Origin of the sequence: Rhodophyticola sp., from assembly GCF_965284195.1 — a bacterium.
In the GTDB taxonomy this organism is placed as follows: domain Bacteria; phylum Pseudomonadota; class Alphaproteobacteria; order Rhodobacterales; family Rhodobacteraceae; genus Rhodophyticola.
Map to the genome: position 1 here is coordinate 1,175,252 of NZ_CBDIRM010000001.1, position 112,318 is coordinate 1,287,569.

Below are 112,318 nucleotides of genomic sequence, written 5' to 3' on the forward strand. Positions count from 1 at the left end.
TTTAACAACCTCACGAATACGCTTTGAACGGGTCTTTTCTGTCTTTGCGAGTTTGAGCGCTTCCAAAAGTGCTGCGAAGGGGGCTTCAAGATGCTCTTTGTACCGTGCTTTGTGCGCGTTAAACCATTCTTTGTTGTTCGACGCTTTCAACTCGTTTAGAAAAGCAAACCCATCCGATGAAAATCCACTCACTATTCTTCTCCATTTATCTGCGGGGATTCAGCTGCCTCAGGAGCGACCAGCACTCGTACCCGACTGTTTTATAAACTATTTGTTTCGTCATACGCCCCCAGTCGTGGTGGAAAGCGCAGCTTTGACCGTAGCGAGAAGGTTCGTTTTGGCCCAATAATCCGCGTCTGATATCTGATGTAGGACTGTGTTTACTCCGGGAAACGCAATCACCACACAACCAAGAGACTTGGCTGCCGCGACACTGTCCGTCGTCAGGGTTTTTGGAACCAAGAGCTGCGTAATCTAAGAGAGAGTTTGGCTCATCTTGTTGGTTTGATTATGCGGCGTGCTGGCGGTGATGCAAGCGTCGGGCTTCGAGTGTCTTTCGTTTGATCCTTTCGCGTTGTTTTAGAATGGCTTTGTCACGTCCGAAGTAGACGTCAGCGGGTGTGACGTTGTTGATGCTCTCGTGGTAGCGCTGATGATTGTAGTGGTCGACGAAGGCTTCGATCTGGGCCTCAAGATCACCCGGCAGGAAGTAGTTTTCCAGTAAGATCCGGTTCTTCAGGGTTTGGTGCCATCGTTCGATCTTGCCTTGGGTTTGCGGATGATACGGCGCACCGCGAGAATGCTTCATGCCCTTGTCCTGCAACCACTCAGCCAAGTCGCCAGAGACGTAGCTTGATCCGTTATCACTCAGCAGGCGTGGCTTGTGGACGACATGAACTTGGTCGCCCCCATCGCCTGTCATGCTTTTTTTGAGAAGACGCAATTCGAGCGTCTGTTCCGCGACGACTTCCTTGAGATCCTTTGCTTCGCGGCGCAGTTCCTTGACCTCGTCAGTGTTTGCTGCACGCGCCGTATCGCCAGCTAAACGCTTCTTACCGGCTTCCATGAAGTCCTTTGACCATTTGTAATAGATGCCCTGCGATATGCCTTCACGGCGGCACAGCTCAGCAATGCTGTCTTCGCCACGCAGGCCATCCAACACGATCCTGATCTTCTCTTCAGATGAATATTGCTTGCGCGTTGCACGCTTGATGTCTTTGACGATCTTCTCGCCAGGGCTCTTCGTTGTCTTTCTCATCGTCCACTCCTCGTGGCTACGATGAGCAACAAACCCTCCCTTAGCAAATAACGCTATTTGGACCCATAGGCGCTGACGTCAGACACTTTTCTGCGGGAACGGGCGAGACTGCATTCGAAGCAATGGCGAAGATTTTAGAAAGGATTTCAGACTCTTGAAAAGGGCTCCGCATTCATTGAATTGCGGAAGGTACGGCTTCGGAAAAGAGCCCAGTCGTTGTCATCAATGACTGCTTCGGAGACATACACGGCACTGCAGCGGTGACCGCGCTGCACAAGCGAACAGATGCTGCGTCAGCGAAAGAGCCGCGACGAATGTCGGGAAAGTCCCGCTCTGCGGACCTTGATGGATCACGCAGCAAAGGATCGCTTCCCGTCCATCCTGCGTGATCCCGTTGCCGCTTGTTCCCACTACAACCCCAACCCCCTTTGCCTGCCGAAGGTCCAGTCGATCTCGCCGCCGGACATGCCAACTCCGGAGACCTGCAGCCCGATCCGGCGCTCCAGCGTTTGGTTCCATGGCACGAGACTGAAGCCCAACCCGTCATCGATCATCGCGAAGCGTCCGCTGGCCAGTTGCGTGCTGCCAGTCAGTTGGCCTGCGAATTGGTTGCCGGGTGTCACGGGCTTCCATTCTCTCCCTTGTTCCGCAGCCATCGCGCGCCCGACACGTTCCACTTCCCGGCCCTCCAGACGCTGGATGAGGTCGCGCGGGGCGCGAATGCGACCGTCCCCGAGATCGATCGCATCGCCGCGCGCCACCAGCACGCGCTTGCGGCGGTCCATCGCTTGGCCTGCCTCGGCACCAAAGCCGGTCTCCCTGACTGAATCCCGCCGTTGCGCCACTAGTTCCCGATCGAGCCAGGTCGCGCCGTCGCGTGTCACTTGCCGGTCCAGTCCGATCGGTGAGAGCAGGTCCACGCGCGGGCCGGGGCCGTGGCGTTTGCGGTCATGTGTGAGCCCTCGCTCCGGCAGGTCCACAGGCACTTTCCAGTGATCGTCGCTATATCGCTCGACGATTCCAGCGCGGCGTAAGGCTTCAAGCCGCCGCACATGGGCCGCAATAAAGCGGTCCGGATCGGGGCTGATCTTCTGTTCCCGTGCCATCTCGATGTGCCGTGACGGGCGATAGGTGCCGTTGCTCTCTGTGGCCGCGAGTATGTTTCGGTCTGACGCACGCGGCTCTGTTGGCGGCGGTGCCGCCGAGATGATCATCCCGCGTCCGATCTGCTCACAATGCTCGGCACGCAGTTCGATCTGGTGCACGCGACCGTCGGTCCCGTCGATGACCAATTGCACCCGGTCGCCAGACCCGTCGCCTGCGAGCTCCTTGGCGAGGACGCGACCAATGATCTGCTGCTTCAATCCTTCTCCGTGCATGGTGAGCTGAGACGCCCCGCGCAGCGCCGAAAGATCGTTCGCCTCCAATGCATGATACATCGATTTGATGATATCGCCGCGTTCTCCCATCGCCCGTAGCGTGGTTTCCGCGCTGGCCTCAAGCTGCCAGACTCCGGGGTTGATCTGCTCAGCCAGCCCGAGTTTCTCCAGATATTGCGCCCGGCCAATCAACAGCGCGCGATTACGCTTCATCGTCTCCAGCATGTCCTTGTCCGGGCGCAGATCAGCAAATTCGTTGTTCGCCCGCTGCTCGGCCATCAGCATCCGGTCGAGCCGGGTGAAGCGTTCGGCGTGCACTTCGCGGCGCAGCTGATCGGTTACCTGGAGGTCGGTCTGGCGGCCAAGTTCAAACGTCACGATATCGGTCGCCCGCTCCCGGACGCCATGCGCGATATAGTCCCCGGCGATGTTCAGAATCTTGCCGTCATCGGTGATCCCCCGGACCAGGATGTGACTATGCGGGTGGCCGGTGTTGTAGTGATCCACCGCGATCCAATCGAGCCGCGTCTGCAGATCGGCTTCCATCTGCGCCATGATATCTCGGATGGTTTGGCGCATATCGGCAAGTTCGACACCGTCTTCTGCGGAGACGATGAACCGGAACTGGTGGCGGTCCTCACGACCCCGGTCGAGGAAGTCCTGGCCATCGGCCATGTCTTGATCCGCCGAATAGACCTGACCCTTTTCGCCGTCCAGCGTGACACCGTCACGCTCCAGATACCGCAGATGCGCATCGACCGCCTTGCCGCTCACAAACGACCGCCCGCGCGCCGCACCGCGCTGCGGGTTCAGCTTCACGATCCGCGCTTTCACGGTCACCCGGCGGGCACGGGTTCGGGTCCCGTCCGGACTGCGGGACCACGGATTCCGACCTTTCAACTCCGCCGCGACCTTGGCACCCCGACCGCGGGCGTTGAACCGTCCGCTTGCCTTCCTCTTCCCGGCCAGCCTGTTCGGGTCACCGCCCGCCCGGCGGATTGCTCGATGCACGTCGGCCAGGAAGCCTCGTGCCGGGCGCTGCACGCGTGGGGCGCTCTGGGCGCGGTCCCGGACCTTACCGGGACGGATGCGGAACTCGGTCTCATCGCGGGTCATGGGGAGACGATTGGGGGCGCACCGGAACGGATCAAGGGGCGTCTTGGAGTCATCGCAGCGTGGCGTGCAAAGACAGGCTATGGCGTAGGGTGCGTCCCAGTTGCGGCGTTGCGTGGCATGAAAGTGCATTGAATTCATTGGGGAAAGTGTTGAAGCATGCCGCACGCCATCCGCACGCCGACCTCGCCAAACCCCAAAAACCAATGTGCAGACAGCAGCTTAGGGCCGACGGCCCGGGCAGCGAGGAACTCGCTTTATCTTGCCATCCCCTTCAGTTGCTCCCGTCGGCCCTTCCGAAAAGTCCAATGCGTCATGTTCATCATGCCGCCAACGTGCCTGCGCAGCCAATTGGCCAGAGATGATTCGAAGGATGGCGGCATCGCTCTGAGGCGCGGCTGTCGCCAGTCGAATTCATCACGAGACGCAGATATGCCGGACAATCCAACTGTCCGATTTGTACGCTGTGACAGGCCGTTTTGCGCGGATGGGCTGCGTGCTCTGCACAAGCTGAACGCATGGCTCCATGCTATCTTGCATGACATCTTTGACTGGCCCTTCGCAGCAGCAGCCCCGTCCGTCCCGGACGGTCGATGCCGCGCGGATCAAGGTGGCGCTGGTGAAGGTGTCGAAACTTGTCGTCGAGGATGTAGCGTTCACACCTGTCTTCGAGCGGCTCGAGGCGGAACTGGCCGCAGCCATGAAGGAAGAAACGCGTCTCAATGACGCTCAGCGTCGGGCACGGGCCTTGCTGGGTCAGAAGGCGATGCGGGCGACGAGCTCGGCGACGTGTTCCAAAGACGCGCCCTTGCCATATCGTTCCCGGTCCAATCGGTGACCGAAAAGGTCACGCCGGATGCGGTCGTCGATCCCGGCGGCGAGCATGCGGTCCTCGAAGGAGTGGCGCAACGAGTAGAAGGAGTGGCGCGGCGTCTCGAGCAGACCATTCACCCGAAGGAATTTGTTCACAGTCGCGCTCAACGTAGCGCTGTCACGATAGCGGGGGAAACCCTCGGGGAATTCCTTGAAGGCCGCGAGCGACACGCCAACGAGAGGGATCACGCGGCGGGCGTATTGGCTCTTCAACTGACGGCCTGTCGGTTCGATCGAGATGTGAGGTACATGGCCCTCCAGCCTGATCGTGTCCGCGGTCAGCGCCGCGCCCTCGGACGGTCGGTAACCGGTGTTGATCATCCCCAGCAGCAGGCCGCGCGCTTCGTCGTTCAACCCAGCCAACGCGCTGGGGGCGAGCAGACGCTGCACAATCCATTCGTCGCTAAACGGCGGCCGCGTTCTTGCCTCACCCTCTTTGAAGGATAGTTCGCCGAGCGGCAGCACCAGGCCCAGCCGCTTCATCGTGTTCACGGTCTTCAGCACGTCGCCCAGGTGGATCAGATCCTTATTGGCGGAGTTCGCGGTGACCTCTCCCGCCTCGATCCGGTCGAGCCAATGCTGGCGGAAGTCGAGCATGTCGTCGCGGGTGATGTTCGCGATCTCCTTGTCGCCGACGACCGCGACGAAATTGCGGATCGCCTTCTTGCGTGGCGCTTCCCAGCGGCGCAGCTGGTCCTCGCTTTTGCCGAAGGTCTTTTCCCGGGCAAGTGTCCAGTAAAGCTCAAGTGCCTTGCTGACCGTGATCTGGGGCTCCGGAGCGGTGCCGAGAAGGGCGGCGGCCTCGACGGGGTCGGGCTGGTTCGCGGGGGCCGGAATGGCCTCGACGCGTTCGACAACATCTTCCACTGGAAGCTTGGCGACAGCACCCGCGTCCAAATACCGAAAGCCCCGGGCCTGGGCGAGGTCGCGGGCAGCCTGGTAGCGGGCTTCCGCATCCTCGCTGTTCCCGGCCAGACGGGCCTCCCAAGCCTCGACCATCTGGGACCACGCGCGATCCGCCTTGCTGTGGGCGACCGTCTCCGAGTCGGTATGCAGGCTGATCCAGACCGTTTCGCGCGGCTCAACGCCCCGATACCGGCGCGGCACGCGGCGGCGGAGATGGTAGAGACGGCCTCGTTTTGCGATGCTCATGGCGGAAATCCTCCGCGTTTGTGCAGCAAATTGTGTAGCAAAATGTGCAGCAAATCAAGCGGACCGAACACCGCCATCGGTGCGAAAACGCCGAATTTCTCCCTACTATCATCGAGTTATGATCTAGCGATTCTGAGGAAAATGGCGGAGAGACAGGGATTCGAACCCTGGGTAGGCTTGCACCCACAACGGTTTTCGAGACCGCCCCGTTCGACCACTCCGGCACCTCTCCGCGCTTCATGGGGGTCGTGAAGCGGGGGAATAACGGCAGGCGCGAACTCGCGCAAGGGGGCGTGAACATCTTTGGCCGTCGTCCCGCGCGGGTGGGCAGGCGGCGCCTCGCTCAACTCTTCGAGACATTTGCGTTTTGGCGGTGGATTTCCCCCCGCCCGTTACCCATGTTGATGGTCAATCCGGTCTTCCGGTCATCACGAGGAGAACCCATGCTGCGTGCCCTGATCACCTGCGCCGCGCTTATGTTGCCGGCATTCACCGCGCCCGGCGTGGCCCAGACCACCCCGGACGCGCCCCTTGAGGCGCAGGTGGTGCCCAATAGCGTTTTGGCGCGCGAAAACCCGGATCTTCACGCGCTTTTTCAGGCGATGGGGCTTTATGACGTCCTGGAGATCATGTCGATCGAAGGGATCGAATACGGTCAGGATCTCGAAGCCGAGATGTTCCCCGGTCAGGGCGGTGCCGCATGGCGGGCCATGGTGTCCCGGATCTACAATCTGGATCGCCTCACATCCGCCTTCGAGACCGCGCTGCCCGCCGATGTGTTCAGCGAGGAAGAGTTCGCGGAGCTTGCCGCGTTTTTCGCCTCCGATATCGGGCAGCGGATCGTCGAGGGCGAGGTTGTCGCGCGGCGCGAGATCATGGACCCCGTGGTGGAGGAGGCGGCCAACATTATCTATCGCGAGGAGCTGGCCGCGATGAGCCCCCGGCTGGAGCTGCTGGAAGCCTTCAACGAAGCCAACAGCCTTGTGGATCTGAATGTCGCGGGCGCGCTCAACTCGAATTTCGCCTTCTATCGCGGGCTGGCGGACGGTGATGCGTTCGAGATCGACCTGCCCGAAGACATCATGCTGGCCGAAATCTGGGGGCAGGAGCCCGAGATCCGTGAGGAAACGGTGCTGTGGCTCTATTCCTATCAGTTGATGGCCTATGACGAGCTGAGCGACGCGGATGTGCAGGCCTATATCGACCTGTCGGAAAGCCCGGCGGGGCAGGCCCTGAACCGCGCCCTTTTTGCCGCCTTCGATGCGATGTTCGAAGCCGTCAGCTACGATCTGGGCGCCGCCGCCGCGCTTTTCGTCGCGGGGGAGGAAACATGAGGGAAGAGGGCAGGGGGCCGCGCCGCGGTTTGCCGCCGAAACAAGGGCCCGACCCGCTTGACAGGGGGCTGTGCCTGAGGCATACGCAGGCCTCTGTCGCCGTGGGGGGAACCTTGCGGCGGTTTTGATTTGTCAAAGATGCCCCGACCGGGGCACGCAGCCCGAGGCGCGGCCAGAGCCGCGAAAACACCCGGATGACGGGGGCCACAGGGCGCGGGGTAGAAGGAAGACGATATGTTTGCGGTCCTGAAGACCGGTGGCAAGCAGTACAAGGTGCAGTCAGGCGACGTTCTGCGCGTTGAAAAGCTGGCCGCTGCGGCGGGTGATACCGTTCAGTTCAACGAGATTCTGATGCTTGGCGGCGATGCGCCGGTCGTGGGCTCCCCCAATGTGGCGGGTGCCGCGGTGCAGGCCACGGTGATCGACCAGATCAAGGGCGAGAAGCTGATCCACTTCGTGAAGCGCCGGCGGAAGCATTCGTCGAAGCGCACCAAGGGACACCGCCAGCAACTGACCCTGTTGAGGATCACCGAGATCCTTGAGAAGGGTGCGGAGAAATCCGGCGTGATGGCGGCGACCGGGGCGGGTTCCGCTCCGACAGTTGCCGAGCCAGCGCCGAAAAAGGCAAAGGCCGCGCCGAAAGCGAAAGCCGAACCGGCGGCCGAGGCGGCTCCGAAAAAACCGGCTACGAAGAAGGCCGCGCCGAAAGCCGAAACTGCCGGTGGTGACGATCTGAAACAGCTTTCCGGCGTTGGTCCGGCGCTGGAGAAGAAGCTGCATGCCGCGGGTGTCACGACCTTCGCCCAGATCGCGGGCTGGAGCGAAAGCGATATCGCCGAGATGGACGAAAAGCTGTCGTTCAAAGGCCGCATCGAGCGTGAAGGCTGGGTAGACCAGGCCAAGAAACTGGCCGAGTAAGGAGAGAGACACATGGCACATAAAAAAGCAGGTGGCTCTTCGCGCAACGGGCGCGATTCAGCCGGGCGTCGTCTGGGTGTGAAGAAATTCGGCGGCGAAGCCGTTGTTCCGGGCAACATCATCGTGCGTCAGCGCGGCACCAAATGGTGGCCGGGCCAGGGCGTTGGCATGGGCAAGGATCACACGATCTTCGCAATCGACGAAGGTCACGTGTCCTTTGCCAAGGGCTTCAAGGGCCGTACCTTCATTTCCGTGATGCCGCGCGCAGACGCAGCAGAGTAAGCCGAGCCTGAACATAATTCAGAGGGGGTCGGCGGAAACGCCGGCCCTTTTTCATTTCGGACATAACAAGGCGTTACACCCCCTTGTGTGCCCGCAGGCCGATCGCCACCTGAGGAGGGAGGCAAGGGGCCAAGGACATCTGGTTCGAGGAGGGGACAGGATGAAACAGGAAGCCATCATCGCCCAGGCCGTGATCGACACGCCGCGCTTTGTACTGCGCCCGGTGCGCGGCTCCGATGCGGGTCTGATGAAGATGTATACATCGGACAAGCGCGTGGCCGAGATGACGACGACCATCCCGCATCCACTGCCCCCGGGCGCGACGGAGATGTTCATTGCCGGCGCGCAGGCGGGCGACCGGAGCGAGCATGTCTGGGTCATGGACGCCTCGAATGCGGGCGGATCCGAGCTTCTGGGCGTGATCTCCCTTCGGCAGATGGACCGGGGCCAGTCGGAGATCGGCTACTGGATTGCACCGGGGATGTGGAACACGGGTCTTGCCTCGGAGGCTGTGAAGGCTCTCGTGGAGGCCAATCCGCTGGAGAACTCTACCATCTTCGGCAGCGTGTTTCAGGACAATCCGGCAAGTGCCCGGGTGCTGACGAATGCAGGGTTCGACTATCTAGGCGATGCGGAGGCGTTTTCCGTCGCCCGGAACGCCAAGGTCGCAACATGGACCTATCTCAAACGCCTGTAAGCAGCGGGTGGGATGCGCCGGACAGGCCGCTACTGAAGCGACATCTGGGATTGCGGGGCAGGGTGCGGTGGCTCCAGCAGGAAAATCTGGTTCAGGATCGAGGCCTTGCGCACGGCCTGCGCCGTTGTTTCGACCCCCAACGTGTCGCGTGCACCGCGCAGGTGCTTCTCCACCGTGGCCGCGTTGCGTTCCAGAAGCAGGGCAATATCCTGGATGGTCTTGCCATCGGCCACGAGTTCCAGAACCTCGGTTTGCCGGCGGGTCAGCATCCGGCTTTGCCCGGTGGCCGGCAGTTGTGAAATGCACAGATGGGCCACGTGGTTGATGATCTCGATGATCTCACCATCGCGTTGCCAGATCGCATCCACATCGTCCTGATCAAGGCCCTCGCGCGCGGTCAGGCCGATTCCGGCGCTGGCGTGCTTGATGGCCATGGGAAAGCTGATCGTGTAGCCGGCAACGAGCCCGAAACGCTGATTGAGTTCAAATACATGACGCTCGCCCGGGCTCATCTCCCGGCGGGCGACTTCCTCGCGCACCTGCCGCCAGCTCACCGCGCCGACATTGCGCGCCGCCCATTTCATCATCGGACCATCCCGGAACAGCCCTTTGTTGACATATTCCTCTACGTAATCGGTCGGATGATTGGTCAACAGGAGCGCATCTTCGGGATTGCCGAGTGTCTTGAGGTTACGGAAGGCGCTATAGGCGTAAAACAGACGGTCGAAGCCGAACTTTGCCATGACACGCGTGTGGTGGGCCCACAATTCCTCGACCGAGCGCATCGCAAGATAGGGTTGCAGCCGCTTCATGTGCCGTGCCTCAGATGTTCGGCCAGCGCCCGCAGCGCAAGCGGATAGCCCGCCGCGCCGAACCCCGCAATCACGCCGACACAGACGCCCGCAATCATCGAGCGATGCCGGAATGTCTCACGGGCGTGGGTGTTGCTGAGGTGCAGTTCGAGCACGGGCAGGGCGGTTGCGCTGATTGCATCTCGCAGGGCGATCGAGCTGTGGGTATAGGCGCCAGCGTTGAGCACAATGCCGTCGAAGCGACCGGCGGCGTCCTGGATCGCGTCGACCAGGGCGCCTTCATGGTTCGATTGTTGGAACTGCACCTCGACGGAGATCTCGCGGCCTGTCTTGACGCAGGCCGCCTCGATATCGGCCAGCGTTGCCGCTCCATAAATCTCTGGTTCCCTCTGACCGAGAAGATTGAGATTGGGCCCGTTCAAGACCAAGATTTTCATCACATTCCCCAATGTTGTTAAGACTATAGATTGGATAGATAAAAGATGTCGAGCCGGGCGCTGATCCGGCGTTGCAAATTTCAGATGCCGACAGAATACGAGCGGAGTTATACTAGAATATATCTGCGTTCTATCAAATGGTTACGGGAGGACGTTGAAATCGTCTTTGCCGTCTTGCATCAGCGTGCACGAGCAGTTTTGAAACACCGATCTGCGGGGCGCAGGGTATCCAAGGTGATTCAGCCCAGAGTTGTGCTATGTCACGTCAGGGATCGATTCTACCGTCATTTATTTACATAATCATGATTATGCGCCAAATGGCTTAGCTGAGTAGGCCCTTGCCTATGGGTTGCCACTAGACCTAGCGGTTATAACGCTACCCTGCAACCCTATTTTGAATCGCGCCGGGTCCTCTCCTCGATGTCGTACGCTTATAACCTTGAAATTATGCGCCCTCAGAATCGGGTCGCCACCCGGCCGATTCCGATCCGATCCACGAAAAAGCCCTCAGCTCTTGGGTGAGCTGAGGGCCAGTTGACCGCGCTGGATGACGTCAGCGCGGCCGGCACCCGGTCAGAAACGCCATTTCTTCTCGAAAATCGAAAACGCGATCCCCGTCGCGGCGGTGATCCCGCCGGTGACCGTCGCCCATGTCTGCTCGTCGGTATAGCCCTCCGCGAGCAGCCAGCCGCCCGCTACGGTCAGGCCGTGGCGGACAATCGAGCCCGCCATTTTCTGGATAAACATCTGTCTCAACATACTGCTCTACTCCTTTGGTTTGTGGTGGAAAAAAACCTCTTCGATCCGGTTGACCCGCGCCACGATGGTATCGAACCGGTGATGCAGGGACCGGACGGCCTCGGCCATGCCGCCGATGCGCAACCAGATGCCCGACAGAACACCGATGGCGATGATCGACAGCGCCAGATTGATCCACTCTGAGACTGCCTCGGTCATTTCAGCGCCCCGGCGGATTTCAGCGCCTGATAGGAGACGTAGACGCCCCCCGCGATCGCGGCCCATTTCAGCACCTCGGCGCTGGCCTGTGCGGCGTCTCCGGCCTCGTCCAACGCGCGCTCCGCGAGGTAGAGGCCGCCCAGAGCGACACCGCCCCAGAGGATCAGCGGCACCGGCATCAGAACAAATCCCGCAAAGCGCGGGTGACCTGATCAACCGTCAGATGCGACCTGTTCAGGCCGTCCCCGGCGTAGTAGCTCTGCCCGCGCGCGGGTCGGCCACGCTGGTCTTCGGTGAACACCGGGAACGACGCCCATTCCTGTGCCAGCCGCTGCCCGAATGTCGTTTCGTCAATGCGGCCCGACAGAAAGTCGCTCAAGCCGCGCCGCTCTAGGAGCTGATCGGCCAGCCGATCCTGCGTCTGCCGGTCGAACCGATCATTCCGTGACACGTGGCCTTCTGCTACCAATCCGGCGAGAGTGGGCCGAATGATCTGGTACTTGCCTGCCGCGCTCGATGGGCTGCCGTTCCGCACCACCTGTCGCTGCCAGTCCAGCACCTCGCCCACGGTCATACCCGTCAGATCGCGTGGCCGCTCGGCCCTCGGGATGCCGCCAAAAACCTGCCCATAGCCCTGTGGGGCCTCAACACTCCCGATCAGATCGCGCAGCCCTCGGGTGCTGCCCCGTCCGGCGCGCCGCGAGGGCCGTCCCGCCCCTGAGCTGCCCCGTGGGGCCGGTGCGCCGCCCTTCGGCACCACAGCGCCCCCTGCCCCCGGTGTGGTGGCTGCGCCCTTGCCTGAGCCGCCACGCGGCCCAAAGATGCCGCCCAGAAGGCCCCCAAGGCCGCGCCCGGTCGATGTCCTGTTGGTGTTGTTCATGATCCCGCTCAGTCCCATGTTGATCAGCGGCCCCCAATCGAAGCCACCGCCACCGCCTCCGGTGTCGTTTCCGAAAATCCATGCATCCCGCTCGGCCTCTTCCTGCGCTGCCCGAAAGAGGCGGTATTCCTCTGCGGCCTCGGCCTCGCGCTGGCGCATCACGAGGAGGCCCGCGCCGCCAACGCCCAGCAACATCAGGAGGCCAAGCGCCCTGCTCATCGCAGTTCCAGCCATGAGCCAATCGGGGTGCCCGGATGAGCGCGGTAGTAGCTGCCGGGCGGCACTGGAAACCCAATCGCATAATACCGGCCATTGGCCGCGATACTGTCTACCAGCTCCCACACCAGCCCGTCCTCGGACACCTCCATCCGATGATTGCTGCTCTGCCCTCCGCCGGTGGTGACAAAGATGGTGCGGGACGTGGTGTTCTGATAAGCCACGCCCGCCGCGCGCTCGGCCCGAACATTTTGCCAGCTCTGATTGACCCCCAATCCTGTGTTGGGCGAGGAAATCGAACTCATGGCGTGAATGCCCCCGTGGCCAGATTGATGGTGACCGACGCGCCGGTGTCGTTGCGAACGAACAGCGCGGCGGTGTTCTCCAGAATGATTGTCGCCAACGGCTCAATCGGCTGGCCGACGCCAGCCGCGCCCACCGCCCCTTGCAGGAACACGCGGCCTGCGCCCAGATTGGTCACAAGCGCCTCTTTTCGGTTCGCATCAGCGGGCAGGATTTGCGTTGCCGCGCCGCTCGGGCAAGCGACAGGCGCGGGCGTGGCAAATACCGATGGCCGCGCCTCGGTCACGTTCAGCGCCCCGCTGAAGGCGGCGCGGTCATCGGTGATATCACCACGCGCGAAGCTGAGTTGCACGGTCAGCTCCGAGTTGATCGGGTTCACGATACGCACCGACCGGAACCCCGCCGCCGCCGTCCGAAACCCTATGCCCTGGCTGAAATCTGACAGCGGCGATCCGTCCAGACCCAGCTTGAAATCATGGCTGGCCGACAGGCACTTGATCGCATCGCCTACGCGGTCAATCTGCCGTTCCCCGTTGGCGGGGATTGTGACAGTGAACGTGGCCAGTGTGGGGTGTCTCTGTGTCATTTGCCCTGCCCTGAAAACGAGATGATGGCGACGGCGATCAGCGCCGCCGGAATGCCGACCTGCACGAGCTGCTGGCTGAGCTGCCCGGCCTCGGTCTTGTTGTTCTGCTGCGTGGTTTCGAGCGCCGCCGCCAGCGTGGCCTGCGACTTGCCCGCCAGACCTACGGTCTCGGTTGCCAGATCGCTGATCCGGCTCACCACCACGTCCGCAAGCTCCCACGCCTCGTCAGTCGTAAGATCAAGCATCACGTCTCCGCCCGCGCTGACCCCGACAGCGCCGTTGTCACCCGCGACGCGGTGGTCGCTGGTGGCGGTGCTGGTCTTGCTGGACGAGCTGGACCGGCTCACAGGACGATCTCCATTTCGTAACGGCAGATCGCGCCACGGCTGGTCAGTTTCCTGCGTAGGCCGTCGCGGGTGGTCCAGCACCGGATTGCGCGCGCGCCGAGCTGACGGGCCATGAGCATGAACCGGCGATACATCTCCTCGGTCATGTCCGCGCCTTCGACCGGCAGGATCGCGGCGGCATTCACCACCAGATCGAAGCCGTCCGGCTGGTGATCGGTTGACCAGATAATCCAGCCGACCCGATGGTCGCCAAAGGTCACGGCGTGAAGAAAGAACTCCCCTGCCGCGACACGCGCTTGGAAGATCGCCAAGTCACGCTCTGTCAGATCCCGCATCAGGCCCAAATCGGCGGCGGTTTCATCTGTCCATTCGGCGCGGCGAAACCGGATCAGTCCCTGAGCATCAGCCATGTGATCACCCCCACTGCCAGCCATGGCAACGCGGTCTCGATCAGCCCGCGCTGCGGTTTGAAATTGAACGCGCCCGTCCCGGCGCTGCCGAACCCGCCGGACGCCTCCGAGACGGACGGGCCAGCCGTAAGGCTGAGCGGCGGTAGCCCCGGCCCCACCTCACATGTCCTTGGCGATGTAGTAGATGCCGAAGGCCCCCGCCGCGATCAGTGCCGCCGTCAACCAGTCGAAGCCCTCTTCGCCATCGGCCCACGACGCAGGTTGTGCCTGCGCGCCGCCCCGGTTCGAGCTGGCAATGCCGTTGAGCAGATCACTGCCCATTTGGCTCAGCGCGTTCTGAAAGCCGGTCTGGCCCTCGATCTGCGCGGTATTGATACGCGGATTGGCGCTGTTCGGGCCGACCGTTTTGCCCAGATTGCCGATAACACTGCCGATGCCCGATCCACTGCGCCGCGTGGCCCCGGTGGCGAAGGTTCCCCGGCGGGGATCGCCAGTTTCAATGGAGGGCGGATTGGACCCCATTGACCAAGGCAGGTTCTGGAAGCCCCACCCGGCCGGGTTGCCGCTGACCGTGCCAATGGCCGGCCCGAATGTCAGCGGAGTTTTGGACGCGCGGAGTGGCCCCTGCGGCCCGGCGGAAGCGAAGCGATTGCCCCAAGTAAGCATGATGATCTCCTTACAGCCGCGAGGCCACCATTGGCCCCGCGGGACAGGCTCAGCCGAAGGCCGCGCGCAGGGTTTCGGTGTAGATCGACACGGCGCCCGGCCCGGAGCCGGTGAAGGTCGGTTTGAGCCGGAAATCATCCACGCGCATGTCCAGCATCTCGGTCATGATGTCCTCCGTCAGGAAGTCCACATGGGTGTAACCGGTCTGCGGTGTCCGTCCGGCGGTTGCCTGATCGGCAGCACGCAGAAGCGCGTTGCTCTCCTTCACGATCCGGTTGTTCGAGATCACCTGAAGGTCCGAGATTGCCGCCGTGTCGAGATGCATGGTCAGCATCCCATAGGGGCCGGGCGAGAACATTTGCAGCTCCGCCTCGCCGCCGACGCTCTGGTTGTGGGCGTGGCGTTGCAGGCGCAAATGCGAACCCCAGTCGCGGGGCGGCGACCGCTTGGACCAGACGCGCAGATGATTGACCGTGATCCCCGCCTTCAGGTCGATCTCCATGGTCAGCGAACCGACTGTGCCGTTGGCCGTGCCATAGCTGGTGATCATCTGATCGGCGGTGGTCAGCATCCACGGGCGTTCGAGGAACAGCGGCAGAACGCCGGGCACAAGGGCCTGACCATGGTACAGGGCATAGGCAACCATGAACGATGCTTCTGCCTGATACAGGGTCTGGCCATCGACGATCAGTCGCACCTCGTCGATGTAGTCGCCCCAATTGGCAATCGGGACATCGGTCGCGACCGTGGAAACGTCCACGTTCATCTCGATATCGAGCCTGTCATAGGTCAGGCCCAGGGGGAGGTTCAGCGTGGCAGTCTCGCCCGGCACGATGCCAAGGGGAGTGGCCATTTTGCGGAGCGAGCGCACCATTCTCTTGCCCTCCCCTTATCCGCCGAGGCCGCGACGGGCCTCACCGATGACCGGCGCGTCGGGGAACATGTTCATGATGTAGCCGGCGGCGATGATGCCCGCGACCACGGTCAGAACAGCATTCACGTTCTGTTTCTTAAGCATAATATGACCTCTGGATATCGCCCGCTCGGGCGTGGTTCAGAGGACCAAAAAACTGGCGCTGGATCAGGATCAGAACGGTTCCCGAGATGATCCCGGCCACCACCATTTTCCCAAGCTGCTTGTCCATGTCAAAGGCCCTCGCTCGTTGTGAGTGAGGGCCTTATGACGGGTCCGATTCCGCCGGGTCAAAGCTACGTAATCTAACGATACCTTACGTAGGCTTTTTGCCGAATTTGAGGGTCTTCATTGGATCTACCTCGCCGCCCGCCGCCCGGAGATATTGAAGGTCGGCCTTGGGCAGATCGGCCACGGCGCAGCCGATCTCCGCCGCCGCCGCCTGTTGGTCGCGCGGTCCCTTTTGCCGAAACGCGACGGTGACGTTGCAGTTGCCTCTGAACCGCGTGTCCACCTCGGCAATCCGCTGCGACAGGCCGACCAGCGCAATCCCGTAATGGCGACCCCGGCTGCACAGCTCGGCAAAACCCGGCGATTTTGCGACCCCAGACCCCACTGGAAACGAGAGGTTCATTTCCTCCACGATCAGCGTCATGGTGCGGGCAGATCGGCCTTCCTTGAAGGGTTGCTGCGCCGCCATCATCAGCCTGCTGAGCGCGGATAGGGCCTGCGGCTCTTTCCCCACCGGCGGCACATAGGCCAGCCGAAATCCGGTCCAATTGGCCCGCATCTCGGCGCGCACGGCGTCCAGATCGCGGATCACCGGCATGAGGGTATACTCGGCCAGTGGGTCGAACACGACCAACCGTTTCATGCCAGCGATCTGCTGCTTGGTGAAGGCACTCTTTCCCGAACCAGACGCGCCCCAGACGCCGGTGCGGCCTACGTGAGGTGTTGCGGTCATGCGGCTTCATCCTCAGGCGGCAGCCAGTCGGTAGCCGGGTTGCCGGTGGCCCCACCCTGCCCCGACCTGCGGAACTCCGCTGGCCGCTCCTGCTCAGGCCGTGGCCCTGCCATGATCGCGCGGGCCACCATCACCTTGCCGATCAGGAACGGCACACAGACCAGCAAGCGGGCCAGCGTGTCGGAGCCGGGTTGGAGCGCCGCCGGGAAGTAGATTTCGAGCAGCTCATAGATCGCATCCGATGCCGCCCTAGCGCGGTGCTTTTCGTCGGTCTGGATCGCCAGCGGCTTGAATGCCGGAACGAACTGGCCGGGCAATCCAAAGGCGTGATCGAAGACCACATAAAAGGCGTCCTTGTCGATCTGCGCGCCGCTGTCCAGATCGGCCACCGGCTCGCCGTCATCGTCCAGTTGCACCACATCGTCAGGCGGGGGCCCTCGTCTTCGATTGAAGGCGCGCGGAATGCGTCGAGATGCGCCGCCTCATCGGCCTCGGCCTCCGGTGGCACGGTGTCGGGTTCGAGATCATCCGAAGAGGGCATTGGTGCTCTCCTCCGCCGGTTCAGGCTCCGGCGCCGGGCGTGGGGCCGGATCATCGCCGCCCGCCTCATAGGCGGCGATCATCTTGGCGCTGGCGGCCTTCCCCCACCGCTGTTGATGATTGCACGGGTCGCCGGTCTCGTCGGCCCATGGGCAGTAGTAGTAGGCGCAGCCGTTTTTGTTCAGCTTCACCTGCACCTGCTTGCCGCAACCGGCGCAGCCGCAGCGTTTTATCACCGTTTCGCGCGGTTTGATCTCAGCCATCCCCACCCAGCTCCTCGTCACGCCGCTCGATCTCGCGGGCCATCTCGCGGAAGAGCGCGGCGGCGTCGGCCAGCGCTTGGCTGGCCTGCTCTTTGATGTCGAGGACACCCGCATCGCGCAGGCGTTCGACCTTATGGTCGAAATCCCGCGCGCGCTCGCTCAGGGTGCGGCGATCTTTGAATGCACCCGACACCGTCATGCCTGCGGCTCCGGCGCGGGTGCAGGCTCCGGTGTCGGCTCCGGCGCGGGCGCGGGTTGCGGCTCCGGCGCGGCCTGTTCTTCGATGATCACGGGATCGGGCAGCGGCTCGGCCAAGGCGGCGTCGAGCGTGGCGGCCATGGCCACGATCAGCTCGTCTTGGGCGGCGTCGGCCTTCGCCTGTAACCCTGCATGGGCGAAGAAGGGCGCAGCTTTGGCGCTGGCCTTCAAGGTGCGCAGCTCGGCGGCGCGCTCGGAGAACGTCGGGGTGGTCATGTGGTCAGTCCTTCCTACGTAACAAGATGTAGGGTTGACATAGCACATTTAGTCCGAGCGTGAATCCCCTAAAGCGCCGAATCGGTTGCAGAGCTGGCGCGGCGGCGATCTACAGGTGGCGACCATCTCGGAGGGAAACCCATGCTACGTATCGCAATCGTGCTGATCGCCCTGGCCCCAAGCATCGCTATCGCTCAGCAACAGATCCGGACCAGCTCGGACGGGGTGGCCTATCGGGTCGATTACAACCAGCACGGCGCTGTGCTGACCGGCGGCGGCGAAACGATCTATCTCGGGCGGACGTGCGATGCGTTGTCCGGTGATCAGCTCGGGGCGTGGGCGTGGGCAAACGGGGGCTTTGTGATCGAACTGCCGGGTCGCGCACTCGGGTTCCCTCGTCAGGAGATCGCCATTCAAGACGATGGGCGTTGCTGGATGCAATAGCGGCACCTGCATGGCGGCCTACGCCTCAGCTGGCCCGTATAACGGCTAACCCTGCCACCCTTCCCCCTTCTCAGCCTGCCCGGCTTGTCGAGCCGCCGGACGGTCCCCGTGGGCGCTTTATGCCCATTTCGGGCGCGACCAGCGACCGGCCTTTCTCCCTTTCTTCTATCGCATCTATAGGGGGCGTTTTTTGTTCACCCCTAAGAGCCAGAATTTACCCCCCTTGGGGGGCAGATTTTACACCGGGGGAAGATTTTACCCCCGGTGTCGATTTTTCCCCCCTTTACGGAGCGCGGAACCGCCCCCCCCGCAGGGCTGGCCGGGGTGGCTTAGCTGTCCGTGCTGGTGATCGTCACCCGGCGCACCCCAAGGGCGGCCCTAAGCGGCTCGTTCAGTGCCGTCTCTGACACCCGGCTCGCAAGGAACCGGGTCGGAGCCTCTAGGTGGGCCTCCGCGTCGGTGATTTGGACTGCGCGCAGCGGCACGTACCATGCGGCGGCGCGGTCGCGGTTCTCGGCCCGCAGCGTCGTGAGCGCGGTTGCCCATCGGGCCTCCGTCTGCCCCCCCTGCCCCGCGTCTTGGGCGGGCGAGGCGCCCCCCTCCCCCACCACCCGGAAACGATATGTGACGGCGCGGTTGCGCCCGCCCTCTAGACCTTGTGTCGGGATGATGACGCCTTCGCGCCGGAGGTTGGTCAACGCGCTCTTCACGGATTTGAGGCACAGGCAGGTGTCAACGATCAGATCGGTCTTGGTGAGGGTGACAATCGGGGGGTCGGAATACATGTCGGCCCGCGAGATCATCGCATTCAGCACCAGCCGCGATGCGTGGCGGGCGAGGCTGGCCGCTGTGACCTGTTTCAGGAACGCCCGGTTGCGGCGGGCCAGCTCGCGCTTGTCGGGAAGGCCGCTCATTTCTTCGCCAGCTCCCCGGCAACGTCATCCGCGACAAAACCGAATGGCAGATTAGCGATGGAGCCGTCCTTTTCCATCTTCGTCCGCCAGACCGTCACAAGCGGTCGCGATCTGTTCATGAAGCGGGCTATGTCCGCATCGCTGTGGCCGTTCGCCACGCCCACGCGGATCACCATCTTTTCGAAGTCGGTTATATAGCGCCCCTTGGCCATTCCTGCCTTGCTCCACTGCCCCTCCCCCTATATAACGTGGGGGACCGATTTCGGTTCGGGGGCCACAGGTCTACTCGCGCCTGGCGCTGCGGACCTGTCGCCCCCACTTTCCCCATATTTTTCAGGCAGTTGCGGCACACTCAATCCTGATTATGCGAATATTATACAAGCACTAATGGCTTCAGTCGGAACTCGTTAATTGAGCTGGTCCTAGTATCCTGCACAGTTTCTCGGCCCTGCTAAGGTATATCGGGTTGTGTACTCAGGCCGCTTTCGTCAGTTCGATCCTCACTAAGTATGCCTCATCGGGGGTCCTCAGACCAAGTGCCGAGTGCGGGCGCTGGCGGTTGTAGAAGTCGATCCAACTGTCGACGACCCGCCCAGCCTCGAAGCCATCCGCGATATCCTGAAGGTAGACGGCTTCATATTTCATCGATCGCCAAAGCCGTTCAATGAAGATGTTGTCCATGCAGCGGCCGCGGCCGTCCATGCTGATCCGCACCCCGGCCTCGGTCAGAGTCGTGATCCACGCTGACCCGGTGAACTGGCTACCTTGGTCGGTATTCACGATCTCGGGCGGGCCATGGCGACGGATCGCCTCGTTCAGCGCCTCGACGCAGAAGTCCGCGTGCATCGTGTTCGAAAGCCGCCAAGACAGCACCTTGCGCGTCGCCCAATCCATGATCGCCACAACGTAAAGGTAGCCACGGCTGACTGGAACGAACGTGATGTCAGCACACCAGACCTGGTTCGGGCGGTCGATGGTCATGGTCCGCAGCAGGTAGGGATGGATCGGATGCGCCGGGTGAGGTTGGCTGGTCTTTGGCCTGCGATAGACCGCCTCCAACCCCATTCGACGCATCAGCCGCCGGATCCGGTGCCGCCCGACCGACAGGCCGTCACGCTTAAGCATCGCAACCATTTGTCGGCTACCGAAGAACGGATAGGCCGTGAACAACCGGTCGATCGACTTCATCAATGCCAGCGTGTCGTCGCGAACCGGCACGGGTCGATAATACAGCGACGACCGGCTGATCCCCAGGATGCGGCACTGCGCGCTCAGGCTGAGCTGCGGATGATCGGGCTGGACGATATTCTTGCGACGGCAGGGGCTCATGTCTTGAGCCCTTTGGCTAAAAAATCGTTCTCCACCGCCAACCTCCCGATCTTGGCGTGCAGATCCTTCAGCTCCGCTTCTCGGTCCACCGCGCCACCCGCCTTTCCGGCGAACACATCCGACAGGCCCTCCATTGCCTGCTTCTTCCAGGCACTCACCTGTGTCGGCAGCAGCCCGTGCCGCGCCCGCGATCTCCTGCACCGTCCTGTCACCACGCAGCGCTTCCAGCGCCACCTGGGCCTTGAAATGATCCGTAAACTTCCGTCGCTTCCGCGCCATCGTCATATCCCTTCGTCGTTGGGATACACCTTAGCTCACTGTCCAGTTTTCCGGGACCAGCTCAGACAATGCCATTTCTGGAAATTGTCCCGTTTGCGGGGACGACTTTGGCAGCCGTCGTTCTAGTGATAGCAATGGCCCTCATTGCACGCGACGGTCTTGCGGCACTAATTTCAGGGCTATTGGTCTGCGCAGTCGCTGGGACAACAGGTATAATGATCGTAGGGAGCTAACGGCAACCTGAACTCAAATCGGCAGCTATCTTACAAATAGGCCTGACCCAATCTTGCGGCTAAAAAAGCACAGATAGGTTGAGCTGAAACGCCATCTGGAAAGCTCAGAGCAGCTCCGCGGCTGAGAAAGATAAGGTCAAAACTAAATCGTTTCTCTCACCGGCCAAAACGCCGGTGTCCGGCAAACTCACATAAAGCAGTCGCTGGCGCGAACGCAGCGAAGGTTAGCTTCGTCCCGCATGTAAGACAGCGATCGCCTCATTCAGAAGATCGGCTTTTGAACGCAGAACTGGAAAACATCCTTTACGCAGAGTCTCATCAATAAAAAGTACTAAGTTTTTGATTTTGCACACACTGCAGTCTCAACATTAGAGAACTCCGACAGCTGCGCTCTGGTATCTCTCCCTCCGACTTGAAACCTGGTTCCGGGCGCGACAGCAGAGTGTCTGAGCGTTCAAACAACCGGTGGCATATCGGCAGTGAAGCCGTAGCGCTCATAAACACTCGTGACACGGGTCCGGGGTAATGTGCATGGGCTTCGGGTCTCAGGACCTTCGGGAGCGCGCCCAGTTTCAGTCAGCCCTATCGCTTGATGGCATAGCACACCAATCCCGCGTTCATGACGCGGGTTGGATGGTCCAAGAGGCTATATTTCAGTTAAATAAATCAAATTCTTACAAGACAAACCTAACCCAATGCATAGCCCGCGCCACGGACCGTACGGATCGGGTCATCGCTGCCGGAGCTTCGCAGCACCTTGCGCAGGCGGCCGACATGCACATCGACCGTCCGGCTGTCGACATAGATGTCGCGCCCCCAGACCCGATCGAGCAACTGCTCCCGGCTCCAGACGCGGCCGGGACGCTCCATGAAGGCCGTCAGCAGGCGGAACTCGGTCGGGCCCAGGGTCAGGGAGGCGCCGGCCCTGTAAACCCGGTGTTCGGTCATATCCAGAAGGATGTCGTCATATTCCAGCCGCTCGCCCACGGCAGCGGGGCGGATGCGCCGAAGCTGCGTGCGCAGGCGCGCCAGAAGCTCGGCCACGGAATAGGGTTTGACCACGTAATCATCGGCCCCGGTTTCCAGCCCGCGCACCTTGTCGACCTCTTCGGAGCGGGCCGACAGCATGATGACGGGGATCCGGCTTGTATCGGTGCCGTTTTTCAGCTGCCGACACACCTCGATGCCCGACACATGGGGCAACATCCAGTCCAGAATGATCACATCGGGAGGCGTTTCTCGGACCAGAACCAACGCCTCGTCTCCCGCCTCGGCGGTGACGACCTGAAAGCCTTCGGCGCGGATATTATAGGCCAGCACCTCGCGCTGCGCCGGTTCGTCCTCTACCACAAGTACCAGAGGTTCGCCTGCCATCTGTCAGCCCCCTGCCCCTTCTTCATAAGGTGTCCGATCCTGTTTCGGGCGGTCCTCATCGGGCATCTCGCCCGTTACCAGATAAATGACCTGTTCACAGATCGAGGTGACATGGTCGCCCATGCGCTCGATATTCTTGGCCATGAAATGCAGGTGCATGCAGGCGGTGATGTTGCGCGGATCCTCCATCATGAAGGTCAGGTATTCCCGGAACAACGCGGAATACATCTGATCGACTTCCAGATCGCGCTCGCGCACATCGGCAGCCAGATCCGCGTCGCGCTGGATATAGGCGTCGAGCGCGTCCTTGAGCATCAATTCGACGACGCGGGCCATGCGCTTGAGCGCCGTCGCGGTGCCGTTGATCGGTTGCATCTGGATCACGACCGAAGAGCGCTTGGCGATGTTCTTGGAGTAATCGCCGATCCGCTCCAGATTGGCCGAGACGCGGAACACGCTCAACACCGTGCGCAGGTCCGAGGCGGTCGGCTGGCGCAGGGCCAGGATGCGCGCGGCCTCCTCGTTCACCTGCTCTTCCAGCGCGTCGATCGCCTTGTCCCCGTTCTTGACCGTCAGGGCAAGATCCTCGTCGCGGGTCTCCAGCGCTTCGGCGGATTTGACGATACTGTCTTCGACAAGCCCGCCCATCTTCATGATCATCGCCTGAATTCCTTCGAGATCACGGTCGAAGGATGCGACGATATGCTCTTGATTTGCCATGTTTTTTGCCTGCCTCTTACCCGATACGGCCGGTGATGTAGCTTTCGGTACGCGGATCGCTCGGATTGGTGAAAATGTGCCCCGTCTCGCCAAACTCGACCAGTTCGCCCAGATGGAAGAACGCGGTCTTCTGGCTGACACGGGCCGCCTGCTGCATCGAGTGGGTCACGATGACCACGGAATAGCGGGAGCGCAACTCATCGATCAGCTCCTCGATCTGCGCCGTGGCGATGGGGTCCAGCGCCGAGCACGGCTCGTCCATCAGCAGAACCTCAGGGTTGGTCGCCACCGCGCGCGCGATGCACAGACGCTGCTGCTGCCCGCCGGACAGGCCTGTGCCTGGCTGGTCCAGACGGTCCTTCGCCTCGTCCCAGAGTGCGGCCCGGCGCAGCGATTTCTCGACGATCTCGTCAAGCGCGGCCTTGTCCTTTGCCAATCCGTGGATCCGCGGGCCATAGGCCACGTTGTCGTAGATCGATTTCGGGAACGGGTTCGGCTTCTGAAATACCATCCCCACCTTGGCGCGCAGCTGCACCGGATCGACCTTGGGGTCGTAGATGTCTTCGCCGTCAAGCATGATCGAGCCCTCAACCCGCGCCACGTCGATCGTGTCGTTCATCCGGTTCAGGCATCGCAGGAAAGTGGACTTTCCGCATCCCGACGGCCCGATGAATGCGGTCACGGTGTTGTCGACGATATCCACATCGACATCCTTGATCGCATGCGTGTCGCCGTAGAACACGTCCACCCCGCGGGCGGTGATTTTCAGGTCATTGGTGTCCACGTCGCGCTCCACTGCTCGCATGTCGTTCATATGTGCGTCCTCCATCGCGCTTACCAGCGGCGCTCGAACCGGCGGCGCAACAGGATCGCGACCGCATTCATGAAAATCAAGAACACAAGCAGCACGATGATCGCGCCGGACGCCCGTTCCACAAAGGCAGGGTCAGAGCGTTGTGTCCAGTTATAGACCTGCACGGGCAGGGCCGAGGCCGGGTCGAAAAAGCCGTCCGGCGGGGCGGAGGGGTATTCGCGCACGAAGGCCACCATGCCGATCAGCAGAAGCGGCGCGGTTTCGCCCAGGGCCTGGGCAAGGCCGATGATGGTGCCGGTCAGGATACCGGGCGCGGCCAGCGGCAGGACGTGATGGAACACCGATTGCATCTTCGACGCGCCAAGGCCAAGTGCCGCGGAGCGGATCGAGGGCGGCACGGCGCGCAGCGATGCCCGGGTGGCAATGATGATCGTGGGAAGCGTCATCAGGGTCAGCACGAGCCCGCCCACAATGGGTGCCGATTGCGGCAGCCCCGCGAAGTTGATGAAGATCGCCAGACCCAGGATCCCGAAGACGATGGACGGCACGGCCGCAAGGTTGGAGATATTCACCTCTATCAGATCGGTGAACCGGTTCTTCGGGGCGAATTCCTCAAGATAGATCGACGCCGCCACCCCGATCGGCAGCGCCAGCACCAGAACCACGATCATCATGTAGAACGACCCCAGGATCGCCACGCCAAGCCCGGCGGCCTCAGGTCGCTGGCCGGAGGCGTCGGGCGCCGTGATGAAGTTCCAGTTGAAGCGGGTTTCCATGACGCCCTGCTCGCGCAGCGCCTCGGCCAGAAGCAACTGCTCTGGCGAGACGTTGTTGTCGCGCTCGGCGCTGGCCATGGTGACGCGACCCTTGAAAAACCCGTCGATCCGGCCGCCGGCAAGCAACTCCAGTGTGATCGTCTCGCCCACGAGTTCCGGATTGGCCAGCACCATGGCGCGCAGTTGTCCGGGGGCCTCATCGGAGATCATGGCCGCCATTTCGCGGGGGCCCAGGCCGGTTTCGATCCCGATGGACTGCACATGCTCCACGAAGCTCTGCCCCAGAAGCGGCGCATAGCCGAAGGTGGTGACCCGTGCCATCTCGGCGGGGTCGCGGTTGCCCTGCGGGTCAAGCCGCTCCTCGGCCAGCGTCACCGGGAAGGTAATGAAGGTCTGGCGGAAGGAACTGAGACCGTTCGACAGGATCGAGGTCAGCAGCAGGATCAGCGCAAGGATACCGACGATCACGGCGGCCATACCATAGGCGCGGAACCGTGTTTCGGCACGGTTGCGGCGACGGGTCCGCTCATCCTGCTTCAGAAGCGAGGATGTGGGCGCCGTCGGCGAGGGTGCGGTTGCGTCGCTCATTCGTACTGCTCCCGGTATCTGCGCACGATGTAGAGTGCCATCACGTTCAGCCCGAGCGTGATGACGAAAAGGGTGAGACCCAGTGCAAAGGCGACCAGCGCCTCGGGACTGGAGAAATCGGTGTCGCCGGTCAGCTGACCCACGATCTTGACGGTGACGGTGGTCATCGCCTCGAACGGATTCAGGTCAAGCCGGGCCGCCGCCCCTGCCCCGAGCACCACGATCATCGTCTCCCCGATGGCGCGGCTGGCGGCGAGCAGGATCGCCCCCACGATGCCCGGCAGCGCGGCCGGCAGGATCACCTGCTTCACGGTTTCGGAATGGGTCGCGCCAAGGCCGAAGCTGCCATCCCTGAGCGACTGCGGCACGGCGTTGATGATATCGTCGGACAGCGAGGAGACGAAGGGGATCAGCATGATGCCCATCACGATCCCCGCGGTCATCACCGAAGAGGAGGAGGTGCCAAGCCCAAGCGGTTCGGCGAAGTAGTCGCGCAGGAGCGGGCCGACGGTGATCAGGGCGAAGAGGCCGTACACGATGGTCGGGATACCGGCCAGGATCTCGATCAGCGGCTTGGCTATGGAACGGACCCGGGCGCTGGCATACTCCGCCATGTAGATCGCGGCAAAAAGACCGATCGGCACCGCCACGAGAAGCGCGATGACCGATACATACATCGTGCCCCACAAGAGCGGCAGCAGGCCCAGTTCGGACGCATCGCTTTCGAAGGTCGGTGCCCATTCGGTTCCGAAGAAGAAATCCTGCGCGGGGTAGAGCTGGAAGAAGTTGAACGTCTCGAACAGCATCGACAGAACGATGCCGACAGTGGTCAGGATGGCGATGGTGGACGCAAGAACGAGGATCGTGAGTATCGCGTATTCGACCGTGTTGCGGGCGCGAAATTCCTGATGGGTGCGGGCATAGGCATAGCCCAGACCGAGTGCCGCCAAGATCAGCACGACGACGGTCATCATCTGGTTGCCGATCCGGTTCAGTTCGCGGTAGCGCTGCGCGGCATCCAGCACTTCCGGCGTCACCTCACTGCCAAGCGCCACACCGACCTCGCCGAGCCGCGACCGGACATTGGTGAATTCGGTGCGGATATTCCGCGCCTCCTCGCTGGTCAGCGCGCCCTGCTCGATCGCCACGTCCAGCCCTTCGGCCACGCGGCGCACATCGGTCATCACCAGACCGCGTGATCCGGCATCCTCGATCGCCGTATCGGTGATCATGGAGGTCACCTGCCGCTCGATCACCACGGGCTGCACGAACAGCCAGATGGTCAGCACCAGAAGCGCGGGCACAATCGTGAAGATCGAGACATTGGCCCCGTAATAGCTGGGAAGCGAATGCAGGATGCGGCGGTCGCCCCCTGCGCTGGCCATGGCGCGCTGCCGGCCGAGAACATAGCCCGCGACCCCAAGGCACAGGACGATCACGAGGATCCAAAGCAATGGCATATGGTTGACTTTCAGGATCGGGAAACAGGATTGGCGGGGCCGCGCAAACGCGCCGCCCCGCCGGTTGCAAGCTCAGCTTACATGGTCTCTTCGTTTTCGATCTTGGCCTGGGTCTCGGCCAGTTCGGGGTCGGAGACGAGGCCATAGGCGGCCAGCGGGCCGAACGGGCCTGCGATATCGTCGGAGACGAAGAAGGAGGCGAATTCCTTCAGGCCGGGGATCACGCCGATATGCGCTGCCTTGATGTAGAAAAACAGCGGGCGCGACACCGGGTATTCGCCTGTGGAGATGGTTTCCACGGTCGGCTCGACACCGGACATGGTCGCAACCTGCAGACGATCCGTGTTGTTCTCGTAGAAGGCCAGGCCGAATACGCCGATGCCTTCGGGGTTGGCGGAGATGCGGGCCAGCGTTTCGGTGTAGTCGCCATCGATATCGGTGGAGACGCCATCGGTCCGGATCGCCATGCAGGCCTCTTCGGCCGCGTCTTCGTCGCCGCCGTTGATCTCCATGATCGCTTCCATCGCGCCGCTGTCTTCACAGCCCTGAAGGATCACGTTTTCCTCGAACACTTCGCGGGTGCCGTGACGGGTGCCCGGGATGTAGGCCGCGATGGCCTGATCGGGCAGGTCGCCCACTTCGGACCAGTTGGTGTTCGGGTTGGCGACCAGCGCACCGTCAACCGGCAGCTCGGCGGCCAGCGCCAGATACCAATGCTCGGGCGTGAACTCGAAGGAGTTGCCGTCGATGTCGCTGGCGAACACGATCCCGTCATAGCCGATGCGGACTTCGATGATGTCGGTCACGCCGTTCTCGGCGCAGGTCGCGACTTCGTTTTCGCGAATCGGGCGGGAGGAGTTGGCGATGTCGATGGTGTTTTCGCCGACACCTTCGCAGAAGCGGCGCAGACCGGTGGAGGACCCGCCGGATTCGACAACCGGGGTCGGAAATTCGAAGTTTTCACCGAAAGCTTCCGCCACGATGGCCGCGTAAGGCAGCACGGTGGACGAGCCTGCGATCTGCACGTTGTCGCGGCTCTGGGCGACGGCGGCAGTGGCCGAAACGGCGGCGATAGCCAGCGCGGATACGGTCAGTTTAGCAAGTGACATGTAAGGAGACTCCCCTAGGGTTTCAGATCGTCGCGAACGTGCAGGTATCACACGCTCTCCCCCCGGCAGCTATCGGGGCCACGCAATGCTTTTGTGACAGCTTCGTAACGGTTTTATGACACTGAGGCCTGCATCCAGCCGGCCCATTGCCGACAGGCCCGGGCCCCTGCCGCGCAGGGTAATTCAACCCGTTGGCAAGATGACCGAAAAGACACTGCCCTGCCCCGGCTCGCTTGAAATCCGCAGGCGGCCGCGGTGCCGGTTGACGATGTGTTTCACAATCGCAAGGCCCAGTCCGGTGCCGCCCATATCCCGGCTGCGGTGGGTGTCGACGCGATAGAATCGTTCGGTCAGGCGCGGCAGGTGAAGCGGGTCGATCCCGTCGCCCCGGTCGATCACGTCCACCCGGATCACCGGGCCCTTCATGGTGCCGGTGCCCATGGCCCGGCTGGCCTGCAGAATGACGGGCCGCCCGCCGCCGCCATATTTGAGCGCATTTTCCGTCAGGTTCAGGAACACCTGCGTCAGCTGATCGGCATCGCCGGTCACCGGAAGCGGCCCCCCTTCCCCCTCGATCCGCAACTGATTGCCCGTCTCCTCGGCGCCGGGTTTGAGCGAGGCCACGACGCCGCTCAGCACATCTGCCAGATCGACGGTTTCCTGCGGGCGCATGCGCTCCTGCCCCTCCACCCGACTGAGAGAGAGCAGATCCTGGATCATGCGGTTCATCCGCCGGGCTTCGTCCTCCATGATGCCCAGAAACCGCTCCTGCGCAGCCGCGTCATTGCGGGCCGGCCCCCTCAGCGTTTCTATGAACCCCAGGATCGCGGTCAGCGGCGTGCGCAACTCGTGGCTGACATTGGCGACGAAATCCCGGCGCATCTCCTCCGCTTCACGCAGATGGGTGATGTCCTGAAAATGCAGCAACACGCCGTCATAACGCACGGTGGACTTGGTGACCGGCCCGATCGTGACCCGGAACACGGTCTCCCCGGCCTGATCGCTCTGAACGAAGCGTGCCTCGCTGCCGGTGCCATTTTCGAACGCGGCTTCGATCCGGCTCAGAAGCGCGGGCTGGCGCAGGGCGGTGACATAGTTCCGCCCCCGTATCCAGTCACCAAGGAGGGCGCGGGCGGGCGTGTTTGCGCCAGCGATGGTGCCTTCGGTATCCAGCAGCACCATGGGCTCGGGCACGGTTTCCAGCAGATTGCCGGCAATGACGTAGGGCATGGCGGGGCCTTTCGGGGCGAAATGCAGGCAGGCGGCGTCACCGGTCGCGATAGCGATTTTCCGTCCGCTTAACAATGTCTGCGCAGATACCTGCCCCGGCGGGCCCGATGCAAAGCGGTGCGTCGCGAAAAAGTGAGCCCCCACCTCTTTCCCGGCGCGGGTCAGGCGCTAGTTCCCTTTCATCTGCAACCGAGCGGCGGGCGGGGTCCCTCAGACCGGGCCCGCAGACCCCCGCCGCACGTCTTGGCAGATCGACCGGAGGACATGCCGAAAGGCATGACAGACACATGATGGACGGCCCGATCAGACGGCGCAGCGACCGCGCCGCAGCCAACGGTGCAACCGAGCAGCGGTTGCGGCGTGTCTATGCCGTGGCGCTGACGCCCGAAATAATCGACCGCCTGCCGCCCCATCTGCGCGATCCGGACTGGGACATGATCGCCATTTCCTACGATCATCTGCGGGATGCGATCCTGTCGGGGCCCGATGCGCCGGCGCTTGTCCTGTCGCCTCTGGTCACGGAGATCTTCGATGCGATCGATATGGCCCGGTATCTGAGCGAGGCGGATTTCCACGGGCGCTACCTTGCATTGGTCGACAGGCTGCCAAGCGCAAATCTGATCCGGCGCGAGGTGGCGGCGCTGGCCCCGGATCTCAGTTTCGACGTCGTGGTGCTTGACGGCTCGTCGCCGCTGCACGCGCTTTAGCGGCAGGGCAAGGCGCTCAAAGCGTGCCTAGCGCCTGCGAAAAATCGGCCTTCAGCAGATCGATCTCCTCGATCCCGACGGAAACTCGGAAAAACCCCTCGGTCATGCCAAGCGCCTCCCGCGCGCCCGGCGTCAGCGCCCGATGGGAGGAACTGGCCGGGTGGGACACCGTTGTGCCCACATCGCCAAGCGTCGGCGCAAAGGCCAGTTGCGGCACGGCCTCGATCATGCGGTTGGCCTCGGCGCGGCCGCCGCGGATGACGAAGCTGAGCATGTTGCCATCGCGCCCGCCCAACAGGCTTTGCGCGCGCGCGTGGTCCGGGTGGTCGCTTCGGCCCGGATAGATCACCGTCTCCACGCCCGGAAGCTGCGCCAGATGGTCGGCAAGGGCGCGGGCATTGGCCTCCGCCCGGTCAAAGCGGAGCGGAAAGGTATAGAGCCCCCGCTCGGCCATCCAGCAATCATAGGGGCTGGGCGTCATGCCCGCGGTGGTGGCGAAATCATAGATCGCCCTGCGATGCTCGGGGTTTCTTGCAGCCGCATAGCCAAGCGTCACATCGGAATGCCCGGCCAGCAGTTTGGTCACCGAATGGATCACCAGATCGGCACCGTGATCGAAGGGCTTGTAGCCGATCGGCGTGGTAAAGGTGTTGTCCACCATCAGGAGTACGCCGCGATCCCGGGCCAGGGCGGCTATCCCCTCCATATCGGCCACGCGCAGCGTCGGGTTGGAGACGACCTCCACAAGGATCAGCCGCGTTTCCGGCCGGATCGCGGCGGCCATGGCCCCGCCATCTGTCGGGTCGGCAAACGTCGCATGGATCCCGAAGCGCGACAGATCCTGCGTCAGCATCCGCAGGGATCGGCCGTAAAGCTGATCGCCCCCCACAACATGATCGCCGGCTTTCAGCAGGCCCATCAGAACCGCGGCAACCGCCGCCATTCCGGACCCCACGATCAGGCCGCCCTCGGCCCCCTCCAGCATGTCGATCTTGCTGGCCAGCACCTCGGCATTCGGGTGGCCCTCCCGCGCGTAGGTGTAGCCCTTCGCAGTGCCTTCGTATTGCGCGTCCAGCGCGTCGGGCGATGGCGAGGCATAGACGACGGAGGGCTGCAACGGCGTGACGACGGCGCGGCTTACGCTGTCGGGAAAGGCCGTTCGGCGCACAAGAGTGCTGGGCGCGGAATTGGGGCGATCTTCCATGTCGGTCATCCTGAAAAAGGCTAAGAGATTTCGGTTGTCACCTGCCCCTATGGGGCACAGCGGGCGAGGCCGGGGGGCTGCGCCGGTATCTGTCAGGCGGTGGGCCCTGCGCGATCAGGGCCGCACGGTGCCATCGCCCCTCACCAGATACTTGAAGGAGGTCAGCTGTTCCGCCCCGACCGGCCCGCGGGCATGCAGCTTGCCCGTGGCAATCCCGATTTCGGCGCCCATGCCGAACTCGCCGCCATCGGCAAACTGGGTCGAGGCGTTGTGCATCAGGATCGCGCTGTCCAGCCGGGTGAAAAACCGCAGGGCGGCGGCATCGTCCTCGGTGACGATCGCATCGGTATGGTTCGAGCCGAAGGTGCGGATATGGGCAATGGCCCCGTCGATATCGTCGACCACCCGGGCGGCGATGATCATGTCCAGAAACTCGCGCCCCCAGTCATCGGGGCCGGCGAGCACAGTGCCCTCGATCCCGCTCAGGGCCTCATCGGCGCGAACCTCCACCTTCGCGTTCAGGAGCGCCCTGATCACGCCCTGCCCGATCGTATCGGCCACATCGCGATGGATCAGCAGGCATTCCGCCGCGCCGCAGATACCGGTGCGCCGGGTTTTCGCATTGAGCGTGATCTTCAGCGCCTTTTCGGGGTCCGCCGCCGCATCGATATAGATATGGCAGATACCTTCGAGATGGGCGAAAACCGGCACGCGCGCTTCCCGCTGGACGAGGTCCACCAGCGTCCTGCCGCCACGCGGCACGATCACATCGACCGTCTCGGTCATCCTCAGCAGTTCCTGCACCGCCGCCCGGTCGCGGGTGGGCACACGCTGCACGGCGTCTTCGGGCAGGCCCGCCGCGCGCAGCCCGTCCTTCAGGCATTCCACCAGCACCGCCGAGGAATGAAAGCTTTCCGACCCGCCCCGCAGGATCACAGCATTGCCCGATTTCAGGCAAAGCGCGCCTGCATCCGCCGTGACATTCGGGCGGGATTCGTAGATCACGCCGATCACGCCAATGGGCGTGCGCACGCGGCTGATATGCAGCCCGCTCTCCATGTCCCATTCGGTGATGATCTGACCCACGGGGTCGGTCTGCGCGGCGACCGCGCGCACCCCGTCGACGATGCCTTGCACACGGGCTACATCCAGCATCAGCCGGTCGAGAAGTGCCGCACTCAGCCCCTTGTCGCGCGCATGTTCCATATCCCGCGCATTGGCGGCGACTATCTCGTCGCGACGCGCCCGGATTGCATCGGCCGCAGCCTCCAGCGCCGCCCGCTTTGCGTCTGGGGTGGCAAAGGCCAGTTCCAGGGCGGCGGCCTTGGCGCGCTGACCGATATCGGCCATCAGGGCGGGAATGTTGTCGGTCAGGTCTTTCATGCGGGAAACCTTGTCGCGAGGGCGCGGAGGTCACAGGATATGCGGATTTGAGCCGGGAGGAAAGCCGGATGGCTCACAGGACCATATCGTCGCGATGGATCAGCGCGGCGCGGCCCGGATAGCCCAGAATTTCCTCGATCTCGCGGCTTTGATGGCCCGCGATCGCCCGCGCCTCGTCGGCGGTGTAGCGCGCAAGGCCAAGACCCAGGCGCACCCCGTCGGGCGCGTGAAGTTCGACGGGATCGCCCCGGTTGAAGCCACCGGTCACCCGGATCACGCCCGCGGGCAGCAGCGACTTGCCCCGCCCCAAGGCCGCCACCGCGCCTGCGTCGAGCACCAGCACCCCCTTGGGTTTCATCGCGGAAATCCAGCGTTTGCGCGCCGCCTGCGGGTCGAGCGTGGCGGTGAACCACGTGGCATTCGCGCCGTCATGCAGGGCGCGCAGCGGCCGCCGCGACGAGCCTTCGGTGATCGCCATGGCGCAGCCCGCGGCGGTCGCGGTCTTGGCAGCCATGAGCTTCGTCTTCATGCCCCCCTTCGACAGCCCCGACCCCGCATCCCCCGCCATCGCCTCGATTTCCGGCGTGATGGACGCGATCACGGGGTAGCGGCGGGCCGATGGGTCCTGGGCCGGGTTGGCGGTGTAGAACCCGTCCACATCGCTCAGCAGAACAAGCTGGTCGGCGCCCGCCATCACGGCCACATTCGCCGCCAGCCGGTCATTGTCGCCATAGCGGATTTCATCGGTCGCGATGGTGTCGTTCTCGTTCACGATCGGAACCACCCCCAGGCCAAGCAGCGTGGCCACGGTGGAGCGCATGTTCAGATAGCGCCGGCGGTCGGCGCTGTCATCAAGCGTGAGCAGGATCTGGGCGGTGGTGATGCCATGGGGCGCCAGCATTTCTTCATAGGCGCGCGCCAACCGGATCTGGCCCACCGCCGCGGCGGCCTGCGCCTGTTCCAGCGACAGATCCCCCTGCCCGAGGTTCAGAACGTTGCGCCCAAGCGCGATGGAGCCCGAGGAGACAAGGATCAGGTCGATCCCGCGCCCGCGCAACTCGGCCACGTCTTCGGCCAGACCCTGCAGCCAGTCGGCGCGAAGCAGCCCGCTCGCCCGATCCACCAGAAGCGCGGAACCGATCTTCACGACCAGCCGGCGGGCCTCGTTCAGGCTGGGGGTCAGGGGCGCCACGGTCCCGGCTCCTCGGTATCGGCCCTGAGGCGCAGCCGGTCCGCGTCGATCCGGGCCCGCAGGGCGCGCAGCACCTCAACGAGCCCCGTGCGCGCTACCCCCGACATCTCCAGCACCGGCTCGCCGGTCACCGCGTCCAGCGCGGCCCGTTTCTCGGCCCTTTCCTCATCGCTGAGCGCATCGATCTTGTTCAGGACGGTGACGCGCGGTTTCTCGTTCAACGCGCCGCCATATTCGGTCAGTTCGGTGATGATCGTCTGCCAGTCGGCGACCACGTCTTCGGCGGTGCCGTCAACCAGATGCAGCAGCACCGAACAACGTTCCACATGGCCCAGAAACTGGTCGCCGAGGCCCCTGCCCTCATGCGCGCCCTCGATCAGGCCGGGGATATCGGCCACGACGAATTCGGCATTGTCCACGCCGACGACCCCAAGATTGGGGTGCAGCGTGGTGAAGGGATAATCGGCGATCTTGGGGCGGGCATTCGACGTCGCCGCCAGAAAGGTGGATTTGCCCGCATTGGGCAGGCCCAGAAGACCCACATCCGCGATCAGCTTCAGCCGCAGCCAGATCGTCCGTTCAACCCCCTCCTGCCCCGGATTGGCGCGCCGGGGCGCCTGATTGGTGGAGGATTTGAAATGCAGGTTGCCGAAACCGCCATTGCCGCCCCGCGCCAGCAGCACCCGCTGGCCGACTTCGGTCATGTCCGCGATGACAGTTTCCTCATCCTCTTCAAGGATTTCCGTACCGACGGGCACCCGCAACACGATATCCGCCCCATCCTTGCCGGTGCGTTGCTTGCCCATGCCCGGCTGGCCGGATTTGGCAAAGAAATGCTGTTGATAGCGAAAGTCGATCAGCGTGTTCAGACCGTCCACCGCCTCGGCCCAGACATCGCCGCCGCGCCCGCCGTCGCCGCCATCGGGCCCGCCATATTCGATGTATTTCTCCCGCCGGAACGACACCGCGCCGCCGCCGCCGCCGCCGGAGCGGATATAGACCTTTGCAAGATCGAGAAACTTCATCGGAAACGGTCCTTTGGCTGTGGTTCCGGCGATACAGGGTCTGGCGCGCAGGCTCAAGCCGGACGTTTTTTTACCAAAAAGTAAGGAATCCCTTACTTTCGGCCTTCGCTGGAATGACGCAAGGTAAACGTGTTCCGTGAGTGATGGTTTTTATTGGCCAGGAACACTGGAAACGGGGGTTCTTTCAAACCCTACGTCCAGCCGGGAGACCGGCAAGAACGTGTCGTCGGGCGTATTCTCGCTCGATGGCACGGGTTCTCCTCCGGCGGCCGCGTGTCATCCCCAATGGTGCGGTGCCGGGAGACAAGAACGGCGCTGCCCTGTCCCTGGCAGCGCCGTTTCTTTTTGCCAACCGCTGTCGGTTGCGGGTTTCAGCCCCCGGCTGCGGTCTTGGCGACCTCGGCGGCGAAATCCTCCTCGACCTTCTCGATGCCTTCACCGACCTCAAGCCGGACAAAGCCGGTGATCTCGACGCCCGCCTCCTTGGCGGCGGCGCCGACCGTCAGGTCCGGGTTCACCACGAATGCCTGATTGAGGAGCGTGACCTCGGACAGGAATTTCTTCATCCGGCCCACGATCATCTTTTCGATCACCGCTTCGGGCTTGCCGCTTTCCCGGGCGATATCCATCTGAACCTGCTTCTCTTTCTCGACGAACGCCGGGTCCAGATCGGCTTCGGAGAGGGAGGCGGGGTTCACGGCGGCCACATGCATGGCAACCTGACGGGCAAAGCCTTCATCGCTGCCGGTCATCGCGACCAGCACGCCGATCTTGCCCATGCCCTCGGCAGCAGCGTTATGAACATAGGATACGACCTTGTCGCCGGACAGTTTCTCCATCCGCCGCAGCGCCATGTTTTCACCGATGGTGGCAATCTTGGCGGTGACGGTCTCCTCGACGGTCTTGCCGCCCAGATCGGCGGCTTTCAACGCGTCCAGATCGGCGGCGCCGGTGGCCACGGCCGCGATGCGGGCGACCATGTCCTGAAACTCGGCGTTCTTGGCCACGAAATCGGTCTCGGAGTTGACCTCGACGGCCACGCCGGTACCCCCGTCAACCGCAACGGCCACCAGACCTTCGGCTGCGGTACGGCCGGATTTCTTGGCCGCCTTGGCCAGACCCTTGGTGCGCAGCCAGTCGACGGCCGCCTCCATGTCGCCATCGGTTTCGGTCAACGCCTTCTTGGCGTCCATCATGCCTGCGCCCGTGCTGTCGCGCAGCTCTTTCACCATTGCAGCGGTAATCGCCATGGGAGTGATCTCCTGATCTTGTCGTATGCGGCGGATGGGCCGGGCGTACCCGCCCAGATGTCAGTGGCGTGACGGCCCTCAGGCCTTTGCCTCTTCCTCGGCGGCGGGCTCGGCTGCGACAGCCGGGGCCTCCTCGGCGGGGGCCTCTTCGACGGCAGGCACCGCTTCGGCCGGCGTTTCGGTCAGCGCGTCTTCGACGCTGCCCTCTTCCAGCGCGCCCAGATCCACGCCCGCGCCTTCCATCTGCGCGGTCATCCCGTCAAGTGCGGCCCGGCTGATCAGATCGCAGTAAAGCGCGATGGCGCGCGCGGCGTCGTCATTGCCGGGGATAATGTAATCGACACCGTCGGGGGAACAGTTGGTATCGACCACCGCCACGACCGGGATACCCAGTTTCTTGGCTTCGAGGATGGCCAGATCTTCCTTGTTGACGTCGATCACGAAAATCAGGTCGGGCAGACCGCCCATCTCGCGGATGCCGCCAAGGGAGGCTTGCAGCTTGGTCTGGTCGCGTTCCATGCCAAGACGTTCCTTCTTGGTCAGGCCCTCGGTGCCCTGCTCCATGGCCTCGTCGATCTGCTTCAGCCGGTTGATCGAGTTGGAAACGGTTTTCCAGTTGGTGAGCGTTCCGCCCAGCCAGCGGTGGTTCATGTAGAACTGCGCGCACCGCTCCGCGGCCTCCGCAACGGGCTTCTGCGCCTGACGCTTGGTGCCCACGAAGAGAATGCGGCCACCTTTGGCGACGGTGTCCCGCACCGCGTTCAGGGCCGCGTCCAGCATCGGCACGGTCTGGGTCAGGTCGAGAATGTGGATGCCATTGCGCTCGCCATAGATGAACTCGCCCATGCGGGGGTTCCAGCGTTGCGTCTGGTGGCCGAAGTGAACGCCAGCTTCCAAGAGCTGACGCATGGAGAAATCAGGGAGCGCCATGTCCAATGTTCCTTTTCCGGTTTGCGCCTCGGCGAAGGAATAGGACGGGTGTCCAACCGGTGGACCAAACGGGGATGTCTCCCCCGAAGGCCCGCCTTCGCCTGTGAAGTGCGCGCCATTTAGGCCGTTTCGGGGCCGGGCGCAAGCCCCATGCTTGGGCGGGACGTGTACGGCGGGCAAGAGGGTGCAGCGCGCAGGCAAACTCGACACGCAAGGATGCATCGGGGCATGGACGTGCAGAACGCGGGCGGATAGGAAAGCTGGATGAGTGTTCGGCCTGATATCCTGTGCATTGGTTCGGTTCTGTGGGACGTGATCGGCCGGTCGGATCTGGCGATGGTCGCAGGCAATGACAAACCGGGCCGGATCAGCCGGATCCCGGGCGGCGTGGCGCTGAACATCGCGATGACGTTGCGACGGTTCGACCTGACGCCCGCCTTGATCTCGGTTGTCGGCCGCGATGCGGAAGGCCATGCGCTGCTGGCCGAATGCGGCCAGATGGGTCTTTTGACCGAGCATGTGCTGATCGACCCGGATCTGCCCACCGATCAGTATATGGCGATCGAGGCGCGGGGCGATCTGATCGCGGCGATTGCGGATGCCCATTCCCTGGAGGCGGCGGGTGCCCGGATCCTGGCGCCGCTCAGCGACGGGCGGCTTGGCGATCACCGCGCGCCATGGTCCGGGCTGATCGCGATCGACGGCAACCTGACGGAGGCGCTTTTGTCGGAGATCGCGGAAAGCCCCGCCTTTGCCGCGGGCGATTTGCGGATCGCGCCTGCCTCCCCCGGCAAGGCCGAACGCCTCAAACCCCTGATGGGCCATCCGCGCGCCACGCTTTACGTGAATTGCGAAGAGGCCGGATTGCTGACCGGTACGGCGCCGGACACCGCCCGGGAGGCCGTCAGCGCGATGCTGGCCGCGGGCACGCGGCGGGTGCTGGTGACGAACGGCCCGGGCAGCGCGGCCTTCGGCATCGATACGGAGGTGTTGGTCTGCGACCCGCCGCGCGTCGATGCAAGGCGGGTCACTGGCGCGGGCGATACCTTCATGGCGGCCCATATCGCCGCCGAAGCCCGCGGCGTGGCGCCGGGAGATGCCCTGAAACAGGCCGTCAAGGCCGCCGCGGATTATGTGGCTGGATAGAACATCATGAACGATATCATTGTCTTGTCGCGCGACGTTCAGGCCGCTTTCGATGCAGGCGCACCTGTTGTGGCCCTGGAAAGCACGATCATCACCCACGGCATGCCCTATCCGCAGAACCTGCAGACCGCGACGGCGGTGGAGGCGGAGGTCAGGGCCGCGGGCGCCGTGCCGGCGACCATCGCGGTCATGAACGGCAAGATACGGATCGGTCTGGACCCCGCGGAGCTTGATGCCCTGGCGCAAACCCCCGACGCGATGAAGCTGAGCCGTGCGGATCTGGCGGTGGCGCTTGCCTCGGGCGCGGTCGGGGCCACCACTGTCGCGGCGACGATGATCTGTGCCGCGCGCGCCGGCATCGAGGTTTTTGCAACCGGCGGTATCGGCGGAGTGCATCAGGGTGCGGAGCGGAGTTTCGACATCTCCGCGGATCTGCGGGAGCTGTCCGAAACGCCGGTGACCGTGGTGGCGGCGGGCGCCAAGGCGATCCTCGATCTGCCGAAGACGCTGGAGGTGCTGGAAACCCTGGGCGTGCCCGTGATCGCCTTCGGGCAGGATGCGTTCCCCGCCTTCTGGTCCCGCGACAGCGGGCTGACCGCGCCGCTCAGAATGGAGAGCGCCGCCGAGATCGCGGTGTCCCACCGGATGCGGGCGGCCCTTGGCCTGCCCGGCGGCCAGCTTGTGGCCAACCCGATCCCCAAGGGCGACGAGCTGCCGCGCGAGATGCTGGCGCCGCTCATCGCCCAAAGCCAGGCCGAAGCCGCCGCCCAAGGGGTGACCGGCAAGGCGGTGACCCCGTTCCTCTTGCAACGCCTGTTCGAGCTGACCGATGGCCTCTCGTTGCGCGCCAATATCGCGCTGGTGATGAACAATGCGCGGCTTGCGGCCGGTATCGCGGCGGAATTGGCGGCGCGCTAGATCATCCGCTGCTTGTGTGGCTGCGACAAGCCGCTTAAATGATATGTCTATGCGCCCTTATTACGGCTGACGGATGCAATTGCCCGAATCCTCTCCACCGCCCCGGCGCGGTTTTTTTGCTTCGCTCCGCGGGAACTTCCTGACCGGCCTGGTGGTGATCGCGCCGATCGGGCTGACCGCATGGCTGATCTGGTCTGTGGTGGGCTGGGTCGACGGGTGGGTTCTGCCGTTCATCCCGACAGCCTACAACCCGGTTCTGTTGATCCGTGAGTATACCGGGCTTGAGGTCGATGTGCGCGGTCTGGGCGTGGCGACATTTCTGGTTTTCACCGTCATCGTGGGCTGGATCGCCAAGGGGCTGATCGGGCGTTCGATGATCAAATGGGCCGAGTCGGTCGTGCTCAGCATTCCGGGCGTGCGCAGCATCTATTCCGGCCTGAAGCAGATCGTCGAAACGGTTCTGGCGCAGGGAGAGGCCAATTTCGACAAGGCCTGCCTTGTGGAGTATCCGCGCAAGGGCATCTGGGCGATTGCCTTCATCTCGACCAATGCCAAGGGTGAGATCGCGGCAACCAATGAAAACGACATGGTGTCGGTCTTCCTGCCGACCACGCCGAACCCCACCTCGGGCTTTCTGTTGTTCGTGCCGCGCGCGGATGTGCAGATTCTGAGCATGAGCGTCGAGGACGCGGCAAAACTGGTGATCTCCGCCGGTCTGGTCTACCCCAACGGGCAGGACCCATCGGCCCCGCCGGAAATCGGTCCCGCCAAGACGGCCGGCCCGGAAAAAACGCCCGACGCGGCGGAGTAATCTCCGCCCCGCGACGACGGGGCGCGCGCTACTCCGCCTCCTCGTACCACCACACATCGGGATGGAAGTTCAGAAAATCGCCGTAGATCGGCAGCGTCTCGGGATAGCGCAACTCCCGCACATGGGCGATCCGCGAGACGGGGGAATGCCAGATCGGGATCACATGACGCCCGGAGGTCAGAACCCGGTCCAGTGCGCGGACAGCGGCCTGATAATCCTCCAGGTTGTCCGATGTCAGCATGCGGTCGATCATCGCCTCGATTGCCGGGTTGCACACGCCCATCAGATTGCGGGAGCCCTGGGTTTCGGCCATCTCGCAGCCCCAATAGAGTCGTTGTTCGTTGCCGGGGCTCAAGGACAGGCCCCGTCGATAATAGGTCATGTCGAAATCGAACGCATCGGTGCGTTCACGGTACTGCGCGCTGTCGACGGTGGAAATGCGGGGGCTGATCCCGAGCCGGGAGAGCGCCTCCACGTAGATATTGATAATCGACTGGTTTTCCGAAGACCCCTGTTGCAGCAGGATCTCGAAGCTGAAGGGCTCCCCGTCGGGGCCGACCATGACGCCGTTTTCGATGGAATAGCCAGCCTCCTCCATCAGGGAAAGCGCGGCGCGGGTTCCGGCGCGATTGGCCTCCGACCCGTCCGAGACAGGCATTTCATAACCTTCCAGCGCACCGGGCAGCAGCGTATCCGCGAAAGGCTCCAGAAACTCGGCCACGCGGCCTTGCGCCGGTCCGGACTCCATGCCGAGAACCGAGTTCGCGAAATAGGACGTGATGCGCGGTTCGGAGCCGCCGTTGATCGTCTGGTTGATGAACTCGAAATTGAATGCCTGGATCATCGCCTCGCGCACCCGCCAGTCCTCGAAGGCCGGAGTGCGGCCGTTCATCACAAAGCCGGTCATGCCGGTCGGGCGCTGATGCGGGATGAGCGATTTCACGACCTCGCCGGACTGGACGCGCGGGAAATCGTAATTCTGTTCCCAGTTCGCGGCATTGGTCTCCCTGATCGTGTTGATGAGGCCCGAGGTGAACGCCTCGAACATCGCGGTGGCGTCGCCGAAGAACTCCAGCCGCACCTCGTCGATCACGTTGGTGCCGCGCCGGAAGGGCAGATCCGCGCCCCAGTAGTCCGGGTCCCGCGTGAGGGAGACATAGCGGCCCGCTTCGTAATCGGTGATCACATAGGGCGCGCTTGTGATCGGGACGATGTCGAGCCCGCTGGTGGCGAAATCCACGCCATCCCATTGCGCGGCCTTCAGGATCGGACGCATCCCCATCAGCAGGGCCATTTCCCGATTGGCCTCGACAAAGGTGATCCGGATGCCGCGTTCGCCCACGGGCTCGATGGCGGCGACGTTTTCCCACGCACTGCGATAGCGCGGATGACCCTCGCTGCCGAGCGTCTCGTAAGACCAGATCACATCCTCCACCGTGACCGGGCTGCCATCGGAAAACCGTGCCTCGGGCCGCAGATGGAACTCGACCCACAGCCCCTCCGGATCGGCCTCGACCGATTCGGCCAGCAGACCGTAAAGGGTGAAGGGTTCGCCATAGGATCTTCCCATCAGCGATTCGTAGGCCAGAAACCGCAACTGCCACGGGACGCTGCCCAGCCGGCTGTGCGGGTTCAGACTGTCGAAGCTGCCGACCTCGCCGGTCACCACGCGCCCGCCGGTCGGGGCATCGGGGTTGGCATAAGGCAGATGCGCAAAATCTGGTGGCAATGCCGGGTCACCATACATAGCGATGCCATGCTGCGGCTCGGCCCAAGCTGTAGTGCCGAGAATCGCGATCGCCCCTAAAGTGGCGAAAAATCTGGTGAAACAATCTGCGCGCATCTGTGGACAATCCTCTGATTGCTTTGTTTGCCTGTAGGGCAACGCTATCCCCGCCATGGGACCATTACAAACTTTTCGGTTGGACTCTGAGCAAGCCATTGCTTATAAAGATGTCACTGCTCGATAGGTTTCTTGCCTGTATGAAACCTGCCTCAATAACTTAACGCCGGCTTCGTGCCGGCGTTTTTTTGTGCCCGGGCGGGAGACCCCGTTAACCCCGCTGCGGAGGGTGGCGCCCCCCGCAAGTCTGAGTGAGCGGCGCTGTTCATTTTGCAGATGCAGCATTATGCTGGCAGCAGCGCAAATCAGACGGAGCTTTCGCCCATGGCCATCACCACCGATCTTTCCGGGAAAACCGCGGTCATCACCGGTTCGAACTCAGGCATCGGGCTTGGCATCGCGCGCGAACTGGCCAAGGCCGGAGCCGATGTGGTGCTGAACTCCTTCACCGACACCAAGGACGATCATGCGCTTGCGCAGGAAATCGCGGATGTGACCGGGGTTCAGGCCCGCTACATCAAGGCCGATATGTCGAAGGGCGCGCAATGTCGCAAGCTGATCGAAGAGGCCGGCGCCTGCGATATCCTGATCAACAATGCGGGTATCCAGTATGTCGCCGCGATCGACAAGTTCCCGGCGGAGAAATGGGATGCGATCATCGCCATCAATCTCAGTTCGGCCTTTCACACCACTGCCGCCGCGCTGCCGATGATGCGGGAGGCCGGATGGGGCCGCGTGATCAACATCGCCTCGGCCCATGGCCTGACGGCGTCGCCCTACAAATCCGCCTATATCGCTGCCAAGCACGGGATCGTCGGCCTGACCAAGACCGTGGCGCTGGAAACCGCCGAAGAGCCGATCACCGCCAACGCGATCTGCCCCGGCTACGTCCTGACCCCGCTGGTGGAGGCGCAGATCCCCGACACGATGAAGGAATACGACATGGGCCGCGAAGAGGTGATCAAGAACGTGATGCTGAAGCGCCAGCCCTCCAAGGAATTCGCGACCGTCGAACAGATGGGTGGCACCGCCGCCTTCCTGTGTTCGGAGGCCGCGGCCCAGATCACCGGCACCACGATCAGCGTCGATGGAGGATGGACGGCGTTGTGACAGCGCAACGGGCACACCGAGCCGGAGAAGACGTGTTTCGAAGAAACCTCTGGCCCGGCCCTGTCGCAAATCTTGGCGCAAGTAAAGCCTGACACATGGCCCTACTCGCCATGCTTGACGCAGAAATTGGCGCAACAAAGGAGCCCACAGATGACCGACGAACCCTTGGAAGCCGGCCGCGACAAGCTGGAGATCGACAACATGTATCTCTGCGGCTCCGCCTTCACCCGCGTCAATCTCTCGGAGGCCCGGTTCTCCGACAGCCACCTGATGGGGGCGACCCTGGACGACGTGAATGCCACCGGGCTGATCCATGAAAACGTCAACCTCAGTGGCGCGCGCTACAATGATGTGAACTTGTCGGGCGCGCAGATCAGCAACGCCAACATGGCCGGGATCTCCGTGCGCGATGCCAACATGGCCGGTGCCCGCCTGTCCGACATTACGCTGAGCGGCGCTGTCATCGCGGATGCGAACCTGACCGGGCTGTCGATCGAGGACGCCATCTTGAGTGGCATGACGATCAACGGCATTCCGGTCGACGACCTGCTGGCGCTTTGGAGCGAAACCCATGGCACCTAAGGCAAAACCGATCAATCTCGCCCTGCAGGGCGGCGGCGCGCATGGGGCCTTCACCTGGGGCGTTCTGGACGCGCTTCTGGACACGCCCGAGATCGAGATCGCGGCCATCTCGGGCACATCGGCGGGCGCGCTGAACGGCGCGGCGATCAAGGCGGGCCTGTCACAGGACAGCCGCGATCTTGCCCGGGACAATCTGGAATGGCTCTGGGAACAGGTGGGCGCCATCACCGATCAACGGTTCGCCCCCTGGCTCAATGCCACATCGCCCTCTGCCATCTCGGCGCTGATCGAAACCTCGCTGCCCTTCGCGATCTCGGACAGCGTTTCGCGCATGGTCAGCCCCTACAGCTACGGGCCGTTCTACCAGAACCCGTTGCGGCGGATCGTGGAGCAGCTTCATTACGAGGACATCTGTTGCGCCGCCGGGCCCGAGTTTCATATCTGCGCCACCAATGTGCGCAGCGGCAAGATCCGCATCTTCGACGGAGACGACATCACCCCCGAAGCGATCATGGCTTCCGCCTGCCTGCCGACGATGTTTCAGGCGGTTGAGATCATCGATCCGGCAACCGGCAGGCTTGAGGCATACTGGGATGGTGGCTACACCGGGAACCCGGCCCTTTTCCCATTGTTTCACAATGGTTTGCCAAGCGACATTCTTGTCGTGAACATCAACCCGCTCCATCGGGAAGACGTACCGACCTCCGCCCGCGCGATCCAGAACCGGATCAACGAGATCAGCTTCAACACGTCGCTTCTGCGTGAACTGAGGGCCATTCACTTCGTTCAGCGGTTGCTCTCCAACGGTCATCTGAGCCCCGGCGCCATGAAACATGTCCTGGTCCATATGGTGGCCGACGACGCGCTGATGGCCCAGCTCTCCGTCGCCACCAAGTTGGTGGCCACGCCGCAGGTGCTGCATCAGTTGCGCGCCGCGGGCCGGGCCGCCTGCGAGGGCTTTCTGGAGACGCATTTCGACAGGATCGGGCAGGAAAGCACCGTCGATCTGGTGGAGATGTTCGGATAAGGCTTGCGTTAATTCCGTATTTCATGAATACGTGAATTATGGACTCCGGGACAGCCACCAAGATACTCTCCACACTAGGTCATGAGGGCCGCCTGTCGGTGTTTCGCCTGCTGGCCAGACGTGCGCCCGATGCGTTGCAGCCCGGTGAAATCGCCGAAATCTGTGGCCTGAAACCCAGCACGCTCTCGGCCCATCTGTCCGGTCTGGCCGAAGCCGGGATCGTCCGTTCCCGCCGCAGCGGAACATCGCTCTTCTACAGTCTCGATGCCGACCGCACCCGCGACTTCACCGCTTACCTGCTGGATGATTGCTGCCGGGGCCGCCCGAACCTGTGCGCGCCGCAGACCGGTGCCGCGAAAACGCATCATCCGAAAACCGTGCTTTTCATCTGCACCGGCAATTCCGCCCGCTCCATTCTGGCCGAGGCCCTGCTCCGTGAGGCGGGCGGTGACCGGTTCGTAACCTGTTCGGCAGGCACCAGACCAAGCGGGCAGATCAATCCGCAGGTTCTCGACATGCTGCGGCGGAACGGCCATGACACCGAGACGCTCCGGTCCAAGGACCTTGGCGAGATGCAAGGGCCCGGCGCCCCGCAATTCGACTTCGTTTTCACCGTCTGCGACCATGCCGCCAACGAAGAGTGCCCGGCCTGGCCCGGCCAGCCGATCAGCGCCCATTGGGGCCTGCCGGATCCGGCCAGGGCCACGGGCACCGATGCCGAAATCGCGCTGGCCTTTGCCGACGCCTATCGTACGCTCGATGCCCGCATCCGGACCTTTGCGGCCCTCCCGTTCGAAACGCTGGATCGCATGTCGCTTCAGGCCGAAGCGGACAGGATCGGCAAACTCACCTAGATTCAAACAGGACCCAATGCTTAATTTCCTTGTTCTCTGTACCGGCAATTCCGCCCGGTCGATCCTGCTCGAACACATTCTGACCCACCGCAGCGCGCGCCGCATCCGCGCCTATTCAGCGGGCTCGCATCCGACGGGCCGCGTGCATCCGCAATCGATCGCCCTGCTGCAGAAGCTGGGCTACGACACCTCGACCGCGCGGTCCAAAAGCTGGGATGAATTCGCGGCACCCGATGCCCCGAAAATGGACGCGGTCATCACGGTCTGCGGCTCGGCGGCGGGGGAGACCTGCCCGGTCTGGCCCGGCGCACCGGTCCGGGCGCATTGGGGCGTGGACGATCCGGCGCAGGCAGCGGAACCCGACGTGACCGAGGCCTTCCAGACGGCATATATCGCTTTAGCGACACATGCCAATGCCTTGTTCCGGCTGCCTTTTGAAACCTATGATCGGGATGTGCTGCAAATGACCCTCACCAGGATCGGGACAGAATACAATGCTGAATAAACTCCTGGCCGAGGGGATCGGTACCGCATTTCTGCTGATCGGCGTCGTCGGTTCGGGGATCATGGCGGCCAGCCTTTCGCCCGACAACACCGGCGTGGCGCTGATGGCCAACGCCATTGCCACGGGCTGCATTCTTTATGTGATCATCACCTTGCTGGGGCCGATTTCGGGCGCGCATTTCAACCCGGCCGTCACCCTTGCCTTCCTTCTGCGGCGGGAGATCCCTGCGGTTCACGCGCTGGCCTACATCCTTGTTCAGATCGGCGCGGGTATCCTGGGGGTTTGGATCGCGCATCTGATGTTCGAATTGCCTGTCCTGCAACTGTCCGGCACGATCCGCAGCGGCCCGTCGCAATGGTTTTCCGAGGTGGTTGCCACATTCGGGCTGCTTTTCGTGATCCTCGGCGGTCTCCGCCATGCGGCGGCGGCGATCCCCACGCTTGTCGCGCTTTACATCACGGGCGCCTATTGGTTCACCTCCTCCACCAGCTTCGCCAATCCGGCCGTGACCATCGCGCGCGCGCTCAGCGACACATTTGCCGGAATTCTCCCGGGAAACATGCCGGTCTTCATTGCGATGCAGCTTATCGGGGCCGTGGCTGCGGTGCTTCTGGCTCGCCGCCTCTTCGCGCCCACGTCCGGGTAACGCCACCGACCTCTTCCGGCATCGCGGTTCCGTGGCTGGCGGCCTTGCACCTTGTGGCGCAGCGGCATACCCAAATGCCATGCAAGAGCCCTGCCACGCCCCGTTCAATCTGGCCGCCCATGTCCTGTCCCCGGCCGCGCAGACACCGGACAAGATCGCCCTTGCGGTTCTGTCGCCAACCGGGGCGGACAGGTGGAGCTATGCACGACTGGAAACCGCCGTGCGGGGCATGGCCACCGGCCTTCTGGGCATGGGCCTGACGCCCGGCGACAGGGTATTGCTGCGCCTGGGAAACACCCCCGATTTTCCCATCGCCTATCTTGCCTGTATCGCTGTCGGGTTGGTGCCGGTCCCGACCTCGGCGCAATTGACGACGCCCGAGATCACGCGTCTGGCCGATGTCATCCGTCCCGCGCTGATCCTCGCAGCACCGGGTATCGCCCTGCCCGAACCCGTGCCCTGCCCGGTCGCACGCGATCTGGGCGCGCTGGCGGCCCATCCGGCGGCCGGGTATCTGATGGGGGATCCGGACCGGTTGGCGTATCTCGTCTTCACTTCCGGCACCTCCGGCAGGCCGCGCGCTGTGGCCCATGCCCACCGCGCCATCTGGGCGCGGCGGATGATGTGGGAGGGATGGTACGGGCTGACCGCGCAAGACCGGCTGCTTCATGCAGGCGCATTCAACTGGACCTTCACGCTTGGCACCGGTCTGCTTGATCCATGGGCCGCCGGGGCCACCGCTCTGGTCCCTGCCGAAGGGTTGGAGCTGTCCGCCCTACCGCTCTTGCTCAAGCGGCACGACGTGACCATTTTTGCCGCCGCACCGGGTGTTTACAGAAAGATGCTCATGCAAAGCGAAATTCTTGCGCTGCCCCGTCTGCGCCACGGGCTGAGCGCGGGGGAGAAACTGCCCGAGGCTTTGCGCAAGGCGTGGCAGCGCGCCACCGGCACACCGGTTCACGAGGCGCTTGGCATGTCCGAATGCTCCACCTTCATTTCCGGCAGCCCGGCCAGACCCGCGCCGGAAGGCACGCTTGGCTATCCGCAAGCGGGGCGCCGGGTTGCGGTGCTGGACCAGGATGGGCATCCGGTATCGAAGGGCGGCACGGGCACGCTGGCGATCCACCGCGACGACCCGGGCCTGATGCTGGGGTATCTGGAGGACGGCAAACCCCATCTGCCACTGACCGGCGACTGGTTTCTGACCGGCGATCAGGTTTCCGAAGCGGAGGACGGCGCGTTGATCTATCACGGCCGCCGTGACGATATGCTCAACGCGGGCGGCTTCCGCGTCTCGCCCCACGAGATCGAGGCGGCCTTCGCGGACCTCCCCGGATTGACCGATTGCGCCGCCGTCGCCATCGAGGCGAGCGAGGGCGTTTTTATCGTCGCCATGGGCTATACGGGCCCGATTGAAGAGGATAGCCTGCGCCACGCGGCAGAGGCCGGGTTGGCGCGCTACAAGCAACCTCGTCTCTATGCCCGGCTTGCCGCCCTGCCCCGCACCGCAAATGGAAAGCTTGACCGCGCAGCCCTGCGCGCCTGCCTGAAGGAGGTAACATGATCAAGCTCGACATCCTGTCAGACCCGATCTGCCCCTGGTGTTACATCGGCAAGGCGCAGCTTGACCGCGCGCTGGAAGCCGCGCCCGCGCATCCCTTCACCGTCGAATGGCATCCGTTTCAGCTGAACCCGGAGATGCCCGCAGGCGGCATGGATCGCCGCGACTATCTCGAAGCTAAATTCGGCGGCAGGGACGGCGCCATCGAGGTCTACTCCCGCATCGCGACACATGCGGAGGCCGCAGGTCTGGAGATCAATTTCGACCGGATCGCCCGCACGCCCAACACGCTGAACGCGCATCGCCTGATCCATTGGGCGGGGCTCGAGGGACGGCAAACGCCCATGGTCGCGGCATTGTTTCGCGCCTATTTCGTCGAGGGGAAGGATATCGGCGATGCCGAAAGCCTGGTGCAGATCGCCAAAGGTGCGGGGCTGGAGGCCGCCATGGTAACGCGGCTTCTGGCCAGCGACGCGGATATCGAGGACATTCGCGCCCGCGACGCCAATGCGCGCGCCAGGGGCGTCACCGGTGTGCCGACATTCATCATCGCAAACCAGCATGTCCTGACCGGCGCGCAATCTCCCGATCTCTGGTCCACTGTGATTGACGATATCTCGGACCAGCTGAAAGCCGCGGAATGACTGCGCCATGTCCTCATGGCGGCCGGGTTTCTTCGCTTGGGGCATGCCGCCGCGCGGTGGCGCGTCGGGGACCGGCCGCAGGGCCTGCCGGGTGTTCGCATGAGTGATGTCACGGCCCCTCCATCGGTGCGCCGCCTGTCGATGCCGGAGTTCATTGCCCTGATGGGGATGATGTTCGCCACCATCGCCTTTTCCATCGATGCGATGCTGCCCGCGCTGCCCGACATCGCCGAGGAACTGACCCCGGACAGGCCCACGCTGGCGCAGCTGATCCTGACCTCCTTCGTGCTCGGCATGGGGCTGGGCACGTTTTTCGCCGGACCCTTATCCGACGCGTTCGGGCGCAAACCCGTGATCATCGCAGGTGCGGCACTTTACATCGGAGGGGCGATTCTCGCCTATGTCGCCCCGACGCTTGAGATGGTTCTGGCGGCCAGGGTGTTGCAGGGCCTTGGCGCGGCCGGCCCGCGCGTGGTCGCCATGGCGATCATGCGGGATCTCTATTCCGGCCGGCAAATGGCCCAGGTCGTCAGCTTCGCGATGCTGGTCTTCACGCTGTTTCCGGCGGTCGCACCGATGATCGGCGCGGCGATCATCGCGGGCTTCGGCTGGCGGTCGATCTTTCTGGTCTTCCTGCTGTTCTCGGCTATCTCGGTGGGCTGGCTTCTGATCCGGCAGCCCGAAACGCTGCCCCGCGCCATACGGCGCCCGCTGCGGCTGAAGACCTTGTGGGCCGGGATCCGGGAGGCGCTCAGCCTGCGGCAGATGCAATTGTCGATCCTTGTGCAGACGCTGATTTACGGCGCGCTGTTCGGCACCATCTCCTCCATCCAGCAGGTGTTCGACATCACCTACGGGCTGCGCGACAGTTTCCCCTACTGGTTCGCGGTCATGGCGCTTTTGTCGGCGCCGGCGGCCCCGATCAACGGGCGGCTGGTGATCCGTCTGGGCATGCGCCCGCTGATCCGTGGTGCGCTCGGCCTGCAGACGGTACTGTCGGCGGTGGTCGCTCTGTCCCTTGCGCTCGGTCTTCTGGGCGCGCAGGAGTTCTGGCTTTACTTCCTCTGGAGCGCCACGATCTTCGCAACCGCGGGGTTCACCATCGGCAATCTCAACGCGCTGGCGATGGAACCCCTGGGCCATATCGCGGGGATGGCGGCCTCCTTGATGGGGGCATTGGCGACGGTGGGCGGTGCGATACTGGGCGCGGCGATCGGGCAGCTTTATGACGGAACGGCGGTGCCGCTGGCCATAGCCATGGGCGTGTTGTGCCTGATCGGAACGATCGTGATGCGCGCCATGCCGCGCGAGGCGGTCTGAGCGCGTATCGCCGTCTACCCGGTCAGACCTTGGCCTTGGCGGGCGGCGTCGCCACCTGCACCTTTTGGGCCAGATCGCGGGCAATCGCGAAGGCGCCCTTGATCTTGTCGGCCTCGCTTGTCCAGTCGCGCCGGACCACGATCTTGTTGTCTCGGATCTTGGCCAGGCCGCGCTGATCCTGCACGAACTCCACCAGACCGGCCGGATTGGCGAATTTGTCATTGTGAAACTGGATCGTGGCCCCCTTGGGCCCCGCGTCCAGCCGGGCGATCCCGGCCTGTTTGCACTTGGCCTTGATCCGGATGACCAGAAGCAGGGTGTTCACCTCGCGCGGCAGCTTGCCGAACCGGTCGATCAGTTCGGCAGCGAAGCCTTCCAGCTCCACCTTTGTGGTCAACTGGCTCAGACGCCGGTAAAGCCCCAGCCGGACATCCAGATCGGGCACATAGGCCTCCGGGATCAGAACCGGCACGCCCAGATTGATTTGCGGCGCCCACTGCCCGTCCTCGTCCAGGCGCGCCTCGCCCGCGCCCGAGCGGATACTGGCAATCGCCTCTTCCAGCATGGACTGGTAAAGCTCGAACCCGACTTCGCGGACATGGCCCGACTGCTCCTCGCCCACGATATTGCCCGCCCCGCGAATGTCGAGATCCTGGCTGGCAATCGTGAAGCCCGCCCCAAGGCTGTCGAGGCTGCCCAGAACCCGCAGCCGCTTTTCCGCGGTCTGGCTCAGCTTCTGGCGCGGTTTCGTCGTCAGATAGGCATAGGCGCGGGTCTTGGCGCGGCCCACCCGGCCCCGTATCTGGTAGAGCTGCGCCAGCCCGAACCGGTCGGCCCGGTGGATGATCATCGTATTGGCTGTCGGAATGTCGATCCCGCTTTCGACGATGGTCGTGGCCAGCAGCACATCGTATTTGCCGTCGTAAAAGGCATTCATCCGATCGTCGAGCTCGCCCGCCGCCATCTGGCCATGGGCCACGACATAGGACACCTCGGGCACCTGATCGGTCAGAAACGCCTCGATCTCGGGCAGATCCTGAATGCGCGGGACCACGTAGAAACTCTGCCCCCCGCGATAATGCTCGCGAAGCAGCGCCTCGCGCAGGGTGACGCTATCGAACTCGCTGACATAGGTGCGGATCGCCAGCCGGTCGATGGGCGGGGTGCCGATCAGCGACAGGTCGCGCACGCCCGAGAGCGACATCTGAAGCGTCCGCGGGATCGGTGTGGCCGAGAGGGTCAGCACATGCACGTCCGAGCGCATTTCCTTCAACCGTTCCTTGTGGGTCACGCCAAAGCGCTGTTCCTCGTCAATCACCAACAGGCCCAGGTTCCGGAACCGGATACCCTTGGCCAGAAGCGCATGGGTGCCAATGCAGATATCGACGCTGCCATCGGCCAGCCCCTTGCGGGTCTCCCCTGCTTCACGCGCTGGAACAAAGCGTGACAACTGCCTGACATTTATGGGGAAACCCCGAAACCTGTCGGAAAATGTCTTGGCGTGCTGCCGGGCCAGAAGCGTGGTCGGCGCAATCACCGCCACCTGCAGGCCCGAGGCCGCGGCGACGAAGGCCGCCCGCATCGCAACCTCCGTCTTGCCGAACCCCACATCCCCAACGATGAGCCGGTCCATCGGGCGGCCCTGGGCGAAATCCTCCATCACGTCGGCGATGGCGGTCAGCTGGTCGTCGGTCTCCTCATAGGGGAAGCGGGCGGCGAACGCCTCCCACATGTCGCCCGGCGGTTCCAGAACCGGGGCCGAGCGCAGCTCCCGTTCCGCCGCGATGCGGATCAGCTTGTCGGCGATCTGGCGAATGCGTTCCTTCAGCTTCGCTTTCTTGGCCTGCCATGCGCCCCCGCCAAGCTTGTCGAGCAGGCCTTCATCATGGCCGTAGCGGCTCAGCAATTCGATGTTCTCGACGGGCAGGAACAGCCGGTCGCCCCCGGCATATTCCAGTGCGATGCACTCATGGGGCGCGCCCATGGCGGTCACCGTTTCAAGCCCAGTGTAACGACCGACCCCGTGATCGACATGAACGATCAGATCGCCGGGGCTCAGCGACTGCGCTTCGGTCAGGTAATTCTCGGCGCGCTTCGTCTTGCGCTTGGGCCGGATCAGCCGGTCGCCCAGCACATCCTGCTCCGAGATCACGCTGAGCCCGCCGCCGGTGAACCCCTCCTCCAGCGGCCAGACCGCGAGGTTGAGACTGCCCGGCCCGGCTATGTCGCGCGCATCGGTGATCTCGACCGCGCCGACGACACCCTGATCCTCCAGAAGACCGGCCAGCCGCTCGCGCGCACCCTCGGACCAAGAGGCGATGACAATCGCCGCCTTTTCACGTTGTACCTGAATATAATCCGCCAAGGCGCCGAAAAGGCTTATGTTTTCCTGCTGGCGCTCGGGCGCGAAACTGCGCCCGATCCGCCCGCCCGCATCTGTCGTGCCGGGCCCGCTGGCCTGTGGTAACGGGGAAAACTGCACGACCCGGTGCCCGGCGATGGCCCGGTCCCATGCCGCGTCATCCAGATAAAGCTGCCCGGGCGGACAGGGCTTGTAGACCGAGTCGAGCCGACCTTTCTGGGTCAATGCGGTCTTGCGGGTATCATATTGATCTTCAATGCTTTCCCACCGCGCAAGACGCTGCGCATCGCTTTGCTCGTCCAGTGTGATGGTGGCCTTTGGCAGGTAGTCGAAAAGCGTTTCCAGCCGCTCGTGGAAAAACGGCAGCCAGTGTTCCACGCCGGCATGTTTTCGGCCCGCGCTGACCGCTTCGTAAAGCGGATCGTCGGTGCCCGCCGCGCCGAACTCGATCCGGTAGTTCTGCCGGAACCGGGTGATGGCGGGCTCGTCGAGGATCACTTCGGAAACGGGCGCAAGTTCCACCCGCTCCATCTTCTCGGTGGTGCGCTGCGTCGCCGGGTCGAACCGCCGCGCCCCGTCCAGCACGTCGCCGAAGAGATCCAGACGCACCGGGGTGCTTTCTCCGGGCGGCCAGACATCGATGATGCCGCCACGGACCGCATAGTCGCCGGGCTCCGTCACCGTGGGGCTTTGCACGAAGCCCATCCGGACAAGGAAGGTCTTGAGCGCGTCTTCGTCGATGCGCCCGCCGACGGTGGCGACGAAGGCCGCGTCCTGCAACAGTGCGCGCGGCGGAACGAACTGGGTCGCCGCGCTGAGGGTCGTAAGCACGATGAACGGCCCCGACAGCCCGGCGGAAAGCGCGGCAAGCGTCGCCATGCGGCTGGCCGCGATCTCGGCATTCGGCGAGACCCTGTCATAGGGCAGGCAATCCCAGCCCGGAAAGCGCAGGACCGGTACGCTCGGGTCGAAGAACGCAAGCGCCCTGGCCATGGCCGCAAGGCGTTTGTCGTCCCGCGCCACATGGCAGACGGGGCCGGTGCCCACCGCCAGTTCGCGCAGGACAAGCGTGGCGTCAAAGCCCTCGGGCGCGCCACCGGTCAGGATATGGTCCGGGTTCGGGGTCATGGGTCCGCGTCACCTACCGTGCCCCGCGCGGGTGTCAAGCGCGGTCCTGCCCTACATGCCCAGGGGATTGACCCGGACATTCACCCACATGCCCCAGAAGGCGGTGATGAAGATGAAGACCACGCCCAGCATCTGCACGCCGATCCGGTGATATCTGAGCAAGCGGGGCACATCCTGAAACCCGGTCGCCCGCAGCTTGCGCGCGGTCCGCACCGACCAGGCGCCCACCAGCGTCATCGGAAACATCAGCAGAAAGACGGCCTGGCAGAACTCCACATTGTAGATCCACCCCAGCACCGCGAGCCCGGTCAGGATGAAGGCGGCAAAGGCCGTGGCCCAGACGCCCGAGACCTCAACGATGGTCAGGATCCGGTTCACATTCACCCGCGCCAGCACCGCCATGTCCTGAGTGCTGCGCTCATGCCCGCGGTTTGCCCGCTGCACCATGTCATAGGGCACACCCAGCACCCAGTGGCTGACCGTGGACCACATCACGGCCAGCACGATCCAGTACCAAAGGTTCGAGAAGGATCTGAGATCGATCACTTCGCGTGCAAGATCGAGGAAGGGAAGGTCCAAGGACGCGCTGCCTGTTATAGCTGTTTTGGCGCACCATAGTTGCGGGGGTCCTTGGTTTCCAGCCTTGTGATGCGACATGGTTCATGGCACGGATTTGTGGCAACAAAACCACGAAGGAGCATGGCCATGCCAGCCAATCAGGGCCCATTCCCCCGCACCCGGTTCCGCCGCACCCGTGCCTCGGTTGCGCTGCGCAATCTGACCCGCGAGGCGGAGCTTTCGGTGAATGATCTGATCTGGCCGGTCTTCGTCTGCGCCGGCAAGGGCGAGCGGCAGCCGGTCGCCTCGATGCCCGGTGTGGAGCGCCTGAGCGTCGATCTTCTGGTGGAGGCGGCGCGGGAGGCGCACGGGCTGGGCATCCCCGCGCTCTGCATCTTTCCCTACACCGATCCGTCGCTGAAAACCGAGCTTTGCGAGGAGGCGTGGAACCCGGAAAACCTTTCCAATCAGGCGATCCGGGCGATCAGGGATGCGGTGCCCGACATCGCGATCATGACCGATATCGCGCTCGACCCCTATAACGCCAATGGCCATGACGGGATCGTGCGCGATGGCATCATCGTGAATGACGAGACGGTCGAGGCGCTGGTGAAAATGGCCCTGGCCCAGGCCGAGGCGGGCGCCGATATCCTTGGCCCTTCGGACATGATGGACAGCCGGATCGGTGCGATGCGCGACGCGCTGGAGGCCGAGGGGCACGTGAATGTGACGATCATGTCCTACGCGGCGAAATTCGCCAGCGCCTATTACGGCCCGTTTCGGGATGCGGTGGGCGCGTCCGGCGCGCTGAAAGGCGACAAGAAGACCTATCAGATCGACCCGATGAACCGGCAGGAGGCCCTGCGCTGCGTCGAGCGGGACCTGTCCGAAGGGGCCGATATGGTGATGGTGAAACCGGGGATGCCCTATCTTGATCTCTGCCGCGAGGTGAAAGACAGGTTCGGCGCGCCGACCTATGCCTATCAGGTCTCCGGTGAATACGCGATGATCGAGGCCGCGGCGGCCAATGGCTGGATCGACGGCGAAAAGGTCATGCTGGAAAGCCTGATGTCCTTCCGGCGCGCCGGGTGCGATGGCGTGTTGACCTATTTCGCACCCCGGGTCGCGCAGATTCTCAACGGATAGTGGTCAGATAAGCAAGAACCCGCAGGTCTGGTGTCATTCGCGGATGACATCTTGTGTCTTTGCGCGTAATAATATGCGCAATCCGGGCTGAAAGACCCGGGCAACGAGGCATAACAGACAGGCGGATTTTCCGATGAGCAAACTCACCCGGCGACATTTTGTGGTAACCGCGGCGGCCGTTCCCTTGGCAGCCTGCGGCAATGGCGTGGGATCCGACGGGGCATCGCGGCTGGATGCCCGCGTCGATAGCGCAATCCAGTTCATGTATGACGAAGTGCCCGGCACGCAGGAGTTGAGCCTGAACGCCGCCGGCATGCTGGTCATGCCGCTGGTGACGCAGGCGGGCTTCGGGTTCGGCGGCTCCTACGGGCGTGGCGCGCTGCGCATCAACGGCGCCTCCGTCGATTACTACTCGGCGGTCTCCGGCAGCTTCGGCTTTCAGATCGGGGCGCAGCAATACGCCCATACGCTCTTCTTCATGACCGATGCGGCGTTGAACGAGTTCCGGCGCAGCTCCGGTTGGGCGGTGGGGGCCGATGTGCAATATGCGGTGACTGACCAGGGCGCAAATCTGGGCGTGGATACGACCACGCTGCTCGATCCGGTCATCGCCGTGATCTACGGTCAGGCCGGTCTGATCGCAGGCGCGACCCTTGAAGGCACACGGTATTCGCGCATCATTCCCTGAGCCGCCTCCGGCCTGAGAAAGCGTGACGCCGGGCCGCGCCGTTCCGGCTTTGCATTTGCCCGATATTGCCGCTAGGACCGGGGCTGATTTCGCATTCCGATCTTGGGGTAACTGCCTGATGGGCGTCTTTCTTCGCTGGCTGGTCCGCCTTGTCACCGTGGTCGTCGCGGTGGCGGTTCTTGCCCTCGCAATCGCCTGGTGGATGGCCGGCCGCAGCTTGCCCGATTACGAGGCCGACTGGCAGGTGCCCGGCATCACCGCCCCGGTGGAGATCGTTCGCTCGAACGCGAATGTCCCGCATATCTTCGGATCGACGGACCTGGATGTCTATTACGGTCTTGGCTTCGCCCACGCGCAGGATCGCCTATGGCAGATGCTGATGATCCGGCGCACGGCGCAGGGGCGCCTGTCGGAACTGTTCGGCGCGCGGACGCTGGAGATCGACATTCTGCTGCGGCAGCTCGATATCTATGGTCACGCCACCCGCTCGGTCGCGGCGCAGACCCCGGAAACCATCGCCGCGCTGGAGGCCTATGCCGCCGGTGTGAATGCATGGCTGGAACTTGTCGGCGCCGAGGCGCTTGGCCGGGGTGCGCCGGAGCTGTTTCTTTTCGCGCCCGAGATTTCGCCCTGGCGACCGGCGGACAGTATCGCGATCACCATGATGATGGCGTTGCAACTGGCCAGCCATCAGGAAGAGGAAGTGTTGCGCGCCCGGGCCTCGCTTGCGCTCGACGATGCCGCACGGCTGGCGGATCTCATGCCCGATGTCCCGGGCGAAGGTATCGCCGCCCTGCCCGACTACGCGAGCTTCTTCGATGTCCCGATGCCGCAATTCGCAAGTGGCGCAACCGGCCCGCGCGACCCGCTGTATCCCATCGCGCCGCGCGGTCTGGGCGGCGCGTCCAACGCATGGGCGGCGGCGCCGGCCCGCTCGGCGGCGGGCGGAGCGTTGCTTGCCAATGATCCGCATCTCGGCCTCAGCGCGCCGACACTCTGGTATCTCGCCCGGCTGGAGCTGTCGACCGGCGGGGTGATCGGGGCCAGCATCCCCGGCATGCCGGTGATCCTCGCCGGGCGCTCCGACCGGCTCGGCTGGGGGATCACCTCTTCCTACATGGACGATATCGATCTCTTCGTCGAAGAGCTGAACCCGGACAATCCCCAGCAATACCGTACGCCCGACGGCTGGGCCGATTTCGAAACCCGCCGCACGATCATCGAGATCGCCGATGCGCAGCCCGTCACCATCACGCTTCGCTGGACGGAAAACGGCCCCGTGCTGCCGGAGGACGCCTGGAACGTGGGCACCGTCACGCCGCCCGGCCATGTGATGAGCATCGCCTGGACCGCGCTGAGCGACAGGAACACCTCTATCCAGACCGGGCTGGAGCTGATGCGCGCGGGCTCCGTGGCCGAAGGGATCGCGGCGGGCGAAGCCTTCGTTGCGCCGTCCCAGAACCTGACGCTGGCGGACGCGGACGGGAACATCGCCCTGCAGACGATCGGCCATATGCCGTGGCGGTTGCCGGGGCATCAAAGCCTCGGGCGTATCCCCGCGCCGGGCTGGATCGCGGAAAACAGGTGGCAGGGCGTAACCCAGTATTTCGCCAATCCCACCTTCGAGAATCCCGAAGGCGGGATCCTCGGCAACACCAACAACAAGCTGGTGGATAGGGATTTTCCGCTCCACGTCTCCTACAGCTGGGGCGATACGCAGCGCGTGACCCGCTGGCAGCGCCTGATGCAGGCCCGTCAGGTGCACACCCGCGACAGTTTCATCGAGGCGCAGCTCGATACCGTGTCCGCCGCCGCGCGCAACATCCTGCCGCTGGTGGCCCGCGATCTTTGGCTGAGCGGCGAGGCCGCCGCCGACGGCACCCCCGAACGCCGCCGCCAGAGAGCCCTGCAATTGCTGGCGGACTGGAATGGCGAGATGAACGAACATCTGCCCGAGCCCCTGATTTATGCGGCCTGGATGCGGGAATTGCAGCAGCGTCTGATCCGCGACGATATCGGGCCACTTGCCAATGAGTTCCTGAAGATCGAGCCCCTGTTTCTGGAACGGGTCTTCCGGGATGTGGACGGCGCGGCGATCTGGTGCGACATCCGCCCTTCCACCGCCCGGGAAACCTGTACCGACATCGCCAGACTGGCGCTTGACGATGCCCTGCAATGGCTGGAGGAGCGATACGGGCCCGGCGTCGAAAGCTGGCGATGGGGGGCCGCCCACGAGGCCCGGCACGACCACCAGGTTCTGGGCGATACGGCCTTGTTTTCATGGGTCGTGAACATCCGCCAACCCACATCGGGCGGGGATTTCACGTTGCAGCGGGCGGCGACACCGGGCACCCTGCCCGATCCGTTCCTGAACACCCATTCGGCGGGATATCGCGGGGTCTATGATTTCGCCGATCCCGACAGTTCCGTCTTCATCATCGCCACCGGGCAATCCGGCCACCCGCTCAGCCCCTATTACGACGATCTGGGAGAGCTGTGGCGGCGGGGCGAATACATCCCCATGTCGCTGGATCCGGAGCTTGCGCGGGCCGGCAATATCGGGGTGACCGTGCTGACGCCCCGCCCGTGAAGGTATATCAATTGCAGATCAATTCGGATGGGCCGCGCCGCTCAGAGCCGCCGGAAGGCGCGTTCCTGACGGTCCGTCCAGTTGACGACGAGATGGGTGCCGCCTTCGCCCTGCTCCTCGGTCTCCACGACGCCCTGTTCGAAAAGCCAGGCCCGTTTCCGGCCCTCCGCATGCGGCAGGTCCAGATCGGTCCGGTGGCGGGGCGGCGAGAGGGTGTGGGAGATATCGGCCAGAAGGCCCGCCAGCCCCTGCCCGGTGACAGCCGAGATCGCATGCACGCCGTCGCGCCGCGCGGCGATCGCGCCCAGTTCCTCGGCCCAGTCCGCCGGCAGCCGGTCGATCTTGTTCCAGACCTCGATCGCGGGCGCGGTGTCCCGGACGCCAAGCTCGACCAGGATCGCGGCCACATCCCCGGCCTGGGCTTCGGTTTCGGGGTGGGAGATGTCGCGCACATGGACGATCAGATCGGCATCCAGCACCTCTTCCAGCGTGGCGCGGAAGGCGGCGACCAGTTGCGGCGGCAGATCGCTGATGAAGCCCACCGTGTCCGACAGGATTATCTCGGACCCGTCGGGCAGGACCACGGCGCGCATGGTCGGGTCGAGCGTGGCAAACAGCATGTCCTTGGCCATCACCTCGGCGCCGGTCAGCCGGTTGAACAATGTGGACTTGCCGGCATTGGTGTAGCCCACCAGGGCCACGATGGGATACGGCACCTTGGCCCGCGCCGCACGGTGAAGCGCGCGCGTCTTGACGACCTTGCCCAATTGCCGGCGGATGCGGGTGACCGCATCGTCGATCGCGCGCCTGTCCGCCTCGATCTGGGTCTCACCGGGGCCGCCGACAAAGCCGAGCCCGCCACGCTGGCGTTCCAGATGGGTCCAGGCCCTGACAAGGCGCGTGCGCTGATAGCTGAGCGCGGCCAGTTCCACCTGCAACACGCCTTCGCGGGTGCGGGCCCGGTCGGCGAAAATCTCCAGGATCAGACCGGTCCGGTCGAGCAGCTTGACGCCCCATTCCTTTTCGAGATTGCGCTGCTGCACGGGCGTGACCGGCCCGTCGATCAGAACCAGCCCGGCCTCAAGCTCCTCGATTCGGGTTTTCAGCTCGGCGATCTTGCCCGTTCCGAACAGAAGCCCCGGCTGCGCCTTGGGCAATCGCACGACCTCGGCGCCCGCGACCACCAGATCGGGCAGCGCCGCGGCCAGCGCCACAGCCTCCTCCAGCGCCGGGCCCGGGCTGCGGCGGCTGCGGTCGGTCTGGATGTCGGGGTGAAGCACAAGGGCCCGCATCATCGGGCCTTGGGTGTCGGTGCTCAGCGAGTTATCGCTCACTCTTCCCCGTCGTAAAGGTTTATCGGCTGTGCAGGCATCACGGTGGAAATCGCGTGCTTGTACACGAGTTGCGATTGTCCGTCGCGGCGCAGAAGAACACAAAAATTATCGAACCAGGTAATCACACCCTGCAACTTGACGCCGTTGATCAGGAAAATCGTGACCGGAACCTTTGTTTTGCGGACATGATTAAGGAATGCGTCCTGCAGATTTTGCTTATTTTCGGCCATTTCGAAACTTGCCTTGTCGTTGGTGCTGTCTTTGTTTGTTGACAGTCTGTGAGCAGACAGAATGGAGTATGGGGGCAAGTTCGGGAGATTTCCACCCCGATTCCAGCGCATTAGCGCGGCTATGCTGCAAATGCATCACGCGCGCCAATATCCGGGGTTGATCAGCGCCAGCAGAACGAGGGTTTCGAGCCGCCCGACGATCATCGCCGCGGCCAGGATCGACTTTGCCGCATCGCTGAGCCCGATATAGGAAATCGGGGTTTCCGCGGCGACACCGGCAAGCGGCCCGGTCGTCGTCAGCGCGGACACCGCAAGCACCAGAGAGGCCTCGAAGGTCAGCCCGGTCAGCGCGAGTGCCGCCATCACCACCGCCATGGTCAGAATGAACAGCATGAAGAAGATCCAGGCGATATAGGCGCCTTCGCGGCGGATGCGGCGACCCAGACGCCCGGCCCCTGCGACCGAATGCGGATGCAGAAGCTTGCCCATCTCGCGGGTGCCGTGCTTGTAAAGCGCATAGACCCGCAGCAGCTTGACCCCGCCCGCCGTGGTCGCCACCCCGCCGCCCATCAGGACCAGCCCGATCAGGATCAGCCCCGGTGTGGGCAGGCCGGACCATGTGCGCGCCTCCACCCAGCTTTCGGAAACGAAACCGGTCGTGGTCAGGAAGGACAGGATGGTGAACACGCTGCCCCAGAGGGCGGTCAGCGCGCCTTCGGAATTGGCCAGCTCGTCCACTTCCAGCGCGCCGATCCAGTGGCGGACGAAGAGGAGCGTGGGCAGAACCACCACCGCGAAGATCGCCAGCCGCAACTCCCGGTCGCGGGCCATCCGGCGGGCGGTATCGGTCGAAAACCCCGAGGCGAAGGACCGGCGTGAGACGGCGAAGACGAAGAAGAGGAAGATCAGCGCCTCTCCCGCGACGCCGGAGGGGCGGCCTTCGAGCCCGCCGACCGGGCTGATGCCCGAGGTCGCCATGGTCGACATCGCGTGGATCAGCGCGGTCAGCGGCAATTCGCCCGCCAGAAGCAGCGCGACCCAGAGGATCATGGTCAGCGTAAGATAGACCGGGGCCAGCCGGGCCGCGTGACGCCGCAGCCGTTCGGCGGGGCTTGCGGCGGTCATCTGGCCCGATCCGGGCTGCACCCGGCCGGTGACCTGCGCCTCCGACGTGACTTCGTAGCCGCCCAGATTGAGCGGCGCCAGCACCGCCACCGCCGTCACCCAGATGAGAAAGCCGCCCATCCAGCCGACGAGCCCGCGCCAGAAATGCACGGCCGGCGCCAGCCGGTCGGGGTCGAAGAAACTGGCCCCCGTGGTGGTCAGGCTGGAGACCATTTCCAGATAGGCGTTGATATAGCGGGTATTGCCCACCGCCTCGGCCAGCGGGAAGGCCAGCATGAACGGCAAGGCCACATAGGCCAGCAGAAGTGCGATCAGATGCGCCCGCGGCGACGTGACCGGCCGGAGCGTCTGGGTGGCGAGGCCGACGAGCCCGGTCAGGATCAGGAACAGGAGCGAGGAATAGAAAAACACCCGGCCGGTGAAGTGATCGTCCATGCCCGTGGCCAGAAGCGCGGGCAGCATCATGGCGGCGGCGCTGATCCCCATCAGCACGACAATCAGCGGCAGGCGGGAGACATAGGCGCGCATCGCGTCAGAAAAAGTCGATCGAGACTTGCAGCAGGGATTCCACCGCCGGGACATCCGCCGCCATGGCGAAAATGGCGATCGCATCGCCCTCCTCGATCTTGGTGGAGCCCGAGGGGCGCATGACCTTGCCGCCCTTCTGCACCGCGCCGATCAGCACGCCTTCGGGAAAGTCGATATCGCGCACCGCCTGCCCCGCGATGGGAGAGGTGGACAGAACCTGCGCCTCGATCACCTCCGCCTCCGCATCGCCGATGGAATAGACGCCCCGCACCCGCCCATGGCGGATATGGCGCAGGATCGAGCTGACCGTGGTGGTGCGCGGGTTGATATAGGCGTCGATGCCAAGGGGTTTCATCAGCGGCACGAGCGTGGGGTCGTTCACGAGCGCCACGGCCACGCGCGCGCCGGCGGTCTTGGCCCGGACCGAGGCCAGAAGATTGGTCTTGTCGTCATCGGTGACGCAGAGAACCGTATCGGCGCGGCTGACGCCCGCCTCGCGCAGGATTTCCATGTCCAGCCCGTCGCCATGCAGCACGATGGTGCGTTCCAGCGCATCGGCCGCCCGTTCGGCATTCTCGCGGCTGAGCTCGATGACCTTGGTGCGGATGCGGTTGGCCGATTGTTCTAGTTCCTTGGCCACGGCAAGCCCGACATTGCCCCCGCCGATGATCACCACCCGATCCTGACGCTTCGTTTCCTTGCCGAAAATCTCAAGGGTCCGGGAGCTGTCCATCGTATGGGTGAAGACGTAGATCTGATCGCCGGCATAAAGCTGATCCCCCGGTTCGGGGGCGAAGAGGGCACCGTCGCGCCGGATGCCGACGACGATAGCCCGCAAGGTGGAGAACAGCTCGGACAATTGCCGGAGCGGCGTGTTCAGGACCGGACAGTCCTCGTCCAGCTGGATGCCGAGCATCTTTGCATCGCCGCCCAGAAAGCTTTCGGTATCGAAGGTGGAGGGCGAGGACAGACGGCGCAGCGCGGCCTCGGCGACCTCCTTTTCCGGGCTGATCACCACGTCGATGGGCAGGTGGTCGCGGCGGTAGAGATCGGAATAGATCGCGTTCAGATAGCTTTGCGCGCGCAGCCGGGCGATCTTGCGCGGGACCGAAAACACCGAATGCGCGACCTGACAGGTGACCATGTTCACCTCGTCCGAATGGGTCGCGGCGATGATCATGTCCGCGTCACGCGCGCCGGCGCGATCCAGCACGTCGGGATAGGAGGCGAACCCGGCCAGACCCTGCACATCCAGCGTGTCGGTGGCGCGGCGGACGAGATCGGGGTTGTTGTCGACCACCGTCACGTCATTGTTTTCGCCGGAAAGATGACGCGCGATCTGCCAGCCGACCTGACCCGCACCGCAAATGATGACCTTCATGTGCCTTTGCCCAATGTGGTCCAATCGAGAGGTTTTGTCTGGCAGGTTGCGCAGGCGGCGTCAATCGCAGTCGGCGCACCGGCATGGCCTGCGCGGGTGCGGCGACGGGCGCGGGCGCGGGTGCGCCACGGGTTCCGGCGGGCGGTATTTTGCACGCAGACGCAGCGGAGGCGTTTCTGAACCCCGCAAAATGGCCTAGACTGCGCCTGCGACCGGAATGGTGAGGGTTTGGGATGCGGATCGGGATAGTGGGCGCTGTGGTCTTGGGTCTGTCGGGATGCGCTGGCGTGCAGACCTATTACGCCGAAGATGTCAGCCTGGCGACGCGCGACCGCGACATTGCTCTCTGCGAGCGCGCGGCAGTGCAGGATTTTCCGGTGGAACAGGCGATCCGCACCCGGCCGCGTGTCTTTCACCCGGGCCGGCAGATCTGCGACGCGGAGGGGCGATGCGTGCTGGAGCCCGGCCATTGGACGGGCGGCGAGATCTACACGGTCGATCTCAATCGCGATGCCCGGGCCCGGGCGGTGGTCGGATGCATGGGCGGGCGGGGCTACACGCTGATTTCGTTGCCGTCGTGCAATCTGGACGGGCCGGTCGCCGCCTCCACCGTGATGCCCCGGCTGACGGAGGGCACCTGCGCGATCAGCCGCCGCGGAGCCACGCCCTATATCGTCAACCCGTCCTAGCTTTCTTCGACCTGCGCGACGCGGGCGCCCGATTTGTTGGTGGTGACCACGCCGAGCGATTTCAGCTTGCGATGCAGCGCGCTCCGCTCCATGCCGACGAAACTGGCGGTTCGGGAGATGTTGCCGCCGAACCGGTTGATCTGCGCCATCAGGTAATGACGTTCGAACAGCTCCCGCGCCTCGCGGAGCGGCAGCGTGGTGAGACCGGCGGAAAGGGCGATATCCTCCTCCTCCGAGGCGCCTTCGCCGTGGCCCGGCAGATCGCGCGCCTCGATCGGGCCCGTATCCTCGCCCAGGATCAGCACCCGCTCGATCACGTTTTTGAGCTGCCGCACATTGCCGGGCCAGCGCATGGTTTGCAGCATCGCCTCCGCGTCCTCGCCCAGATCGCGAAGCGGCAGGCCCTGATCGGCATTGAACTGGGCGATGAAATGGCGCGCCAGATGGGGGATATCCTCGCGCCGGTCTTCAAGGCTCGGCACCTGGATCGGCACGACGTTCAGGCGGTGATAGAGCTCCTCCCGGAAATTGCCCGCGGCGATTTCGGACTGAAGGTCGCGGGTCGTGGAGGAGATCACGCGCAGATCGACGCGCACCTTGGCGGTGCCGCCGACGCGGGTGAAGCTCTGGTCGACCAGCACGCGCAGGATCTTCGATTGCGTGCCGAGCGGCATGTCGGCCACCTCGTCGAAATAGATCACGCCGCCATGGGCCTGCTCCAGAAGCCCCTGTTCCACGCCGCGTTCGCTGCTTTCCCGGCCGAACAGAACTTCCTCCATGTGATCGGGCTGGATCGAGGCGGAACTCACGGTGACGAACGGGGCATCGGCGCGGTTGGATTCGCCGTGGATATAGCGCGCGGCCACTTCCTTGCCCGCGCCGGCCGGGCCGGTCAGCATCACCCGGCCATTGGATTTGGTGACCTTGTCCAACTGGCTCTTGAGCGTCTTGAAGGCCGCGCCCTGCCCGATCATCTCGGCGGTCTTGCCGTCCTGACGCCTGAGTGCGGAGTTTTCCCGCCTGAGCCGGGAGGTTTCCATGGCGCGGCGGATCACCACCATCAATTGGTCGATATTGAAGGGTTTCTCGATGAAATCATAGGCGCCCTGCTTGATCGCGGCGACGGCGATCTCGATGTTGCCATGGCCCGAAATGATCACCACCGGCACGTCCGGATTGTCGCGTTTGACATGTTTCAGGATGTCGATCCCGTCCATGTTGCTGTCTTTCAGCCAGATATCCAGGATCATCAGCCCCGGCGGCGCGGCGTTCAGCTCGGCCATGCAATCGTCGGAGTTTCCGGCCATGCGGGTCGAAAACCCCTCATCCTGCAGGATATCGCAAATCAGTTCGCGAATATCGCGCTCGTCATCGACGACCAGAATATCAGACATTGATCCTCCCTTTCCTATTCGGATTTACGCGGCAGACGGATCCGCGCGGCGGCCCCGCGATGCGCGCCGTCGGCAAATGGTTCGGCGTCCACGAGATCGAGGGTGCCGCCATGTTCCTCGACGATTTTCTTCACGATCGGCAGGCCCAGACCGGTGCCCTTGTCGCGCGTGGTCACATAGGGCTCAAACAGTTTCGCGCGGTCCTGCGGCAGGCCGATGCCGTTGTCACTGATCTCGATCGTGACGGCGCCCTCATCGGCCTCCAGCGTCACGCGAAGCTCCGGCCGGTAGCCCTCTGGCGCGCCTTTTTCTATAAGCGTTTCCGTGGCTTCGCCGCCATTCTTCATCAGGTTCGTGAAGGCCTGACCGATCATCGTGGCATCCAGATCGGCCATGACCGGACCGTCGGGGATGGCGCAGGTGAAGCGAACGCCCGGCTGACCGGCCTTTTGCAGCGTGACGGAGTCCCGCAGCAGCTTGGCCACATCTTCGTTGCGGCGTTCGGGCTCGGGCATGCGGGCGAATTTGGAAAACTCATCAACAATGCGCCGCAAGTCATTGGTCTGGCGTATGATAACCTCGGTATACTGTTCCAGATCGGCGGCCTCGTCGCCCAGTTTCGGGCCGAATTTCCGGCGCAGCCGCTCGGCGGAAAGCTGGATCGGCGTCAGCGGGTTCTTGATCTCATGGGCGATCCTGCGGGCCACATCGCCCCAGGCGGCCATCCGCTGCGCGCTGACCAGATCGGTCACGTCGTCGAAGGCCACCACATATCCTTCCAGCGCGCCCTCGGTATTGCTGCGGGTGGCCATGCGCACCAGCAGGCTTTCCAGCTTGCCGCGCCGGGCCAGCTTGATCTCGTCCTGCACCGCTTCGCCGCCACGTTCGCGCAACCGCTCGAAAAGGCCCGCGAATTCCGGCACCGCATTGACCAGCGTCAGCCCGTGATCGCGCTGTTCGACCATGTCGAGCAGGCCCATCGCGGCCCGGTTCATGAAATCGACCCGGCCTTCCGCATCGAGCCCGATGACACCGGCGGTGACCGAGGACAGCACGCTGTCGAAGAGCCGTCGGCTTTCTTCGGTGGCCGCGTTCTGTTCGACCAGCGTATCGCGCTGGCCCTTGAGCTGCCGCGTCATCTGGTTGAACAGGCGGCCCAGCATCGCGATCTCGTCATCGCCGCGTTCCTCGACCACGCGGACATCCAGATCACCCTGCCCGACCCGCTGCGCGGCGCTGGCCAGACGCCCCACGGGGCGGCTCAGCCGTTCGGCGAACCACAGGCCCAGCCAGATCGCCGCAAGGATCATGATCAGCGCGAAACCCAGATACAGCACGCCGAAATTGAACAGCACCCGGCCGCGCTCGCTTTCGAGCTGGCGATAGAGCTGCACCGTTTGCTGCGTGTCATCGAGAAGCGCGATGATCTGCCCGTCCACCTCGCGGCTGACATAGAGATAGCGGTCGACGAAGGATTGCAGCCGCAGGAGCGCGCGGAACTCGTTGACCTCCCGGTCTTCGATGATCACCAGTTCACCGGCCTCCGCACGGGCCAGATCGGCGGGGTCGGGGCGCTCGTAGTCGAAGAGATAGCTCCGCTCGCCGCGCACGTGCAATTCGCCGCCGCCGTCGATGACGAACGCCTCGCGCAACCCGCGCTGAATGCGGGACTGGCCCTGCCGCAGAAGCTGGCCAAGCGTTCCGTCGGACATGAACGGCACCGCCTGCCGGTTGAGGTTGAGATAGGCCGCAAGCGCCACGGCATCGGCGGCCAGATCGTCGCGATGTTCCTGCTGATAGGCCTCCGCGGCATCCACCGAATTGCCGAGCGCAGACGAAACGCGGTCGGAAAACCAGCCTTCCAGCCCCATGTTCACGGTGATCGTGGCGAAGACCGCGACCAGAACCGCCGGGATCAGGGCGACGATCGCAAACACCCCGGTCAGCCGCATATGAAGCCGCGACCCCGCCGAGCGGGCGCGCCGCGCGGCCACGATGCGCGCGACCTGGCGCAGAACCAGAGCCGCCACCACAAGGATGTAGATCATGTTGGCGAGCAGCACGAGGCGCAGGGCGGGAGAATCAGCCGTTTCCCCCAAGGGGCCCAGAACGAGGAAGGTCGCCAGCGCCAGAACGGGGCCGAGCAGCACCAGCCCGAGCGTGCCGGCATTGCGCACGCGGCGTTGCTGGCGAAGCTCTAACAGCCTGTTGAAAGGGGTTTTTGCCGCATCACCAGCGGGTAATCGCACCGGACCTGTTCCCCCCTGATATGGGGGCATTTCATTGCCCCGCCGCAAAACCTTGTAATGCCCTGACGCGGTTGTTCCCCATTGGCCACGGCACTGTTGCGGTTTTACATCAATTTACGGCGGCGTGTCACGCGAATATCCAGATCGGTGATCTTCTTTCTGAGCGTATTTCGGTTGATGCCCAGAAGATCGGCGCATTTCGCCTGATTTCCGCCGGTGGCATCCAGAGCGATCTCGATCAGCGGCATTTCCACCTCCCGCAGGATGCGGGTGTAGAGACCCGGCGGCGGCAGCAGCCCGCCGTGCAGGTCGAAGTAGCGCCGCAGATGCTTGGCGACCGAGGCGCTGAGCTTGTCGCCCTCGCCCCCGCCCATCAGCGGCTCGATCGCGGGCTGGTTGCCCAGAACCGTCTCCACTTCGGATTTGCTGATTTCCTCCACCGGGCTGGTAACGGTCAGCCGGCGGATACAGTTTTCAAGCTGGCGCACGTTTCCGGGCCATGAGTAGGCGCGGATCAGATCCATCGCCTCGGGCGAGAACCGGCGGAGCGGGCCACCATCCCATTCCGCGCGGGTCAGAAAATGCGTCGCCAGAAGCGGGATGTCGTCGACCCGTTCGCGCAGGGAGGGCACGTTGATCGCGACCCCCCCGAGGCGATAGAACAGATCCTGCCGGAACTGGCCCGTCTCCATCTTTTCCATGAGATCCTTCTGGCTGGTCGCCATCACCCGCGGCGCGCCGTCGCCCATGGCATCCAGCATGCGCACGATCTTGCCCTGCGATTCGTCGCCCAGATCGCCCACCTCGTCGAACAGGATCGACCCGCCACGGGCCCGCGACAGGATCGCGGAGGTGCTGTCCATGCCTTCCAGATCCACCGAGGAGGCCACCACGAAGGGCAGCGTGCGCCGGTCGGAGAAATCGTGGATCGCCCTGGCGATCAGGCTTTTGCCGGTCCCGCTTTCGCCGGTGATCAGCACCGGCAGATCGGTGTTCATGACCCGCGCCACCAGCCGGTAGAGCGCCTGCATCTGCGCGGTGCGCCCGACCAGCGGCAGGTCGTCCTGCGCGCCGGTGGCGGCGTCGGCCGGTTTGGGGGCCGGGGCGCGGCGTTTCTGGTCCAGCGCGCGCGCCGCCCGTTTCATCAGATCGGGCAGGTCGAAGGGTTTCGGAAGGTAGTCATAGGCGTCCGCCTCGGTCGCCTGGATCGCGGTCATGATCGTGTTCTGCGCCGAGATGATGATCACCGGCAGGCCCGGCCGCTTTTCGGTGATATGGGGCAGCGTCTCCAGCCCGTTGCCGTCGGGCATCATCACATCGGAGATCACCAGATCGCCTTTGCCCTCCTCCACCCAACGCATCAGCGTCATCAGGCTGGAGGTGGCATGCACCTTGCATCCGGCCCTTGTCAGCGCCTGGGTCAGCACAGTGCGGATGGTGCGGTCGTCATCGGCGACAAGAACGGTGCCGTCCATTGGATCAGTCTCCTCGCGGGGTCATGGCGCGCCATCCTTGGGCGCGACGGGAAGGGAAATGCGGAACACGGTGCGGCCCGGAACGCTGTCGACCGCGATCCATCCATCGTGATCGGCGATGATCTTCGAAACCAGCGCCAGCCCCAGGCCGGTGCCGTTTTCGCGGCCCGAAACGAACGGGTCGAAGATGTCGGCGGCAATCGCGTCGGGCAGGCCCGGCCCGTCATCGATGATTTCGATCTGAAGCGGTACGGCCCCGCCCGTGCCGTCGCGGCGGCGCACCTTCAGGCTCAACTCGTAAAAGCTGCGCAGGCGCAGTGTGCCGCCGGATTTGCAGGCCTCCGCCGCGTTTTTCAGAAGGTTGAGGAAGACCTGCTGCAACTGGTCGGGGTCCGCCCATGTCAGCGGCAGCGACGGGTCGTAATCATCCTCGATCGTCATATGGGCCGCGAACCCGACCATTGCCGATTTCCGCGCCCGGTCGAGAACGTCGTGGATATTGACCGCGCGCCGGTCGGGCGGGCGCAGGTTTCCGAACTCCTCCACCTGATCGACCAGTTTCAGGATCCGCCGCGTCTCCTCCACGATCAGATCGGTCAGTTCCCGATCCTCGCCACTGGCATGCATGGAGATCAGTTGTGCCGCGCCGGTGATACCGGCCAGCGGGTTCTTGATTTCATGGGCCAGCATCTCGGCCATGCCGATGGCGGATTTCGCCGCGGTTTTCGAGGACATGGCCCGGTCCAGCCGTCCGGCAAGCTCCCGGCTTTCCAGAAGCACCAGCACATGGTCGGGCCGGTCGGCGAGCGGGGCGATTTGCACGTCGCAGACGACCGGTTTCTTGCTGCCCGTGCCCACATCGACGGTGTTCACGAAGAGCGGCGCCTGCCCGCTGCGGACCCGGGCGAAGGCTTCCTCCAATGGCGCGTCGACGAACACCTTGTCCCAGACCGGGTGGCCCTCAAGGCTCTTGCGGGAGGCGTTGAGGAAGCTTTCGGCGGCCGGGTTCACATCGCCGATCCGGTCCTCGGGGTCGAGGATGATGGCGGGCACCGGAAGCGAGGCCCAGAGAGATGTGGTCCAGGCGGTCATGCGGCTTCCCGATCCTGCCGCGCAGCCAGCGCGTCCGGCAGCCGCGCGAGCACCTCGGCGGGATCGGACGCGGTCAGGATCGCGCGGCGCAGCGGGGCGGCGGTGCCCGCATCGTCCATGTACCAGCCCAGATGCTTGCGCGCGACGCGCAGGCCCAGATCCCTGCCGTAGAAGGCCAGCATCTCCCGGTAATGCTCCGCCACCATCCGGGCCAGCGCGCCCCCGCGCGGAATGTCGGGGGCGGGCGCGCCGTAGAGATCATGGGCGATCTGCGCCAGCGCCCAGGGCCGGCCCTGCGCGCCGCGGCCCACCATCACGCCATCGGCCCGCGAGGCGGCGAGCGCCCGGCGCGCCGTGGCGGTATCGGTGATGTCGCCATTGGCGATGACCGGGATCCCCACCGCCGCCTTGACCGGCGCGATGGCGGCCCAATCGGCATGGCCCTTGTAGAACTGGCACCGGGTGCGGCCATGGATGGTGATCATGCCGATCCCCGCCGCTTCGGCCCGGCGGGCAAGATCGGCTGCGTTCAGGCAGGCGTCATCCCAGCCAAGGCGCGTCTTGAGCGTGACCGGCACGGAAACCGCGGCGACCACCGCCGCGATCAGGCCGAGCGCGTGATCCAGATCGCGCATCAGGGCGGAGCCGGAATAGCCGTTGACGACCTTCTTGGCGGGGCAGCCCATGTTGATGTCGATGATCCGCGCGCCCTGCCCTTCGGCCAGTTTCGCGGCCTCAGCCATCCAATAGGCGTCCCGCCCGGCGATCTGCACCGCCGTGTTCGCCTGGCCGAAGCCCAGCTCCGCGCGCGCCCGGACGCTTGGCTTGGCCTCCACCATTTCCTGGCTTGCCACCATTTCGGAGACCACGAGCCCGGCCCCGAAACGCGAAACCAGCTGCCGGAACGGAAGATCGGTGATCCCGGCCAGCGGAGCCAGAAGCACCGGGGGGGCAAGGGTCCGGCCTGCCAGTGAAACTGTCAAATGCTCAATCCTTGTGCAATTAACGTTTGAGGTAATGCGTGCGGGCCGGGAGAGCAAAGAAAACCCCAGAGAAATCAAGATGACCCCGCGCCAATGCCCAAAAAATAGGCAAAGCGCCGCCGTTTTGACCGGCTGACTCTCCCGGATTGTGCCGGCGTCGCCGAAGCCCTATCACGGCGTCATGACAGTTCCCGCCGCAGATCCGCCCGTGCCGACCGCCGCCGCGCTTATCGTGGCCGCCGGTCGCGGCATCCGGGCCGGTGGGGAAATTCCCAAGCAATACAGGATGCTGGAGGGCGACGCTGTGCTGACCCGCACGCTTCGCGCCTTTGCCGGCCATCCGGCCATCGGGCAGATCGTCGTGGTCCGCCACCCCGAGGATGCCGATCTGTTCGCCGCCGCCCGGCCGGATACGCGGCAGCCGCTGGTCGATGTGATCGGCGGGGACAGCCGCGATGCCTCCGTGCGGGCGGGGCTGGCCGCGGTCGATGACGCGATGGACTATGTGCTGATCCATGACGCCGCGCGGCCACTGGTCTCGCCCGACGTGATCGACGGCGTGCTGGCGGCGCTGGCCCGCCATGACGGCGCGGCCCCGGCCCTGCCCGTCACCGATGCGCTTTGGCGCGGCGGGAGCATGGTGTCGGGCACGCAGGACCGGAGCGGGCTCTGGCGCGCACAGACGCCGCAGGGGTTCCGGCTGGGCCCGATCCGTGCGGCCCATGCGGCCCATCCCGGCGGCGCCGCCGACGATGTGGAGGTGGCGCGCGCCTTCGGGCTGGAGGTTGCGATCACGCGTGGCTGCGAGGATAACCTGAAGATCACCGCGCCGGACGATTTCGCCCGCGCCGCACGTCTTGTGAAGGGGCAGCAGATGGATATTCGCACCGGCAACGGGTTCGACGTGCACCGGTTCGGGCCCGGCGATCATGTGATGCTCTGCGGCGTGGCGATCCCGCATACGCGCGGATTGCAGGGCCATTCCGATGCGGATGTGGGCCTGCATACGGTGACCGACGCGATTTACGGGGCGCTGGCGGCGGGCGATATCGGCACCCATTTCCCCCCGTCCGACCCGCAGTGGAAGGGCGTGGCCAGCCATGTCTTCCTGACCCATGCGGTGGAGATGGCTGGGGAGCGTGGCTTTGCAATCACCCATGCGGATCTGACGCTGATCTGCGAACAGCCCAGGATCGGGGCCCATGCCGGGGCGATGCGCGCGGAGCTTGCGCGGATCCTGCGGATCGGGGCCGACCGGGTCTCGGTCAAGGCCACGACCTCGGAACGGCTTGGCTTTACCGGCCGCGAAGAAGGGATCGCCGCATTGGCCACCGTGACGCTGGTGGCGGCATGACCGGCGCGATCACCACGCTTTTCGGCATCGGCCATCTGCGCCCGGCGCCCGGAACATGGGCCAGTCTGGCGGCAATCCCGCTGGCCTATGGCCTGCATCTTCTGGGCGGGTTCTGGCTGCTCCTTGCCGCGACACTGGCCGTCACGGCGCTTGGCTGGTGGGCGACGGGGGTGGAAACGCGGGGCGCGGAGGATCATGACCCCTCGGAGATCGTCATCGACGAGGTGGCGGGCCAGTGGGTGGCGCTTTGGCCGGTCTCCTTCGGGGCGATGTTCGCCGAGGTCGACATGCTGCGCCTGTGGCCCGGGCTGATCGCGGCTTTTGTCGTCTTCCGCCTGTTCGATATCCTGAAACCCGGCCCCGTGGGCTGGGCCGACCGGATGGAGGGGCCGACTGGCGTGATGCTGGACGATCTTGTGGCGGGCTGGATGGCTGCCCTTGTGGTGGCGGTTCTGGCCGCGGTCGCGCATCTGGCGCTGATATGACGGCGCGCGCGGTGATCGACGCCTTGCGGGCGCGGGGGTGGATGCTGGCCACCGCCGAAAGCTGCACCGGCGGGCTGATCGCGGGCGCGATCACCGATATCGCCGGGTCGTCGGATGTGTTCGACCGCGGGTTCGTCACCTATTCCAACGCGGCGAAGATCGAGATGCTGGGCGTGGAGGCGCAGACACTGGAACGCTTCGGCGCGGTGTCGGAGGAGGTTGCCCGGCAGATGGCGCAAGGCGCGCTGGCCCGTTCGGCCGCCGATATCGCGATTTCGGTCACCGGTATCGCGGGCCCCGGCGGATCGGGGCAGAAACCCGAAGGCCGGGTCTGCTTCGGGCTGGCCACGCGCGGCGCGCTTGTTGCGGAAACGGTGGATTTCGGAGCGCCCGGACGGGCCGAGGTGCGCGCGGCCAGCGTGGCCCATGCGCTTGCCATGGTGTTGCGCGCGGCAACGGGCGATCAGGCGCGGCCGTAAAGCGCCTCCGCCCGGCTTTCGAAGGCGCGCACGATCCTTTGCATCGCCTCGTGAAAGAACATCCCCGCCGCGCCTTGCAGCAGGCGGTTCTTGAACTCGAAATCCACCTCGAAGCTGACCTTGCAGCCCTCCTCGGCGGGGGTGAACCGCCAGGCCGAGATCATGTGCTTGAACGGCCCGTCGATATATTCGGTATCGATGCGCCGGATTTCGGGGCGCAGCGTCACCCGGGACCCGAAGCGTTCGCGGAACATCTTGAAGCCCACCACCAGATCGGCCAGCATCACCTCGCCCGAGCCGTCGGTCAGCGGGCTGACGGACCTGATCCGCGCGGCGTTGGTCCAGGGGATGAATTCGGGATAGCGCTCCACATCTGCAACCAGCGCATACATTTGATCGGCGGTGTAGGGCAGATGCCGGGTTTCGGAATGGCTGGGCATGGGCTTTGGGTTTTGATCTTTCCTGTGTCGGGGTCATGTCGTAGAGTTCGGCAGAAAAATCAAGCTGTTCGACGGGGGCGGAATGGCGCAGCAGCCATATGAAATCGACATGATGATCTCCGCCAAGGCCATTGCCGCGCGGATCGAAGACCTCGCCCGGGAGATCGAAGCCGAATTCGCGGGGACGGACAAGCTGGTTCTGGTCGGGCTGTTGCGGGGGTCGTTCGTGTTCATCGCCGATCTCGTGCGCGAACTGGATCTGCCTGTCGAGATCGACTTTCTGGAAGCCTCCTCTTACGGCAATGCCACCGAAAGCTCCCGCGAGGTGCGCATCCTGAAGGATCTGCGCGGCGAGATCGGCGGGCGCGACGTGCTGTTGGTGGAGGATATTGTCGATACCGGCCATACACTTGACCATGTGACCCGACTTCTGAAGACGCGCGAGCCCGCGAGGCTGAAAACCATCGCCTTGCTGGACAAACCGACCCGCCGGGAGGTGGAGGTGCGCGCCGACTGGATCGGCTTCGAGATCCCCGATGAGTTCGTGGTGGGCTACGGGATCGACTATGCGCAGCGCAACCGAAACCTGCCCTATATCGGCGCGGTCCGGTTCACCTGACCGCCGGAGGGGCGATCCGCGCGCCCCGCACATCACCGCCCTTTCCCGTCGCGCGGCCACGTGGCCCTCTGCGAGGCGGCATGACAATTCTGCAACACTCCGGAAGCCCGGCCGATCTCATTGAACCGCCGCGGGTTCTGTCACGACGCATGACAGAACCAGCAACGGAGCTTTCACATGAAACCGCTACATTTTCTGCCCGCTGCCATCCTATGCCTTGCGGGTGTGGCCAATGCCCAACCGCTGCCCTGGACCGAGGTGAATGCCAATGGCTTCTATATCGACGGCGACGCGCAGCTCACCTATGTGGATACCGATACCCTTCCGATTGGTCGCCTTTTCGGTGCGGATCTGAGCGCGGGGTATGTGGCCCTGGGCGGGCCGCTGACCTGGGGCGTCGATGTCAGCCTCCAGACCCTTCGCGCCGATCAGGGCGATCCGCTTACCGCCACATGGGTCAGCCTGTTCATGGAAACCGATATCGGACAGTTCGCCGTGGGGGCTCCGCGCCCCGCATTTGACGATTATCAGCCACGCACGCCGTTCAGCGACCAGTCCCTTATGGGCGTCCAGGCCCAGTCTCTGACGAGTTCCAATACCTGGCGCACCAATCTGCAGGGCGACGAAATGCCGTGGGGCGTGCGCTATGACGGGCAGATCGGCGATCTCAGCTTCGGCGCGTCCGTGCACCGGTTCAACGATGCCGACATCACCGCGGTCGGGCTGGCGGCGCGCTATCGGTTTGACGACACGCTGAGCGTGGCCGCGGGCTATGAGGAAAGCGCTGAGCCCACCCGCGACATGCAGGCGATGTTCGCGTCGGTCGATGTGGATTACGGACGATATGGCGGACAGCTTATCTATTCCGAAATCGGCGAGGTTGGCGGCATGAGTATCGGCGCGGTCACCGCAAGCGGATTTTTCCGGCCCATCGAGCCGCTGACGCTCAGCCTGACCCTTCTGGACATATCCGAAATCGACCAGCCTTATTACATGGTCGAGGCGGAGTACGAGCTTGGACGCGGCGCCTATCTGTCACTTGGCGCGGGGGAGAGCTTGGGCAGGCAGATCGGCGAGGTGGCCTTTGGCTGGCGGTTCTGAGGACCGTGCCCGGCGCGATCGCGGGCTTGTGCGCGGGGCGGCACGCCACCTTGCGCCTGCGCACAGGCAAAACTCGCCCGGAGGCGGCGAGATGTGTTATAAAGTCGCACATGCTTCCGTTTCATTGCAAAGGAGTACGTCCATGTCACTTGCCCGCCGCGTCACGCTGCCAGCCGCAATCCTGTCGCTCGCCATCGGCGCCGCCGCCTATGCGCAACAGGAGTTCAGCGGGGCGATAAACGCCCGTCAGGGACATATGCAGATCATGGCCTTCAATGTCGGCATCCTGGGCAACATGGCCCGCGGAAACACCGAATACGATGCCGCCGCCGCGACCACGGCGGCCAGCAATCTGGCCGCGCTCGCCATGGTCGACGGGCGTGGCTACTGGGTGCCGGGCTCTGACAATGGGGCGGTGGAGACCACCCGCGCCCTGCCCGCGATCTAGGAGGATATGGCCGGGTTCGGCGCGGATTGGCAGGCCTATGGCGAGGCCGTGACCGGCCTGCAGGCCGCGGCGGGCAACGGGCTGGACGCGCTTCGCGGTGCGATGGGGCCGCTTGGAAATGCCTGTGGTGCCTGCCATGACGATTTCCGCCAGCCGTCCGACTGAGCCCGTGCGCCGGGGCGGGTGCCGCATCTTGACCCGGCCCCGCCCGCGATCCGGCCGCGCCTGATGGGCCGGCTGATCCTGTCATTCGTGGTTGCGGGCTGTCTTGCCATCGGTCTTTTCTGGCTGCTGACCGCCCCCGAACGCAGCGATGCCGCGCTCTTGAGCGGGCTGGAGGGTGATGCGCGTCGCGGCGAGGCGGTGTTCTGGGCGGGCGGCTGCGCCTCCTGCCACGCCGCCCACGAGGCGACGGGCGACGACAGGCTGGTCCTGTCAGGAGGGCGGGCCTTCGCCTCGGATTTCGGCACCTTCATCGCGCCCAACATCTCCCCCCATCCGGAGGCCGGGATCGGCGGCTGGAGCGCTCTGGCCTTCGTGGATGCGATGCGCAACGGCGTCTCGCCCGACGGGCGGCACTACTACCCCGCCTTCCCCTACACCGCCTACCGGCTGGCCACGGTGCAGGATATGCTGGATCTGCGCGCGTTCATCGATACGTTGCCGCCCTCCGCGCAGCCCTCCCTGCCCCATGATGTCGGCTTTCCGTTTTCGATCCGCCGGCTGGTGGGAGTCTGGAAACGCCTGCATATGCCCGACGGCTTTGCGGTTTCGGGGCCGCTCGACCCGGCGGCGGAGCGCGGGCGTTACCTTTCCGAGGCGCTGGCCCATTGCGCCGAATGCCACACCCCGCGCAACAGGCTTGGCGGGCTCGACCGTGATCTGTGGATGGCGGGCGCCCCCAATCCCAATGGCGAGGGGCGCATTCCCGGCATCACGCCCGACAGGCTGTCATGGTCCGAGGCCGATATCGCGGCCTATCTGCGGGACGGGTTCACGCCGGATTTCGACAGCGCGGGCGGACATATGGCCGATGTGATCCGCAATCTCGCGATGCTTGAGGATGCGGACCGCGCGGCGATCGCGGCCTATCTCAAGGCGCTGCCGGTAAGCGAATAGGCGTCAGTCGACGCTGTCGGTGCGCTCCCGGAGATCCTGCTTGATCTGCTCCGGCGTGGCGAGCCGCTTGAAGACCAGATGCCCGACCACGCCGCCAAGCAGGGTGCCCCCCACAAGCGCAAGCACCGCGCCGATCCCATCGAGAAGGAGAAACCCCAGAAAGCCCGCCAGCGCGCCCAGACCGGCCAGCGCGAACCGGGCCGCCTCCGCCATCAGCCCTGCCCGAGCTTTTTGAGCCGTGCGTCGCGAAGCCGCGCGAAATCATCGCCAGCATGGTAGCTTGACCGGGTCAGCGGCGTGGCGGAGACCATCAGGAAGCCCTTGCCATAGGCCGCCTTTTCATAGGCCTTGAACTCGTCGGGGGTGACGAACCGGTCCACCGCGTGATGCTTGGGCGTCGGCTGAAGATACTGGCCGATGGTCAGAAAATCGATATCCGCCGCGCGCATGTCATCCATCACCGCATGCACCGCCTGCCGGTCCTCGCCCAGGCCGACCATGATGCCCGATTTGGTGAACATGCTCGGGTCCAGCTCCTTGACGCGCTGGAGCAGGCGGAGCGAGTGGAAATAGCGCGCGCCCGGGCGCACCTCGGGGTAGAGCCCGGGCACGGTTTCGAGGTTGTGGTTGAAGACATCCGGTTTCGCGGCGACGACCACCTCCAGCACCCTGGGGTCGCAGCGGATGAAGTCGGGCGTCAGGATCTCGATGGTGGTGCCGGGCGACTGGCGGCGGATGGCGCGGATCGTCTGCGCGAAATGCTCGGCGCCGCCATCCTCGATATCGTCCCGGTCGACCGAGGTCACGACAACATGGTTCAGGCCCAGCTTCTTGACGGCATCGGCCACCCGGCCCGGTTCGAACACGTCGAGATCTTCGGGCGGTTTACCGGTTGCGATGTTGCAGAAGGTGCAGGCCCGCGTGCAGACCTCGCCCATGATCATCATCGTGGCGTGGCCCTGAGACCAGCATTCGCCCACATTGGGGCAGCCGGCCTCTTCGCAGACCGTGGTCAGCTTGTGCTCCCGCATGATCCGGTGGGTCTGCTTGTAGCCTTCGCCCACGGGCGCCTTGACCCGGATCCAGCTTGGCTTCTTGGGTTGGGCGTTATCCGGACGGTGCGCCTTTTCCGGGTGGCGCTGTTCGGGCAGTTTCAGATCGCGCATCGGGGGTCTCCGGTCCTGCGGCAGCTGGATTGCTTAACGTTAAATAACCCCGATATCGGGCAATGTAACCTGTCAATCTGGCACAGGTGGGCTGCAGCCCGTGCAAGGCTTGCGCCCGTGGCGCGGGTTTGGCCACGCGCTCGGAGTGCCGGTCGCCGTGTCGGATCATGATGCGGGAACCCCATGGTCGGATCGTGTGCCGGAGGGTGACCAAGGGAGGGGGAAGCGCCCGGCGGCCTGTGTACGTCATGGCCAAGCCCCCGTTTGCGTAAGACATCGACCGGGGGAGGTGGCGCCTTGCATCCATGGCGGGAGAGGCTCGGGCCGGAGCTACGGGCAATCCGCACCGCCCGCCCGCCGGGGCCCGCCCTAGTCGAGCGCGAGACTGGCCGAGGTGTAAGACCAGCTTGACCACAGGCCGTCATCCTCGATCAGTTCCAGCAGGGCCTGCGCCTGATCGGGGCTGAGCGACATGTAGTGATCCTCCGCCATCTCGGCGGCGCGGGCGGCGGGGCAATGCACCTTCACGCCGCTTTGGGCGAAAATGATCTCGTCTTCGTCAAAGGCGATGGAGACGGTTTCGAATCGCGTCTGGCTTCGCATCGGGCCGCAGCCGCTGAAGCCGGACAGGACCGAGGCCGGCACGAGCGCCGAGGGCAGCGCCAGCACCTCGTCCACCGCCGGGTGGTCGATCAGCAGGGGTTGGTCGGGCATGACGTAAAGATCGGAACAGGCGTTCAGCACGCCGCCGGCCACGCGGATGACTTCCACCACCGGCTTGCCGAAAACCCCGCCATAGAAGTTGCGGTCGACGCGCCGGACCGGGCGCAGGCCGTCATCCAGCGTATGAACCTTGTCGCCCGCGCGGATCGTTTCCGCCGCGCGCCACCCGGTTTCGGTTTCAAGGATCGTACTGGCGAGCAGTCCGGTAAGAGGCCCCGAATGACGTCCGGAGGAGAGAGATCTACAGGCACGGCTTGGTGCAAACTGGGTCATTCGGGGCGCCTCTCTCGATCGGTTACCATTACGCTCACGCCGGCGTCAGTCACCAAACGTGGGGAAACGCTAGTCCGATTCCGTTAACTTCCGGTTTACGGAACCCCGACAGTTTTACCGGTCTGGGCAAGGGTCCGCCGCCCTGTCGCGAAACTCCGCGCAGATCGCGATATCATGGGCCGGGTTTGGCCGATTTCAGGCGATACCGCGCTTGGCCAAGGTGTCGCCCCGCCTGCGAGGCGCGCCGCCCGCCCGATCAATCGCAGCTGGCCGGGACGAAGCCATGCTCGCGCTCGTAATGCCGCAGCAGGCGCTGCAGCCCGATCTTCAGAACGATCTTGCCCGACCGCGCGGACCAGCCAAGACGCTTTTCGGCGGATTCCATACCTTCCAGAAAACAGCAGACCCGCATCACCACATCGGCCAGCCCCGGACCCAGATCGTCCAGCGCGTCGCTGACCCGCTTCCGGGCCGCGCGCGGGCCCTCCGCCAGACCGCTGTCGGACAGAAATCCGCCCCGATCCCCGCCGGTCAGGAACCGGTCCCAGTTCTGCGCGACCCGCGGCCCCATCTGGGCCCGCTCGAAATCCTCGCGCAGCTTCTCTCCGGCCTGCACCAGATCGAGGGTCAGAAAGGGTTTGCCATCCGCGCCCTTGCGCCGGGCCAGGCCGGCCAGCGGCGATTCCGACAGGTTGACGCGCATCCGGCGCGTACCCTCCCCGTCGCGGACGGTACGCTCCCCCCAGACCTGATGCTGGGCCTGAAACGGCGTCGCGGCCTCGGCAAGCTCCATCCCCGCGTGGCGGCGGCGGCGATCCTCCTCGATCAGACGTTTGAGGGCGGATTTGCCCGTGCCGGTGATCTGGTAGGTGCTGATCCGGCCCCGCCGCGCGGTGGAGATCCAGTCCTTCAGGGCGAAGGCCTGGGCGATCGGCCGGTCGACGACGGCGGTGCGGGTCTGCGTGCCGTCCAGACCGGGGCGCAGCACCACGGCCTTGTCCATGTCGCGCGCCACGACCAGCACGGCGTCCTTTTCGCACAGGCGGCGCAGGATGCGGCGCGCCTCGCGGTTGATGGTCGGTTCGTCGGAGATCACCGGGGACCGGTACGGGGCTGTCATGTCAGAGGGCTCCTTGGGAAAATCGGTCTTGGTCGTTGCAGCTGCACGAGGGGTGGAAAGCGCATTCAGAGCCTCGTCGATCAGCGGGTCGTCCCGAGCCGCCTCCACCTGGCGGATGCGCCGAAGAATGGTCGACGGATGGGCGTTTGCCGCCCGGGCTATCCCGCGCACCGACTGGCCGAGCGCAACGTGACGCAGGTAGTGCTCCGGCCCCTGCGGCAGCCATGAGGGCAGACCGGACAGGTCGGGTTGATCTTTCTGAGGGGTCACGTGGTGCGCCTCCGGTTACATGCTGTGGATAAGACCTCGCCAAATCTTGGCCTTATTGATTACTGAACGATTAAAATCTGTGGAAAAGCTGTGAATTGTTTTCAAATTGTAAACAAACGAAGGGCGCCGTGCGCAGGTTCGAAAAATGCGCAACAGGCCCGTGACCGCGGCCAAGCTGATCGGGTCTGATCTGCTATTGGAAGGGGTTTTCGATGTCCGATATCACCGCCACGCTTGCCACTCTGCGCCGCCCGAAACTGCTGGTCCGGGCGGCGCGTTTCGGGGCCGCCGCACTGGCCCGGAGACCGGCAAAACCGGATGCCATGGCCGCCCGGGGGCTGACCCGGCTGCTGGAGGAAGAGGACGCGCTCAATCAGGCGCGCGTCACCGGGCAGGCCGGCTATTCGCCCACCCGCCATGTGGAAGTGCTGACCGCTCTGCTGAACGCGGCCGATCCCGCGCTGCGGCTGGCCGCGACGCTTTAGACAAACGCGTCGGGCATCTGTTCCTTGCGTTTCGCGATATAGGCTTTCAGCGCCTCGTCCGTCGCCGGGTCGAGCATCGGCTGCTGGTAGTCGGCCAGCAGTTTCTCGACCCGGGCCGCGGCCAGTTGCGTGGTGTCGCGCGCGCCGTCATCGGCCCAGGTTTCGAACGGTTTGTAATCCAGAAGGTCCGACCGCCAGAAGGCGGCCTTGAAATTGGCCTGGGTATGGGCGCAGCCAAGATAATGGCCGCCCGGGCCGACCTCGCGGATCGCATCCATCGCCTGTGCGTCGGCGGAGATATCGACGCCCGCGGCGAGCTTGTGCAGGACGCCCAACTGGTCGGCATCCATGACGAACTTCTCGGGGCTGGCCACCAGCCCGCCTTCCAGCCAGCCGCAGGCGTGCAGCATGAAATTCACCCCCGACAGCAAGCCAGCGTTCAGCGAATTCGCCGTCTCGTAGGCGGCTTGCGCATCGGGGAGTTTCGATCCGTTGAACGAACCCGCGGAGCGGTATGGCAGGCCAAGGCGGCGGGCCAACTGCCCCGCACCATAGGTGATCTGCGCCGCCTCGGGCGTACCGAAGGTGGGCGCGCCGGAATTCATGTCGATCGAGGTGACGAAGGCGCCGAAGATGGCCGGCGCGCCGGGGCGGATCAACTGGCTGTAGGCCACGCCCGCCATGACCTCGGCCAGAACCTGCGTCAGCGTGCCCATGACGCTGACCGGGGCCATCGCCCCGCCCACGATGAAGGGCGAAATGATGCAGGCCTGCCCGGCGGCGGCGTATCTCTCCAGCGCGCCCATCATCACATTGTCGAAGGTCAGCGGCGAATTGATGTTGATCAGCGAGGTCATGACCGCGTTTTCGGCAACGAACTCCTTGCCGAACAGGATCTCGCACATCTCGATACTGTCGCTGGCGCGGTCGGGATCGGTGACCGAGCCCATGAAGGGTTTGTCCGACAGCGACATATGGGCATAGAGCATGTCCAGATGGCGCTTGTTCACCGGCACGTCCGTGGGTTCGCAGACCGTGCCGCCGGAATGGTGAAGCCATTTCGACATGTAACCGAGCTTAACGAATTTCTCGAAATCCGCCATGGTGGCATAGCGGCGCCCGCCGTCGATATCGCGCACGAAGGGCGGGCCGTAGACAGGCGCGAGGACAAGGCTCCGCCCGCCGATCTCCACGTTGCGCCCGGGGTTGCGCGCGGCCTGGGTGAACCGGGCGGGTGCGGTTGCGCAAAGCGTGCGCGCCAGACCCTTGGGCAGACGCACCCGTTCACCGGTGACATCCGCCCCGGCCTCCCGCCAGCGCGCCAGCGCGGCGGGGTTTTCCACGAAGGCGACGCCGATCTCCTCCAGGATCGTCTCCGCATTGGCCTCGATGATCTCCAGCGCCTCGGGGGTCAGGATCTCCAGATCGGGGATGTTGCGTTCGATGAAGCGCGCGGTTTCGATCCGCACCGCGGTCCGCTCCGCGCGCCGGGCGGCGCCGCCCCCGCCCCGTGCTCTGCGCCGTAATTCGGCCATGGCTGATCGCTCCCCAAGGGTGTCCTGTGGATTGTTCTTAGCTCAGCCGGTGTCGGGCGCGCAGACAGATTGCGGCGATTGCGGGGGGAAAGCGACATCCGCAGCCCCGTCGCCCGATGGAAGATGCCGACAGACGGAAGCATGACCGCCCCGCCCCCGCTTCCGGCGCGCCCGAGGCCCGCTTGCGTGCAAGGCTATCGGCCTTGTCCGGCGGGGTGACCGCCCGTCTGGCGGTGCGGGTGACGGGACGATGTCGGGATCGGGATCTGCGGGGCCGCCAAGGGGGGCCTCAATCCGGGGCTTCAGCGCCGAAAAGCGGGTCGATACCGAAGCGATTCGCTGGATCCTCCCGGGCGAACCTCCTTTCCGGGGTCCAGAGCGCGGCGTCGGGGCATATTGCCGGATAACGCGCATCGCCGTCGGGCCGGCGGGCTGCCACACCTCGATTTCCGGATCGGCGCCGGGATCCTTTTGCGAAAGGGCCGGTCGGGGCCTCCGGGACGGTCTTGCAGAACCGGGCCGCCTTGCCTATTGCCGTTCCATGAGCAGCTTACCGATCCCCCGCCATCACGAACGCCTGCTGATCGTCGATTTCGGCAGCCAGGTCACGCAACTCATTGCCCGCCGCCTGCGGGAGCTGAATGTCTATTGCGAAATCCACCCCTATCAGAATTTCACGCCCGCGTTTCTGGAGGATTTCGCCCCGAAAGCCGTGATCCTCTCCGGCGGTCCGGCTTCGGTGATCGATGACGGGTCGCCGCGCCCGCCCGAGGCCATCTTCGATCTGGGAGTGCCGATACTGGGGATCTGCTATGGCCAGCAGGTCATGATGCAGATGCTGGGCGGCAAGGTCGAGCGGGGCCATGGCACCGCCGAATTCGGCCGCGCCTATGTCACACCCGCAGCGGACCGGATCGACCTTCTGAACGGCTGGTTCCTCGATGCGCGCGAACAGGTCTGGATGAGCCATGGCGACCATGTTTCGGCCATTGCGCCGGGCTTTGAGGTCTACGGCACATCGCCCAACGCCCCCTTTGCGATCACCGCCGATCTGGAGCGCAACTTCTATGCGGTGCAGTTTCACCCCGAGGTGCATCACACCCCCAACGGCCGGACGCTGTACGAGAATTTCGTGCGCCTTGCGGGGTTTTCCGGCGACTGGACCATGGGCGCCTATCGCGAAGAGGCGATTCGCAAGATCCGCGATCAGGTCGGCGACAAGAAGGTCATCTGCGCCCTGTCGGGCGGGGTCGATTCGTCCGTCGCCGCGGTGCTGATCCACGAGGCCATCGGCGCGCAGCTGACCTGCGTCTTCGTCGATCACGGGCTTTTGCGGCAGAACGAGGCGACCGAGGTCGTGACGATGTTCCGCGACCATTACAATCTGCCCCTGATCCATGCCGATGAAAGCGAGCTGTTCCTGAGCCGGCTGGACGGCGTGAGCGACCCCGAGACAAAGCGCAAGATCATCGGCGGGCTGTTCATCGACGTGTTCCAGAAATATGCCGACGGGATCGACGGCGCGGAATATCTGGCGCAGGGTACGCTTTACCCCGATGTGATCGAGTCCGTGTCATTCAGCGGTGGGCCGTCGGTCACCATCAAGTCGCATCACAATGTGGGCGGGCTGCCCGAGAAGATGGGCCTGAAACTGGTGGAACCGCTGCGCGAGCTGTTCAAGGACGAGGTGCGCGCGCTTGGCCATGAATTGGGCCTGCCGGCCAGTTTCATCGGGCGCCACCCCTTTCCCGGCCCGGGCCTTGCGATCCGCTGCCCCGGAGAGATCACGCGGGAGAAGCTGGAGATCCTGCGCAAGGCCGATGCGGTCTATATCGACCAGATCCGCCGCCACGGGCTCTATGACGAGATCTGGCAGGCCTTCGTCGCGATCCTGCCGGTGCGGACCGTCGGCGTGATGGGCGACGGGCGGACCTACGATTATGCCTGTGCGCTGAGGGCGGTGACCTCGGTCGACGGGATGACGGCGGATTACTATCCGTTCAGCCATGAATTCCTTGGCGAAACCGCCACGCGGATCATCAACGAGGTGCAGGGCATCAACCGGGTGACCTATGACATCACGTCGAAGCCGCCCGGAACGATCGAGTGGGAATGACCCCGCGATGCAGTGGCCGGACATCGCGCTGACGCCCTTCGCCAGGGGATACTGAGGGACGAGGTTGGGCAAAGGGCGTCGACACGTGACGCGGGCCGGAGCGTGCCCGCTTGAACAAGCCTGACGCGCAATTCGTTACCAAAAGGTTAACCCGACCCCACCTTTCGGAAAAAACCGGTCCCGACCCGATCAGGGCCCTGGGCGTTGCCCAATAATCCGACACGGAAAGACCCGACCGGGCCGATCCCTGGTGTTCCTGCCTCGGGCGCATGACTGCACCCCGACCGGTCGCAGACCTTGGCCGCTTGGGCGGGACGCCACAATTCAGCGATAGGCGTGCAGGCGTCCGTCCTGGCTGACCACGTAGAGCACGCCACCGGCCACAACCGGGTTCGCCGCCGCCCCACCGCGGATCGGCAGGGTGGAGAGAAGCGCGCCGCTTTCGGGGGAGAACATGCGGATCACCCCGTCGCCCGACGCGACCACCAGCCGCCCGCCGGCAAGCACCGGGCCGAAATGGGTGAAGACGGCCTTGCGGCGCCGCTCCCGCTCGCGGACGTAAAGCGGCAGTTCGATGCCCCAGATACGTTCCCCGGTCGCGGCGTCGACGCGCACCAACTCGTTGCGGTCGGAGACGAAGAAAATGCTGTCGCCTGCCGGAACCACGGGGGAATAGGCCCCATCCGTCGCGGTCCAGAGCCGTTCGCCCGATGCAGCCTCCAGCGCGACCACCCTGCCCGCCTGGTTTCCAGCGTAGACCACGCCGCCCTGCACGACCGGATCGCCGGTGATGTCGTTGAGATCGTTATAGGCGACCCCGCGCCGGGACCCGGCGACGGTGGTGCCCCAGACCCGGACGCCCGACAGCCGGAGCGAGGCCACAAGCTCGCCCGAGCCGAACGGAAAGATCACCAGACGGTCGGTGATGGCCGGAGCCGCGCCGCCGGTCAGCACGGCGGCGGCCGGTGCTGCGGGCAATTGCCAGCGGATGCGCCCGTTCGACGTGTCGATCGCCCAGGCCTGGCTGTCGCGGCTGACGATATAGGCGGTGTTGTTCGCGATCGTGGGCGCAGTGATGCCCGCATCCAGACGCTGCCGCCAGCGAACCGCGCCGGTGGCCACATCGAGCGCCACCAGCTCGCCATATCCGGTTGTCGCGAAGAGCGTGGCGCCATCGACCGCCAGCGCCCCGCCCGAGATGCCGCCGCCCCGTTCGAAGCCCGGCGTCAGATCGACCGACCAGAGCGCCGCCCCGGAGGTGGAGGTCGCCTGTACCCCGGCCACGGCATCCATCGTGAAGATCCGCCCGTCGGCCACCACCGGATCGGCGGTGATGCGGGTCCGGCGGCTGTTGCCGTTGCCGATGCCCGTGGCCCAGAGCTCCGCGGGTGCGGCGGCCAGGGTCACATGGGGCGGCAGGTTGCGGATATTCGCGGCGCGTTGCGGCCAGTCGGCATTGGTCGTGGCGGGCAGAAGGGAAATCGCGCGCGGCCCTTCGACCGCGATCTCCGCCGCCGGCACGGTGCCGTCTTCGCCCGGCAGCGTATCGGCCAGCGGCACGCGGGTGCCGAACCGCTCTCCCTCCAAGATGACCTCCCGGTCGCAGCCTGCAAGGGCCAGCACGAAGCCGAGCCCCAGAAATCCGATGCGGAACATGCTCATATCTGCCTCTGCCCTTCCTGCCCGTGCCCAATACCGCTCATTCGCTTGCGGGTGTCCCCGCCGTGCCGTCGGCATCGGTCTGTTCTTCGGGCGGGTCTGTCCTCTCTTCCGTTGCCGGAGTGTCTTCGGGGGCCGCGTCCGCCCCCTCCGTCACGCTGTCTTCGGCCGTCGCGGCGGGTGCCTCGGCGGCGTCGGTCAGCGTGGCCCCCGCTTCCAGCGCTACAATCAACTGCATCGTGCGTTGTTGCAAGCCCGGCGTGGTCTGCGGCTCGGACTGAAGCTGCCGCAAAATCTGCAATCCGGCCTCGAAATCGCCCTCGCCGAGACGGATATAGGCCTGCTGCTCCATGGCGAGCGCCCGGTAGGGCGCACCGGGCTGCGCCAGACGATCCATGGTCGCCATCGCCTCGCCCGGCTCGGCAGGGGCGAGCATCTGCGCCTTGAGAAGGGCCAGATCGCTGTAGCGGCGCGGAAGATCGGGGTTGCCGGCCAGCGCGCGGAGCCGGGCAGCGGCGGCCCCGCCTTCGGCCTCTTCCCCGGCCTGCAGAAGGGCCAGAATGATCTCGGCCTCGGGCGTTTCGGCGGGCACAGCGGCAAGGGCGGCCATCCGCGCATCGGCATCGTTGTTGTCGAGCGCCTGCAGCAGCGCATCTCCGAAGGCCTGCGCCTGAGTGTTGGCCTGCGCGCGGCGGTATTCGTTCCAGGCCGCGCCGCCCACCAGCACCAGCACGGCAAGTGCGGCGGCCCAGCCCCACCGTCGAAGCAGGGCGAAGAGACGGTCCCGCCGTACTTCTTCGCTTACCTCATTGATGAAACTGTCGGAATTGGCCATGACGCGTGCCCCGTTTCTTGCCCTGATGCGGCGAAGTTTCTTACCCGCCGTCCTCTTAGCGCGAAGCACCGGGAAATGCCAAGGCCGGAGATCACCCGCGGGGATGCCCGCCGCCGCCGACATGCCCCGAAATGCACCAATGTCAGCAGGATGGCCGCATATTTCTGAACTAATCGGTTCAGTCTTGCGCGCTGCGCCGCAAAATACTAATCTGAACGAAGCGGTTCAGCGTATGTCCTGAAACGTACCGCAAATGATTGTGCCCGACGGCAGCGGGCGAGTGAGGCTATTGATGCGAATTTTTCCGATTGTGACCGCCATTGTTGTGTTTGCGGTGCTCTATCTGGTGATCCTGGAGCGGGATCGGCTGATCGGATTTGCCGGCGGCTTCACCGCCGATGACGGCGCCACCGCCGAGATACAGGAAGTCGCCGAGACCGACACCCCGCCCGAGCAGGCGCTGACCGCCGATGGCATGCATGTGGTTCATGTGGTTGCCCGGCGGAGCGAGGCGACGATGGCGGAAAACGCCGTCTTGCTGCGTGGCCGGACCGAGGCCCTGCGGCAGGTCAACGTGCAGTCGGAAACCTCCGGCCTGATCATCTCGCCGCCGATCCGGGCGGGCGCCTTCGTGGAAGAGGGCCAGTTGCTTTGCGAGATCGATCGCGGCACGCGCGGTGCGGCGCTGGAGGAAGCGGAAGCACGGCTGGCGGAGGCCCGATCCCGCCTGCCGGAGGCGCGGGCGCGAGTGGCGGAGGCGCGCGCGGGCCTGACCGCGGCCGAGATCGACGACAACGCGGCTTCGCGGCTGAGCGAAAGCGGCTTCGGCTCCGAAACGCGGGCGGCCAGCACCGCCGCGGCCCGATCCGCGGCCGAGGCCGCCATCCAGTCGGCGGAAGCCGGGGTCGAGACGGCACTGAGCGGCATCCGCTCTGCCGAGGCCGGGGTCGAGCGGGCCCGGCAGGAAATCACCCGTCTGGAAATCCGCGCGCCGTTCGAGGGGCTGCTGGAAAGCGACACCGCCGAGCTCGGCTCCCTGATGCAGCCGGGCACCTTGTGCGCCACGGTGATCCAGCTCGATCCGATCAAGCTTGTCGGGTTCGTCCCCGAGGCGCAGGTCAACCGGGTTGCTGTCGGGGCGGCGGCGGGCGCGCGTCTGGCCACCGGCGAGGAGGTTCAGGGCGAGGTCATCTTCCTGTCCCGCTCCGCCGATCCGCAGACCCGCACCTTCCGGGTCGAAATCGAGGTGGCGAATGCCGATCTGGCTATTCGCGACGGACAGACCGCGGATATCATGATTTCGACCGCTGGACTGCCTGCGCATCTGTTGCCGACATCTTCGCTGACGCTGAACGACGCGGGCACGCTCGGGGTGCGGATCGTGACCGAGGAGAACCGCGCCCAGTTCGTGCCGGTGACCATGTTGCGCGATACCGCGCGCGGCGTGCTGCTGACCGGGCTACCCGATCAGGCGACGGTGATCACCGTGGGCCAGGAATTCGTCACCGACGGGGTGCCCGTCGACGTGACCTATGAGGAGCTGACCCAATGACAGGTCTTGTCGACTGGGCCGCATCCCGCGCCCGGATGGTGATCGCCTTCGTGATCCTGTCGCTGACCGTCGGCACGGCGGCCTATGTGGGCCTGCCGAAGGAGGGTGAGCCGGATATCGATATCCCGGGGCTGTTCATCTCGGTGCCCTTCCCCGGCATCTCGGCGGAAGACAGCGAACGGCTGCTGATCCGCCCCATGGAGGCGGAGTTTCAGGACCTTGACGGGCTTGTCTCGATCAATTCCACCGCCGCCGAGGGCTTTGCCGGGATCTTTCTCGAATTCGAGTTCGGCTGGGACAAATCCGCCAGCATCGCCGATGTCCGCGACGCGATGAATGCCGCCGAGGCGGATTTTCCGGCCGGCGCCGAAAGCTTCCAGATCGCCGAGATCAACTTCTCGGAATTCCCGATCATCATCGTTGCGCTGTCGGGCGATGCCCCGGAACGCACGCTGTTGCGGCTTGCCAACGAGATGCAGGACCGGCTGGAGGCGCTGTCGCCCATTCTGGAGGCGGGGCTGGCGGGCGACCGGGCGGAGATGCTGGAAGTGGTAATCGACCCGCTTGCGCTGGAGGCCTATAACGTCACCGCCCGGGAACTGATCGACGCGGTGGTGAACAACAACCAGCTGATCGCGGCCGGCGAGGTGGAGACCGAAAGCGGCGCCATTTCGGTCAAGATCCCGTCCAGCTTCGACAGTGCCGAGGATGTCTACAACCTTGCCATTTCGGTCAATGGCGACCGGGTCGTCACTCTGGGCGATCTCGCCGAAATCCGTCTGACCTTCGAGGACCGTACCGGCACCGCGCGGTTCAACGGCGAAAACACCGTGGCGCTGCAAGTCGTCAAACGGCAGGGTTTCAACGTGATCGACACCGCGGAACTGGTCCGCGCCGAGGTCGATGCCGTGCGCGCCTCCTGGCCCATCGAGTTGCAGGACTCGGTGCGGGTGGACACCACGCTTGACCAGTCGGTCACGGTGGACGGCATGGTGCGGCAGCTTGAAGGCTCGGTTCTGACAGCCATCGCGCTGGTAATGATCGTGGTTCTGGCGGCCCTCGGAACGCGCTCGGCGCTGCTGGTGGGCTTTGCGATCCCGACCTCGTTTTTGCTCTGCTTCATCCTGCTTGGCGTCATGGGCATCTCGATCTCGAACATCGTGATGTTCGGGCTGATCCTTGCGGTGGGGATGCTGGTGGATGGGGCGATTGTGGTGGTGGAATATGCCGACAAGCGCCTGCAGGCCGGGGCAAGGCCCATGCAGGCCTATACGGATGCGGCCAAGCGCATGTTCTGGCCCGTGGTCTCCTCCACCGCGACGACGCTTTGCGCGTTTCTGCCCATGCTGTTCTGGCCCGGCGTGCCCGGCGAGTTCATGGGCATGCTGCCGGTCACGCTGATCTTCGTCCTGTCCGCCTCGTTGATCGTGGCCCTGATCTACCTGCCCGTTCTGGGTGGGGTTGCGGCCCGGTTCACGCGGATCACCGAACAGGGCACCGAGATCGTCAGGGCGCTTGTGCCGGCCTACTGGATGCGCCTGATCCTGACGCTGGCCGCGGGCTATGCGATGTTCATGGCCGCGATGATCACGATCAATCCCGGCATCATCGGGATCGCGTCGGGTTCGGTCTCCGCCTTTGTTGCCATGCTGCCGGGCGCGGCCCTGTTCATTCTCAGCTCCGCCCTGATGTCGGTTCTGCTGGGGTCGGTCCAGATCGCGCGCAAGCCCAAGCCCATTCAGGCCGGGTATCGCCGCACCTGGTTCGGTTCGTTCATTCACATGATCGTCGGAAACCCGGTCGCGCCGGTTGGTGTGCTCGTGCTCATCGCGCTGTTTGTCGGCGTGGTGTTCTACCAGTTCATAAACAACAACAACGGCGTCGAATTCTTCGTGGAGACGGAGCCCGAAAACGCCGTGGTCTATGTGCGCGCGCGCGGCAACCTTTCCGTGCCCGAAATGGACGCGCTGGTCGCCCAGGTCGAGGAGGTGGTTCTGGCCACCGAAGGGGTGCGCGATGTGTTTGCCTTCGCCGGCGACGGCGGGCTGAACAACAACACCGGCGGCGCGGCGGCACCCGAAGACACCATCGGACAGGTGCAGATGGATCTGGTCGCGTGGGAGGACCGCCCGACTGCGGTGGTCTGGCGCCCGGTGCTCTGGGGCCTGTTCTCCATGCCGGTCACGATCGTGGATCCGCGATGGGACGGCAATGTCATCATCGACCGTCTGCAGACCGAACTGGACCGGATCCCGGGCATCGAGACCGAGATTTTCGAGCAGGCCCAGGGCCCCGCCGATGGCAAACCGGTCAATCTGCAATTGTCGGGCGACAATTGGGAGGATCTTCAGGAGGCGACCCGGATCGCGCGGGAGCATTTCGAGAGCATGCCGGCCCTGACCCTTGTCGAAGATACGCTGCCGCTGCCGGGCATCGACTGGCAGATCAATGTGGATGTGGAGGCCGCGGGCCGTTTCGGGGCCGATGTGGCCACCGTGGGCGCGATGGTGCAGCTTGTCACGCGCGGCATCCTGCTCGATACGATGCGGGTGCCGTCCTCGGACGAGGAGATCGATATCCGCGTGCGCTTCCCCGACGAGGCGCGGGTCCTGTCCACCCTCGATACGCTCAGGGTGCGCACCGCCGACGGGCTGGTGCCGCTGTCGAATTTCGTGACCTACGAGCCGACGCCGCAACTGGCGGTGATCGACCGGGTCGATCAGTCCCGCGTCTTCAACGTCAGGGCCGATGTGGAGGCGGATCTGCTGCGCGTCGATACCGATGAGGGCGAGACGCTTGGCATCGTCGAGCAACTGCCCGAAGGCGCCGCGCCCGAAATGCGCGGCCCAGACGGCACCGGATATGTCATCTTCCACATGACCGACGGGGTCGAGCCCGCAACGCTGATCGACGGGGTCGAAGGCGGCGATCTGACCCTGGTTGCCGTGAACGCGAACGAGCGGATCGCCCGGATCACCGAATGGATCGAGGCCGAGGACCCCTTCCCCAGTTCCGTCGGTTGGGAATGGGGCGGCGATCAGGAGGAGCAGGCCGAAAGCCAAGCGTTCCTTGGCCAGGCGTTCCTTGGCGCGCTTGGATTGATGTTCATCATCCTGCTGGCGCAGTTCAACTCCGTCTACAACGCGGTTCTGGTGCTGCTGGCGGTGGTTCTGTCCACCACAGGCGTGCTGATCGGGATGCTGGTGATGGATCAGACCTTCTCCATCATCATGACGGGGACGGGGATCGTGGCGCTGGCCGGGATCGTGGTGAACAACAATATCGTACTGATCGACACCTATCAGGAATACAGCCGCTACATGCCGCGGCTGGAGGCGATCACCCGCACGGCGGAGGCGCGCATCCGCCCCGTTCTGCTGACCACGATCACGACGATGGCGGGTCTCGCCCCGATGATGTACGGCATCAGCCTTGATTTCGGCGGCGGCGGCTACACGGTGAACAGCCCGACCGCCCTGTGGTGGAAACAGCTTGCGACCGCGGTAGTCTTCGGGCTTGGCCTGGCCACGGTTCTGACACTGGTGATGACGCCGTCGCTTCTTGCGCTCCGGATCTGGGCCGGCACGATCCTGTCGTGGCTGGCCCGCGGGCTCGGCATGCTGGGTGCCGGCAGCATGAGCAGCCGGGCGCAGGACTGGGCTCTGGCGCGCGCGGCGCGGAACACCCGCAATCCGATCATCCTGTGGGAGCAGGACCTGCCCCCGCCCGCCCCGCTGGTCGACACCGAGGCGGTGGTGGTGCCCCCTGCCCCCGCAGAAAGCCCCCGGCCCGACGACACGGACCTGCCGGAGGTGGCGCAGGACGAGGACGATCAGGGCAAGCCGAGGCCGCCCCTGCGCGCGGCGGAATAAGCACGGCTGCCCCCATCGGGGCGGTCGCGCGGGAGGATCGTGCAGGCCGGGAGGGCCGGTGTCGCCCCTTACGCAGAATGGCGCGGCCCGCAATCGGGGCGGCGCAATGGCCGAACGCCCCTGTCCGGAGCATGGGTGCGCTGCGGGTCTCCACCGATCAATTGGCGCAAAGGCCGGCCGCATGAGGCCTCAGCGAGGGGCGGACAGCCCGCGCGGGCGGCTCAGAACGCCCCGCACCGCCGGCGCGGTCAGGCCGCGCTTTCTTCCTCGGACATCTGGCGCTGCCACATCGCGGCATAGCGCCCGGACTGCGCCAGCAACTTCTCATGGGTGCCGCGCTCCACGATTTCACCCTGCTCCAGCACGATGATCTGGTTCGCCTCGACCACGGTGGACAGACGATGGGCGATGGTGATCACCGACCGGCCCTGCCCCATCATCTTCAGCTCTTCCTGAATGTCGCGCTCGGTCTCGGTGTCCAGCGCGCTGGTGGCCTCGTCCAGAAGCAGGATGGGCGGGTCTTTCAGCAAGGTGCGGGCAATTCCGACGCGCTGTTTCTCCCCGCCCGACAGCTTCAGCCCGCGCTCGCCCACGGCGGTCTCGTACCCCTCCGGCAAGGCCTGGATGAAGTCGTGGATCTTCGCCGCGCGGGCCGCCGCCTCGATCTCGGCGAAGCCGGCCTCGGGGCGGCCATAGGCGATGTTGTAGCGGATCGTGTCGTTGAAGAGCACCGTGTCCTGCGGCACCACGCCGATCTGCGCATGCAGGCTTTCCTGCGTCACCATGCGCAGATCCTGACCGTCGATGGTGATCGCGCCGCCATCCACATCGTAGAAGCGGAACAGAAGCCGCCCGATGGTGGATTTGCCCGACCCCGAAGGCCCGACAAGCGCCACGGTCTCGCCGGGCCCGACCCGGAAGGACACGCCCTTCAGAATCGGCCGGGCGGCGTCATAGCCGAACAGCACATTGTCGAACACCACCTCGCCCCGCGGACACTCCAGATCCGGCGCATCCGGCCGGTCCGTGACCTCGGCGGGCTGTTCGAGCAGATCGAACATCTCGCCCATATCCACAAGGCTCTGCCGGATTTCGCGATAGACCGTGCCCAGAAAGTTCAGCGGCATGGTAATCTGGATCATATAGGCGTTGACCATCACGAAATCGCCCACGGTCAGGCTGCCATCCTGCACGCCGAGCGCCGCCATCACCATCACCACCACAAGCCCGGTTGTGATGATCAGCGACTGGCCGAAATTCAACGCCGCGAGCGAATAGGAGGTCTTGAGCGCGGCCGCCTCATACCCCTCCATCGCGCCGTCATAGCGCATCGCCTCGCGGTTCTCGGCCCCGAAATACTTCACGGTTTCGAAATTCAGCAGGCTGTCGATCGCCTTCTGGTTGGCGTCGGTGTCCTGATCGTTCATCTGCTTGCGGATCTTCACCCGCCATTCGGTGACCTTGAAGGTGAACCAGATATAGATCGCGATGGTGACGGTAAGTACGATCAGGTAGTTGATGTCGAACACGACCGCCAGAATGATCCCGGTCAGAAGCAGTTCCAGAACCAGCGGACCCACGGAAAAGAGCAGGAAGCGCAACAGGAAGTCGACGCCCTTCACCCCGCGTTCGATGATCCGCGAGAGACCGCCCGTCTTCCGCGTGATGTGGTAACGCAGCGACAGGGCGTGGATATGGCGGAACGTCTCCAGCGCCAGTTGCCGCAACGCCCGCTGGCCCACCCGCGCGAAGATCGCATCGCGCAACTGCTGAAAGCCGACATTGGCCGCCCGCGCCACGCCATAGGCGATGGTCACGCCGACGGCGCCGAACACCAGCAGCCACGCGGCGGATCCTTCGCTTTCGCCGGCCAGTGCGTCGACCGCCGCCTTGTAGAGAAAGGGCGTGAAGACGGCGACCAGCTTGGCCACCACCAGCATGCCGAGCGCGATCACGACCCGGTACTTCACCCATGCCTGCCCGCGCGGCCACAGATAGGGCGCGACCTTGCGGATCGTGCGCACCCCGCTGCGGCGTTCGCGGGCCTCTTCGGAGGTGTCGGGCATCGAAAGATCGGTTGGCATGGGCTGGCGGGTTTCCTGCTGGCGGCTCCAAGCTGTGAACCTAGGTCCTGCCGCCGCAGAAGGCCAGACGGGCCGGGACTATTCCGACGCCATTTCCGGGATCGCGAAAACCTGACCGGGATAGATCAGATCCGGATCGCGGATCAGATCCTGATTGGCCTGATAGACCTGCACATAGAGAATGCCAGCGCCAAGCGTCTCCCGCGCGATACCCCAAAGCGTGAACCCCGGCTGTACCGTCACCACCGAAACCCCGTCATCGGGGCCCGGCAGGGCGGCAAGCACCGCCGGCTCTTCCCGCAGGAAGGGGGTCTCCACCCGGCTGACCACCTGTCCGGCGGCATCCACCTGATCGACCCGCAAGGTATAGGTGCCCGGGTCGACCTCGGGCAATGCGGCGCGCCATTGGCCCACCGCGTCGACCTCGGCCAGTCGCACGGGCTGGTTGTCCAGATAGACCTGCAAGCCGCTGTCGGCCTGTCCCCGGCCCGACAGCACGACCTCCCCCCCCGGATCGTAGGTGATGGTATCCAGAACGATCTGATCCAGGACCGCGGGCGCCTGATCGGCCGGTTGCAGCACCCGCACGCCCCTGTCATCGGCAATCAGCAAGGTGGGCGACCGGGGCGCGGCAGAGGGCTCCGTGGGCTGCGCAGTCGCATCCGGGGCGGCGCCCGCTTGCTGAACATCCTCCGCCCCGCTGTCGGAAACGGGCGCAGAGGCGCTTTCCGCGTCGGCGGATGCGGCGCCTGCATCCGCCACCCGGGCGGCGGTGGGGGTGATGATGATGCTTTCCTCGGAGACGACCGGCGGACCATCCGCGCCCTCCGCCATGGACAGGCTCAGCGCGCGGGGCATCTCGGCGGGTGGCACGGACACCATCGCAACGAAGGCGCCCCATTCATCGGCCGTCACCGTGTCGAGCGCGACACCGTCCAGCATCAGGGTGACCTCCGCGCCGGGCGCGGCACGGCCCGCGACGATGGTCGAGCCGGTCGGGTCGACCCGCAGCAGGTCGATCAGGGGCCGTATCCGGACCGGGGGCGTCTCGGCCGTGGCAACCGCGGCCTCCGCCTCATCGGCGGGGGCTGCAGCGGTGTTGGTCTCCCCCTGCGGTTCGGGCAGGACCGTGGTCGACACCACAACCGGGGAGGCGGGGTCTTCCGCCTGTGGCACATCTGCCGCAGGCAGGCTGGCCAGCGGCGCGGGGGCGCCCGCCCCCTCCGGCTGGTCCGGGCCAAGCAATCCGGAGAAGATGACAATGCCGATCACCCCTGCAAGCGCTGCTGCGCCCACACCGATGGCCAGCGCCGAGCCGCTGTTTATCGAGCCTGTGCCTAAGGCCATTTCCCCATCCAACCTAACTCACCGGTGCAGCGTGTCCGCGTTCCGATCGCGTGTGCACCGGGTTGAGTGACGTTATCAACAGGTCTATCAGGGGGCAAAACACCTCTTTGTGCAAGGGTCGCCAGATTTGTCATTCTCCGTCTGTGTCTATTGCGGCTCTCGCCCCGGGGCCGACCCGGAATACATGGCCGATGCGACGGCCCTTGGCGAAGGGCTGGCGCAGGCCGGTATGCGACTGGTCTATGGTGCGGGCGATGTGGGCCTGATGGGGGCGGTTGCGCGGGCGGCCCAGAATGCCGGCGGCGACACGTTCGGCGTGATCCCCGCCCATCTTCTGGCGCGCGAGATGGGCAAGCGCGATCTGGGGCGTTTCATCGTCACCGAGAACATGCATGAGCGCAAGAAGGTGATGTTCATGAATTCCGATGCGATTGTCGTCCTGCCGGGCGGCGCCGGATCGCTGGACGAGTTCTTCGAGGTGCTGACCTGGCGCCAGCTTGGCCTGCACGAAAAACCCATCCTGCTGATGAATACGGCCGCCTATTGGGGCCCGCTGGCCGCTCTGGTCGACCACGTGGTGACGCAGGGCTTCGCCGAAGCCTCGCTGAAGGAGTTCTACCGGGTGATCGACACCGTGTCCGCGATCATGTCGGCGCTGGAGACGGCGCGCGCCTGAGCGGCGCCCAGGAATAGATGCCAAGCGCCACCCAGATGATCGGGAAGGCGATGCCGTGCCAGAGGGTGATGACCTCCCCCAGAACCAGAACGGCGACGCCGAACTGGAGGGTCGGGTTCAGGTATTGCACCAGACCGATCGTCGACATCGCCGTGCGTCTGGCCGCATAGGAAAACAGGATGAGAGGCAGGGCCGTCAGCGGCCCTGCCATGATCAGGAGCGTGCTTTGGACCGCATCATGGCCGAACGCGCCCTGCTCCGCCCCGAGCCAGATCAGATAGCCGAGTGCCACCGGCGCAAGCAGCGCCACCTCGGCGGTGACCGACACGACCGGGCCCGCCACCGTCCAGCGTTTCATCAGGCCGTAGATCCCGAAGGTCGTCGCGAGCGAGAGGGAGATCCACGGGGCCACGCCCAGACCCAGGGTCAGGATCGCCACGGCCACACCCGCCAGCCCGACCGCGAGGATCTGCGCGCGGCCAAGGCGTTCCTTGAGCACGACCCGACCGATCAGCACCGCGACCAGCGGGAAGATGTAATAGCCGAGGGCGGATTCCACCGTGCGCCCCACCTGCACGGAGAAGATGAAGAGAAACCAGTTGCCCGAGATCATGAGTGCCGCGGCGAAGGCCAGAAACAGCGCGCGCCGGCCCGCCAAGGCTTGCGGCAATGCCCCTATCCGGCGCTGGAGTGTCAGCACGAGGCCGAAGACCGCGAAGGACCAGAGCGTTCGGTGGGCCAGAACCTCCAGCGGCGGCACATCCGACAGAAGCTTGTAGAAGATCGGCGACAGGCCCCAGATGATGCAGGCCCCGATCATCGCCAGAACGCCCTTGCCCGCCTCGCTCATGCCACCTGCCCCGACCCGTGCCTGCGGACAGGCATTTCACGCAGGATCTGGCGGGTCAAGGCGGCGCGGCGGCAGGCTCAGGCGTCCGGCGGGCCGGTCTCTTCGCTCAGCCGGGCGCTGATGCGGGTCGCCACCTCGTCGAGGGGATGATTGGTCAATGTCATCGGCAGTTCCGCGATGACCCGGCTGGCCACCTCCTTGTGGATCTGCCCGCGCAACTCGCCAAGGATGCGCGGCGCCGCGACGATGATCAGACGTTCGAACCGGTGCCGGTGGGCGCGTTTGTAGAGCATCTCCGACAGGTCCTGGGCAAACCGGTCCTGCGCCAGCCGATGCCAGTCCGTGTCTTCCACCGCGGAGCGATGCACCGACGGCCCGTCATTGAAACGGCCGGGTTTGTGGGCGCCCTGATCGCGGTTCGGGGGATTTTCCTGATGATCTTCCCGGCGCACCTCAAGCAGGGGGTGATCCGCATCGCCGATATTCTCGCACAAAAGCGCCTTCTCTCCGTCGGCCACCAGAACCCAGGTGCCGTTGGTCAGCGGCGAGGGGTTGCGGCGCACCTGATCGACATGTGTCGGGGTCATGGATGGATCGGTCATCGGGTCTCCTTCGGCTCGCTGTCGGTTTCGTCGGATTTGCGGACGCGGGTCGCTCCCGCGGGGTGTTCATAGGCGCGCTTTTCCTCGTCACGGGTGACGATCTTGCGGGCCAGCGTGCCGCCGGAGCGGCCCTGTTGCGAGACATGGATCTCGTCGCCCGGTATCTCCTTGGTTTCCTTTCGCCCGTCCCGGGATCGTGCGCGCGCGGCCATGATATCCTCCGTCTCTCAAGTCATATAGGAGGCAACGCCGGAGCGCGCAGGGGCGTTCCAAAGAAAAACCCGCCGGCTTGCACCGGCGGGTTCGGGGATATTCGCGGAAGGCCGGGATCAGGCGCTGGCGAGACGGCTCGCCACGTTTTCCCAGTTGACCAGATTGTCGAGGAAGTTGGTCAGATAGGCAGGGCGCTTGTTGCGGAAGTCGATGTAATAGGAATGCTCCCACACGTCGCAGCCCAGAAGGGCTGTCTGCCCGAAACAAAGCGGGTTCACGCCATTTTCGGTCTTGGTGACCTTCAGCGTGCCATCGGTGTCGACCACCAGCCAGCACCAGCCCGAGCCGAACTGGCCTGCACCGGCGGCGCCGAATTCTTCCTTGAACTTGTCGACCGATCCGAAAGCATCGGTGATGCGGCTTTCCAGTTCGCCCGGCATCGCGGACGTGCCCGGGCCCATCATTTCCCAGAACTGATTATGGTTCCACAACTGGCTGATATTATTGAAGATACCGCTTTGGGCCACCGCGTTTGCATCATAGGTGCCAGTGATGATCTCTTCCATCGACTTGTCGGCCCATTCGGTCCCATCGATCAGCTTGTTGCCATTGTCGACATATGCCTTGTGGTGGATGTCGTGGTGATATTCCAGCGTCTCCTTCGACATGCCGTTATCGGCCAGCGCATCGTGGGCGTAAGGAAGATCGGGAAGTTCGAATGCCATTGGTCAGGCCCCTCTTTGTTGGTGCAAGCGATTGAGTGACAGATGGAGGTCACCGGGTCGAAAGGTCAACCCCGCGGCGGTCAACAGGTTCCGGAAAACGCGATTTTTCCGCGGCACCGGCAGGCCGTCTCCGCCCCCGCGCGCCGCAACTGGCGGCCGGTTCAGAAATACCCGACCTCGCCGCCGTCTCTCGCCGATATGGCAAGGCAGTCGAACACGTAGCGCGCGACCGACCGGAAACAGATCAGCCGGATACTGTCCCCGCCCGTCATCCAGAATGCCGCGGGCACCTGCGCCAGACGCGTGCGGCGCATCTCTCCGGGCCCGAAGCTTTCGGGATGAAGATCGACCGGGGCAAGTTTGGCGAGAACTTCCCGCGTGCCGCGGCCCTCGATGGCGAAAAACGCGCGGGCATCCGAGACGTTGGCTACCAGATAATGGCGCCCTTTCAGTGTATTGCAAAGCGATGTTACCATGGCCTCCGCCCCGTCATGGGCGCAGAGGATCAGCAGTTCGTCCGGGGCCATCCAGGCGACCGCGCCCGTCTCCGTCTCGATGATCCGGCGCCGGTCGGGCACGGGGGTGCCGGTCGCGGCGCGCACCGCCGCGGCCGTTTCCGGCGCGGACAGGTCGGCCTTCAGCGTGACCATTCCCTGCAGACCCAGTTCGCGGATATCGGCCAGTCCTGCGGCCACCGCCCCGGGCAGGGCGCTCATCTCAGACATTCTGTTTCTCCCCCTCGGGATCATAGAAAACGGGGCTGACGATCCGGGCCTCGACGGTGGCCTCACCGACCGTGTTGAAGCTCAGCACCTCGCCCATCCGCTCCGGCCCGTTCAGCACCAGCCCCATGGCGATCCCCCGCCCGAGGGTCGGTGACAGATAGGTGGAGGTGACGCGGCCCTGCGTGTTGCGCTGGCCATTGGCGTTGCGTCCCTGCGCCAGCGCGTAGGATCCATCCGGCAGAACCGAACCGTCCAGCGTTTGCAACCCAACGAGTTTCCAGCGGGCCGGATCGGTCATGTGCGCGCGCGCCTGAGCCCGCTTGCCCAGATAATCCTCCTTCTTCCCGGAGATCGCCCAATCGAGGCCCAGATCCTGCGGGATGACGGTGCCGTCGGTTTCGTCGCCGATCATGATGAAGCCCTTTTCGGCCCGCATCACATGCAAGGCCTCGGTGCCGTAGGCGGTGGCGCCGAACTCCGCACCGGCCTCGTGCAGCGCCGCCCAGAAGGCGCGACCCCGGCTTGCAGGGACCGCGACCTCGAAGGACAGCTCGCCCGAGAAGGAGATGCGGAACACCCGCGCGTGGAAATCGCCGACCCGGCCCTCGACCCAGCCCATGAACGGCAGCGCCGCGGCGCTCAGGTCAAGATCGCCGCCGAGCTTTTCCAGCACCTTGCGCGCATTGGGCCCGACCACGGCCACCTGCGCCCATTGTTCGGTGACATTGGCGGTGAAGACCTGCCAGTCCCACCATTCGCATTGCAGCCAATCCTCCATATGGGCGTGGATATGATCGGCCCCGCCGGTCGTGGTGTGAACAAGGAACGTGTCCTCGTCCAGCCGCGCCACGACCCCGTCATCCATCAGGAATCCGTTTTCGTTGCACATCAGCCCGTAACGGCAGCGCCCGGGTTTCAGGCTGCTCATCATGTTGGTGTAGAGCATGTCCATGAAGCGGCCGGCATCGGGGCCCCTGACGAGGATCTTGCCCAGGGTCGAGGCATCGAGCAGCCCGAGGCTCGTGCGCGTCGCGGTGATCTCGCGGGCCACGGCCTCGGCATGGCTCTCCTGACCGCGGGGAAAGCAATAGGGCCGCCGCCACTGACCGACCGGCTCGAAGGCGGCGCCGTTTTCCTCATGCCAGTCATGGATCGGCGTGCGCCGGATCGGCTGAAAGATGTCGCCGCGCGCCTCGCCCGCGATGGCCCCCATGGAAATCGGCGTATAGGGCGGGCGGAACGTGGTCGTCCCGACCTGTGGGATCGGTGCATTCAGAGCATGAGAAAGAACCGCCAGACCGTTGATATTGCTGAGCTTGCCCTGATCGGTCGCCATGCCGAGCGTGGTGTAGCGTTTGGTATGCTCGACGCTTTCATACCCCTCCCGCGCGGCCAGCTGGACATCGCTGACCTTCACGTCATTCTGGAAATCCAGCCACATCTTGGCCCGTTTCGCGACGCCCGCGCCCTGCGGCATCATCCAGACCGGCAGAAGCGGCGCCTCCGACGGTTCTTCCACCCGTGCCTCGGGCAGGATTTCCGCGAGGGCGAAATCGCCATTCGCGGCCCCGGTCACGGAGACGAAGGCCTCGCCATCGGCGCCGCGCGGTGAGCGGTCGGGGTCGGGCCGGAAACAGGCGCGCGCGTCGTCCCAGACAAGTTTGCCGCCGCAATGGGACCATAGATGAACCACCGGCGACCAGCCGCCCGACATCGCGACCGCGTCGCAGGCGATCTCCTCGGTCGTGGCACCCTCACCCGCCTGTCGGCAGAGCGCGACCCCCGTGACCCGCTTGCCGCCCCTGACCGTGGCGATACCGGCACCCGTCGCGACCCGGATCCCCAGGGCCTTCGCCTGCATCGCCAGTTCCCCGTCCGCCTGAGGCCGCGCATCGACGATGCAGGGCACCGACAGGCCCGCCTGATGCAGGATAATCGCCGTCCGGTAGGCATCGTCATTATTGGTCACCACGACCGTGCGGTCGCCGGGCGAAACGCCGAAATTGACCACATAATCCCGCATAGCAGCGGCCAGCATCACGCCCGGCACATCGTTGCCCGCGAAACTGAGCGGGCGTTCGATCGCCCCGGTCGCGGTGACGACATGAGCGGCGCGGATGCGCCAGAGCCGGTGGCGCGGCGCGTCCGTTTCGGGGGTGTGATCGGCCACATGTTCATAGGCCAGCACATAGCCGTGGTCATAGACGCCAGCCCCCATGCAGCGTGTGCGCAGGGCCACATTGGGCATTTTTCCAAGGGCTTGCAGGGCGGTATTGATCCATTCTTCGGCCGTGGTTCCGTCTATGTCGCCGCCATCGACGGGCGCGCGGCCACCCCAGGCCGCCGTCTGTTCGACGAGGAGCACACGCTTACCTTCCGCTCCGGCTTTCAGCGCCGCCTGCAATCCCGCGACGCCGCCGCCGACGATCAGAACATCCACATGGACATAGAAATGCTCATAGCGATCCGCATCACGATCCTTCGGCGCCGCTCCCAGACCGGCGGAGTGGCGGATGATCGGCTCGAACACGTGTTTCCAGAACGGGCGGGGATGGATGAATGTCTTGTAATAGAACCCGGCGGGCAGGACCCGCGCCGCATAGCTGTTCAGCGCGCCGATATCGAATTCGAGACTGGGCCAGTGGTTCTGACTGCGGGCGGACAGCCCCGCGAACAGCTCGGTCGTGGTGGCGCGCTGATTTGGCTCGAAGCGCCCCGCCTCACCCAGATTGACCAGCGCATTGGGCTCTTCCGGGCCGGATGCGACGATGCCGCGCGGACGGTGATACTTGAAGCTGCGCCCGACCAGCATTTGCCCATTGGCCAGCAGCGCGGAGGCCAGAGTGTCGCCAAGAAAGCCCTGCAACCTTTTGCCGTTGAACGAAAATTCGATCTGGGCGCCGCGATCGACGAGACGGCCGCCAGTGGCGAGACGGGTGCTCATGTCGGGCTCCAGTCCGGATGTCTGGCCCTGATCCGGGTGATGATTTCAGCGGGCGGTTCGGTGGTCTGCGCCGGGTAGGTGCCGAACACCTCCAATGTGGCGGTATCCCGCGCGGCGAGAAACCATTTCCCGCAGCCATAGGCATGGCGCCAGCGCTCGAAATGCACCCCTTTGGGGTTGGTGCGGTGGAAAAGATAGCCTTCGAAATCAGCATCTTCCGAGCCGGGGCCGAAGCGTTTCAGATGCGCCTCCCCGCCGGGGCTGAGTTCGGTTTCATCGGCGGCGAGGCCGCAATTGGGACATGTCAGGATCAGCATGGCGGCGCCTCGGGACAGGACAATCGCGACCGCGGCGTCACCCGGCCGGACAGTCCACGGGACAGGTCACGCAAAAGGCGGCCCCGGATGGAGCCGCCTGCGCAAGGATGGAAATCCGCCCCCGGGCGGTAGGTATCAGCCTTCTTCGACGGTGCCTTCGACCGCCCCGACGCCGGGCACTTCGATTCTGACATCCGGCGTGTCGTCCCCGATGCCGCCACCGAAGACAACCCAGGCGACGACACCAAGCGCCACAACCACACCGCCGAGAATGAACGCCAAGGCGCCGTTGCCGGAGTTGGAGTTGCTGTTCGACTGGTCGGACATGTCTGTCTCTCCTCTGTGAAGTGGTTCAGCGAAGAAACGTGGAAGAGGCGGCCCCGGTTCCCGGAAAATTTTGCGGGCGCCATTTTGGTCGCGCCCGTGTCGCGGACCGACGCGGGGGCGTAGCCGTCCGCCCCGGCCAGCAACCGGGCGGTGGCCGACCGCCCCGAGCCCTTCGGATATCCGGCCTTCAGTGTGCGGTTATTGCTGGTCGCCCTCTGTCGCGACTGCCGCAGGGTCGGATGGCTGTTCGCCGCCCGCCTCGACGTCGAAGAAGATCGTGGCCAGCAAAACAAGGCCGATGACGCCCAGCACAACCAGAAGCGTTCCGAAGGCGCTGCCCGCGCTGTCCGGTGTGGTGTAATCGTAACTGGTGTTTCTCTGATCGTAGTCAGACATGACAGATCCTCCGTTTCTGTGAGGATCAGCGTCGCAATTGCCGCGGCAGGCTCAATCCGCGACGGAGAACAGGCACGATCTCGGCCAAAAGGGGCCGCTTCGGACCTATTCCATGGGCCGGAACGTGCCGGGGCCGCGCAATTCCGCGTGGGACCGGGGAAGATCGCGGCGCATGCGTGATCGGTGGCCGTGCGGGTCAATGCGCCACCCCCGCCGCCACGCTTTCGTCGACGAACCGGCCCTCGCGGAACCGCTCCAGACCGAAGGCCGCCGTCAGGGGCGAGTGACCTTTGGCCATCAGTTCGGCGAACCCCCAGCCGGAACCGGGGATCGCCTTGAACCCGCCGGTGCCCCATCCGCAATTGATGAAACACCCCTCAAGCGGCGTTTTCGACAGGATCGGGCTGCGGTCGCCGGTCATGTCCACGATCCCGCCCCATTGGCGCAGCATCTTGAGGCGCGAGATCATCGGGAAGGTTTCGATCAGCGCGCGCACCGTTTCCTCGATATGGTGAAAACTGCCGCGCTGCGTATAGTTGTTGTAGCCGTCCGCGCCGCCGCCGATCACCATTTCGCCCTTGTCGGACTGGCTCATGTAACCATGGACGGTGTTGGCCATCACGACCTCGTCCATGCAGGGTTTGATCGGCTCGCTCACAAGTGCCTGAAGGGCGACGCTTTCCACCGGCAGACGGAAACCCGCCATTTCGGCCAGCACGCCCGAATGGCCGGCAACGACGATGCCCAGCTTGGGCGTAGCGATATCGCCCTTGGTGGTCCGCACGCCGGTGACCTTGCCGTTTGCCGATTGCACGCCCGTGACCTCACATTGCTGGATGATGTCCATGCCCATGGCGGAGCAGGCCCGCGCATAACCCCAGGCAACGGCATCGTGGCGGGCGGTGCCGCCCCGCGGTTGCCACAGCGCGCCCAGCACCGGATAGCGGGGACCGTCGATATTGATGATCGGACACAGTTCCCGCACCCGCTCGGGCGCGATGAACTCCGTCGCCACGCCCTGCAGCGCGTTGGCATTGGCCGTCCGCCGGTATCCGCGCAGCTCGTGCTCGGTCTGGGCCAGCATCATCACGCCGCGGGGGCTGAACATCACGTTGTAGTTCAGATCCTGCGACATGGTTTCGTAAAGGCTGCGGGATTTTTCATAGATCGCCGCCGACGGGTCCTGAAGATAATTGGAGCGGATGATGGTGGTGTTACGCCCCGTATTGCCGCCGCCGAGCCAGCCCTTCTCGATCACCGCGACATTGGTGATGCCGTGGTTCTTGCCCAGATAGTAGGCGGTGGCCAGACCGTGCCCCCCTGCCCCTACGATCACCGCGTCATAGCGGGCCTTCGGCGACGGCGACGCCCACGCCCGTTCCCACCCCAGATGGTGGCGCGCAGCCTCTCGGACGATGGCAAAGGCGGAATAGCGGCGCATGGTCGGATCATCCCTTGGAACTGGCATTGGTGTGCGGGAACCGGCGTGATCAGAGGATACCCCGCGCGGCATTTCAAGGCCGGATTGCGACAGGTCGGCAGATTGGTGGCGTCGCAGCCTGCGGCGGATTGTATCTTTTGTGTCGGCGCGTCAGGGCATAGATGATACGGGACGGCGTTTGAGAGGGCGAGACGCATAATGGGCTTTTGGATTGTCGCAGGCGCGGCTTCGATATTTGTGGCGCTGGCGATTTGGGCCGGATTTCTCCGGCCACGCGGCGGCGACATGCCGGCGGCGGCATATGACTTGCAGGTCTATCGCGATCAGTTGAAGGAACTGGAGCGCGACGTGGCGCGAGGGGTGCTGTCCGAGGCGGACGCCACCCGCGCCAAGGCGGAGGTTGCCCGCCGGGTGCTGGAGGCCGACCGCGCCCTGCAGGCCAGTTCGGGGGGAACCGCGGGCACGCGCGGCGGCCCGCTTGTTCTGGGTCTGGGGCTTGTGGCGACGATTGCCGGCGCGTTCGCCGTGTATTGGCAGATCGGCGCGCCGGGCTATCCGGATCTGCCGCTTCAGACACGGGTCGAACTGGTGGAAGAGGCCCGCGCGACCCGCCCCGACCAGACCGAGGCCGAGGCCGGCGTGACCGTTCGCCCCCGGGTCGAGCCCGACCCGGAGCGCGAGGCGCTGGTGGTGCAGCTGCGCACCGTGATGGAACGCCGGCCCGATGACACGCAAGGTCTGGCGCTGCTGGCGCAGAACGAGGCCGCATTGGGCAATTTCCGCGCCGCACGTCTGGCTCAGGGACGGTTGATCGACCTTCTGGGCGCCGAAGCGACAGCCGCCCATCACGTGGATCTGGCCGAGATGATGGTGCTGGCCGCGGGCGGCTATGTCTCGCCCGAGGCGGAGGCGGCGTTGATCGCCGCGCTGGAGATCGAGCCCGGAAACGGCACCGCGCGCTACTACGCGGGGCTGATGTATGCGCAGCAGGGCCGGCCCGATCTGGCCTATCCGATCTGGCGCAACCTGCTGGCCGAAAGCACGCCGGATGCCCCATGGCTCGAACCCATCCGCCTTCAGATCGAAGAGGTGGCGTTTCTGGCGGGCGATCCGATCACGCTGGCCGAACTGCCTCAGCCCAGCACCAGCCCCCGGCCCGGCCCCACCGCCGAACAGATCGAAGCCGCGGGAGATATGGCGCCGGAGGATCGCATGGCCATGATCGAGGGGATGGTGAGCGGTCTGGCCGAACGCCTGTCGACCGAAGGCGGCCCGCCGGAGGATTGGGCCCGGCTGATCGGGGCCTTCGTGGTGCTCGGCCGGGTGGAGGATGCGCAGGCGATCTATGACGAGGCGCTTGATGTCTTCGCGGGCCAGCCCGAGGCGCTGGCCGTGCTCAGGCCTGCGGGCGCGACCCTTGAAAGTGCGCTGGAGTGATCTTTGACGACATCGGGGCTTTCGCGGAAACGCTGCCGCGGAACCGCGCCCTGATGGGGCTGGATTTCGGGACCAAGACCATCGGCGTGGCGGTAAGCGACCGCTCGCTGAGCGTTGCAACACCGCTGGAGACGGTCAAGCGGTCGAAATTCACGGCGGATGCGGGCCGTCTGGTCGAGTTGATCGCCGCGCGGGAGATCTGCGGGCTGGTGCTTGGCCTGCCGCGCAACATGGATGGGTCGGAGGGGCCGCGCGCCCAATCGACGCGGGCCTTCGCGCGCAACCTGTCCCGCATGCAAGGCCTCGAAGACCTTCCGATCAGCTTCTGGGACGAGCGGTTGAGCACCGTGGCCGCCGAACGCGCCCTGCTGGAGGCGGATACGACCCGAAAACGTCGCGCGGAGGTCATTGATCACGTGGCCGCAGGCTATATCTTGCAAGGGGCGCTGGACCGGCTGCGCCATATCAGGGGCATTTCATGACCGACGATGATCAGAATGCGCGCCCGCCCGGGCCGGAGGTCTGGAAACGCGACGAGATCGAGAGCCCCTGCATCAAGATTTGCGTGGTGCATCCCGAGACGCGGCTCTGCACCGGCTGCAACCGGTCGATCGAGGAAATCACCAACTGGTCCAGGATGGCCCCGGATGCCCGCGCCCGGATCATGGCGGAACTGCCCACGCGCGCGCCGTTGCTGAAAAAACGCCGCGGCGGGCGCGCGGCCCGTCTGTCAAAATAGGGTCCGCCCGGACCGCGCCGGCCGGTCCCCGCGGCCTCTGGCTTGCGGGAGCGCCTGCCCGGCGATTCTAGGCCTGCATGAGCCAGTCCCGGACCCCGCCGCGCAGTACCGGGCGGAAATAGAGGATCGCCCGCCGATCTTCGGGCGGGCTTTGGGCGCGCCAGGGCGCCACGCCATGGAGTGTCAGGCGGTGCAACAGGATCGCCTGGCCAACGCTCGCGGAAATCTCCACACGGGCGCAGCGCTCGAAACAGGCAGTGCGCGCGGCATGATAGGCCTCGGTCACATCGACATCCGCCCAGCTTGCGGGGGGATGCCCGGACAGCGCCTCCCTCATCGCGGCGCGGATCAGTTCATGACTGCCTTCCCACACCACAAGCGGCGCCTTCTCCGCCGGGCAGTCCGTCAGCGGCAGGCCCAGAATGTATCCATGGGGCTCCCGGATCATCCGGCGGCGGCTCTCGCCCACCGGCAGGAGCCCGTCCAGATGGGCCGCATCGCGCCGCCTGCGATAGCGATGCCGGGCCTCGCTCTCGCCACGGTCCCGGCCCGGATAGCCCGGATAGGTGACCGAGACCCGCCCCCGATGGAGCGGCAGCCGCCCCGCGATACGCTCCGCCTCGGCCCGTGCGGCGCAGCGGAGCGGGCCCGAGCCCGCAAGCCCGCCATCGGCATCGTTTCCCAGCACATCGACACCCGCGAACCATGTTCCGCCATGACGCAGCCATCTGGATGTGAGAGACGGCTCCTCCGCGCAGGCAAGCGCATGGGGCGCCACCGCGGCCAGCCAACGGTCAAGCGCGGGCTCAGGCGCAAAACCTGCCATCCCCGCCGCAGCCAGCTCACCAGCCGAACGCCTTCCGCAGCATGTTCAGCGCCATGACCATGATGAAGATGGCAAAGATGCGCCTGAGCGGTTTGGGGTCAAGCGCATGGGCCAGCCTTACGCCCCAGGGCGCCGTGATCAGGGTCATCGCGACGACAATTAGAAAGGCCACCAGATTGACCGACCCGAAGGTAAGTGGCGGCCGGCCCGCCGGGTCGCCCTGCACGAACAGAAAGCCCAGAACGGAGGGCACGGCGATGACCATGCCGAAGCCCGCCGCCGTTGCGACAGCACGATGGATCGGCGTGTTGTAAAGGCTCATCAGCGGGACGCCGAAGCTGCCCCCGCCGATCCCCATCAGCACGGACAGGAACCCCAGCACGGGCGACAGTGCGGCCCGCCTGATCCCTGTCGGCATTGCATCGCCAAGCCGCCAGTCCGGGCGGCCGAACCCGAAGTAAAGCCCCACGATCACCCCAAGCCCTCCGAAGATGGCCATCAGCACCTCGCTGCGCAGACCGCTTGCCGCGACGACGCCCAAAGCCGCCCCGATGGCGATGCCCGGGGCCCAGGATCGCAGGATATCCCAATCCACCGCGCCCTTCCTGTGATGCGATGACAGTGACCGGGCCGAGGTGACGACGATCGTCGCCAGCGATGTCGCCAGACAGATCTGCATCAGATCGGCCGTGTCATAGCCCAGATAGGAAAAGGCGAAAAAGAAGGCGGGTACCAGAATGATGCCGCCGCCCACGCCCAGAAGCCCCGCCACGACACCGGCAAAGGCGCCGATCACCAGAACCAAAGCGCCCATCGTCATCAGATCGCCGATATCCGGCATGTCCGTCTCCCCTGCTCCGCGTCGCATGGGGACTTATCCCCCTCACCGGGTATTGCCAAGACGCGGGCGTCTACGGGCGCCTCCGGTCGTGCGGCGTGCGGAAATCCCCGCACCTGAGGATGGCGCTGGCGGACCCGCGCGGTCCGTGACGGTTTCAGGCCGCGCGCAGACGGACCTCGTCCAGCGCCGCCTGAACGACCTCGGGGCCGGCACCGGGTTTATGCGCGTTTTCGGAGATCGCGCGCTTCCACCCCCGGGCCCCCGGGCGCCCCTGAAAGAGACCAAGCATGTGGCGCGTGACCTGCGCCAGCTTGCCGCCCGCGCTCAGATGCCGTTCGATATAGGGCAGCATCAGATGCACCACCTCCTCGGCGCTTCGCGGCGCGCGCGTCTCGCCGAAGATGGCCTGATCTGCGGACAGAAGCAGGCTGGAGGGGTCGTGATAGGCGGCCCGCCCGATCATCACGCCATCCATGCCGGCGGCCAGATGCGCCTGCGCCTGCGCCAGCGAGGTGATGCCGCCATTGACCGACAGGTGCAAAGCCGGGAAGTCGCGTTTCATGCGATGCACCAGCGGATAGTCCAGCGGAGGAACATCCCGATTCTGCTTGGGGCTCAGGCCCTGCAACCATGCTTTGCGGGCATGGATCGCAAACCGGGTCACGCCGGCGTCCCGCACCGTTTCCAGAAAGGCGGGCAAGACCTCCTCCGGCCGCTGCTCGTCCACCCCGATACGGCATTTGACGGTCACCTCCACCGGGCTGGCCGCGATCATCGCCGCCACGCAATCGGCCACGAGGCCCGGGCGCTCCATCAACACCGCACCGAAACACCCCGATTGCACCCGGTCCGACGGGCAGCCGATATTGAGATTGATCTCGTCATATCCGTAACCGGCCGCGATCCGCGCCGCCTCCGCGAGTTCGCGTGGATCCGACCCGCCCAGTTGCAGCGCCACGGGATGCTCCGCCGGGTCGAACCCGAGCAGGCGGTCACGATCGCCATGGATCACGGCAGGCGCCGTCACCATCTCGGTATGGAGCAACACATTCCGCGACATCAGCCGATGCAGATAGCGGCAATGCCGGTCGGTCCAATCCATCATAGGGGCACAGGATAATCTAGCGTGTTGATTTATTTGCATTTTTTGTGTATCTTCAAACTGTTGGCGGCGTATGCTGCTACGCTGGAATACGCCCCAATATCCCCGAATTTGCCCCTCTACGACGACTCATTGCACACACAGCGCACACGAAAATGGCCTCCATCACCAAGCTCCCCTCCGGTGCCTACCGGGTCCAGATCAGACGAAAGGGCCGCTACGCGAGCGAGACGTTCCTCCGCCGCGACGACGCCCATCGTTGGGCCCGCCAGGCGGAGACCCGGGTCGATCAAGGGCTGGCGCCGAACAAGTCGTCCGTTTCCCGCCTCCAGACCTTTGGCGACCTCATCGACCTTCATATAACCGATATGTGCGAGGTAGGGAAACCGCCGCGTCGCAGCAAGGCCGCCACGCTTACGACGCTCAAGCGCGATCTGGGCAAGGAGAAGGTCGGGCACCTCGACCGGCAAAAGCTGATCGACTACGGCAAGATGCGTGCAGACCAAGGCGCAGGTCCGGTGACCCTTGGGATCGATATCGGCGTGATCAAGATGATCATCACCCATGCGGCAGCCGTGCACGGGCTCGACATTTCTCCGGAACCCGTTGATCTGGCGCGCGTCGCACTCAAGCGGCTCGGCCTCATCGGCAAGGGCACAGAACGGGATCGTCGCCCCACCACGGACGAGTTGAACCGCCTCTTCCGATGCTTCGATGACAACGAACGCCTCACCCTGCCGATGACGCGGATCGTGAAGTTCGCGGTGGCCACAGCCATGCGGCTCGACGAGATATGCCGCGTCGAATGGGCCGATCTTGACGTCGACCGCCGCATGCTCCTGATCCGCGACCGAAAAGACCCGCGCAACAAGACCGGAAACGACCAGCGGATCCCGCTCTTCGCGGCCACTGGCTTCGACGCCTGGGCGCTGGTCACGGCGCAGGCCAAGGAATTGGGGCACGCAAAGGGCCGCGTCTTTCCCTATAACTCGAAATCGGTCGGTACAGCCTTCCGGCGCGCCTGCGTCGAGGTCAGCGTGAAGGACCTGCATTTCCACGATCTGCGCCACGAAGGCACTAGCCGCCTCTTCGAGGCAGGCTTCGCCATAGAACAGGTCGCCCTCGTCACCGGCCACAAGGATTGGAAGATGCTGCGCCGCTACACGCATATCAGGCCTGAAGCACTGCATAGGATGGCCGCCTCGCGCGCACCATTCTCGTCCGGGAATCTCGCGGCCGAGTGATCCGAGAGTCAGAGGGGAGCCGTCCCGGCCCGTGACGGGTTTGGAGGTCGAGAGAGAGGCTCCCGGCCGCCCGTCGCGGGAGAAAACCCATGAATACCGAGATTATCGATGCCGGGCGTGACATCAGCGGCGGCTACAAGGTGGATGTGTCGCGCGGCACGAATGTGGACCGCGTATCGTCCGAATGGTTCTCCCGGCCGGATGACGAGCGGTATCTGTCGCTCGACGATCTCTTTTCATTCGTAAAAGGCCGGGCGGAGCGCAGCCGGACGCGAACGGTGGAGAGTGCGGCGATCCGGGTCGAGGCACATCGCGACAACCCGGAGAAGCTGGGGCTGGTCCTGCCGGGCACGGATGAACCCATCGCACCGACCCATTGGTCCTTCGGCCAGCTCTCCAGCCTGGTCGGCGCGCCCGCGGCCTATCTGCGGCAACTGCCCGCGCCGCTGGCGGGGATCAACCTGCAATACGGCCTGACCAACCACCGGGCTGAGCAGATCAAGACGATGGAGGTCGCGGATGGCCGCACGGAACTGCGCGCGGTGACCGGCCCCGACTATGGTCGCATCTACGACCATGAACTGGTCTCCGCCGTGCAGCGCATCGCGGGCAACGGCACGGGCGATACACGATGGAAGGTGCCCGGCGTGCTCGACTGGTCGACCGGCATCTACAACCCGCGCGTGGACGTGACGAAGGAGACGACGACGCTCTACGCCTCGGACCGCGACGTGTTCATGTTCCTCGTTGACGACCTGAACCCGATCGAGGCGGGGCTGCTGCCCGATGGCTCGCCCGACCTCTATTTCCGCGGGTTCTATTGCTGGAACTCCGAGGTGGGCGCCAAGACTCTCGGCATCGCCAGCTTCTACCTGCGCGCGGTTTGCCAGAACCGCAACCTCTGGGGCGTCGAAGATTTCCAGAAGATCACGATCCGGCATTCGAAATACGCCGCCTCCCGCTTCGCCCACGAGGCCGCCCCGGCGCTGAGCCGCTTCGCCGACTCCTCGCCTGCGCCCTTCATTGAGGGCATCCGCGCGGCGCGGGAGAAGATCGTAGCGCGGTCGGACGAGGACCGGCAGGACTTCCTGCGCAAGCGCGGATTCTCGAAGGCTGAGACAGGGCGGATCGTCGAGACGGTACTGGCCGAGGAAGGTCGCCCGCCCGAGAGCGTCTT

General features: G+C 64.7%; 112 protein-coding genes, 1 tRNA gene and 2 pseudogenes (2 of these 115 cut by a window edge). 39 read left to right on the forward strand and 76 right to left on the reverse strand.

The features are described from left to right. From ACQ651_RS05855 to ACQ651_RS05875, 5 genes are all read right to left on the reverse strand, one after another. Positions 1–192, reverse strand: partial view of a DUF2461 family protein gene (locus tag ACQ651_RS05855; RefSeq protein ID WP_430448722.1) — the 5' portion only. 36 nt of this gene lie to the left of the window's left edge; the window shows 192 of its 228 coding nt (coding positions 1–192); the start codon lies at positions 190–192; its stop codon lies off the left edge, out of view. A gap of 316 nt (positions 193–508) precedes the next feature. After that, positions 509–1,258, reverse strand: a complete 750-nt coding sequence (locus tag ACQ651_RS05860; RefSeq protein ID WP_430448723.1) for an integrase core domain-containing protein — start codon at positions 1,256–1,258, stop codon at positions 509–511. Positions 1,259–1,668: 410 nt separating this feature from the next. Then, the gene (locus ACQ651_RS05865) at positions 1,669–3,753 is read right to left on the reverse strand and encodes a DUF3363 domain-containing protein (RefSeq protein ID WP_430448724.1); all 2,085 of its coding nucleotides are present in this window, start codon (positions 3,751–3,753) and stop codon (positions 1,669–1,671) included. A gap of 753 nt (positions 3,754–4,506) precedes the next feature. Beyond that, a complete protein-coding gene (locus ACQ651_RS05870; RefSeq protein ID WP_430448725.1) occupies positions 4,507–5,775 on the reverse strand; it encodes a DUF6538 domain-containing protein in 1,269 nt (422 codons plus the stop codon). 142 nt (positions 5,776–5,917) lie between these two features. Continuing rightward, positions 5,918–6,007: transfer RNA gene (locus tag ACQ651_RS05875), tRNA-Ser, on the reverse strand. A gap of 211 nt (positions 6,008–6,218) precedes the next feature. Here ACQ651_RS05875 and ACQ651_RS05880 point away from each other — a divergent pair. The 4 genes from ACQ651_RS05880 to ACQ651_RS05895 all read left to right on the forward strand — a co-directional run bounded on the left by ACQ651_RS05880 (position 6,219) and on the right by ACQ651_RS05895 (position 9,006). After that, on the forward strand, positions 6,219–7,109 hold the full coding sequence (locus ACQ651_RS05880; RefSeq protein ID WP_375552332.1) for a DUF2059 domain-containing protein: 891 nt from the start codon (positions 6,219–6,221) through the stop codon (positions 7,107–7,109). A 234-nt stretch (positions 7,110–7,343) separates the two neighbouring features. Beyond that, positions 7,344–8,027 carry a 50S ribosomal protein L21 gene (locus tag ACQ651_RS05885; RefSeq protein ID WP_375552333.1) on the forward strand — a complete coding sequence of 228 codons (684 nt, stop codon included), beginning with the start codon at positions 7,344–7,346 and terminating at the stop codon, positions 8,025–8,027. A gap of 12 nt (positions 8,028–8,039) precedes the next feature. Next, positions 8,040–8,309 carry a 50S ribosomal protein L27 gene (gene rpmA, locus ACQ651_RS05890; protein WP_227287452.1) on the forward strand — a complete coding sequence of 90 codons (270 nt, stop codon included), beginning with the start codon at positions 8,040–8,042 and terminating at the stop codon, positions 8,307–8,309. Positions 8,310–8,469: 160 nt separating this feature from the next. Continuing rightward, entirely contained in the window at positions 8,470–9,006 is a 537-nt protein-coding gene (locus ACQ651_RS05895; protein WP_227287451.1) for a GNAT family N-acetyltransferase, read from the forward strand. Positions 9,007–9,035: 29 nt separating this feature from the next. Here ACQ651_RS05895 and ACQ651_RS05900 read toward each other — a convergent pair whose 3' ends face one another. The 20 genes from ACQ651_RS05900 to ACQ651_RS05995 form a co-directional block, all read right to left on the reverse strand. Then, positions 9,036–9,818 (reverse strand): helix-turn-helix transcriptional regulator, encoded by a 783-nt coding sequence (locus ACQ651_RS05900; RefSeq protein WP_227287450.1) that lies wholly within the window; start codon positions 9,816–9,818, stop codon positions 9,036–9,038. Then, on the reverse strand, positions 9,815–10,255 hold the full coding sequence (aroQ, locus tag ACQ651_RS05905; protein WP_430448726.1) for a type II 3-dehydroquinate dehydratase: 441 nt from the start codon (positions 10,253–10,255) through the stop codon (positions 9,815–9,817). The genes ACQ651_RS05900 and aroQ overlap by 4 nt, the downstream gene beginning before the upstream one ends. Positions 10,256–10,828: 573 nt before the next feature. Then, positions 10,829–11,014, reverse strand: a complete 186-nt coding sequence (locus ACQ651_RS05910; protein ID WP_430448727.1) for a hypothetical protein — start codon at positions 11,012–11,014, stop codon at positions 10,829–10,831. Between the two features lie 6 nt (positions 11,015–11,020). Next, positions 11,021–11,212, reverse strand: a complete 192-nt coding sequence (locus ACQ651_RS05915) for a hypothetical protein (protein WP_430448728.1) — start codon at positions 11,210–11,212, stop codon at positions 11,021–11,023. After that, entirely contained in the window at positions 11,209–11,391 is a 183-nt protein-coding gene (locus tag ACQ651_RS05920; RefSeq protein WP_430448729.1) for a hypothetical protein, read from the reverse strand. The genes ACQ651_RS05915 and ACQ651_RS05920 overlap by 4 nt, the downstream gene beginning before the upstream one ends. Continuing rightward, positions 11,391–12,311 (reverse strand): hypothetical protein, encoded by a 921-nt coding sequence (locus tag ACQ651_RS05925; RefSeq protein ID WP_430448730.1) that lies wholly within the window; start codon positions 12,309–12,311, stop codon positions 11,391–11,393. Before ACQ651_RS05925 ends, ACQ651_RS05920 begins: the two co-directional genes overlap by 1 nt. Further along, positions 12,308–12,613, reverse strand: coding sequence for a hypothetical protein (locus ACQ651_RS05930; RefSeq protein ID WP_430448731.1), 306 nt, complete (start codon positions 12,611–12,613; stop codon positions 12,308–12,310). The genes ACQ651_RS05925 and ACQ651_RS05930 overlap by 4 nt, the downstream gene beginning before the upstream one ends. Further along, a complete protein-coding gene (locus ACQ651_RS05935) occupies positions 12,610–13,197 on the reverse strand; it encodes a hypothetical protein (protein ID WP_430448732.1) in 588 nt (195 codons plus the stop codon). The genes ACQ651_RS05930 and ACQ651_RS05935 overlap by 4 nt, the downstream gene beginning before the upstream one ends. Then, the gene (locus tag ACQ651_RS05940) at positions 13,194–13,544 is read right to left on the reverse strand and encodes a hypothetical protein (RefSeq protein ID WP_430448733.1); all 351 of its coding nucleotides are present in this window, start codon (positions 13,542–13,544) and stop codon (positions 13,194–13,196) included. Before ACQ651_RS05940 ends, ACQ651_RS05935 begins: the two co-directional genes overlap by 4 nt. Beyond that, the gene (locus ACQ651_RS05945; RefSeq protein ID WP_430448734.1) at positions 13,541–13,954 is read right to left on the reverse strand and encodes a hypothetical protein; all 414 of its coding nucleotides are present in this window, start codon (positions 13,952–13,954) and stop codon (positions 13,541–13,543) included. Before ACQ651_RS05945 ends, ACQ651_RS05940 begins: the two co-directional genes overlap by 4 nt. Further along, positions 13,933–14,112, reverse strand: a complete 180-nt coding sequence (locus ACQ651_RS05950) for a hypothetical protein (RefSeq protein ID WP_430448735.1) — start codon at positions 14,110–14,112, stop codon at positions 13,933–13,935. The genes ACQ651_RS05945 and ACQ651_RS05950 overlap by 22 nt, the downstream gene beginning before the upstream one ends. A 1-nt stretch (position 14,113) precedes the next feature. Beyond that, a complete protein-coding gene (locus ACQ651_RS05955; RefSeq protein WP_430448736.1) occupies positions 14,114–14,620 on the reverse strand; it encodes a hypothetical protein in 507 nt (168 codons plus the stop codon). A gap of 49 nt (positions 14,621–14,669) precedes the next feature. Next, entirely contained in the window at positions 14,670–15,494 is an 825-nt protein-coding gene (locus tag ACQ651_RS05960) for a major capsid protein P2 (protein ID WP_430448737.1), read from the reverse strand. Between the two features lie 15 nt (positions 15,495–15,509). Beyond that, positions 15,510–15,638: a hypothetical protein gene (locus tag ACQ651_RS05965; RefSeq protein ID WP_430448738.1), complete on the reverse strand. Its 129-nt coding sequence runs from the start codon at positions 15,636–15,638 to the stop codon at positions 15,510–15,512. Beyond that, a complete protein-coding gene (locus ACQ651_RS05970; RefSeq protein WP_430448739.1) occupies positions 15,631–15,765 on the reverse strand; it encodes a hypothetical protein in 135 nt (44 codons plus the stop codon). Before ACQ651_RS05970 ends, ACQ651_RS05965 begins: the two co-directional genes overlap by 8 nt. 84 nt (positions 15,766–15,849) lie before the next feature. Beyond that, positions 15,850–16,497, reverse strand: a complete 648-nt coding sequence (locus ACQ651_RS05975) for a zonular occludens toxin domain-containing protein (protein ID WP_430448740.1) — start codon at positions 16,495–16,497, stop codon at positions 15,850–15,852. Beyond that, the gene (locus ACQ651_RS05980; RefSeq protein ID WP_430448741.1) at positions 16,494–16,913 is read right to left on the reverse strand and encodes a hypothetical protein; all 420 of its coding nucleotides are present in this window, start codon (positions 16,911–16,913) and stop codon (positions 16,494–16,496) included. The genes ACQ651_RS05975 and ACQ651_RS05980 overlap by 4 nt, the downstream gene beginning before the upstream one ends. A gap of 108 nt (positions 16,914–17,021) precedes the next feature. After that, on the reverse strand, positions 17,022–17,300 hold the full coding sequence (locus tag ACQ651_RS05985) for a hypothetical protein (protein ID WP_430448742.1): 279 nt from the start codon (positions 17,298–17,300) through the stop codon (positions 17,022–17,024). After that, positions 17,293–17,499, reverse strand: coding sequence for a hypothetical protein (locus ACQ651_RS05990; RefSeq protein ID WP_430448743.1), 207 nt, complete (start codon positions 17,497–17,499; stop codon positions 17,293–17,295). The genes ACQ651_RS05985 and ACQ651_RS05990 overlap by 8 nt, the downstream gene beginning before the upstream one ends. Next, on the reverse strand, positions 17,496–17,774 hold the full coding sequence (locus tag ACQ651_RS05995) for a hypothetical protein (protein ID WP_430448744.1): 279 nt from the start codon (positions 17,772–17,774) through the stop codon (positions 17,496–17,498). The genes ACQ651_RS05990 and ACQ651_RS05995 overlap by 4 nt, the downstream gene beginning before the upstream one ends. A gap of 141 nt (positions 17,775–17,915) precedes the next feature. Here ACQ651_RS05995 and ACQ651_RS06000 point away from each other — a divergent pair, with 141 nt between their 5' ends. Further along, a complete protein-coding gene (locus ACQ651_RS06000; RefSeq protein ID WP_430448745.1) occupies positions 17,916–18,218 on the forward strand; it encodes a hypothetical protein in 303 nt (100 codons plus the stop codon). A 329-nt stretch (positions 18,219–18,547) separates the two neighbouring features. Here ACQ651_RS06000 and ACQ651_RS06005 read toward each other — a convergent pair whose 3' ends face one another. The 10 genes and pseudogenes from ACQ651_RS06005 to ACQ651_RS06050 all read right to left on the reverse strand — a co-directional run bounded on the left by ACQ651_RS06005 (position 18,548) and on the right by ACQ651_RS06050 (position 29,044). Then, entirely contained in the window at positions 18,548–19,132 is a 585-nt protein-coding gene (locus ACQ651_RS06005) for a hypothetical protein (protein WP_430448746.1), read from the reverse strand. After that, positions 19,129–19,344 (reverse strand): helix-turn-helix domain-containing protein, encoded by a 216-nt coding sequence (locus tag ACQ651_RS06010; protein WP_430448747.1) that lies wholly within the window; start codon positions 19,342–19,344, stop codon positions 19,129–19,131. Before ACQ651_RS06010 ends, ACQ651_RS06005 begins: the two co-directional genes overlap by 4 nt. Positions 19,345–19,606: 262 nt before the next feature. Continuing rightward, positions 19,607–20,740, reverse strand: a pseudogene (locus tag ACQ651_RS06015) (IS3 family transposase). Positions 20,741–21,660: 920 nt separating this feature from the next. Beyond that, positions 21,661–22,347 carry a phosphate regulon transcriptional regulator PhoB gene (gene phoB, locus ACQ651_RS06020; RefSeq protein ID WP_121898687.1) on the reverse strand — a complete coding sequence of 229 codons (687 nt, stop codon included), beginning with the start codon at positions 22,345–22,347 and terminating at the stop codon, positions 21,661–21,663. 3 nt (positions 22,348–22,350) lie between these two features. Further along, the gene (gene phoU, locus ACQ651_RS06025; RefSeq protein WP_227285915.1) at positions 22,351–23,067 is read right to left on the reverse strand and encodes a phosphate signaling complex protein PhoU; all 717 of its coding nucleotides are present in this window, start codon (positions 23,065–23,067) and stop codon (positions 22,351–22,353) included. Positions 23,068–23,083: 16 nt separating this feature from the next. Beyond that, positions 23,084–23,881 (reverse strand): phosphate ABC transporter ATP-binding protein PstB, encoded by a 798-nt coding sequence (gene pstB, locus ACQ651_RS06030; protein WP_121898854.1) that lies wholly within the window; start codon positions 23,879–23,881, stop codon positions 23,084–23,086. Positions 23,882–23,901: 20 nt separating this feature from the next. Further along, the gene (pstA, locus tag ACQ651_RS06035; protein ID WP_227285916.1) at positions 23,902–25,245 is read right to left on the reverse strand and encodes a phosphate ABC transporter permease PstA; all 1,344 of its coding nucleotides are present in this window, start codon (positions 25,243–25,245) and stop codon (positions 23,902–23,904) included. Further along, positions 25,242–26,705: a phosphate ABC transporter permease subunit PstC gene (gene pstC / locus ACQ651_RS06040; RefSeq protein WP_430448748.1), complete on the reverse strand. Its 1,464-nt coding sequence runs from the start codon at positions 26,703–26,705 to the stop codon at positions 25,242–25,244. Before pstC ends, pstA begins: the two co-directional genes overlap by 4 nt. A 77-nt stretch (positions 26,706–26,782) precedes the next feature. Then, positions 26,783–27,814: a substrate-binding domain-containing protein gene (locus ACQ651_RS06045; protein WP_227285918.1), complete on the reverse strand. Its 1,032-nt coding sequence runs from the start codon at positions 27,812–27,814 to the stop codon at positions 26,783–26,785. Between the two features lie 183 nt (positions 27,815–27,997). Further along, the gene (locus ACQ651_RS06050) at positions 27,998–29,044 is read right to left on the reverse strand and encodes an ATP-binding protein (protein ID WP_227285919.1); all 1,047 of its coding nucleotides are present in this window, start codon (positions 29,042–29,044) and stop codon (positions 27,998–28,000) included. 287 nt (positions 29,045–29,331) lie between these two features. Between ACQ651_RS06050 and ACQ651_RS06055 the strand changes: the two genes are divergently transcribed. Beyond that, positions 29,332–29,751, forward strand: a complete 420-nt coding sequence (locus tag ACQ651_RS06055; protein ID WP_430448749.1) for a hypothetical protein — start codon at positions 29,332–29,334, stop codon at positions 29,749–29,751. 16 nt (positions 29,752–29,767) lie between these two features. Here ACQ651_RS06055 and ACQ651_RS06060 read toward each other — a convergent pair whose 3' ends face one another. The 6 genes from ACQ651_RS06060 to rpsB all read right to left on the reverse strand — a co-directional run bounded on the left by ACQ651_RS06060 (position 29,768) and on the right by rpsB (position 36,735). Continuing rightward, positions 29,768–30,955: a trans-sulfuration enzyme family protein gene (locus ACQ651_RS06060; protein ID WP_430448750.1), complete on the reverse strand. Its 1,188-nt coding sequence runs from the start codon at positions 30,953–30,955 to the stop codon at positions 29,768–29,770. A gap of 114 nt (positions 30,956–31,069) precedes the next feature. Further along, complete coding sequence (locus ACQ651_RS06065; protein WP_430448751.1) at positions 31,070–32,338, reverse strand: glutamate-5-semialdehyde dehydrogenase; 1,269 nt, start codon at positions 32,336–32,338, stop codon at positions 31,070–31,072. Positions 32,339–32,411: 73 nt separating this feature from the next. Then, the gene (gene proB, locus ACQ651_RS06070; protein WP_430448752.1) at positions 32,412–33,530 is read right to left on the reverse strand and encodes a glutamate 5-kinase; all 1,119 of its coding nucleotides are present in this window, start codon (positions 33,528–33,530) and stop codon (positions 32,412–32,414) included. Beyond that, a complete protein-coding gene (gene obgE, locus ACQ651_RS06075; RefSeq protein WP_227285924.1) occupies positions 33,518–34,555 on the reverse strand; it encodes a GTPase ObgE in 1,038 nt (345 codons plus the stop codon). Before obgE ends, proB begins: the two co-directional genes overlap by 13 nt. Before the next feature lie 371 nt (positions 34,556–34,926). Further along, positions 34,927–35,805, reverse strand: coding sequence for a translation elongation factor Ts (gene tsf, locus ACQ651_RS06080; RefSeq protein WP_227285925.1), 879 nt, complete (start codon positions 35,803–35,805; stop codon positions 34,927–34,929). Positions 35,806–35,883: 78 nt separating this feature from the next. Further along, complete coding sequence (gene rpsB, locus ACQ651_RS06085; RefSeq protein WP_430448753.1) at positions 35,884–36,735, reverse strand: 30S ribosomal protein S2; 852 nt, start codon at positions 36,733–36,735, stop codon at positions 35,884–35,886. Between the two features lie 264 nt (positions 36,736–36,999). Here rpsB and ACQ651_RS06090 point away from each other — a divergent pair, with 264 nt between their 5' ends. The 3 genes from ACQ651_RS06090 to ACQ651_RS06100 all read left to right on the forward strand — a co-directional run bounded on the left by ACQ651_RS06090 (position 37,000) and on the right by ACQ651_RS06100 (position 39,610). Further along, a complete protein-coding gene (locus ACQ651_RS06090; protein WP_430448754.1) occupies positions 37,000–37,881 on the forward strand; it encodes a PfkB family carbohydrate kinase in 882 nt (293 codons plus the stop codon). Between the two features lie 6 nt (positions 37,882–37,887). Then, positions 37,888–38,799 carry a pseudouridine-5'-phosphate glycosidase gene (locus ACQ651_RS06095; RefSeq protein ID WP_227285928.1) on the forward strand — a complete coding sequence of 304 codons (912 nt, stop codon included), beginning with the start codon at positions 37,888–37,890 and terminating at the stop codon, positions 38,797–38,799. 73 nt (positions 38,800–38,872) lie between these two features. After that, positions 38,873–39,610 carry a DUF502 domain-containing protein gene (locus ACQ651_RS06100; protein WP_227285929.1) on the forward strand — a complete coding sequence of 246 codons (738 nt, stop codon included), beginning with the start codon at positions 38,873–38,875 and terminating at the stop codon, positions 39,608–39,610. Between the two features lie 28 nt (positions 39,611–39,638). On the opposite strand, the gene ACQ651_RS06105 is transcribed toward ACQ651_RS06100, so the two are convergent. After that, a complete protein-coding gene (locus ACQ651_RS06105; protein WP_375552344.1) occupies positions 39,639–41,453 on the reverse strand; it encodes an extracellular solute-binding protein in 1,815 nt (604 codons plus the stop codon). A 324-nt stretch (positions 41,454–41,777) separates the two neighbouring features. Here ACQ651_RS06105 and ACQ651_RS06110 point away from each other — a divergent pair, with 324 nt between their 5' ends. The 9 genes from ACQ651_RS06110 (at position 41,778) to ACQ651_RS06150 (ending at position 49,702) form a co-directional block, all read left to right on the forward strand. After that, positions 41,778–42,563 carry a 3-hydroxybutyrate dehydrogenase gene (locus ACQ651_RS06110; protein ID WP_227285931.1) on the forward strand — a complete coding sequence of 262 codons (786 nt, stop codon included), beginning with the start codon at positions 41,778–41,780 and terminating at the stop codon, positions 42,561–42,563. 150 nt (positions 42,564–42,713) lie between these two features. Beyond that, a complete protein-coding gene (locus tag ACQ651_RS06115) occupies positions 42,714–43,145 on the forward strand; it encodes a pentapeptide repeat-containing protein (RefSeq protein WP_227285932.1) in 432 nt (143 codons plus the stop codon). After that, a complete protein-coding gene (locus tag ACQ651_RS06120; protein WP_430448755.1) occupies positions 43,135–44,172 on the forward strand; it encodes a patatin-like phospholipase family protein in 1,038 nt (345 codons plus the stop codon). The genes ACQ651_RS06115 and ACQ651_RS06120 overlap by 11 nt, the downstream gene beginning before the upstream one ends. Positions 44,173–44,210: 38 nt before the next feature. Beyond that, entirely contained in the window at positions 44,211–45,026 is an 816-nt protein-coding gene (locus tag ACQ651_RS06125) for a metalloregulator ArsR/SmtB family transcription factor (protein WP_430448756.1), read from the forward strand. A 16-nt stretch (positions 45,027–45,042) separates the two neighbouring features. Then, complete coding sequence (locus ACQ651_RS06130) at positions 45,043–45,531, forward strand: arsenate reductase ArsC (RefSeq protein ID WP_227285935.1); 489 nt, start codon at positions 45,043–45,045, stop codon at positions 45,529–45,531. After that, a complete protein-coding gene (locus tag ACQ651_RS06135; RefSeq protein ID WP_430448757.1) occupies positions 45,521–46,177 on the forward strand; it encodes an aquaporin in 657 nt (218 codons plus the stop codon). The genes ACQ651_RS06130 and ACQ651_RS06135 overlap by 11 nt, the downstream gene beginning before the upstream one ends. 79 nt (positions 46,178–46,256) lie before the next feature. Next, complete coding sequence (locus ACQ651_RS06140; protein ID WP_430448758.1) at positions 46,257–47,741, forward strand: class I adenylate-forming enzyme family protein; 1,485 nt, start codon at positions 46,257–46,259, stop codon at positions 47,739–47,741. After that, positions 47,738–48,382, forward strand: a complete 645-nt coding sequence (locus tag ACQ651_RS06145) for a DsbA family oxidoreductase (protein ID WP_227285938.1) — start codon at positions 47,738–47,740, stop codon at positions 48,380–48,382. Before ACQ651_RS06140 ends, ACQ651_RS06145 begins: the two co-directional genes overlap by 4 nt. Before the next feature lie 99 nt (positions 48,383–48,481). Beyond that, the gene (locus ACQ651_RS06150) at positions 48,482–49,702 is read left to right on the forward strand and encodes a multidrug effflux MFS transporter (RefSeq protein ID WP_227285939.1); all 1,221 of its coding nucleotides are present in this window, start codon (positions 48,482–48,484) and stop codon (positions 49,700–49,702) included. A gap of 22 nt (positions 49,703–49,724) precedes the next feature. On the opposite strand, the gene mfd is transcribed toward ACQ651_RS06150, so the two are convergent. After that, the gene (gene mfd, locus ACQ651_RS06155) at positions 49,725–53,192 is read right to left on the reverse strand and encodes a transcription-repair coupling factor (RefSeq protein WP_430448759.1); all 3,468 of its coding nucleotides are present in this window, start codon (positions 53,190–53,192) and stop codon (positions 49,725–49,727) included. A gap of 51 nt (positions 53,193–53,243) precedes the next feature. Next, a complete protein-coding gene (locus ACQ651_RS06160; RefSeq protein WP_121898661.1) occupies positions 53,244–53,771 on the reverse strand; it encodes a component of SufBCD complex in 528 nt (175 codons plus the stop codon). Positions 53,772–53,897: 126 nt separating this feature from the next. On the opposite strand from ACQ651_RS06160, the gene hemB reads away from it, so the two are divergent. From hemB to ACQ651_RS06175, 3 genes are all read left to right on the forward strand, one after another. Then, positions 53,898–54,896 (forward strand): porphobilinogen synthase, encoded by a 999-nt coding sequence (gene hemB / locus ACQ651_RS06165; RefSeq protein ID WP_430448760.1) that lies wholly within the window; start codon positions 53,898–53,900, stop codon positions 54,894–54,896. A gap of 133 nt (positions 54,897–55,029) precedes the next feature. After that, positions 55,030–55,584 carry a YSC84-related protein gene (locus tag ACQ651_RS06170; protein ID WP_227285942.1) on the forward strand — a complete coding sequence of 185 codons (555 nt, stop codon included), beginning with the start codon at positions 55,030–55,032 and terminating at the stop codon, positions 55,582–55,584. Between the two features lie 118 nt (positions 55,585–55,702). Then, complete coding sequence (locus ACQ651_RS06175) at positions 55,703–58,174, forward strand: penicillin acylase family protein (RefSeq protein WP_430448761.1); 2,472 nt, start codon at positions 55,703–55,705, stop codon at positions 58,172–58,174. A 41-nt stretch (positions 58,175–58,215) separates the two neighbouring features. On the opposite strand, the gene hflX is transcribed toward ACQ651_RS06175, so the two are convergent. From hflX to trkA, 4 genes are all read right to left on the reverse strand, one after another. Beyond that, positions 58,216–59,466 (reverse strand): GTPase HflX, encoded by a 1,251-nt coding sequence (hflX, locus tag ACQ651_RS06180; protein ID WP_430450312.1) that lies wholly within the window; start codon positions 59,464–59,466, stop codon positions 58,216–58,218. Positions 59,467–59,504: 38 nt separating this feature from the next. Continuing rightward, entirely contained in the window at positions 59,505–59,738 is a 234-nt protein-coding gene (hfq, locus tag ACQ651_RS06185) for an RNA chaperone Hfq (RefSeq protein WP_025312876.1), read from the reverse strand. Positions 59,739–59,873: 135 nt separating this feature from the next. Next, positions 59,874–61,391, reverse strand: coding sequence for a TrkH family potassium uptake protein (locus ACQ651_RS06190; protein ID WP_227285944.1), 1,518 nt, complete (start codon positions 61,389–61,391; stop codon positions 59,874–59,876). 4 nt (positions 61,392–61,395) lie between these two features. Next, positions 61,396–62,772: a Trk system potassium transporter TrkA gene (trkA, locus tag ACQ651_RS06195; protein WP_227285945.1), complete on the reverse strand. Its 1,377-nt coding sequence runs from the start codon at positions 62,770–62,772 to the stop codon at positions 61,396–61,398. Positions 62,773–63,059: 287 nt separating this feature from the next. Here trkA and ACQ651_RS06200 point away from each other — a divergent pair, with 287 nt between their 5' ends. After that, positions 63,060–63,461, forward strand: a complete 402-nt coding sequence (locus ACQ651_RS06200; RefSeq protein ID WP_430448762.1) for a hypothetical protein — start codon at positions 63,060–63,062, stop codon at positions 63,459–63,461. On the opposite strand, the gene ACQ651_RS06205 is transcribed toward ACQ651_RS06200, so the two are convergent. The 5 genes from ACQ651_RS06205 to dusB all read right to left on the reverse strand — a co-directional run bounded on the left by ACQ651_RS06205 (position 63,458) and on the right by dusB (position 70,654). Next, entirely contained in the window at positions 63,458–64,855 is a 1,398-nt protein-coding gene (locus ACQ651_RS06205) for a sigma-54-dependent transcriptional regulator (protein ID WP_227285947.1), read from the reverse strand. The genes ACQ651_RS06200 and ACQ651_RS06205 overlap by 4 nt on opposite strands. 14 nt (positions 64,856–64,869) lie before the next feature. Continuing rightward, the gene (locus ACQ651_RS06210) at positions 64,870–67,134 is read right to left on the reverse strand and encodes an ATP-binding protein (RefSeq protein ID WP_430448763.1); all 2,265 of its coding nucleotides are present in this window, start codon (positions 67,132–67,134) and stop codon (positions 64,870–64,872) included. A 74-nt stretch (positions 67,135–67,208) separates the two neighbouring features. Next, a complete protein-coding gene (locus tag ACQ651_RS06215) occupies positions 67,209–68,579 on the reverse strand; it encodes a response regulator (protein ID WP_430448764.1) in 1,371 nt (456 codons plus the stop codon). Between the two features lie 21 nt (positions 68,580–68,600). Further along, entirely contained in the window at positions 68,601–69,671 is a 1,071-nt protein-coding gene (locus ACQ651_RS06220; protein ID WP_375552360.1) for a two-component system sensor histidine kinase NtrB, read from the reverse strand. Further along, positions 69,668–70,654 carry a tRNA dihydrouridine synthase DusB gene (gene dusB / locus ACQ651_RS06225; RefSeq protein ID WP_430448765.1) on the reverse strand — a complete coding sequence of 329 codons (987 nt, stop codon included), beginning with the start codon at positions 70,652–70,654 and terminating at the stop codon, positions 69,668–69,670. Before dusB ends, ACQ651_RS06220 begins: the two co-directional genes overlap by 4 nt. Before the next feature lie 181 nt (positions 70,655–70,835). Here dusB and ACQ651_RS06230 point away from each other — a divergent pair, with 181 nt between their 5' ends. The 3 genes from ACQ651_RS06230 to ACQ651_RS06240 are packed head-to-tail and all read left to right on the forward strand — an operon-like array spanning position 70,836 to position 72,972. Continuing rightward, a complete protein-coding gene (locus tag ACQ651_RS06230) occupies positions 70,836–72,008 on the forward strand; it encodes a bifunctional 2-C-methyl-D-erythritol 4-phosphate cytidylyltransferase/2-C-methyl-D-erythritol 2,4-cyclodiphosphate synthase (protein ID WP_375552362.1) in 1,173 nt (390 codons plus the stop codon). Further along, positions 72,005–72,493 (forward strand): phosphatidylglycerophosphatase A family protein, encoded by a 489-nt coding sequence (locus tag ACQ651_RS06235; RefSeq protein WP_227285953.1) that lies wholly within the window; start codon positions 72,005–72,007, stop codon positions 72,491–72,493. Before ACQ651_RS06230 ends, ACQ651_RS06235 begins: the two co-directional genes overlap by 4 nt. Continuing rightward, on the forward strand, positions 72,490–72,972 hold the full coding sequence (locus ACQ651_RS06240) for a CinA family protein (protein WP_375552364.1): 483 nt from the start codon (positions 72,490–72,492) through the stop codon (positions 72,970–72,972). Before ACQ651_RS06235 ends, ACQ651_RS06240 begins: the two co-directional genes overlap by 4 nt. Here the strand turns inward: ACQ651_RS06240 and ACQ651_RS06245 are convergent. Next, positions 72,957–73,412 (reverse strand): type II toxin-antitoxin system RatA family toxin, encoded by a 456-nt coding sequence (locus ACQ651_RS06245; protein ID WP_227285955.1) that lies wholly within the window; start codon positions 73,410–73,412, stop codon positions 72,957–72,959. The two genes, ACQ651_RS06240 and ACQ651_RS06245, sit on opposite strands and share 16 nt — an antisense overlap. Positions 73,413–73,494: 82 nt before the next feature. Here ACQ651_RS06245 and hpt point away from each other — a divergent pair, with 82 nt between their 5' ends. The 4 genes and pseudogenes from hpt to ACQ651_RS06265 all read left to right on the forward strand — a co-directional run bounded on the left by hpt (position 73,495) and on the right by ACQ651_RS06265 (position 76,699). After that, complete coding sequence (hpt, locus tag ACQ651_RS06250) at positions 73,495–74,031, forward strand: hypoxanthine phosphoribosyltransferase (RefSeq protein ID WP_227285956.1); 537 nt, start codon at positions 73,495–73,497, stop codon at positions 74,029–74,031. Between the two features lie 177 nt (positions 74,032–74,208). Next, positions 74,209–75,132 (forward strand): porin, encoded by a 924-nt coding sequence (locus tag ACQ651_RS06255; RefSeq protein ID WP_430448766.1) that lies wholly within the window; start codon positions 74,209–74,211, stop codon positions 75,130–75,132. Between the two features lie 142 nt (positions 75,133–75,274). Next, a pseudogene (locus ACQ651_RS06260) lies at positions 75,275–75,745 on the forward strand (c-type cytochrome). A gap of 48 nt (positions 75,746–75,793) precedes the next feature. Further along, positions 75,794–76,699 carry a c-type cytochrome gene (locus ACQ651_RS06265; protein ID WP_375552775.1) on the forward strand — a complete coding sequence of 302 codons (906 nt, stop codon included), beginning with the start codon at positions 75,794–75,796 and terminating at the stop codon, positions 76,697–76,699. Positions 76,700–76,702: 3 nt separating this feature from the next. On the opposite strand, the gene ACQ651_RS06270 is transcribed toward ACQ651_RS06265, so the two are convergent. The 4 genes from ACQ651_RS06270 to ACQ651_RS06285 form a co-directional block, all read right to left on the reverse strand. Then, on the reverse strand, positions 76,703–76,912 hold the full coding sequence (locus ACQ651_RS06270; RefSeq protein WP_375552367.1) for a hypothetical protein: 210 nt from the start codon (positions 76,910–76,912) through the stop codon (positions 76,703–76,705). After that, entirely contained in the window at positions 76,912–77,865 is a 954-nt protein-coding gene (gene lipA / locus ACQ651_RS06275; RefSeq protein ID WP_121898643.1) for a lipoyl synthase, read from the reverse strand. Before lipA ends, ACQ651_RS06270 begins: the two co-directional genes overlap by 1 nt. A 369-nt stretch (positions 77,866–78,234) precedes the next feature. After that, positions 78,235–78,861 carry a Hint domain-containing protein gene (locus ACQ651_RS06280; protein WP_227285960.1) on the reverse strand — a complete coding sequence of 209 codons (627 nt, stop codon included), beginning with the start codon at positions 78,859–78,861 and terminating at the stop codon, positions 78,235–78,237. Positions 78,862–79,117: 256 nt separating this feature from the next. Then, entirely contained in the window at positions 79,118–80,251 is a 1,134-nt protein-coding gene (locus ACQ651_RS06285; protein WP_430448767.1) for a DUF6456 domain-containing protein, read from the reverse strand. Positions 80,252–80,463: 212 nt separating this feature from the next. Between ACQ651_RS06285 and ACQ651_RS06290 the strand changes: the two genes are divergently transcribed. Then, complete coding sequence (locus ACQ651_RS06290) at positions 80,464–80,736, forward strand: DUF6477 family protein (protein ID WP_430448768.1); 273 nt, start codon at positions 80,464–80,466, stop codon at positions 80,734–80,736. On the opposite strand, the gene ACQ651_RS06295 is transcribed toward ACQ651_RS06290, so the two are convergent. Next, positions 80,733–82,271, reverse strand: coding sequence for a trimethylamine methyltransferase family protein (locus ACQ651_RS06295; protein ID WP_430448769.1), 1,539 nt, complete (start codon positions 82,269–82,271; stop codon positions 80,733–80,735). The two genes, ACQ651_RS06290 and ACQ651_RS06295, sit on opposite strands and share 4 nt — an antisense overlap. Positions 82,272–82,812: 541 nt before the next feature. Between ACQ651_RS06295 and guaA the strand changes: the two genes are divergently transcribed. Further along, positions 82,813–84,387, forward strand: coding sequence for a glutamine-hydrolyzing GMP synthase (gene guaA / locus ACQ651_RS06300; RefSeq protein ID WP_430448770.1), 1,575 nt, complete (start codon positions 82,813–82,815; stop codon positions 84,385–84,387). 324 nt (positions 84,388–84,711) lie between these two features. On the opposite strand, the gene ACQ651_RS06305 is transcribed toward guaA, so the two are convergent. Together ACQ651_RS06305 and ACQ651_RS06310 are read right to left on the reverse strand one after the other, a co-directional pair. Continuing rightward, positions 84,712–86,049, reverse strand: coding sequence for a PQQ-binding-like beta-propeller repeat protein (locus ACQ651_RS06305; protein ID WP_375552371.1), 1,338 nt, complete (start codon positions 86,047–86,049; stop codon positions 84,712–84,714). A gap of 37 nt (positions 86,050–86,086) precedes the next feature. Further along, positions 86,087–86,881, reverse strand: a complete 795-nt coding sequence (locus tag ACQ651_RS06310) for a hypothetical protein (protein WP_430448771.1) — start codon at positions 86,879–86,881, stop codon at positions 86,087–86,089. Between the two features lie 292 nt (positions 86,882–87,173). On the opposite strand from ACQ651_RS06310, the gene ACQ651_RS06315 reads away from it, so the two are divergent. Beyond that, complete coding sequence (locus ACQ651_RS06315) at positions 87,174–88,433, forward strand: efflux RND transporter periplasmic adaptor subunit (protein ID WP_227285967.1); 1,260 nt, start codon at positions 87,174–87,176, stop codon at positions 88,431–88,433. Further along, on the forward strand, positions 88,430–92,305 hold the full coding sequence (locus ACQ651_RS06320) for an efflux RND transporter permease subunit (RefSeq protein WP_430448772.1): 3,876 nt from the start codon (positions 88,430–88,432) through the stop codon (positions 92,303–92,305). The genes ACQ651_RS06315 and ACQ651_RS06320 overlap by 4 nt, the downstream gene beginning before the upstream one ends. Positions 92,306–92,553: 248 nt before the next feature. Here ACQ651_RS06320 and ACQ651_RS06325 read toward each other — a convergent pair whose 3' ends face one another. Beyond that, positions 92,554–94,371, reverse strand: a complete 1,818-nt coding sequence (locus ACQ651_RS06325; protein ID WP_430450313.1) for an ABCB family ABC transporter ATP-binding protein/permease — start codon at positions 94,369–94,371, stop codon at positions 92,554–92,556. Between the two features lie 96 nt (positions 94,372–94,467). Further along, positions 94,468–95,736, reverse strand: coding sequence for a LysM peptidoglycan-binding domain-containing protein (locus ACQ651_RS06330; protein ID WP_430448773.1), 1,269 nt, complete (start codon positions 95,734–95,736; stop codon positions 94,468–94,470). 127 nt (positions 95,737–95,863) lie between these two features. Between ACQ651_RS06330 and ACQ651_RS06335 the strand changes: the two genes are divergently transcribed. Then, positions 95,864–96,412 (forward strand): TIGR00730 family Rossman fold protein, encoded by a 549-nt coding sequence (locus ACQ651_RS06335; protein WP_430448774.1) that lies wholly within the window; start codon positions 95,864–95,866, stop codon positions 96,410–96,412. Here ACQ651_RS06335 and rarD read toward each other — a convergent pair. The 10 genes from rarD to ACQ651_RS06385 all read right to left on the reverse strand — a co-directional run bounded on the left by rarD (position 96,381) and on the right by ACQ651_RS06385 (position 104,952). Next, the gene (gene rarD, locus ACQ651_RS06340; protein ID WP_430448775.1) at positions 96,381–97,262 is read right to left on the reverse strand and encodes an EamA family transporter RarD; all 882 of its coding nucleotides are present in this window, start codon (positions 97,260–97,262) and stop codon (positions 96,381–96,383) included. The genes ACQ651_RS06335 and rarD overlap by 32 nt on opposite strands. A gap of 77 nt (positions 97,263–97,339) precedes the next feature. Next, a complete protein-coding gene (locus ACQ651_RS06345) occupies positions 97,340–97,864 on the reverse strand; it encodes a host attachment family protein (RefSeq protein WP_430448776.1) in 525 nt (174 codons plus the stop codon). Next, entirely contained in the window at positions 97,861–98,076 is a 216-nt protein-coding gene (locus ACQ651_RS06350; protein ID WP_430448777.1) for a hypothetical protein, read from the reverse strand. The genes ACQ651_RS06345 and ACQ651_RS06350 overlap by 4 nt, the downstream gene beginning before the upstream one ends. A gap of 117 nt (positions 98,077–98,193) precedes the next feature. Continuing rightward, the gene (locus ACQ651_RS06355) at positions 98,194–98,802 is read right to left on the reverse strand and encodes a superoxide dismutase (protein WP_430448778.1); all 609 of its coding nucleotides are present in this window, start codon (positions 98,800–98,802) and stop codon (positions 98,194–98,196) included. A gap of 161 nt (positions 98,803–98,963) precedes the next feature. Continuing rightward, positions 98,964–99,527, reverse strand: a complete 564-nt coding sequence (locus ACQ651_RS06360) for a sarcosine oxidase subunit gamma (RefSeq protein WP_430448779.1) — start codon at positions 99,525–99,527, stop codon at positions 98,964–98,966. Beyond that, positions 99,520–102,471 (reverse strand): sarcosine oxidase subunit alpha family protein, encoded by a 2,952-nt coding sequence (locus ACQ651_RS06365; protein ID WP_430448780.1) that lies wholly within the window; start codon positions 102,469–102,471, stop codon positions 99,520–99,522. The genes ACQ651_RS06360 and ACQ651_RS06365 overlap by 8 nt, the downstream gene beginning before the upstream one ends. Further along, positions 102,468–102,788: a sarcosine oxidase subunit delta gene (locus tag ACQ651_RS06370; protein WP_430448781.1), complete on the reverse strand. Its 321-nt coding sequence runs from the start codon at positions 102,786–102,788 to the stop codon at positions 102,468–102,470. The genes ACQ651_RS06365 and ACQ651_RS06370 overlap by 4 nt, the downstream gene beginning before the upstream one ends. 135 nt (positions 102,789–102,923) lie before the next feature. Beyond that, a complete protein-coding gene (locus ACQ651_RS06375; protein WP_227285978.1) occupies positions 102,924–103,115 on the reverse strand; it encodes a hypothetical protein in 192 nt (63 codons plus the stop codon). 198 nt (positions 103,116–103,313) lie between these two features. Further along, positions 103,314–103,511 carry a hypothetical protein gene (locus ACQ651_RS06380; protein WP_227285979.1) on the reverse strand — a complete coding sequence of 66 codons (198 nt, stop codon included), beginning with the start codon at positions 103,509–103,511 and terminating at the stop codon, positions 103,314–103,316. A 196-nt stretch (positions 103,512–103,707) separates the two neighbouring features. Continuing rightward, complete coding sequence (locus tag ACQ651_RS06385; RefSeq protein WP_430448782.1) at positions 103,708–104,952, reverse strand: sarcosine oxidase subunit beta family protein; 1,245 nt, start codon at positions 104,950–104,952, stop codon at positions 103,708–103,710. A 198-nt stretch (positions 104,953–105,150) separates the two neighbouring features. On the opposite strand from ACQ651_RS06385, the gene ccmI reads away from it, so the two are divergent. The 3 genes from ccmI to ACQ651_RS06400 are packed head-to-tail and all read left to right on the forward strand — an operon-like array spanning position 105,151 to position 107,128. Beyond that, a complete protein-coding gene (gene ccmI / locus ACQ651_RS06390) occupies positions 105,151–106,389 on the forward strand; it encodes a c-type cytochrome biogenesis protein CcmI (RefSeq protein WP_430448783.1) in 1,239 nt (412 codons plus the stop codon). Continuing rightward, positions 106,386–106,871 (forward strand): Holliday junction resolvase RuvX, encoded by a 486-nt coding sequence (gene ruvX, locus ACQ651_RS06395; RefSeq protein WP_375552384.1) that lies wholly within the window; start codon positions 106,386–106,388, stop codon positions 106,869–106,871. The genes ccmI and ruvX overlap by 4 nt, the downstream gene beginning before the upstream one ends. Continuing rightward, positions 106,868–107,128 (forward strand): DUF1289 domain-containing protein, encoded by a 261-nt coding sequence (locus ACQ651_RS06400; protein ID WP_430448784.1) that lies wholly within the window; start codon positions 106,868–106,870, stop codon positions 107,126–107,128. The genes ruvX and ACQ651_RS06400 overlap by 4 nt, the downstream gene beginning before the upstream one ends. A gap of 67 nt (positions 107,129–107,195) precedes the next feature. Here ACQ651_RS06400 and ACQ651_RS06405 read toward each other — a convergent pair whose 3' ends face one another. From ACQ651_RS06405 to dusA, 3 genes are all read right to left on the reverse strand, one after another. Next, on the reverse strand, positions 107,196–107,954 hold the full coding sequence (locus ACQ651_RS06405) for a hypothetical protein (protein WP_430448785.1): 759 nt from the start codon (positions 107,952–107,954) through the stop codon (positions 107,196–107,198). A gap of 16 nt (positions 107,955–107,970) precedes the next feature. Next, positions 107,971–108,795, reverse strand: a complete 825-nt coding sequence (locus ACQ651_RS06410; RefSeq protein WP_227286203.1) for a sulfite exporter TauE/SafE family protein — start codon at positions 108,793–108,795, stop codon at positions 107,971–107,973. Between the two features lie 154 nt (positions 108,796–108,949). Then, positions 108,950–109,939, reverse strand: coding sequence for a tRNA dihydrouridine(20/20a) synthase DusA (gene dusA / locus ACQ651_RS06415; protein ID WP_430448786.1), 990 nt, complete (start codon positions 109,937–109,939; stop codon positions 108,950–108,952). A 113-nt stretch (positions 109,940–110,052) separates the two neighbouring features. Between dusA and ACQ651_RS06420 the strand changes: the two genes are divergently transcribed. Together ACQ651_RS06420 and ACQ651_RS06425 are read left to right on the forward strand one after the other, a co-directional pair. Next, on the forward strand, positions 110,053–111,141 hold the full coding sequence (locus ACQ651_RS06420; RefSeq protein WP_430448787.1) for a site-specific integrase: 1,089 nt from the start codon (positions 110,053–110,055) through the stop codon (positions 111,139–111,141). An 89-nt stretch (positions 111,142–111,230) separates the two neighbouring features. Next, positions 111,231–112,318: the 5' portion of a DUF932 domain-containing protein gene (locus ACQ651_RS06425; protein ID WP_430448788.1), read on the forward strand. Its footprint extends 103 nt past the window's final position; only the first 1,088 of its 1,191 coding nucleotides appear in the window; its start codon is at positions 111,231–111,233; its stop codon lies beyond the right edge, outside the window.

Coding starts and splice junctions, on each gene's coding strand:
- ACQ651_RS06125 (WP_430448756.1), top strand. CDS start 44,211: ATGGACTCCGGGACAGCCACCAAGATACTCTCCACACTAGGTCATGAG.
- ACQ651_RS05960 (WP_430448737.1), bottom strand. CDS start 15,494: ATGGTGCGCTCGCTCCGCAAAATGGCCACTCCCCTTGGCATCGTGCCG.
- ACQ651_RS05915 (WP_430448728.1), bottom strand. CDS start 11,212: ATGACCGAGGCAGTCTCAGAGTGGATCAATCTGGCGCTGTCGATCATC.
- ACQ651_RS06355 (WP_430448778.1), bottom strand. CDS start 98,802: ATGGCATTCGAACTTCCCGATCTTCCTTACGCCCACGATGCGCTGGCC.
- ACQ651_RS06325 (WP_430450313.1), bottom strand. CDS start 94,371: ATGCCCGACACCTCCGAAGAGGCCCGCGAACGCCGCAGCGGGGTGCGC.
- ACQ651_RS06215 (WP_430448764.1), bottom strand. CDS start 68,579: ATGGACGGCACCGTTCTTGTCGCCGATGACGACCGCACCATCCGCACT.
- ACQ651_RS06100 (WP_227285929.1), top strand. CDS start 38,873: ATGCAATTGCCCGAATCCTCTCCACCGCCCCGGCGCGGTTTTTTTGCT.
- ACQ651_RS06090 (WP_430448754.1), top strand. CDS start 37,000: ATGAGTGTTCGGCCTGATATCCTGTGCATTGGTTCGGTTCTGTGGGAC.
- ACQ651_RS06345 (WP_430448776.1), bottom strand. CDS start 97,864: ATGACCGATCCATCCATGACCCCGACACATGTCGATCAGGTGCGCCGC.
- ACQ651_RS06115 (WP_227285932.1), top strand. CDS start 42,714: ATGACCGACGAACCCTTGGAAGCCGGCCGCGACAAGCTGGAGATCGAC.
- ACQ651_RS05895 (WP_227287451.1), top strand. CDS start 8,470: ATGAAACAGGAAGCCATCATCGCCCAGGCCGTGATCGACACGCCGCGC.
- ACQ651_RS05935 (WP_430448732.1), bottom strand. CDS start 13,197: ATGACACAGAGACACCCCACACTGGCCACGTTCACTGTCACAATCCCC.
- ACQ651_RS05975 (WP_430448740.1), bottom strand. CDS start 16,497: ATGACCGCAACACCTCACGTAGGCCGCACCGGCGTCTGGGGCGCGTCT.
- ACQ651_RS05985 (WP_430448742.1), bottom strand. CDS start 17,300: ATGGCTGAGATCAAACCGCGCGAAACGGTGATAAAACGCTGCGGCTGC.
- hemB (WP_430448760.1), top strand. CDS start 53,898: ATGCCAGCCAATCAGGGCCCATTCCCCCGCACCCGGTTCCGCCGCACC.
- ACQ651_RS06010 (WP_430448747.1), bottom strand. CDS start 19,344: ATGGCCAAGGGGCGCTATATAACCGACTTCGAAAAGATGGTGATCCGC.
- ACQ651_RS06385 (WP_430448782.1), bottom strand. CDS start 104,952: ATGCGCCGCTATTCCGCCTTTGCCATCGTCCGAGAGGCTGCGCGCCAC.
- mfd (WP_430448759.1), bottom strand. CDS start 53,192: ATGACCCCGAACCCGGACCATATCCTGACCGGTGGCGCGCCCGAGGGC.
- ACQ651_RS06365 (WP_430448780.1), bottom strand. CDS start 102,471: ATGAGCACCCGTCTCGCCACTGGCGGCCGTCTCGTCGATCGCGGCGCC.
- ACQ651_RS06055 (WP_430448749.1), top strand. CDS start 29,332: ATGATGGACGGCCCGATCAGACGGCGCAGCGACCGCGCCGCAGCCAAC.
- ACQ651_RS06280 (WP_227285960.1), bottom strand. CDS start 78,861: ATGACCCAGTTTGCACCAAGCCGTGCCTGTAGATCTCTCTCCTCCGGA.
- ACQ651_RS06410 (WP_227286203.1), bottom strand. CDS start 108,795: ATGCCGGATATCGGCGATCTGATGACGATGGGCGCTTTGGTTCTGGTG.
- hfq (WP_025312876.1), bottom strand. CDS start 59,738: ATGGCCGAAAATAAGCAAAATCTGCAGGACGCATTCCTTAATCATGTC.
- trkA (WP_227285945.1), bottom strand. CDS start 62,772: ATGAAGGTCATCATTTGCGGTGCGGGTCAGGTCGGCTGGCAGATCGCG.
- ACQ651_RS06295 (WP_430448769.1), bottom strand. CDS start 82,271: ATGGCCGAATTACGGCGCAGAGCACGGGGCGGGGGCGGCGCCGCCCGG.
- ACQ651_RS06310 (WP_430448771.1), bottom strand. CDS start 86,881: ATGGCCAATTCCGACAGTTTCATCAATGAGGTAAGCGAAGAAGTACGG.
- ACQ651_RS06130 (WP_227285935.1), top strand. CDS start 45,043: ATGCTTAATTTCCTTGTTCTCTGTACCGGCAATTCCGCCCGGTCGATC.
- ACQ651_RS06105 (WP_375552344.1), bottom strand. CDS start 41,453: ATGCGCGCAGATTGTTTCACCAGATTTTTCGCCACTTTAGGGGCGATC.
- ACQ651_RS06140 (WP_430448758.1), top strand. CDS start 46,257: ATGCAAGAGCCCTGCCACGCCCCGTTCAATCTGGCCGCCCATGTCCTG.
- ACQ651_RS05865 (WP_430448724.1), bottom strand. CDS start 3,753: ATGACCCGCGATGAGACCGAGTTCCGCATCCGTCCCGGTAAGGTCCGG.
- rarD (WP_430448775.1), bottom strand. CDS start 97,262: ATGAGCGAGGCGGGCAAGGGCGTTCTGGCGATGATCGGGGCCTGCATC.
- ACQ651_RS06005 (WP_430448746.1), bottom strand. CDS start 19,132: ATGAGCGGCCTTCCCGACAAGCGCGAGCTGGCCCGCCGCAACCGGGCG.
- ACQ651_RS05970 (WP_430448739.1), bottom strand. CDS start 15,765: ATGGACAAGCAGCTTGGGAAAATGGTGGTGGCCGGGATCATCTCGGGA.
- ACQ651_RS05965 (WP_430448738.1), bottom strand. CDS start 15,638: ATGCTTAAGAAACAGAACGTGAATGCTGTTCTGACCGTGGTCGCGGGC.
- ACQ651_RS06360 (WP_430448779.1), bottom strand. CDS start 99,527: ATGTCTGAGATGAGCGCCCTGCCCGGGGCGGTGGCCGCAGGACTGGCC.
- ACQ651_RS06320 (WP_430448772.1), top strand. CDS start 88,430: ATGACAGGTCTTGTCGACTGGGCCGCATCCCGCGCCCGGATGGTGATC.
- phoB (WP_121898687.1), bottom strand. CDS start 22,347: ATGGCAGGCGAACCTCTGGTACTTGTGGTAGAGGACGAACCGGCGCAG.
- ACQ651_RS06120 (WP_430448755.1), top strand. CDS start 43,135: ATGGCACCTAAGGCAAAACCGATCAATCTCGCCCTGCAGGGCGGCGGC.
- ACQ651_RS06400 (WP_430448784.1), top strand. CDS start 106,868: ATGACCGACGATGATCAGAATGCGCGCCCGCCCGGGCCGGAGGTCTGG.
- ACQ651_RS05955 (WP_430448736.1), bottom strand. CDS start 14,620: ATGCTTACTTGGGGCAATCGCTTCGCTTCCGCCGGGCCGCAGGGGCCA.
- ACQ651_RS06370 (WP_430448781.1), bottom strand. CDS start 102,788: ATGCTGATCCTGACATGTCCCAATTGCGGCCTCGCCGCCGATGAAACC.
- ACQ651_RS06000 (WP_430448745.1), top strand. CDS start 17,916: ATGCTACGTATCGCAATCGTGCTGATCGCCCTGGCCCCAAGCATCGCT.
- ACQ651_RS06170 (WP_227285942.1), top strand. CDS start 55,030: ATGAGCAAACTCACCCGGCGACATTTTGTGGTAACCGCGGCGGCCGTT.
- ACQ651_RS05930 (WP_430448731.1), bottom strand. CDS start 12,613: ATGAGTTCGATTTCCTCGCCCAACACAGGATTGGGGGTCAATCAGAGC.
- ACQ651_RS06255 (WP_430448766.1), top strand. CDS start 74,209: ATGAAACCGCTACATTTTCTGCCCGCTGCCATCCTATGCCTTGCGGGT.
- ACQ651_RS06150 (WP_227285939.1), top strand. CDS start 48,482: ATGAGTGATGTCACGGCCCCTCCATCGGTGCGCCGCCTGTCGATGCCG.
- ACQ651_RS05910 (WP_430448727.1), bottom strand. CDS start 11,014: ATGTTGAGACAGATGTTTATCCAGAAAATGGCGGGCTCGATTGTCCGC.
- ACQ651_RS06240 (WP_375552364.1), top strand. CDS start 72,490: ATGACGGCGCGCGCGGTGATCGACGCCTTGCGGGCGCGGGGGTGGATG.
- ACQ651_RS06110 (WP_227285931.1), top strand. CDS start 41,778: ATGGCCATCACCACCGATCTTTCCGGGAAAACCGCGGTCATCACCGGT.
- ACQ651_RS06290 (WP_430448768.1), top strand. CDS start 80,464: ATGTCCGATATCACCGCCACGCTTGCCACTCTGCGCCGCCCGAAACTG.
- ACQ651_RS06175 (WP_430448761.1), top strand. CDS start 55,703: ATGGGCGTCTTTCTTCGCTGGCTGGTCCGCCTTGTCACCGTGGTCGTC.
- pstC (WP_430448748.1), bottom strand. CDS start 26,705: ATGCCATTGCTTTGGATCCTCGTGATCGTCCTGTGCCTTGGGGTCGCG.
- ACQ651_RS06245 (WP_227285955.1), bottom strand. CDS start 73,412: ATGCCCAGCCATTCCGAAACCCGGCATCTGCCCTACACCGCCGATCAA.
- ACQ651_RS05870 (WP_430448725.1), bottom strand. CDS start 5,775: ATGAGCATCGCAAAACGAGGCCGTCTCTACCATCTCCGCCGCCGCGTG.
- ACQ651_RS05860 (WP_430448723.1), bottom strand. CDS start 1,258: ATGAGAAAGACAACGAAGAGCCCTGGCGAGAAGATCGTCAAAGACATC.
- ACQ651_RS06235 (WP_227285953.1), top strand. CDS start 72,005: ATGACCGGCGCGATCACCACGCTTTTCGGCATCGGCCATCTGCGCCCG.
- guaA (WP_430448770.1), top strand. CDS start 82,813: ATGAGCAGCTTACCGATCCCCCGCCATCACGAACGCCTGCTGATCGTC.
- ACQ651_RS06220 (WP_375552360.1), bottom strand. CDS start 69,671: ATGACCGCCTGGACCACATCTCTCTGGGCCTCGCTTCCGGTGCCCGCC.
- hflX (WP_430450312.1), bottom strand. CDS start 59,466: ATGCGGGCCCTTGTGCTTCACCCCGACATCCAGACCGACCGCAGCCGC.
- ACQ651_RS06145 (WP_227285938.1), top strand. CDS start 47,738: ATGATCAAGCTCGACATCCTGTCAGACCCGATCTGCCCCTGGTGTTAC.
- ACQ651_RS06095 (WP_227285928.1), top strand. CDS start 37,888: ATGAACGATATCATTGTCTTGTCGCGCGACGTTCAGGCCGCTTTCGAT.
- ACQ651_RS05900 (WP_227287450.1), bottom strand. CDS start 9,818: ATGAAGCGGCTGCAACCCTATCTTGCGATGCGCTCGGTCGAGGAATTG.
- ACQ651_RS06065 (WP_430448751.1), bottom strand. CDS start 32,338: ATGAAAGACCTGACCGACAACATTCCCGCCCTGATGGCCGATATCGGT.
- ACQ651_RS06060 (WP_430448750.1), bottom strand. CDS start 30,955: ATGGAAGATCGCCCCAATTCCGCGCCCAGCACTCTTGTGCGCCGAACG.
- ACQ651_RS06315 (WP_227285967.1), top strand. CDS start 87,174: ATGCGAATTTTTCCGATTGTGACCGCCATTGTTGTGTTTGCGGTGCTC.
- ACQ651_RS05880 (WP_375552332.1), top strand. CDS start 6,219: ATGCTGCGTGCCCTGATCACCTGCGCCGCGCTTATGTTGCCGGCATTC.
- ACQ651_RS06375 (WP_227285978.1), bottom strand. CDS start 103,115: ATGTCCGACCAGTCGAACAGCAACTCCAACTCCGGCAACGGCGCCTTG.
- ACQ651_RS05945 (WP_430448734.1), bottom strand. CDS start 13,954: ATGGCTGATGCTCAGGGACTGATCCGGTTTCGCCGCGCCGAATGGACA.
- ACQ651_RS06330 (WP_430448773.1), bottom strand. CDS start 95,736: ATGGCCTTAGGCACAGGCTCGATAAACAGCGGCTCGGCGCTGGCCATC.
- ACQ651_RS06210 (WP_430448763.1), bottom strand. CDS start 67,134: ATGCCCCCATATCAGGGGGGAACAGGTCCGGTGCGATTACCCGCTGGT.
- ACQ651_RS06270 (WP_375552367.1), bottom strand. CDS start 76,912: ATGGCGGAGGCGGCCCGGTTCGCGCTGGCCGGTCTGGGCGCGCTGGCG.
- aroQ (WP_430448726.1), bottom strand. CDS start 10,255: ATGAAAATCTTGGTCTTGAACGGGCCCAATCTCAATCTTCTCGGTCAG.
- ACQ651_RS06405 (WP_430448785.1), bottom strand. CDS start 107,954: ATGGCAGGTTTTGCGCCTGAGCCCGCGCTTGACCGTTGGCTGGCCGCG.
- ACQ651_RS05990 (WP_430448743.1), bottom strand. CDS start 17,499: ATGACGGTGTCGGGTGCATTCAAAGATCGCCGCACCCTGAGCGAGCGC.
- pstA (WP_227285916.1), bottom strand. CDS start 25,245: ATGAGCGACGCAACCGCACCCTCGCCGACGGCGCCCACATCCTCGCTT.
- obgE (WP_227285924.1), bottom strand. CDS start 34,555: ATGAAGTTTCTCGATCTTGCAAAGGTCTATATCCGCTCCGGCGGCGGC.
- ACQ651_RS05925 (WP_430448730.1), bottom strand. CDS start 12,311: ATGAGCAGGGCGCTTGGCCTCCTGATGTTGCTGGGCGTTGGCGGCGCG.
- ACQ651_RS05920 (WP_430448729.1), bottom strand. CDS start 11,391: ATGCCGGTGCCGCTGATCCTCTGGGGCGGTGTCGCTCTGGGCGGCCTC.
- ccmI (WP_430448783.1), top strand. CDS start 105,151: ATGGGCTTTTGGATTGTCGCAGGCGCGGCTTCGATATTTGTGGCGCTG.
- ACQ651_RS05995 (WP_430448744.1), bottom strand. CDS start 17,774: ATGACCACCCCGACGTTCTCCGAGCGCGCCGCCGAGCTGCGCACCTTG.
- ACQ651_RS06305 (WP_375552371.1), bottom strand. CDS start 86,049: ATGAGCATGTTCCGCATCGGATTTCTGGGGCTCGGCTTCGTGCTGGCC.
- ACQ651_RS06420 (WP_430448787.1), top strand. CDS start 110,053: ATGGCCTCCATCACCAAGCTCCCCTCCGGTGCCTACCGGGTCCAGATC.
- ACQ651_RS06135 (WP_430448757.1), top strand. CDS start 45,521: ATGCTGAATAAACTCCTGGCCGAGGGGATCGGTACCGCATTTCTGCTG.
- ACQ651_RS06050 (WP_227285919.1), bottom strand. CDS start 29,044: ATGCCCTACGTCATTGCCGGCAATCTGCTGGAAACCGTGCCCGAGCCC.
- phoU (WP_227285915.1), bottom strand. CDS start 23,067: ATGGCAAATCAAGAGCATATCGTCGCATCCTTCGACCGTGATCTCGAA.
- rpsB (WP_430448753.1), bottom strand. CDS start 36,735: ATGGCGCTCCCTGATTTCTCCATGCGTCAGCTCTTGGAAGCTGGCGTT.
- ACQ651_RS05885 (WP_375552333.1), top strand. CDS start 7,344: ATGTTTGCGGTCCTGAAGACCGGTGGCAAGCAGTACAAGGTGCAGTCA.
- hpt (WP_227285956.1), top strand. CDS start 73,495: ATGGCGCAGCAGCCATATGAAATCGACATGATGATCTCCGCCAAGGCC.
- ACQ651_RS06190 (WP_227285944.1), bottom strand. CDS start 61,391: ATGCGCGCCTATGTCTCCCGCCTGCCGCTGATTGTCGTGCTGATGGGG.
- ACQ651_RS06205 (WP_227285947.1), bottom strand. CDS start 64,855: ATGTCTGATATTCTGGTCGTCGATGACGAGCGCGATATTCGCGAACTG.
- dusA (WP_430448786.1), bottom strand. CDS start 109,939: ATGCAAATAAATCAACACGCTAGATTATCCTGTGCCCCTATGATGGAT.
- ACQ651_RS06350 (WP_430448777.1), bottom strand. CDS start 98,076: ATGGCCGCGCGCGCACGATCCCGGGACGGGCGAAAGGAAACCAAGGAG.
- lipA (WP_121898643.1), bottom strand. CDS start 77,865: ATGCGCGATCTGAAACTGCCCGAACAGCGCCACCCGGAAAAGGCGCAC.
- rpmA (WP_227287452.1), top strand. CDS start 8,040: ATGGCACATAAAAAAGCAGGTGGCTCTTCGCGCAACGGGCGCGATTCA.
- tsf (WP_227285925.1), bottom strand. CDS start 35,805: ATGGCGATTACCGCTGCAATGGTGAAAGAGCTGCGCGACAGCACGGGC.
- ACQ651_RS06380 (WP_227285979.1), bottom strand. CDS start 103,511: ATGTCTGACTACGATCAGAGAAACACCAGTTACGATTACACCACACCG.
- ACQ651_RS06230 (WP_375552362.1), top strand. CDS start 70,836: ATGACAGTTCCCGCCGCAGATCCGCCCGTGCCGACCGCCGCCGCGCTT.
- ACQ651_RS06045 (WP_227285918.1), bottom strand. CDS start 27,814: ATGTCACTTGCTAAACTGACCGTATCCGCGCTGGCTATCGCCGCCGTT.
- pstB (WP_121898854.1), bottom strand. CDS start 23,881: ATGAACGACATGCGAGCAGTGGAGCGCGACGTGGACACCAATGACCTG.